The 113,235-nt window shown below is 66.0% G+C and carries 102 protein-coding genes and 1 tRNA gene (2 of these 103 running past the window's edge); 39 read left to right on the top strand and 64 right to left on the bottom strand.

Annotated elements, in window-relative coordinates; all coding sequences use genetic code 11:
• The 6 genes from BMW66_RS03210 to hemP form a co-directional block, all read right to left on the bottom strand.
• On the bottom strand, positions 1-314 hold the 5' portion of the coding sequence (locus BMW66_RS03210; RefSeq protein WP_093115316.1) for a molybdopterin oxidoreductase family protein. The gene continues 2,536 nt to the left of window position 1, outside the view; the window shows 314 of its 2,850 coding nt (coding positions 1-314); the start codon lies at positions 312-314; its stop codon lies off the left edge, out of view.
• A 123-nt stretch (positions 315-437) separates the two neighbouring features.
• Complete coding sequence (locus BMW66_RS03205) at positions 438-1,592, bottom strand: acetate/propionate family kinase (protein ID WP_093115314.1); 1,155 nt, start codon at positions 1,590-1,592, stop codon at positions 438-440.
• A complete protein-coding gene (locus tag BMW66_RS03200) occupies positions 1,592-2,335 on the bottom strand; it encodes a sulfite exporter TauE/SafE family protein (RefSeq protein WP_093115312.1) in 744 nt (247 codons plus the stop codon). Before BMW66_RS03200 ends, BMW66_RS03205 begins: the two co-directional genes overlap by 1 nt.
• Entirely contained in the window at positions 2,332-3,807 is a 1,476-nt protein-coding gene (gene pdxR, locus BMW66_RS03195) for a MocR-like pyridoxine biosynthesis transcription factor PdxR (protein WP_093115310.1), read from the bottom strand. Before pdxR ends, BMW66_RS03200 begins: the two co-directional genes overlap by 4 nt.
• A 133-nt stretch (positions 3,808-3,940) precedes the next feature.
• Entirely contained in the window at positions 3,941-5,329 is a 1,389-nt protein-coding gene (locus BMW66_RS03190) for an aminotransferase family protein (RefSeq protein ID WP_093115308.1), read from the bottom strand.
• Positions 5,330-5,476: 147 nt separating this feature from the next.
• A complete protein-coding gene (gene hemP / locus BMW66_RS03185; RefSeq protein WP_093115422.1) occupies positions 5,477-5,635 on the bottom strand; it encodes a hemin uptake protein HemP in 159 nt (52 codons plus the stop codon).
• Between the two features lie 252 nt (positions 5,636-5,887).
• Between hemP and BMW66_RS03180 the strand changes: the two genes are divergently transcribed.
• The 6 genes from BMW66_RS03180 to BMW66_RS03155 all read left to right on the top strand — a co-directional run bounded on the left by BMW66_RS03180 (position 5,888) and on the right by BMW66_RS03155 (position 12,885).
• On the top strand, positions 5,888-6,124 hold the full coding sequence (locus tag BMW66_RS03180; protein ID WP_093115306.1) for an Lrp/AsnC ligand binding domain-containing protein: 237 nt from the start codon (positions 5,888-5,890) through the stop codon (positions 6,122-6,124).
• A gap of 39 nt (positions 6,125-6,163) precedes the next feature.
• Complete coding sequence (ggt, locus tag BMW66_RS03175) at positions 6,164-7,939, top strand: gamma-glutamyltransferase (protein ID WP_093115303.1); 1,776 nt, start codon at positions 6,164-6,166, stop codon at positions 7,937-7,939.
• Positions 7,940-8,032: 93 nt separating this feature from the next.
• Positions 8,033-9,439: an FAD-binding oxidoreductase gene (locus BMW66_RS03170; protein WP_093115301.1), complete on the top strand. Its 1,407-nt coding sequence runs from the start codon at positions 8,033-8,035 to the stop codon at positions 9,437-9,439.
• Between the two features lie 307 nt (positions 9,440-9,746).
• Positions 9,747-10,766 carry a TRAP transporter substrate-binding protein DctP gene (gene dctP / locus BMW66_RS03165; protein ID WP_093115299.1) on the top strand — a complete coding sequence of 340 codons (1,020 nt, stop codon included), beginning with the start codon at positions 9,747-9,749 and terminating at the stop codon, positions 10,764-10,766.
• A 70-nt stretch (positions 10,767-10,836) separates the two neighbouring features.
• Entirely contained in the window at positions 10,837-11,469 is a 633-nt protein-coding gene (locus tag BMW66_RS03160) for a TRAP transporter small permease subunit (protein WP_093115297.1), read from the top strand.
• Positions 11,470-11,484: 15 nt separating this feature from the next.
• A complete protein-coding gene (locus tag BMW66_RS03155) occupies positions 11,485-12,885 on the top strand; it encodes a TRAP transporter large permease (RefSeq protein WP_093115295.1) in 1,401 nt (466 codons plus the stop codon).
• An 82-nt stretch (positions 12,886-12,967) separates the two neighbouring features.
• Here BMW66_RS03155 and BMW66_RS03150 read toward each other — a convergent pair whose 3' ends face one another.
• From BMW66_RS03150 to BMW66_RS03115, 8 genes are all read right to left on the bottom strand, one after another.
• Positions 12,968-14,587 carry a hypothetical protein gene (locus BMW66_RS03150; RefSeq protein WP_139196113.1) on the bottom strand — a complete coding sequence of 540 codons (1,620 nt, stop codon included), beginning with the start codon at positions 14,585-14,587 and terminating at the stop codon, positions 12,968-12,970.
• 131 nt (positions 14,588-14,718) lie between these two features.
• Positions 14,719-15,201: a class I SAM-dependent methyltransferase gene (locus tag BMW66_RS03145; protein WP_093115291.1), complete on the bottom strand. Its 483-nt coding sequence runs from the start codon at positions 15,199-15,201 to the stop codon at positions 14,719-14,721.
• On the bottom strand, positions 15,198-17,126 hold the full coding sequence (locus BMW66_RS20800; RefSeq protein ID WP_342741836.1) for a glycosyltransferase: 1,929 nt from the start codon (positions 17,124-17,126) through the stop codon (positions 15,198-15,200). The genes BMW66_RS03145 and BMW66_RS20800 overlap by 4 nt, the downstream gene beginning before the upstream one ends.
• Entirely contained in the window at positions 17,123-17,713 is a 591-nt protein-coding gene (locus BMW66_RS03135) for a histidine phosphatase family protein (protein ID WP_093115289.1), read from the bottom strand. The genes BMW66_RS20800 and BMW66_RS03135 overlap by 4 nt, the downstream gene beginning before the upstream one ends.
• Positions 17,710-18,777, bottom strand: coding sequence for a glycosyltransferase family 4 protein (locus BMW66_RS03130; protein WP_175483149.1), 1,068 nt, complete (start codon positions 18,775-18,777; stop codon positions 17,710-17,712). The genes BMW66_RS03135 and BMW66_RS03130 overlap by 4 nt, the downstream gene beginning before the upstream one ends.
• Positions 18,774-20,015 (bottom strand): glycosyltransferase, encoded by a 1,242-nt coding sequence (locus BMW66_RS03125; protein WP_093115287.1) that lies wholly within the window; start codon positions 20,013-20,015, stop codon positions 18,774-18,776. The genes BMW66_RS03130 and BMW66_RS03125 overlap by 4 nt, the downstream gene beginning before the upstream one ends.
• Positions 20,012-21,220 (bottom strand): glycosyltransferase family protein, encoded by a 1,209-nt coding sequence (locus BMW66_RS03120; RefSeq protein ID WP_093115285.1) that lies wholly within the window; start codon positions 21,218-21,220, stop codon positions 20,012-20,014. Before BMW66_RS03120 ends, BMW66_RS03125 begins: the two co-directional genes overlap by 4 nt.
• Before the next feature lie 29 nt (positions 21,221-21,249).
• Positions 21,250-22,524, bottom strand: a complete 1,275-nt coding sequence (locus BMW66_RS03115) for a nucleotide sugar dehydrogenase (RefSeq protein WP_093115283.1) — start codon at positions 22,522-22,524, stop codon at positions 21,250-21,252.
• Between the two features lie 179 nt (positions 22,525-22,703).
• Here BMW66_RS03115 and BMW66_RS03110 point away from each other — a divergent pair, with 179 nt between their 5' ends.
• The gene (locus tag BMW66_RS03110) at positions 22,704-24,977 is read left to right on the top strand and encodes a mechanosensitive ion channel family protein (RefSeq protein ID WP_093115281.1); all 2,274 of its coding nucleotides are present in this window, start codon (positions 22,704-22,706) and stop codon (positions 24,975-24,977) included.
• A 257-nt stretch (positions 24,978-25,234) separates the two neighbouring features.
• Here the strand turns inward: BMW66_RS03110 and BMW66_RS03105 are convergent, their stop codons facing one another.
• The 3 genes from BMW66_RS03105 to BMW66_RS03095 form a co-directional block, all read right to left on the bottom strand.
• On the bottom strand, positions 25,235-27,328 hold the full coding sequence (locus BMW66_RS03105) for a capsular polysaccharide biosynthesis protein (RefSeq protein ID WP_093115280.1): 2,094 nt from the start codon (positions 27,326-27,328) through the stop codon (positions 25,235-25,237).
• A complete protein-coding gene (locus BMW66_RS03100; protein WP_175483148.1) occupies positions 27,244-28,386 on the bottom strand; it encodes a polysaccharide biosynthesis/export family protein in 1,143 nt (380 codons plus the stop codon). The genes BMW66_RS03105 and BMW66_RS03100 overlap by 85 nt, the downstream gene beginning before the upstream one ends.
• A 96-nt stretch (positions 28,387-28,482) precedes the next feature.
• Positions 28,483-29,775, bottom strand: coding sequence for a capsule biosynthesis protein (locus BMW66_RS03095; protein WP_093115278.1), 1,293 nt, complete (start codon positions 29,773-29,775; stop codon positions 28,483-28,485).
• Between the two features lie 153 nt (positions 29,776-29,928).
• On the opposite strand from BMW66_RS03095, the gene BMW66_RS03090 reads away from it, so the two are divergent.
• The 6 genes from BMW66_RS03090 to BMW66_RS03065 all read left to right on the top strand — a co-directional run bounded on the left by BMW66_RS03090 (position 29,929) and on the right by BMW66_RS03065 (position 34,093).
• On the top strand, positions 29,929-30,516 hold the full coding sequence (locus BMW66_RS03090; protein ID WP_093115276.1) for a riboflavin synthase: 588 nt from the start codon (positions 29,929-29,931) through the stop codon (positions 30,514-30,516).
• Between the two features lie 237 nt (positions 30,517-30,753).
• Positions 30,754-31,875: a 3,4-dihydroxy-2-butanone-4-phosphate synthase gene (ribB, locus tag BMW66_RS03085; protein WP_093115274.1), complete on the top strand. Its 1,122-nt coding sequence runs from the start codon at positions 30,754-30,756 to the stop codon at positions 31,873-31,875.
• Positions 31,876-31,877: 2 nt separating this feature from the next.
• The gene (locus BMW66_RS03080) at positions 31,878-32,429 is read left to right on the top strand and encodes a 6,7-dimethyl-8-ribityllumazine synthase (protein WP_093115272.1); all 552 of its coding nucleotides are present in this window, start codon (positions 31,878-31,880) and stop codon (positions 32,427-32,429) included.
• Positions 32,426-32,911, top strand: a complete 486-nt coding sequence (nusB, locus tag BMW66_RS03075) for a transcription antitermination factor NusB (RefSeq protein ID WP_093115270.1) — start codon at positions 32,426-32,428, stop codon at positions 32,909-32,911. The genes BMW66_RS03080 and nusB overlap by 4 nt, the downstream gene beginning before the upstream one ends.
• Positions 32,912-33,022: 111 nt before the next feature.
• On the top strand, positions 33,023-33,331 hold the full coding sequence (locus tag BMW66_RS03070) for a hypothetical protein (protein WP_093115268.1): 309 nt from the start codon (positions 33,023-33,025) through the stop codon (positions 33,329-33,331).
• Positions 33,332-33,625: 294 nt separating this feature from the next.
• On the top strand, positions 33,626-34,093 hold the full coding sequence (locus BMW66_RS03065; protein WP_093115266.1) for an MmcB family DNA repair protein: 468 nt from the start codon (positions 33,626-33,628) through the stop codon (positions 34,091-34,093).
• A gap of 18 nt (positions 34,094-34,111) precedes the next feature.
• On the opposite strand, the gene BMW66_RS03060 is transcribed toward BMW66_RS03065, so the two are convergent.
• A complete protein-coding gene (locus tag BMW66_RS03060; protein ID WP_245729323.1) occupies positions 34,112-34,729 on the bottom strand; it encodes a PAS and helix-turn-helix domain-containing protein in 618 nt (205 codons plus the stop codon).
• Between the two features lie 103 nt (positions 34,730-34,832).
• Complete coding sequence (purD, locus tag BMW66_RS03055; protein ID WP_093115261.1) at positions 34,833-36,095, bottom strand: phosphoribosylamine--glycine ligase; 1,263 nt, start codon at positions 36,093-36,095, stop codon at positions 34,833-34,835.
• 75 nt (positions 36,096-36,170) lie between these two features.
• Here purD and xseA point away from each other — a divergent pair, with 75 nt between their 5' ends.
• The 3 genes from xseA (at position 36,171) to BMW66_RS03040 (ending at position 38,660) form a co-directional block, all read left to right on the top strand.
• Positions 36,171-37,724 carry an exodeoxyribonuclease VII large subunit gene (xseA, locus tag BMW66_RS03050; protein ID WP_093115259.1) on the top strand — a complete coding sequence of 518 codons (1,554 nt, stop codon included), beginning with the start codon at positions 36,171-36,173 and terminating at the stop codon, positions 37,722-37,724.
• 327 nt (positions 37,725-38,051) lie between these two features.
• Positions 38,052-38,139: transfer RNA gene (locus BMW66_RS03045), tRNA-Leu, on the top strand.
• 191 nt (positions 38,140-38,330) lie between these two features.
• Entirely contained in the window at positions 38,331-38,660 is a 330-nt protein-coding gene (locus BMW66_RS03040) for a DMT family transporter (RefSeq protein WP_093115415.1), read from the top strand.
• 6 nt (positions 38,661-38,666) lie between these two features.
• On the opposite strand, the gene BMW66_RS03035 is transcribed toward BMW66_RS03040, so the two are convergent.
• The 5 genes from BMW66_RS03035 to BMW66_RS03015 all read right to left on the bottom strand — a co-directional run bounded on the left by BMW66_RS03035 (position 38,667) and on the right by BMW66_RS03015 (position 45,149).
• Positions 38,667-39,422, bottom strand: coding sequence for a sulfotransferase-like domain-containing protein (locus BMW66_RS03035; RefSeq protein ID WP_139196112.1), 756 nt, complete (start codon positions 39,420-39,422; stop codon positions 38,667-38,669).
• Between the two features lie 23 nt (positions 39,423-39,445).
• Positions 39,446-40,885: an amidase gene (locus tag BMW66_RS03030; protein WP_093115255.1), complete on the bottom strand. Its 1,440-nt coding sequence runs from the start codon at positions 40,883-40,885 to the stop codon at positions 39,446-39,448.
• A gap of 26 nt (positions 40,886-40,911) precedes the next feature.
• A complete protein-coding gene (locus BMW66_RS03025; RefSeq protein WP_093115253.1) occupies positions 40,912-42,966 on the bottom strand; it encodes an ABC transporter permease in 2,055 nt (684 codons plus the stop codon).
• The gene (locus BMW66_RS03020; RefSeq protein ID WP_093115251.1) at positions 42,963-44,084 is read right to left on the bottom strand and encodes a quaternary amine ABC transporter ATP-binding protein; all 1,122 of its coding nucleotides are present in this window, start codon (positions 44,082-44,084) and stop codon (positions 42,963-42,965) included. Before BMW66_RS03020 ends, BMW66_RS03025 begins: the two co-directional genes overlap by 4 nt.
• A gap of 126 nt (positions 44,085-44,210) precedes the next feature.
• On the bottom strand, positions 44,211-45,149 hold the full coding sequence (locus BMW66_RS03015) for an ABC transporter substrate-binding protein (RefSeq protein WP_093115249.1): 939 nt from the start codon (positions 45,147-45,149) through the stop codon (positions 44,211-44,213).
• 153 nt (positions 45,150-45,302) lie between these two features.
• On the opposite strand from BMW66_RS03015, the gene BMW66_RS03010 reads away from it, so the two are divergent.
• Together BMW66_RS03010 and BMW66_RS03005 are read left to right on the top strand one after the other, a co-directional pair.
• Entirely contained in the window at positions 45,303-46,094 is a 792-nt protein-coding gene (locus BMW66_RS03010; RefSeq protein WP_093115247.1) for an MBL fold metallo-hydrolase, read from the top strand.
• A gap of 53 nt (positions 46,095-46,147) precedes the next feature.
• Positions 46,148-47,305: an iron-containing alcohol dehydrogenase gene (locus BMW66_RS03005; protein ID WP_093115245.1), complete on the top strand. Its 1,158-nt coding sequence runs from the start codon at positions 46,148-46,150 to the stop codon at positions 47,303-47,305.
• A gap of 67 nt (positions 47,306-47,372) precedes the next feature.
• On the opposite strand, the gene BMW66_RS03000 is transcribed toward BMW66_RS03005, so the two are convergent.
• A complete protein-coding gene (locus tag BMW66_RS03000; RefSeq protein ID WP_093115243.1) occupies positions 47,373-48,266 on the bottom strand; it encodes a fatty acid desaturase family protein in 894 nt (297 codons plus the stop codon).
• A 187-nt stretch (positions 48,267-48,453) separates the two neighbouring features.
• Between BMW66_RS03000 and betI the strand changes: the two genes are divergently transcribed.
• Positions 48,454-49,077, top strand: coding sequence for a transcriptional regulator BetI (betI, locus tag BMW66_RS02995; RefSeq protein WP_175483147.1), 624 nt, complete (start codon positions 48,454-48,456; stop codon positions 49,075-49,077).
• A gap of 64 nt (positions 49,078-49,141) precedes the next feature.
• Here the strand turns inward: betI and BMW66_RS02990 are convergent, their stop codons facing one another.
• From BMW66_RS02990 to BMW66_RS02965, 6 genes are all read right to left on the bottom strand, one after another.
• A complete protein-coding gene (locus BMW66_RS02990) occupies positions 49,142-50,638 on the bottom strand; it encodes a phosphomannomutase/phosphoglucomutase (RefSeq protein ID WP_093115239.1) in 1,497 nt (498 codons plus the stop codon).
• 28 nt (positions 50,639-50,666) lie between these two features.
• Positions 50,667-51,500 carry a 3-deoxy-8-phosphooctulonate synthase gene (kdsA, locus tag BMW66_RS02985; RefSeq protein ID WP_093115237.1) on the bottom strand — a complete coding sequence of 278 codons (834 nt, stop codon included), beginning with the start codon at positions 51,498-51,500 and terminating at the stop codon, positions 50,667-50,669.
• Between the two features lie 3 nt (positions 51,501-51,503).
• Positions 51,504-53,132: a KpsE/RkpR family capsule polysaccharide export protein gene (locus BMW66_RS02980; RefSeq protein WP_093115235.1), complete on the bottom strand. Its 1,629-nt coding sequence runs from the start codon at positions 53,130-53,132 to the stop codon at positions 51,504-51,506.
• Positions 53,110-53,769, bottom strand: a complete 660-nt coding sequence (locus BMW66_RS02975) for an ABC transporter ATP-binding protein (protein WP_093115233.1) — start codon at positions 53,767-53,769, stop codon at positions 53,110-53,112. The genes BMW66_RS02980 and BMW66_RS02975 overlap by 23 nt, the downstream gene beginning before the upstream one ends.
• Positions 53,770-53,975: 206 nt before the next feature.
• Positions 53,976-55,010, bottom strand: coding sequence for a permease (locus BMW66_RS02970; protein ID WP_093115231.1), 1,035 nt, complete (start codon positions 55,008-55,010; stop codon positions 53,976-53,978).
• A complete protein-coding gene (locus tag BMW66_RS02965) occupies positions 55,003-55,353 on the bottom strand; it encodes an ArsR/SmtB family transcription factor (RefSeq protein WP_093115413.1) in 351 nt (116 codons plus the stop codon). The genes BMW66_RS02970 and BMW66_RS02965 overlap by 8 nt, the downstream gene beginning before the upstream one ends.
• A gap of 107 nt (positions 55,354-55,460) precedes the next feature.
• On the opposite strand from BMW66_RS02965, the gene BMW66_RS02960 reads away from it, so the two are divergent.
• Together BMW66_RS02960 and BMW66_RS02955 are read left to right on the top strand one after the other, a co-directional pair.
• Positions 55,461-56,042, top strand: a complete 582-nt coding sequence (locus BMW66_RS02960) for a uracil-DNA glycosylase family protein (RefSeq protein WP_093115229.1) — start codon at positions 55,461-55,463, stop codon at positions 56,040-56,042.
• The gene (locus tag BMW66_RS02955) at positions 56,039-56,827 is read left to right on the top strand and encodes an SseB family protein (protein ID WP_093115227.1); all 789 of its coding nucleotides are present in this window, start codon (positions 56,039-56,041) and stop codon (positions 56,825-56,827) included. The genes BMW66_RS02960 and BMW66_RS02955 overlap by 4 nt, the downstream gene beginning before the upstream one ends.
• Positions 56,828-56,920: 93 nt before the next feature.
• Here BMW66_RS02955 and BMW66_RS02950 read toward each other — a convergent pair whose 3' ends face one another.
• The 6 genes from BMW66_RS02950 to BMW66_RS02925 form a co-directional block, all read right to left on the bottom strand.
• Complete coding sequence (locus BMW66_RS02950) at positions 56,921-57,850, bottom strand: 2-hydroxyacid dehydrogenase (RefSeq protein WP_093115225.1); 930 nt, start codon at positions 57,848-57,850, stop codon at positions 56,921-56,923.
• Positions 57,851-58,014: 164 nt separating this feature from the next.
• Positions 58,015-59,154, bottom strand: coding sequence for a rod shape-determining protein RodA (rodA, locus tag BMW66_RS02945; protein WP_093115223.1), 1,140 nt, complete (start codon positions 59,152-59,154; stop codon positions 58,015-58,017).
• On the bottom strand, positions 59,151-61,094 hold the full coding sequence (gene mrdA, locus BMW66_RS02940) for a penicillin-binding protein 2 (RefSeq protein ID WP_093115221.1): 1,944 nt from the start codon (positions 61,092-61,094) through the stop codon (positions 59,151-59,153). The genes rodA and mrdA overlap by 4 nt, the downstream gene beginning before the upstream one ends.
• A complete protein-coding gene (locus BMW66_RS02935) occupies positions 61,091-61,597 on the bottom strand; it encodes a rod shape-determining protein MreD (RefSeq protein ID WP_245729315.1) in 507 nt (168 codons plus the stop codon). The genes mrdA and BMW66_RS02935 overlap by 4 nt, the downstream gene beginning before the upstream one ends.
• A gap of 25 nt (positions 61,598-61,622) precedes the next feature.
• Positions 61,623-62,522 (bottom strand): rod shape-determining protein MreC, encoded by a 900-nt coding sequence (mreC, locus tag BMW66_RS02930; RefSeq protein WP_093115217.1) that lies wholly within the window; start codon positions 62,520-62,522, stop codon positions 61,623-61,625.
• 71 nt (positions 62,523-62,593) lie between these two features.
• Positions 62,594-63,634 (bottom strand): rod shape-determining protein, encoded by a 1,041-nt coding sequence (locus BMW66_RS02925; protein WP_093115215.1) that lies wholly within the window; start codon positions 63,632-63,634, stop codon positions 62,594-62,596.
• A gap of 173 nt (positions 63,635-63,807) precedes the next feature.
• On the opposite strand from BMW66_RS02925, the gene BMW66_RS02920 reads away from it, so the two are divergent.
• Positions 63,808-64,590 carry a 23S rRNA (adenine(2030)-N(6))-methyltransferase RlmJ gene (locus tag BMW66_RS02920; RefSeq protein ID WP_093115213.1) on the top strand — a complete coding sequence of 261 codons (783 nt, stop codon included), beginning with the start codon at positions 63,808-63,810 and terminating at the stop codon, positions 64,588-64,590.
• A 55-nt stretch (positions 64,591-64,645) separates the two neighbouring features.
• Here BMW66_RS02920 and BMW66_RS02915 read toward each other — a convergent pair whose 3' ends face one another.
• The gene (locus BMW66_RS02915) at positions 64,646-66,217 is read right to left on the bottom strand and encodes a 2-isopropylmalate synthase (protein WP_093115211.1); all 1,572 of its coding nucleotides are present in this window, start codon (positions 66,215-66,217) and stop codon (positions 64,646-64,648) included.
• Positions 66,218-66,492: 275 nt separating this feature from the next.
• Between BMW66_RS02915 and BMW66_RS02910 the strand changes: the two genes are divergently transcribed.
• Entirely contained in the window at positions 66,493-67,158 is a 666-nt protein-coding gene (locus BMW66_RS02910; protein ID WP_093115209.1) for an SDR family NAD(P)-dependent oxidoreductase, read from the top strand.
• Positions 67,159-67,208: 50 nt separating this feature from the next.
• Here the strand turns inward: BMW66_RS02910 and BMW66_RS02905 are convergent, their stop codons facing one another.
• Positions 67,209-68,624, bottom strand: coding sequence for an MORN repeat-containing protein (locus BMW66_RS02905; protein WP_093115207.1), 1,416 nt, complete (start codon positions 68,622-68,624; stop codon positions 67,209-67,211).
• Between the two features lie 158 nt (positions 68,625-68,782).
• Here BMW66_RS02905 and BMW66_RS02900 point away from each other — a divergent pair, with 158 nt between their 5' ends.
• On the top strand, positions 68,783-70,444 hold the full coding sequence (locus BMW66_RS02900; protein ID WP_093115205.1) for an NAD+ synthase: 1,662 nt from the start codon (positions 68,783-68,785) through the stop codon (positions 70,442-70,444).
• A 185-nt stretch (positions 70,445-70,629) separates the two neighbouring features.
• Here BMW66_RS02900 and BMW66_RS02895 read toward each other — a convergent pair whose 3' ends face one another.
• Positions 70,630-71,580: a 1-phosphofructokinase family hexose kinase gene (locus tag BMW66_RS02895; RefSeq protein ID WP_093115203.1), complete on the bottom strand. Its 951-nt coding sequence runs from the start codon at positions 71,578-71,580 to the stop codon at positions 70,630-70,632.
• A gap of 136 nt (positions 71,581-71,716) precedes the next feature.
• Here BMW66_RS02895 and BMW66_RS02890 point away from each other — a divergent pair, with 136 nt between their 5' ends.
• A complete protein-coding gene (locus BMW66_RS02890; protein WP_093115201.1) occupies positions 71,717-72,268 on the top strand; it encodes a 2OG-Fe(II) oxygenase in 552 nt (183 codons plus the stop codon).
• A 96-nt stretch (positions 72,269-72,364) separates the two neighbouring features.
• Here the strand turns inward: BMW66_RS02890 and BMW66_RS02885 are convergent, their stop codons facing one another.
• Positions 72,365-73,288, bottom strand: coding sequence for an MBL fold metallo-hydrolase (locus BMW66_RS02885; RefSeq protein ID WP_093115199.1), 924 nt, complete (start codon positions 73,286-73,288; stop codon positions 72,365-72,367).
• A gap of 174 nt (positions 73,289-73,462) precedes the next feature.
• Here BMW66_RS02885 and lysA point away from each other — a divergent pair, with 174 nt between their 5' ends.
• The 3 genes from lysA to gndA all read left to right on the top strand — a co-directional run bounded on the left by lysA (position 73,463) and on the right by gndA (position 78,845).
• The gene (lysA, locus tag BMW66_RS02880) at positions 73,463-74,746 is read left to right on the top strand and encodes a diaminopimelate decarboxylase (protein WP_093115197.1); all 1,284 of its coding nucleotides are present in this window, start codon (positions 73,463-73,465) and stop codon (positions 74,744-74,746) included.
• A 7-nt stretch (positions 74,747-74,753) separates the two neighbouring features.
• Positions 74,754-77,354: a TIGR02302 family protein gene (locus BMW66_RS02875; protein WP_093115195.1), complete on the top strand. Its 2,601-nt coding sequence runs from the start codon at positions 74,754-74,756 to the stop codon at positions 77,352-77,354.
• Positions 77,355-77,438: 84 nt separating this feature from the next.
• Positions 77,439-78,845, top strand: a complete 1,407-nt coding sequence (gene gndA / locus BMW66_RS02870) for an NADP-dependent phosphogluconate dehydrogenase (protein ID WP_093115193.1) — start codon at positions 77,439-77,441, stop codon at positions 78,843-78,845.
• 249 nt (positions 78,846-79,094) lie between these two features.
• On the opposite strand, the gene BMW66_RS20265 is transcribed toward gndA, so the two are convergent.
• From BMW66_RS20265 to BMW66_RS02830, 9 genes are all read right to left on the bottom strand, one after another.
• A complete protein-coding gene (locus BMW66_RS20265; RefSeq protein WP_175483146.1) occupies positions 79,095-79,238 on the bottom strand; it encodes a hypothetical protein in 144 nt (47 codons plus the stop codon).
• Positions 79,239-79,323: 85 nt separating this feature from the next.
• On the bottom strand, positions 79,324-80,322 hold the full coding sequence (gene gap, locus BMW66_RS02865) for a type I glyceraldehyde-3-phosphate dehydrogenase (RefSeq protein ID WP_093115191.1): 999 nt from the start codon (positions 80,320-80,322) through the stop codon (positions 79,324-79,326).
• A 231-nt stretch (positions 80,323-80,553) separates the two neighbouring features.
• On the bottom strand, positions 80,554-81,963 hold the full coding sequence (locus tag BMW66_RS02860; RefSeq protein WP_093115189.1) for a cryptochrome/photolyase family protein: 1,410 nt from the start codon (positions 81,961-81,963) through the stop codon (positions 80,554-80,556).
• A gap of 9 nt (positions 81,964-81,972) precedes the next feature.
• Complete coding sequence (locus BMW66_RS02855; protein ID WP_093115187.1) at positions 81,973-82,707, bottom strand: SDR family NAD(P)-dependent oxidoreductase; 735 nt, start codon at positions 82,705-82,707, stop codon at positions 81,973-81,975.
• Positions 82,704-83,252, bottom strand: a complete 549-nt coding sequence (locus BMW66_RS02850) for a DUF3833 domain-containing protein (protein ID WP_093115185.1) — start codon at positions 83,250-83,252, stop codon at positions 82,704-82,706. Before BMW66_RS02850 ends, BMW66_RS02855 begins: the two co-directional genes overlap by 4 nt.
• Complete coding sequence (locus BMW66_RS02845; protein WP_093115183.1) at positions 83,249-84,457, bottom strand: MFS transporter; 1,209 nt, start codon at positions 84,455-84,457, stop codon at positions 83,249-83,251. Before BMW66_RS02845 ends, BMW66_RS02850 begins: the two co-directional genes overlap by 4 nt.
• The gene (locus BMW66_RS02840) at positions 84,458-84,952 is read right to left on the bottom strand and encodes a hypothetical protein (protein ID WP_093115181.1); all 495 of its coding nucleotides are present in this window, start codon (positions 84,950-84,952) and stop codon (positions 84,458-84,460) included.
• Positions 84,949-85,707, bottom strand: a complete 759-nt coding sequence (locus BMW66_RS02835) for a DUF1365 domain-containing protein (protein WP_093115179.1) — start codon at positions 85,705-85,707, stop codon at positions 84,949-84,951. Before BMW66_RS02835 ends, BMW66_RS02840 begins: the two co-directional genes overlap by 4 nt.
• Entirely contained in the window at positions 85,704-87,002 is a 1,299-nt protein-coding gene (locus tag BMW66_RS02830) for an NAD(P)/FAD-dependent oxidoreductase (protein WP_093115177.1), read from the bottom strand. Before BMW66_RS02830 ends, BMW66_RS02835 begins: the two co-directional genes overlap by 4 nt.
• 98 nt (positions 87,003-87,100) lie before the next feature.
• On the opposite strand from BMW66_RS02830, the gene BMW66_RS02825 reads away from it, so the two are divergent.
• Together BMW66_RS02825 and BMW66_RS02820 are read left to right on the top strand one after the other, a co-directional pair.
• The gene (locus BMW66_RS02825) at positions 87,101-87,748 is read left to right on the top strand and encodes a sigma-70 family RNA polymerase sigma factor (RefSeq protein ID WP_093115175.1); all 648 of its coding nucleotides are present in this window, start codon (positions 87,101-87,103) and stop codon (positions 87,746-87,748) included.
• Positions 87,745-88,383: a ChrR family anti-sigma-E factor gene (locus tag BMW66_RS02820; RefSeq protein ID WP_093115173.1), complete on the top strand. Its 639-nt coding sequence runs from the start codon at positions 87,745-87,747 to the stop codon at positions 88,381-88,383. Before BMW66_RS02825 ends, BMW66_RS02820 begins: the two co-directional genes overlap by 4 nt.
• A 91-nt stretch (positions 88,384-88,474) precedes the next feature.
• Here the strand turns inward: BMW66_RS02820 and BMW66_RS02815 are convergent, their stop codons facing one another.
• Positions 88,475-91,021: a hybrid sensor histidine kinase/response regulator gene (locus BMW66_RS02815; protein WP_093115171.1), complete on the bottom strand. Its 2,547-nt coding sequence runs from the start codon at positions 91,019-91,021 to the stop codon at positions 88,475-88,477.
• 49 nt (positions 91,022-91,070) lie between these two features.
• Positions 91,071-91,595, bottom strand: coding sequence for a putative pterin-binding protein (locus BMW66_RS02810; RefSeq protein ID WP_093115169.1), 525 nt, complete (start codon positions 91,593-91,595; stop codon positions 91,071-91,073).
• A 197-nt stretch (positions 91,596-91,792) separates the two neighbouring features.
• Between BMW66_RS02810 and BMW66_RS02805 the strand changes: the two genes are divergently transcribed.
• From BMW66_RS02805 to nadC, 3 genes are all read left to right on the top strand, one after another.
• Positions 91,793-92,404, top strand: a complete 612-nt coding sequence (locus BMW66_RS02805) for a response regulator transcription factor (protein WP_093115167.1) — start codon at positions 91,793-91,795, stop codon at positions 92,402-92,404.
• A gap of 183 nt (positions 92,405-92,587) precedes the next feature.
• Entirely contained in the window at positions 92,588-93,625 is a 1,038-nt protein-coding gene (gene nadA, locus BMW66_RS02800; protein ID WP_093115165.1) for a quinolinate synthase NadA, read from the top strand.
• A gap of 75 nt (positions 93,626-93,700) precedes the next feature.
• Positions 93,701-94,555, top strand: a complete 855-nt coding sequence (nadC, locus tag BMW66_RS02795) for a carboxylating nicotinate-nucleotide diphosphorylase (protein ID WP_093115163.1) — start codon at positions 93,701-93,703, stop codon at positions 94,553-94,555.
• A 214-nt stretch (positions 94,556-94,769) separates the two neighbouring features.
• Here the strand turns inward: nadC and BMW66_RS02790 are convergent, their stop codons facing one another.
• The 9 genes from BMW66_RS02790 to BMW66_RS02750 form a co-directional block, all read right to left on the bottom strand.
• Complete coding sequence (locus BMW66_RS02790) at positions 94,770-95,117, bottom strand: RidA family protein (RefSeq protein ID WP_093115161.1); 348 nt, start codon at positions 95,115-95,117, stop codon at positions 94,770-94,772.
• A gap of 13 nt (positions 95,118-95,130) precedes the next feature.
• Positions 95,131-96,234: an NAD(P)/FAD-dependent oxidoreductase gene (locus tag BMW66_RS02785; protein ID WP_093115159.1), complete on the bottom strand. Its 1,104-nt coding sequence runs from the start codon at positions 96,232-96,234 to the stop codon at positions 95,131-95,133.
• Positions 96,231-97,256, bottom strand: coding sequence for a histone deacetylase family protein (locus BMW66_RS02780; RefSeq protein ID WP_093115157.1), 1,026 nt, complete (start codon positions 97,254-97,256; stop codon positions 96,231-96,233). Before BMW66_RS02780 ends, BMW66_RS02785 begins: the two co-directional genes overlap by 4 nt.
• Before the next feature lie 61 nt (positions 97,257-97,317).
• A complete protein-coding gene (gene kce, locus BMW66_RS02775; RefSeq protein WP_093115155.1) occupies positions 97,318-98,244 on the bottom strand; it encodes a 3,5-dioxohexanoate:acetyl-CoA acetone transferase in 927 nt (308 codons plus the stop codon).
• A 1-nt stretch (position 98,245) separates the two neighbouring features.
• A complete protein-coding gene (locus tag BMW66_RS02770; RefSeq protein ID WP_093115153.1) occupies positions 98,246-99,583 on the bottom strand; it encodes an aminotransferase family protein in 1,338 nt (445 codons plus the stop codon).
• A 1-nt stretch (position 99,584) separates the two neighbouring features.
• Positions 99,585-100,664, bottom strand: a complete 1,080-nt coding sequence (locus BMW66_RS02765; protein ID WP_093115151.1) for an ABC transporter ATP-binding protein — start codon at positions 100,662-100,664, stop codon at positions 99,585-99,587.
• A 59-nt stretch (positions 100,665-100,723) separates the two neighbouring features.
• Entirely contained in the window at positions 100,724-101,866 is a 1,143-nt protein-coding gene (locus BMW66_RS02760; protein WP_093115411.1) for an extracellular solute-binding protein, read from the bottom strand.
• Positions 101,867-101,910: 44 nt separating this feature from the next.
• Positions 101,911-102,696, bottom strand: coding sequence for an ABC transporter permease subunit (locus BMW66_RS02755; RefSeq protein ID WP_093115409.1), 786 nt, complete (start codon positions 102,694-102,696; stop codon positions 101,911-101,913).
• A gap of 17 nt (positions 102,697-102,713) precedes the next feature.
• Positions 102,714-103,580, bottom strand: coding sequence for an ABC transporter permease (locus BMW66_RS02750; protein ID WP_093115149.1), 867 nt, complete (start codon positions 103,578-103,580; stop codon positions 102,714-102,716).
• A gap of 97 nt (positions 103,581-103,677) precedes the next feature.
• Here BMW66_RS02750 and BMW66_RS02745 point away from each other — a divergent pair, with 97 nt between their 5' ends.
• Positions 103,678-104,679: a LysR family transcriptional regulator gene (locus tag BMW66_RS02745; RefSeq protein ID WP_093115147.1), complete on the top strand. Its 1,002-nt coding sequence runs from the start codon at positions 103,678-103,680 to the stop codon at positions 104,677-104,679.
• Here the strand turns inward: BMW66_RS02745 and BMW66_RS02740 are convergent.
• Positions 104,649-105,575 (bottom strand): LysR family transcriptional regulator, encoded by a 927-nt coding sequence (locus BMW66_RS02740; protein ID WP_093115145.1) that lies wholly within the window; start codon positions 105,573-105,575, stop codon positions 104,649-104,651. The two genes, BMW66_RS02745 and BMW66_RS02740, sit on opposite strands and share 31 nt — an antisense overlap.
• A gap of 225 nt (positions 105,576-105,800) precedes the next feature.
• On the opposite strand from BMW66_RS02740, the gene BMW66_RS02735 reads away from it, so the two are divergent.
• Genes BMW66_RS02735 through BMW66_RS02715 form a run of 5 tightly spaced genes read left to right on the top strand, consistent with a single transcriptional unit; the run spans position 105,801 to position 110,070 of the window.
• Positions 105,801-106,583 carry a 5-oxoprolinase subunit PxpA gene (locus BMW66_RS02735; RefSeq protein WP_175483145.1) on the top strand — a complete coding sequence of 261 codons (783 nt, stop codon included), beginning with the start codon at positions 105,801-105,803 and terminating at the stop codon, positions 106,581-106,583.
• Between the two features lie 32 nt (positions 106,584-106,615).
• Positions 106,616-106,852: an acetyl-CoA carboxylase gene (locus BMW66_RS02730; RefSeq protein WP_093115141.1), complete on the top strand. Its 237-nt coding sequence runs from the start codon at positions 106,616-106,618 to the stop codon at positions 106,850-106,852.
• A gap of 2 nt (positions 106,853-106,854) precedes the next feature.
• A complete protein-coding gene (locus BMW66_RS02725; RefSeq protein WP_093115139.1) occupies positions 106,855-108,237 on the top strand; it encodes an acetyl-CoA carboxylase biotin carboxylase subunit in 1,383 nt (460 codons plus the stop codon).
• Positions 108,234-109,109, top strand: coding sequence for a 5-oxoprolinase subunit B family protein (locus BMW66_RS02720; protein ID WP_093115137.1), 876 nt, complete (start codon positions 108,234-108,236; stop codon positions 109,107-109,109). Before BMW66_RS02725 ends, BMW66_RS02720 begins: the two co-directional genes overlap by 4 nt.
• The gene (locus BMW66_RS02715) at positions 109,099-110,070 is read left to right on the top strand and encodes a 5-oxoprolinase subunit C family protein (RefSeq protein WP_093115135.1); all 972 of its coding nucleotides are present in this window, start codon (positions 109,099-109,101) and stop codon (positions 110,068-110,070) included. Before BMW66_RS02720 ends, BMW66_RS02715 begins: the two co-directional genes overlap by 11 nt.
• A 427-nt stretch (positions 110,071-110,497) precedes the next feature.
• Here BMW66_RS02715 and BMW66_RS02710 read toward each other — a convergent pair whose 3' ends face one another.
• The gene (locus tag BMW66_RS02710; protein WP_093115133.1) at positions 110,498-112,693 is read right to left on the bottom strand and encodes a 3-hydroxyacyl-CoA dehydrogenase NAD-binding domain-containing protein; all 2,196 of its coding nucleotides are present in this window, start codon (positions 112,691-112,693) and stop codon (positions 110,498-110,500) included.
• 23 nt (positions 112,694-112,716) lie between these two features.
• Positions 112,717-113,235, bottom strand: partial view of an acetyl-CoA C-acetyltransferase gene (locus BMW66_RS02705; protein WP_093115131.1) — the 3' portion only. The gene runs 693 nt beyond the window's last position; the window shows 519 of its 1,212 coding nt (coding positions 694-1,212); its start codon lies off the right edge, out of view — the gene reads right to left on this strand; it ends in the stop codon at positions 112,717-112,719.

The following is a 113,235-nucleotide window of genomic DNA, read 5'->3' as shown; positions in this document are numbered from 1 at the left end:
AACCAGCCGGTGGCGATGGTGAGCGCCTCGTCCCACGAGATTTCCTCGAACGCGCCGGAGCCGCGCGGGCCGGTGCGTTTGAGAGGCGCGCGCAGCCGCGAGGGGGCGTTGTGCTGCATGATCCCGGCCGAGCCCTTGGCGCAGAGCACGCCCCGGTTCACCGGGTGGTCGCGGTTGCCCTCGATATAGGCCACCTTGCCACCCTTGAGGTGGACGTCGATGCCGCAGCGACAGGCGCACATGTAGCATGTGGTCTTGCGGATCTCGTCCGAGACCGGGGGCGAGAGGTCCAGATCGGGTTGGGCGAAGGGCATTTCCGTGTCCTTTTGCATCTGGTGCGCAGGCTAGGGCAGATTGCCGGAGGGTGCGATAATTTTCTTTGATGCGGCGCGGTTGGGGGATCGGGTTCGCCATTGCCGGGGGCTTGCGGGAGGCTGTCAGCCCTGTGTCAAAAGGGCAAGCGCGTCGGCGGCGATCTGGCGTTCCTCCTGCGCCGGGACGATCCAGGCCGTGATCGCGGAGCCGCTGTCGTGCAGGCGGGGGCGGGCGGCCTCATTCGCGGCGATGCGCGCGCGCAGGCCCAGCCATTCCAGCCCGGCCATGATCCGCGCGCGCACGGGGGCGGCATGCTCACCGATCCCGCCGGTGAAGGCGATGGCATCGCAGCCCCCCATCGCGGCGATCAGGCTTCCGGCGTGGCGAATGGCGGAGTGGCAGAAGTGATCCACCGCGAAAGCGGCCTCTGGCGCATCCGAGGCCAGCAGCGCGCGCATGTCCGACAGCCCGCCCGACAGCCCGCGCAGCCCGCTTTCGCGGTTGAGCAGGCGGCGGGTCGCGTCGATCCCGTCTTCCTCGGCCAGTTGTAGCACCGCGTTGGCATCGATGTCGCCGCAGCGGGTGCCCATGGTCAGCCCCTCGACCGGGGAATAGCCCATCGTCGTGGCGACCGATTGCCCGTCGCGGATCGCGCAGATAGAGGCGCCGTTGCCAAGGTGGAAGGCCAGAAGGCGGCGCGGCAGGGGGGCGCCGGAAATGTCTGGCAGGTGCCGCGTCAGGGCGGCGTAGCTGATGCCGTGAAAGCCGTAGCGGCGGATGCCGGCCCCGTCGAGCGCGGGCGGCAGGGCGTAGCGGGCGGCGACCTCGGGCATGGTGGCGTGAAAGGCGGTATCGAAACTGGCGCATTGCGGCAGGTCGGGCGCGAGATCGGTCAGCGTATCGATGGCGGCGAGGTTGTGTGGGTTGTGCAGCGGCGCCAGCGGCGTGCAGGCGGCGATCTGCGCGCGAATGTCGGGCGTCAGGCGCACCGGCCGGATCAGCGCCCGCCCGCCATGCACGACCCGGTGGGCCGCCGCGCCAAGATTGTCCGGGGCGGTGCCATGATCCCGCAGCGCATTGAGGATGGCGGAAAGGGCGGCGGCGTGATGGGGCAGGGGGATGTCCTGCGCGTCGGAGCCGAGGTGCAGGCGGGGCGCGCCCGTGCCGATCCCCTCGGCATGACCCGAGAGCCGTTCCGACAGGTCGGGGCCGAAGAGCGCGAAGCGGATCGAGGACGATCCGGCGTTGATGACGAGGACGGGGCCGGAGGCGGGCATTACATGACCTTTGCGATATTGAGCAGGGAAAGCGTGGTCAGCAGGAGCACCACGCCGCGTCGGAATTGCGTCTGCGAGGCGATGGCGAAGCCCCGGGTGCCGACCCAGACCCCGAGACCGAGCACCGGAAAGGCCAGCACTACGCCTGTGAGGGTCTCCGGGCCGACAAGGCCGTTGGCCGCCATTACCGGCAGCGCCATCATGTCGAGCCCGGTGAGAAACGCAATCATCGTCGCGCGGAACACGGCCGGGGGGATCGGTTGCGCGGTGAGAAAGGCCGCGACCGGAAGCCCGCCCACCCCGGCGCTGTTGGCCAGTCCGGACAGAAGTCCCACGCCGAGATTGCCACGCCCGCCGATGGCACGGCGCAACTGCCAGCCCGACAGCAGAAACAGGCTCAGCGCGAGGACCATGAGCGAGATCGCCAGCCGCGCCTGATCCTCGCCCAGCCGGACCATCACCGCGATGGCGGGCACCGTCGCCACCGCCGCCCCGACCCAGAGCATCGCGGCGCGCCGCCAGTCGATATGCGGGCCGATGTCGCGCGCCTGAAAGGCGGTCATGGCAATCTCGCAGGCGAACACCACCGGGATGAGCGGCAGGGGATTCGTGGTCAGCGCCGCGAGGATGATGAAGATCGCCGAGAAACCGAACCCCGAATAGCCGCGAATGAAGGCCGCGAGAAGCAATGCGGCGGCCAGAAAGCCCCCCTGACCGGCGGAGAGATCGAAGGGCAGGCTCATGGTGTGTCGCCTGTCATCGTCTGAAGGGTGCCTGCGATCTCTGCCACGCCATCGGAGATGCGATCTGCCGGGATCGAGGAATAGGCCAGACGGTAGAAGTCGCGGGGCCGGTCCGCGCCGTGAAAGAAGGGGCGGCCCGGTTCGATCAGCACGCCGCGCGGACGCAGGGTTTCTGCCAGCCGCTCTGTATCGACGCCGCGGGGGGTCTGCATCCAGAACGAGGAGCCGCCATGCGCGCCGCGCCCGGCGATGGTCAGCCCGTGATCGGCGATCGCCTGCGCCATCACCGCGCGCCGGTCGCGCAGGGCGTTGCGGATACGGCCGATGAGGGCGTCGTAGTGTCCCAGCGACAGGAAATAGGCGGCGGTGCGCATGATATGGCCCGGCGGATGGCGCAGCACCAGCGAGCGCAGGGCGCGCGCCTCGCGGATGAACGGTTCCGGCCCGACGAGATAGCCGAGACGCAGCCCCGGAAAGATCGACTTGGAAAAACTGCCGACATAGATCACCCGCCCGTCGGTATCGAGCGATTTCAGCGCGGGCGACGGCGCGGTGAGAAAGGACATCTCGAATTCATAGTCATCCTCGACGATGAGCGCGCCAAGATCGCGCGCCCGCGCCAGAAGCGCCTCGCGCCGGGCCAGCGGCATGGTGGCGGAGGTGGGGCATTGATGGCTGGGGGTGGTGAAGATCACGTCGGTGCGCGGCGGGATCGCCTCGGGCGGCAGGCCGTCGCGATCCACGGCAAGCGGCGTGAGATGGCAGCGCGACTGGGTGAGAATATCGCGCAGCCCGTAGTAACAGGGATCTTCGATCGCGGCGCGGCGACGCTGGGTCAGAAGGATCTGCGCGGTGAGCCAGAGCGCGTTCTGCGCGCCCAACGTGATCAGGATTTCCTCGGGCCGGGCGGCGATGCCGCGCCGGGGCAGGGTGTGGCGGGCGATGAATTCCACCAGCCGGGGATCGTCCTGATCGTAGTAGTCGGTGGTCAGGGCGGCAAAGTCCTTCTGTCCCAATGCCTGAAGCGCGCACAGCCGCCAGTTGGCGTGATCGAACAGCGTCGGATCGGCCTGCCCGTAGATGAAGGGATAGCGAAAGCGCGCCCAGTCCTGCGGTCTACCCGGGGTGTCGCCGCCGGTGTAATGGCGCCCCAGCGCCCTGGACCAGTCCACCGCATCCTCTGTGCCGCGCGTGGGCGGCGCGGGGGGCGGTTCGGGCGCGTTGGGCGAGACGAAATGGCCCGACCGTCCGCGCGATGTCAGGTAGTCGTTGGCCTGAAGTTCGGTATAGGCGAGCGACACGGTGATGCGGCTGATGCCGAGATGGGTGGCAAGGCGCCGGGTCGAGGGCAGCCTCTCGCCCTGTCGGAAGCGGCCCGAGAGGATGCCTTCGGCGATCATCTGTCGGATCTGCGCCTGAAGCGTACCCTGCGCGTGCGGATCGAGAAAGAAGGTTTCGACGGAGATGCCCATGCGGGCAGCGTAGTCTGGACCTAAACCGCTGGCAATCTGGTCTGATCCGCTAGGAAAGGCGGGCGCCCGACCCGCCCCTGCGGAGGGGCCGGGCCGGGCGGGCCCGGCGTCGCGGGCCAGACCGGTCGAAAGCTCAGCCGAAGACGCGGGTGAGGGCGACGTCCACCGCGCCGGTGATCTCGTCGATGTCATCGGCGCTGGCGATCAGCGCGGGCGAGAAACACAGCACGTTGTTCAGCCCCGGAACGGAGCGGTTGGACGCGCCGATGATGACGCCCTGCGCGTTGCATTCGGCCACGACCTGTTTGACTTGTGCCTCGCTCACCGGCTCTTTCGTGGCGCGGTCGGCCACAAGCTCCGCACCGCAGAACAGCCCCTTGCCGCGCACGTCGCCGACGACGCGATGCTTCTCCATCAGCCCGGAAAGGTTGTCTATCATGCGCGCGCCCATCGCGGTGGTGTTCTCCAGCAGGTTCTCATCCTCGATGATGCGCATGTTTTCCAGCGCCGCAGCCGGGCCGGCGGTGCAGCCGCCGAAGGTGGAGATGTCGCGAAAATAGTTCATCGGGTCGGCGGCGTCGTCCTTGAACATGTCGAACACGGCCTCGGTGGTCACGCAACAGGCGATCGCGGCATAGCCGGAGGCGACACCCTTGGCCATGGTGACGAAATCGGGCTTGATCCCGTAATGCTGATAGCCGAACCAGTGGGTGCCGGTGCGCCCGACGCCGCAGACCACCTCGTCGATATGCAGCAGGATGTCGTATTTGCGGCAGATCTCCTGCACCCGCTCCCAGTAACCCGGAGGGGGCGTGATGACGCCGCCGCCCGCCGTGACCGGCTCAAGGCAGAGCCCGCCGACGGTGTCGGGGCCTTCGGCGAGGATCACCTCTTCGATGGCGTCGGCGGCGCGCTGCCCGTAGTCCTCGCCCGTCAGATCCCATTGCGCGCGGTATTCGAGACAATGGGGCACGCGCACGAAGCCGGGCGCGAGGGGGCCGTATTGCATCGCGCGCTCATCCTGCCCGCCGGCGGACATGGTCGCCAGCGTACCGCCATGATAGTCGCGGTCGCGGTAGAGGATCTTGTGCTTCTTGCCGCCGTATCTCTTGTGCGCGATCTGGCGGATCATCTTGAACGCCTTCTCGTTCGCCTCGGAGCCGGAGTTGGTGTAATAGACGCGGCTCATGCCGGGCATCTTGTCGATCAGCTTCTCGGCGAATTGCGAGCCGGGGATGGAGCCGGCGGACTGCGCGAAATAGCACAGTTTCATAAGTTGATCGTAGACCGCCTTTGCAATGCTTTCGCGGCCATAGCCGACATTCACCGTCCAGACCCCACCGGACACGGCGTCGAGATGTTCCTTGCCGGACTGATCCCAGACGCGCAGGCCCTTGCCCTCGACGATGATCCGGGGATCGGCCGACTCGAACGGTTTGTGCTGGGTGAGGTGATGCCAGACATGCGCCTTGTCGGCGTCGATGACGCGGCTCAGGTCGTTGTCGTTGAAAGTGCCGTCCATGGGTCTACCTCCTGCCGGGCGGGGAAGGCCCCCGCGCAAACGTGACCGCCCCGGTGACCCGGGGCATTTCCTGACTATCACCTTGCGACCGGAGCGTGCAAAGAGATAGGTCCAGTTCCGGCCTTGTGTATATCCAGTTGGGCGGCGCTATTTGGTCAGGATCAGCTTTCCGGCACGGGTGATCCGCAGTGTATAAACCTGATCGCCGAGCACGATCCGCGCAAGCCCTGTGGGGCTTGTCAGTTGTGTGGCGTCATACACCGGCAGATCGTTCTGAAGCGCAAAGCCATGGGTCTGGGCGTTCATCTGTGTCGTCCCCTCTTTGGGCGGGAGGGATATCTTGCGGCGCATCCGCGTATCCTCTTCCGATTCTGCGTTGCTGGCTTCCCTGAGGGGTGGCTGCTCCTTAACTGACAAAAATACTTAGGTATTGTCAAGACGGTTGCCGGTCGCGCGTGTGTGCCACAACCGAGGCGATTCCCGTTGCACAGTCCGCCCCGATTGGGCCAAGCTGCGGCAACATCTGAACGCCGAAAAGGAAGAGAAGGACCGCCGACCGTGAATTGTGTCTTTGTCCAGATCCGTTGCCGCCCCGGCACCACCTACCGCGTTGCCGATGAGATCGCGCTTCGTGAGATTCATTCCGAACTGTATTCGACAAGCGGGAACTTCGACCTGTTGATGAAGCTCTACATTCCGAGCGACGAGGACGTGGGCAAGTATATCAACGACAATCTTCTTGATATCGACGGAATCGAGCGCACGCTGACCAATCTGACGTTCAAGGCGTTCTGAGCGGGAAAGCCGGCGCGGATACGACAGGGAGGATGCGACATGCGAGTCTGGCCGATCATGGGCGTGCTTGCGCTGGCCGTCTGGGGTTTTGGCGCGGCGGCGCAGGAGGCGGCGGATGGCGTCGCGCCGGAAGGGGCGACGCCAGTCGGGACAGCGGCTGCACCGGACCTTGCGTCGGCGCAGGCGGCCAAGGAAGCCGGGCGCCCGATGGAGGCGCAGGAGTGGATGATCGCCGCCGCCCATCCCGAGGCGGTGCGCGCCGGGGCACGGGTGTTGCGCGGGGGCGGCACGGCAGCGGATGCGATGGTCGCGGCTCAGGCGGTACTGGGGCTGGTGGAGCCGCAAAGCTCCGGCCTTGGGGGCGGGGCGTTCCTTGTCTGGTATGACGCGCAAAGCGGGCAGGTCACGACGCTGGACGGGCGCGAAACCGCGCCGCTGGCGGCCACGCCGCGGCTTTTCCAGAATGTTGACGGCTCTCCCATGGGGTTCTGGGAGGCGGTGGTGGGCGGACGGTCCGTCGGGGTGCCGGGCACGCCCGCGCTTCTGGAGGCGGCGCATCGCAGGTGGGGGCGGGCGAACTGGCCATCGCTTTTCACCGACGCCGAGCGGCTGGCGCGCGAGGGGTTCCGCGTCTCGCCCCGCATGGCCGATTCGATTGCGGCGGATGCCGAACGGCTGTCCCGCCATCCGGCCACGGCGGCCTATTTCCTGCCGGAGGGCGAGCCGCTGGCGGAAGGCGCGCTTCTGACCAACCCGGCCTATGCCGAGAGCATTCGGATACTGGCGCGGGAGGGGGCGGCGCCATTCTATACCGGGGCGATTGCGGCGGATGTGGTGGCGGCGGTGCGGCGGGCCTCCAACCCCGGCCTGCTCAGCGCGATGGACATGGCGCTTTACCAGGTGAAGGAGCGCGCGGCGGTCTGTGTGCCCTATCGTGGGCATGAGGTCTGCGGCATGGGGTCGCCGTCGTCCGGTGGGCTGACGGTGGGGCAGATCCTCGGGCTGTCGGAGCCGTTCGATCTTGCGGCGCTCGGCCCGCAGAGCGCTGAGGCGTGGCGGATCATCGGCGATGCCTCGCGCCTCGCGTTCGCCGATCGCGGGCGCTACATGGCCGATAGCGATTTCGTGCCGGTGCCGGTCAAGGGGTTGCTCGACAAGGATTATCTGGCGCGGCGGGCGGAGCTTTTGCGCGGCGATGACGCCTTGGCCGACGTGGCGCCGGGCCAGCCGGAGTTCGATCACGCGCTCAACTGGGCCGACGATAACGCGGTGGAGCTTCCGTCCACGTCGCATATCTCTGTCGTGGACCGATACGGCAATGCGCTGTCGATGACGACGACCATCGAGAACGGCTTTGGCAGCCGGGTGATGGCGCGGGGATTCCTGCTCAACAACGAGCTGACGGATTTTTCCTTCCGGTCGCACTGGGACGGGGCGCCGGTGGCCAACCGGGTGGCGCCGGGCAAGCGGCCGCGATCTTCCATGGCGCCGACCATCGTTCTGCGGGATGGCAAGCCGGTGCTGGTGCTCGGCTCGCCAGGCGGCAGCCGGATCATCGGCTATGTGGCCAAGACGATCATCGCGCATCTCGATTGGGAGATGGATGTTCAGGCGGCGGTGAGCCTGCCGCATCTCGTCAACCGCTTCGGGCCCTATGACCTTGAAAACGAAGGGCTTCGCGCACCGCTTGAGGCGCTGGGATACGAGGTGCGGGTGGGGGCGATGACCTCTGGCCTGCATGCCATTTCGGCGCAGGGCGGCAGGTTTCTGGGCGGGGCCGATCCGCGCCGCGAGGGTCTGGCCTATGGCGAATGAGACCGGGGCGAGGTGGAGGTCTGGCATCTGTCGGCGCGATGGGGTTAGTGATAGGATCAGAGTCGAAGCAATGCCACAGGTCAGGAGGACAGAATGGTTCAGGCCATAGATTTGCCGCGCAACGAACAGGGGATCGCCGCGGCGCTGGACATCCTGAAGCAGACCTTCGGAGATCGGTTCCAGACCGGCGCGTCGGTGCGTGAACAGCACGGGCATACCACCACTTGGATCAAGAACCAGATGCCGGATGCGGTTGTTTTTCCACTGGAAACCGCGGAAGTCGCCGATGTGGTGAAGGTCTGCGCGCGCTATGGTGTGCCGATCATCCCCTTTGGTGTCGGCTCGTCTCTGGAGGGGCATGTGAATGCGCCCGCAGGGGGAGTCTGCGTCGATATGAGCCGGATGAACAAGGTTCTGGCGGTGCATGCCGAGGATCTCGATTGCGTGGTGCAGCCGGGGGTGACGCGCGAGGATCTCAACACCCATCTGCGCGATCAGGGCCTGTTCTTTCCGATTGATCCGGGGGCCAACGCCTCTCTGGGCGGCATGGTGGCGACGCGGGCGAGCGGGACGAATGCCGTGCGTTATGGCACGATGAAGGACAATGTGCTGTCGCTTGAGGTGGTCATGCCCGACGGGGAGGTGATCCGCACCGCCAGCCGGGCCAAGAAATCCTCGGCCGGATATGACCTGACGCGGCTGATGATCGGATCGGAGGGCACGCTTGGCATCGTGACCGAGATCACCTTGAAATTGCAGGGAATTCCAGAGGCGATGTCCTCTGCGCGCTGTTCATTCGACAGCGTTCAGGCGGCCTGCGAGGCGGTGATGACGACGATTCAATACGGGCTTCCGGTGGCGCGGATGGAGCTTCTCGATACCATGTCGGTGAAGGCGGTGAACGCCTATTCGGGGCTCGACCTGCCCGATACGCCCTTGCTTTTGCTGGAATTTCACGGCTCGGAGGCGGGGGTGGCCGAACAGGCGGAGATGTTCGGCACCATCGCCGAAGAGAGCGGCGGCAGCGGCTTCGAATGGACCACAAGCACCGAGGAGCGCACCAAGCTCTGGCAGGCGCGGCACGATGCCTATTGGGCGTCGATCCAGCTTCGGCCGGGGGCGAAGGGGATCTCCACCGATGTCTGCGTACCGATTTCGCGGCTAGCCGAATGTGTGCGCCAAACACAGGAAAAGATTGCAGAATCCGGGTTCATCGCGCCGATCATCGGGCATGTGGGGGACGGCAATTTCCACACCCTGCTTCTGGTGGATATGGACAACCCCGAAGAGGTGGAAAAGGCCGACATCTTCGTGGGCTGGCTCAACGATCTGGCGATCTCCATGGAGGGCACCTGCACCGGCGAGCATGGTATCGGGCAGGGCAAGAAACCCTATCTGATCCGGGAATTGGGCAAGGCGGTGGATGTGATGGCGTCCATCAAGGCGGCGATTGATCCCGACAATATCATGAACCCCGGAAAGATCGTGCCGCACGCCTGACGGACCTGTGGCCGCGAATTGGGTTAAGCCCTTGATTTCACTGAAAACGCCACGTCGGTAAAACGTCGGTATTTTGTCGGTATCGCGTCGGTGCCGCCTGTCCGGACCGGCCCGGTTAACGGCGCGTTCGGCGCAAAGGCGTTAAGATCGGGTAAAAAAAGTGCGGCGAGGGTGCGGTGGGCCGGCTCCCACCCCTGCGGAAATCCGCAAGGCGGCGCGCTGTGCCCGCGCGGTTTTTCTCATGGTGCGATACGCGGGATTTCATAAACTATCCCCGTCCAACGGATGAATATCAAGGGAGGAACCTATGAAACGACTGCTAAGCAGGGCGGCGGTGGCCGCGCTGGCCGTGTCCTTTGCGGGCGAGACGCTCGCCGAGGAATGGAATGTCTCGCTCTGGGGCAAGCGCCGGGCCTTTACCGAACAGGTCGAGAAGCTGGCCGAGCTGGTGAGCGACAAGACCAACGGGGAGTTCACGCTCAACATTTCCTATGGCGGGCTGTCGAACAACCGCGAGAACCTTGACGGGATCTCCATCGGGGCGTTCGAGATGGCGCAGTTCTGCGCCGGGTATCACCGCGACAAGAATCCGTCGATCACGGTGCTTGAGCTTCCGTTCCTTGGCGTGGAGACGCTGGAGCAGGAGCGCGCGCTGTCCATGGCGCTTTACCAGCATCCGGCGGTGAAGAAGGATCTCGCACGCTGGAACGCCACGATCCTGATGCCTTCGCCGCTGCCGCAATACAATTTTGCCGGTGTGGGCGAGCCGCCCGAGACGCTTGACGCCTTCGAGGGGCTGGCGGTGCGGGCCACCGGCGGGATCGGCGCGGCGATGGAAACGCTGGGGGCGGTGCCCACCTCCATGTCGGCCACGGAGGTGCGTCAGGCGCTTGACAGCGGCGTGGTGAAGGCGGTGTCCTTCGCGCCGCACGCGCATATGTCCTTCGGCATCGTGGAAAAGGCCGAATGGTGGACGACCAACCTCAACCCCGGCACGGTGAACTGCCCGGTGGTGGCCAATACAGATGCGCTTGAGGGGCTCAGCGATGAGCATCGGGAGGCGCTTATTGGGTCCATCGAGGAGGCGCTGAACCATTATATCGACTACTACCAGAACCAGACGATGGCGAAATGGGGCCCGACCCTCGATGAGCGCGGGATAGAGCGGATCACCTATCCGGACGAGACGCTCGCCGCCTTCGAAGAGGCCGCGGCCGCCCCGGCGGCGCAGGCGTGGATCGAGGAGAATTCCGCGCGCGGGCTTCCGGCGCAGGAGCTTTACGATTTCACGCTTGAGACGCTGGCGGAACTCAAGTCGGTGAACTGATCCGGCTTCGGATCGAAAGGCCCGTCCCCAGACGGGGGCGGGCCGATTGCACAAGGGGAGGGGGTGCGCGATGTCGGGATCGTCGCTCGTGCTGTCGGACGACAGCCGGCTGAGCCGAATCGACAGATCGCTCTACCGGCTTGAGCGCGTATTCGCGCTTCTGAGCGGGTTGGCGGTGTTTTCACTCATGTTGCTGGCGGTCGCCTCTGTCGGGGGGCGCAATGGCTTCGGACAGCCGCTGCCGGGCTATGTGGACTGGATCGAGCAGATCATGCCGCTGGTCGCCTTCATGGGCATTTCCTTCACCCAGCGGGACGGCGGGCATATCCGCATGGATATTCTGGTTGGCCAGCTCAAGGGGCGGTGGCTCTACGCCGCCGAATTCGTCACCACGGCGGCGATCCTGCTGCTGATGGTGCTGCTGGTCTGGGGCACATGGGCGCATTTCGACCGGAGTTTCGATTTCGCCGCGCCGATGTGGAGCCGGGACAGTTCCATGGACATCGCGCTGCCGATCTGGCCGGCCAAGCTTCTGGCGCCGGTGGCGTTTTCGGTGATCTGCGTGCGGCTGTGCCTGCAATTGTGGGCCTATGGGCGGGCATTGATCACCGGGACGGCGCACCCGGTGGCGGTGCCTCTGGTGATGAGCGCGGCCGAACAGGCCGCGATGGAGGCCGAGCATGTCTCGGGCCGGGACGTGTGAGCGGGGGCGATGGCAATGGAACCGATTGATATTGGCCTGGCCGTGACCGGCGGGTTGCTGGTTCTGGTGGTGCTCGGAATGCGCGTGGCGTTCGCCGCGGGTCTGGCCGGGATGATCGGGCTGATCTGGATCTTCTGGGCGAAGAAGGGTTACGCGGGCGAGGATTTCGGCTGGGCGCTGACGGTGGCGGTCAAGACGGCGGGGCAGGTGCCGCATTCCAAGGTCTCCAGTCAGGCGCTCAGCCTTATTCCGACCTTCATCATGATCGGCTATCTGGCGTATTACGCGGGACTGACGCGCGCGCTTTTCGAGGCGGCGAAACGCTGGATCGCTTGGGTTCCGGGGGGGCTTGCGGTGTCCACCGTCTTTGCCACGGCGGGGTTCGCGGCGGTGTCGGGCGCGTCGGTGGCCACCTCGGCGGTGTTCGCGCGAATCGCGATTCCCGAGATGCTCAAGATCGGCTATGACAAGAAATTCGCCGCCGGCGTGGTGGCGGCGGGCGGCACGCTGGCGAGCCTGATCCCGCCCTCGGCCATCCTCGTGATCTATGCCATCATCGTGGAGCAGGACGTGGGTAAGCTCTTGCTGGCGGGGTTCCTGCCGGGGATGTTCTCGGCGCTGGTCTATGCCCTGCTGATCGTGGGGCTGGCGCTGACGATCAAGGGGTTCGGCCCGCCGGTGGGCGGATTCACATGGCGCGAGCGTTTCGTGTCGCTGCCGCCCGCGCTTCCGATCCTGTTCGTGGTCGTGACGATCATCTTCTTTGTCTACAACCCGTTCGGCGGTGACGCATGGGGCACGCCGACCGAGGGCGGGGCGATCGGCGCCTTCGTGGTGTTCCTGATGGCGCTTTATCGCGGGATGCGCTGGACGGAGTTGAAGGACGCGCTTCTGGAGACGGCGAAGCTGTCGGTGATGATCTTCACGATCATCTGGGGGGTGCTGATCTATGTGCGGTTTCTGGGCTTCGCGGATCTGCCCGGCGCCTTCGCCGACTGGATCACGGGGCTGTCGATGTCGCCCATGCTGATCCTTGTGTGCATCCTTCTGGCCTATGCGGTGCTGGGGATGTTCATGGATGCCATCGGGATGCTGCTGCTGACGCTGCCTGTGGTCTATCCGGCGGTGATGGCGCTCAACGGCGGGGAGTTCGTGAGCGCGGCGGACAGCACCTTCGGCATGAGCGGGCCGATGTGCGCGATCTGGTTCGGCATCCTCGTGGTGAAGATGGCCGAGTTCTGCCTGATCACGCCGCCCATCGGGCTCAATTGCTTCGTCGTGGCCGGGGTGCGCGACGATCTGAGCGTGCAGGACGTGTTCAAGGGGGTGACGCCGTTCTTCATCGCCGACGGGGTGACCATCGCGCTGCTGGTGGCGTTTCCGGCGATCGTGCTCTGGCTGCCGGGACAGGTGTGAGCGGGGCAGGGGCGCCGCCCCTCTGCGCCTTGCGGCGCATTCACCCCGAGGTATTTGACCCGAAAAGACGAGGCGGGGCGCGTCAGCGCCGGCGCGCGTCGAAACGGTAGGTTGCAGTGAGAGCCACGCGCGCGTCGTCCTGTGCGACCATCGTGCCGATGCCGTAGCGCCCGATGGCATTGGTGGCGCTCAGGTCGAGGTCGAGCCTGCTTCCGGGCACGCGGTAGCGCACGCCCGCCGCCCAGACCAGCGGATCGCCGTCGTTGACCGGCGTGACCTCCGCGATGGCCTGAAGCCCGTTGGCCAGCTCATAGTTCACGCCGAGGCCGACGCCGAATTTCCGCTCGCTTCCGAAGGCGGCGAATTTCGGGTTGGCGGTCAGTGCGAGGCGGTCGTTGGCCTTCCACATCACCGGCATGCCGAGATAAAGCACGCCGTTGAGGCTTGCCGATGTGTCGCGCCCGATCAGCGCGCGGCCCGAGAGCGAGACCGGGCTGCCGTTGTTCTGATCGAGAAAGCGCAGCTTGACGCCGAACATGTAGCGCCCGCTCAGCGAGGGGATCTGCGAGGGGGTGGCCACGCTGCCGTCGTCGGCCACCTGGTCATAGGCGAATTCCATTTGCCCGTCGTAGTCGGGCGAGAATTGCACCGCACCGGAATAGCCCCCATCGGTGCCGAAGCCGAGGCTGCCCAGCACCGCGCCGGGGGTGAGCGTGTCGGCGGAGGTGAGCGTGTAGCCGTCGTGTTGCAGCGCCTCCTGCCGGCGCGAGAGCGGCTCTGCGGGGGTACCGCGGTAGTTCGGGCGATAGCGTTCCGACCGGCCGGGCGTGTAGGTCACGGTGGCGCCGATCATGGTGGTGTCGGCGTCCGGCAGCATGCCGATGATCGAGGTGGCCGGAGTGCCGCCCATGCCGTTGGTCACGAACAGGTCGAGCGTCGTCTTGGGCGTGACGTTGAAGGCGGCGCCCAGCGTCCAGATCGGCTTGTTGGTCAGGGTGCCGGCGCTGGTGACGGTATTGCCGTTCTCACCGAAGGGCATGTTCACCGAGCCGTAGGTGAGCCAGCGGCGGTGCGGCTTCCAGCTTGCGCCGACGCCGAGCATCGGGATGGTGCCGAAGAAGTCGTTGCCGTTCATGTTGTCGGTAAAGACCGCGATGCCGGGCGTGAGGTGGAACCTGAGATCGTTGCCCGCGTTGTAGGAGATCGGCAGGTGCAGCGAGCCGATGACGTGATCGGCATCCGAGCCGCCGCCGGAGCCGAAGATCGCGGATTCATAGCTGAAATACTCCAGCGAGGCGGCGGCGTGCACGCTCCAGCTTGCGTCCTCGTAGAAGCGGTATTTGCCCTGCAGCGCATAGGAGGACATCAGCACGTCGGGGCTTGCGCCGGCCACGGGGTTGATCGTGGGATCGCGGTGATAGCCGATGGAAAAGCCGAGCTGCGTGCGCGGCGTGACGCCGAAATCCATCCCGCCCATGTAGATCTGGTTGCCTGTCCCGGCGGTGGCGACCTCTGGGTTGGTCTGGATCGCGCCGGTCCACATGCGCCAGCCGTTCTTGTGGATCTGGTTGCCGGTCTCGAAGGTGCCCTGCCGACCGACATGTTCCTCAAGCGGGCTGCGCAGATCCTGTGCGGGCGCGATTGTGCCTGCCAGCGTCAGGGTGAGGGCCGCAACCAGTGACGTTCCTGTCGATCCGTTCATCGAAAACCCCATATGAAATGCGTGATGCCGGCCCGGGCCGCTCCGTCCTGCCTCTTGCCTAGCATGTCATGCTGGCCGCGTGCCACGTCATTTTTGGGGCGCGAGGCGGGATGGGGCGGGAGTGTGTCCGGTTAGCCAGCGTGGCGGTAGAAACAATAGCGATCCGGCGCCACCGTGTCCGGCCCGGGGAGCGGGTCGAAGCCTTCCAGCGGCTGGCCCGACACGAGGATGCCGCCGGGCATCATGATCCGCGCGATGCGCGGCGAAAGGCGGGCGGCCTCGGCCACGTCCCTGTCCTTCACGCCAAAGCCCAGATCGTAATGCACCAGAGCGATGCGCGCGCCTTCGGCGGCGAGCCGGTCCAGCATGGCGTCGGCCTCGCCCTCCAGAAAATCCTCTTGCGGGGGCACGCAGGAGGGGTGGCATTGCAGCACCCGGTCGATCACGCGGATGCGGCGCCCCCCGGCGTGTTCGCGCAGGTGGTCGTAGGTGCGGCCATTGCCCAGCCCCATGTCGAGGATGTCGCCGTCGATCCCGCCGATCCGCGCCAGCCCCCATTCGATTCCGTCGCGTTGGGCGGCAAGGCGGCGCATCATGCTGTCAAGGCGGCTCATGTCGTGTCCTCTCGGGCTGGCAGGTCGCGGTCGGCGCGCCAGAGGGCCGTCGGGCCGGCGCGCATTTCAAGCAGGTATTGGCGGCAGAAGTCCCAGACAAGGGCATCGTGCGCAAGGTGATGGGTCAGCAGGCCGAAGGGTTCGGCGTTGTCCGCGCACCCTTCGCGGCGCTCGCGCAGAAGGCCCGCCGTTTGCGCGATGAGCGTGCCCGGCGCGATCAGGTCGCGCGTGCCGCGCCAGTCGATGGGATCGACATGGGTGTTGATCCGCGCCAGCCCCGGCGCGGCCTGCGGCGCGGCGCGGGGCGTGAAGGCGGACAGGGCGCGCAGTCCGAGCGCGGTGAGAACCGGGGGGAGCGACGCATCGAAGCGGTTCCACGGCGGCACGAACACGGGGGCGAGCCGCGCCCCGAAGAGCGCGCGCAGCCGGTCGCGGGCGCGGCGCAGATCGGCCGCTGCCTCCGCGCGCGGCTGACCAAACTCGGCCTTTTTCGCGCCCTCGGGGGCGTGGTTGTCGTGCGACCAGCCGTGGATGAGCGGGATTGTATCGGGGCGATCCGCGATCCAGTCGGCAAGGGCCGGGGTGGCCTGCGCCGGGATCAACGCGAGATGGAGCGGCACACCGCTTTCGTCGCTGAGGGCGGCGAGACGCTCCAGCGCGGGGGTCGGAGTGGCAGTGTCGTCGTCGCGCCACCAGATCGGGCAGGTCAGCCCCGCGGCGCGCCATGCCGCCCATTCGTCGCGCAGCGGGGTCCAGTCGAAGGCGGGGGCGCGCGGGGCACGGGGCGCCGGGGGACGGGCCCCGGCCAGATCGGCGGCGATGCGCACCGAGTCCGCCGCGCCCGTATCGCGCAGGGTGCCGGGGGTGCGGCGGCCTTCGGCGATCACTTTCTCAAGCGCGCGGGACAGGGTTTGCGGTGTGAGCGCGGCGCTGGCGATGCTTTCCATCGCGGGCAGATGCGCGAGGGCGCGGGCGCGCAGGGTCTGTTCGACCTCTCCGCCGTCGTCGAAGGGCACGAGAACGGCGGGCACGCCGCTTTGCAACAGGTCGAGCGCGGTGTTGTAGCCGCACAGGCTCAGGGAGGCGGCGGCGTGGTGCAGCATGGCGCGGAAATCGCGGCGGATGCCCTCCACCGTGACATTGGCGGGGGCGGCCGCGTTCAGGGCGGCGATACGCACCTCGGCCCCCTCTCCGCCGACGAGCAGGCGCCAGGGCCGGACGGAGTGGCGCGCGGCGGCCAGTGCCGTGTCGAACAGCGCCTGTCCGACCGGGCCGCCCCCGGCGCTGACCAGCACCTCGCCAAGCCCGGCGCGGCCCGGGTGCGGCGCGGAGGCGGGCGGGGCGACATAGCCAGTGTAGCGCAGTTTGGGCGCGAGGGACGCATCCACCGGCCAGCTTGTCTCCAGTGGGGTCACATCGGGATCGGAATGGACGAGCACGGCGTCGTAGTGCCGCGCGATGATGTCATGGGTCCGGGCGGCCTTGTCCGGGTTGGAGGGCGGGGCGAGGATGTCGCGGATCGAGGCGAGCGTGACGGGGCGGTGCGGCAGATCCTGCGCGGCCTCCAGCAGGGCGAGAAATTCCGGCGCCAACGCGCGGCGGCCAAACGGAAAAAGCTCCGTGATCAGCACATCGGGCGCGATCTCCCGCAAGGTGGCGGTCATCGCCTGCGCGCGGGCGAGGCGGTAGGCGGGGGTGGCGGCGTGGCCATCGGTATCCAGAAGCGTGGTGAAGCGCGTGCCGTCCGAGGCGAGAGGCGGCAGTTGCACCAGCCGAGACCCCGCCGTGTCGATATGTGGGGTGGGGCGGCCGCCGGAGATCACCGTTGTGTTGTGTTCGGCGCTGGCAAAAGCCCGCGCCAAAGTCATTGCGCGGCTGAGGTGCCCCGCGCCCAGAAGATGGGTGACGGCGATCAGAACCTTCATACGGGCGCCCCGGTCAGGCGGGGGGTATCGGCCTCGGCATGCAGGCTGTCGCCCTGCACCCGCAGGACGAAAAGCCGGTTGCGTTTGATTGCGAAGGGGGCGGGGCCGTCGAAGTCCCAGCCCGTCGCGCGCGCCATCAGAACGCGCATGGTGCCGATATGGCAGACCGCCACGGTATCGCGCGAGAGCGTGGCAAGCCACGGGGCGAGGCGAGCCGAGAGGTCGGCGGGGGATTCGCCGCGCGGCGGGCGGTAATTCCAGCCCCAATGCTCGATGTCGCGAAAGCCGCTGTTCGGGACGGCCTTGAGGTCAATGCCGCGCAGCCCTTCCCACGCGCCCCAGTTCATTTCCATGAGCGCGGGCTCGAGGCGGGGTGCGGTCCCGCCCGACACGAGGGTTGCCGTCTCCACCGCGCGGGCGAGCGGGCTTGAGACGAGATCGGCCGCGTCCCAGGGCGGCGGCAGGCGGCGTTGCGCGAGATCGGCGCGCGCCTCGTCGTCGAGGGGGATGTCGCTGCGGCCCTGTATCCGGCCAGCGCGGTTCCAGTCGGTATGGCCGTGACGCAGAAGGGCGAGGCGGGTCGTCATGGGGCGGGCCTTTCGATCAGGGGGCTGAGCGCGGACCAGAGCCGCGCGCGCGCCGCGCCGAGCAGGTGTCGATCCGCGATCAGCGCGCGGGCCTCGGCGGCGCGGGCGGCGTGATGGGCGCGGTCGGTCAGCAATCGATCTAGACTGGCGGCCATCGCCTCGGGCCTGTCCTGCGGGACAAGGGCGGCGGGTGGCAACACGTCGCGCGGGCCGGGGCGATCCTCGGCCACCACGGGCACACCAGCGGCTTGCGCCTCGAGATAGACCATGCCGAACGCCTCATTCACGCCGGGCCAGAGGAAGGCGCGGGCGCAGGCGTAGGCGGCGGCCAGTCCCTCGGGCCCCAACTCACCCAGAAAGGTGTCGCGAGGGGCGAAGGGCGCCAAGAGCGCCTCAACCTCTGGCCGGGCGGGGCCCTCCCCGGCGATGTGAAGCCGCCAGCCGGGCGCGGTCAGATGCGCCAGCGCGGCGGCGATCGCGCGGTAGGAGGCCAGCTTGTCGCCCGTGCGGAACATGCCAGCCGCCAGAATCACCGGCTCTTGCGGGGCGGCGGCGGGCGGCAGATTCTCGCGCGACAGGAAGGGAGGAAGGGGCAGGATTTGCTGGCCCGGATTGCGCGCCTCCAGAAGCGACTCGGCGTCGTGCCGGGTCATGTAGAAGATCGCATTCGCCGCGTCGCAGGCGTCTTCGGCGGCGCGGGCGAAATCGGCCCACGGCCCGTCGAGGCGCTTGGCGGCGCGTGTCGCCTCCACAAGGATATAGGGCAGGCCAAGCGCGCTTGTGACGGCGGGCCCGATGAGATCGGGGGCCTTGTAATAGCTGTGATAAGTGATCCAGGCATCCCAACCACCGCGCGCGATCAGGCGCGCCGCCTCGGCCCCGGCTTTTGTGCGCAACGCGGCCTGCGCGGCCCGGTTGCCCGCCCCGTCGCGCAACGTCAGGTCAGAGACCAGTTCCGCCCCCGGCCCGAGGGCGGCCATCAGGGCGCGGGCCATCGTCCGGTCGCCGGAGGGGACGGGGTGCGAGGGCGGCTTCATCGGGGCGTAAAAGGCGAGCCGGGTCATGCCCCCTCCCGCATCGCGCGCAGCCGCCGGTCGAGTCGGGCGATGCCGGGGGCCATCGTGAAATCGGCGGTGAGGCGCCGCCATGCCGCCTCTCCCATCGCGCGGCGGGTTTCGGGGGCGCGGGCCAGCGTGGTGATGGCCTCTGCCAGCGCCTCCGGTGCGTCGTCGGACAGCAGCCCCTCCACCCCGTCGGTGATGAACTCGGGGATGGCGGAGACGGGGGTGGACAGGATCGCCAGCTTTTGCGAGGCGGCCTCCATCAGCACGTTGGGCAGCCCGTCGCGGTCGCCGTCACGGGCGACGCGGCTGGGCAGCACGAAGATGTCGGCGGCGCGCATGGCGGCGATCACCTCTGGCTGATCGCAGGCGCCGTGCCATGTGATGCGGTTGGCGATGCCGGCGGCCTCGGCCCGCGCCTTGAGGTCCGCGGCGAGCGCCCCGCCGCCCCCGCCGATGTGATCCCAATGCCAGTCGAGATCGACGGGAAGGCGGGTCAGCGCCTCCACGAGGCGGTCAAAGCCTTTCTTCTCCACCAGCCGGCCCACGGAAAGCAGGCGCAGCGGCCCGTCATGCGCCGCGCGCTCGGGCGGGGCGGGAAAGCGGGACAGATCGAGCCCGTGATAGACGAGCGCGACGCGCGACGGATCGTCGGCGAGCGCGCGCAGATGCTCCGCCCCGAAGCCGGTGCAGGTGGCCAGAAAGGTCGCGCCGTGGGTGGCCGACTGCAATTTCTCGCGCTTTTCCCACTCCGGCGAGGTCCAGATGTCCTTGGCATGGGCCGACACGCCCCACGGCAAGCCACGCAGGATCGCGGTGTAGCGCGCCACGGAGGCAGGGGTATGCAGGAAATGGGCATAGAGCGCATCGGTGCCGCCCGGCAACTCGGCGGCCAGAACGCAGGCCTGCCCGAAGCGGCGGACGCGGTTGCGGGTGGGATCGCGGCGCAGATCGCGCAGCCATGCGGCGAGCGCCGGCCAGACGCGGGGGCGGATCAGCGCGCGGGCACAGGCACGCGTCACGCGCAGCGGCTCATGGTGCAGGTATTCGGGCAGGTAGCGCACCTGCGCCCCGAGGGCGTCGTGCAGCGGGTGACGCTTGATGTCGGTGGGAAAGCGCAGCGACCAGATGTCGAGGGTATGGCCCGCCGCCTCTAGCGCCACAAGTTCCTGCGCGATAAAGGTTTCCGACAGCCTCGGCCAGCCCTTGACCACCACGGCCAGACGCCTGTTGCCTGTCATGCCGGAACAGGGCTGCGCAGGAGTGCCTGCACGCGATCCGACACCCGGTCGAGTCCGTCGAGCAGGCCGGGAAAGATCGCCTCGCTCGGTTTGCGCTGATCGGGCAGGGCGCGGATGGCGTCGATCATCGCCTGCGGGGTCAGGCCGTCGCGATACTCGTCAAGGCAGCGGACAAGGCCCAGTTCCTCGGCCCGGTGGGCGCGGATATACTGTTCTCGCCGGGGAAAGGTGCGCGGCACGATAACCGCGGGTTTGTCGAAGCTGAGCACCTCGCAGAAAGTGTTGTAGCCGCCCATGCAGACCACGCCCCGCGCGCCGCGATAGAGGTTTTCCATCCGGCTGTCGAAGCCCACGGCCCGTACCCGGCCATCGAGCCTGTTCACCCGCTCCTCGAACTCCGCCCGCTCTACTCCGGACAGGAAAGGGCCATAGACCAGACGCGCGCCGGGCGAGAGCGCGGGGTCGCGTTCATAGGCCGAGAGCACGAGGTTGACCATCGCCTGCCCGTCGCCGCCGCCGCCGGGAGTGATGAGGATATAGGGCTCTTCCGGCGGTTCGGCCTCCTCCTCAAGCGCGGCGCGGCGCAGGTAGCCGGTGAAATGCATTCGCGCGCGCGCCTCTTGCGACAGTGTCAGCCCCGCGGTCGGGTCGTAGATCGAGCGCAGACCATAGACCCAGATTTCATCGTAATACCGCTCTGTGGCCGCCCCGGCCTCCTTGCGGTCCCATTCAACGGCCAGTTCCTCGGGGCTGTCGAGCACGTCGCGCAGCCCCAGAACAAGGCGGGCTCGGCGCTTGTCGCGCAGCAGATTGAGCGCGGGCAGCAACTCTCCGCGAAAGCCGGTGGGTTCCTTGTCCACGATCAGCAGGTCGGGATCGAAATGCTCCGCCGCCGATTTGATCAGCCCGGCGCGCAGCGCGGTCGTCTCGTCGATGTCGAGACCCAGCGTTTCGGACACATATGAGCCATCCGGCGTCTTGGTCACGCCGGGCAGGCGGATGTGGTCCACCCGTTCGGGAAAGGTGAATCGCCCGGCCACCGGAGAGCCGGTGAGGATCACGGCGGAGATTGCGGGATCGGCAGCGGTGATGGCGCTGGCCAATGCGCGAGAGCGGCGCAGGTGCCCCAGACCGAAGGTGTCATGGCTGTAGAACAGCACCCGCGGGGCGCGGCCGCCTTGGCTTTGTCCCGTGGTATCGTGCATGTCACCCAATCCCAACTTGTCACGAAAGCTCAGAGCCGCAGGTCGGACTCCGACTTCGCGAGCACCCCCTTGATGTCGTAGAGCAGCGCCCCCGGTTTGCCTAGCGCCCGGATCTCCGCGGCGCTCATGGAGACGAACTCTTCATGCGCCACGGCGATGACGATCCCGTCATATTTTCCTTGCCCCGGCTCCTCTATCGGGGTCAAGCCATATTCCGCCTCGACGCCGGTGGCGTCCACCCAAGGGTCCCAGACATCGACCTGCACCGAATAGGAACGCAATTCGTCAACGATGTCGGCCACGCGGGTATTGCGGGTGTCGGCGCAGTTCTCCTTGAAGGCAAAGCCCATGATCAAAACTTTCAGGTCAGAGGGATCCGCCTTGCGCGCCAGCAACGCCTTGACCAGATCCTGCGCGACATGGCGGCCCATGTGATCGTTGATGCGCCGTCCGGCAAGGATCACTTCGGGGTGATAGCCAAGTTCCTCGGCGCGGTAGGTCAGGTAATAGGGGTCGACCCCTATGCAATGGCCGCCGACAAGGCCGGGTTTGAAGGGCAGGAAGTTCCACTTTGTGCCTGCCGCCTCCAATACCTCCAGCGTGTCGAGGCCGAGACGCGAGAAGATCAGCGAAAACTCGTTGACCAGCGCGATATTGAGATCGCGCTGCGTGTTCTCGATCACTTTGGCGGCCTCTGCGGTCATGATGGAACTGGCGCGGTGCAGCCCGGCGCGGATCGCGGGGGCATAGAGCGCCTCGACCCGGTCGAGGGTGGGGGCATCCTGCGCAGAGATGATCTTGACCACGTTTTCCAGCGAATGTTCCGCGTCGCCGGGGTTGACCCGTTCGGGCGAATAGGCGAGCGCGAAATCGGCCCCGGCGCGCAAGCCGCTTTGCCTTGCCAGCGCGGGGCCGCAAATCTCTTCGGTGACACCGGGATACACGGTGGATTCAAGGATGACCAGCGCGCCGGCGCGCAGATGCGGGGCGATGGTGGCGCAGGCGGCGCGGATCGGGGTGAGATCGGGCTTGCGCGCGGCGTCGATCGGGGTTGGCACCGCGATGATGAACACCTCCGCCCCGGACAGATCGGCGGGATCGGCGGTGAACCGGGCGGGGCTGGCGCGCAGGGAGTCGGCGGCCACCTCCGCGTTGCGGTCGCGGCCTTCGCGCAGGGCGGCCACATGCGGGCCCGACGTGTCAAATCCGATCACGTCGTGGCCCGCGCGCGCCAGCGCCAGCGCCAGGGGCAGCCCGACATAGCCCAGCCCGATCAGGGCGATCCTTTCACGGCCTGCTGTCATTGCGGCGGTTCCTTTTCGCGTTGCCCCCACACTGCGCGGGCCATCGGTTTCGCGCTAGCCCAGTTGTGCGCGATTGTCACCCCTCACGCCCCCGCGTGCACGGGAATGTCAGCAAGATTGCCTCGATCCGGCGGGCAGGCTATCAATCCCAAACCGCCGCGCAGACAGGAGGCTGCCGCATGACGTTGCGTCCGATCGCCCTATTGCTGTGGCTTTGCGCCCTGCTCACGTTCGCGCCGCTGGGGGCCGGGGCGCAGATGCAGTCGCTTGCCGCTGATGCCATCGGCAGCTCTGCCTCCGCCGAAGAAGGCAATGACGTCTCGCGCATTCTGCAACAGGCGGTGCGCGACGGATCCCGCGTGATCGTCATCGACAGGGCCGGTCAGGTGGCCGCCGCAGGTACGGTTCCGGGTGAGGCCGACCACACCCTGTTGATGCGGGTCCAGCAGGAGATCGACGGGTTTCGCGAGGTGCTCTGGCAGCGGCTCGCGGCGCTTCCCGTGGCCTTCAACGAAGTGCGCTACATCCTGCGCGCCTCATCGCCCGACGGGCGAATTTTCACCTTTGCCGAGACCGCGCTTTGGGTCTTCGTGCTTCTGGGCGTCGGCTTTCTGGTGGAGCGGCAAGTCTATGCCCGATGGATCGCGCGGCCGGTTGTCGTGTCGATGATCCGCGAGGCGCCCGAGGGCTATTCAGGCAAGCTGCCCTATCAGGTGGTGCGGGTCGCGATGGGGCTGATCGGGGTGCTGGTGTCGATGGCGGTGGCGGCGTTGTTGCGGGTGGGCCTGTTCGGCGTGGCCGGGGACAGCGCGATCCGCTTCACCATCTTCTCGGTGCATGTGGCCTATTTCCTGAGCCGGGCGGTGGCGCTGATCTGGCGGATGATCCTGTCGCCCAATCTGACGCAATACCGCATTCCGAAACTGTCGGACCGCGATGCGCGGCGTCTCTACCTGTGGCTTTGCGTGCTGGCGGCGGGCGATATCTGGTCGCTGACCTTTGCCAACTGGCTGGCGGAGCTGGGGCTGAACTACGACGTTTTCGCCGTGATGTCGGGGGGGTTGCAGCTTGTCATCGTCGCGCTGACCGTGGCGCTCGTCTCGGTCAACTACCGGGCGATCTCGGGCGCGCTGCGCAATGGCCGCCGTCCCGAGGAGGTGAGCGCGCCGCTGCGTGTGATCTCGACGCTCTGGCTTCCGGTGCTGATCCTCTATGCCGCGATTTCATGGGCAAGGCTGGCAATGGATCTGGTGCTGGAGCGGGCCACGTCCATACCGCTCACAGCGGCGGGTTACGGCATCGCGATGTCGGCGCTGATTGTCTATGCCGCCCTTAGCTATCTGATCGAGCGGTATTTCAAACGCTCCCGCAGGGCGCGTCCGCACACCGACGAGGCCGAAGCGCTGGCCCCGGTGCCGCAGCGGAATCTGAGCAGTTTCGAGGATCTTGCCCGGCGGGTGGCGGGGATTCTGGCAATTGTCGCAGGGCTTTACGCCTCCGTCAGGGTCTGGGGCGCCAGCACGATGATGGCCGGAAGCAGCTATGCCGAAAGCGTGCTCGACATCGTGGTGATCGGATTTCTGGGCTATATCGTCTTTCATGCCTTCCGCATCTGGATCGACGCCAAGATCGCGCGGGAGGCCGGCGATGCCCCGGAGCTTGAGGCGGGGGACGAGGGCGGCGCGGGGGGCGCGTCTCGGCTTGCGACGCTGCTGCCGCTGTTCCGCAACTTCATCCTGATCATCATCGCGGTGGCCATCGCGCTGATCGCGCTTCTGGAGATGGGGATCAATGTCAGCCCGCTTTTTGCCGGGGCCGGCGTGGTGGGGCTGGCCATCGGGTTCGGCGCGCAATCGCTGGTGCGCGATATCTTCTCGGGGGCGTTCTTCCTGTTCGACGACGCCTTTCGCAAGGGCGAATATATCGATATCGGAAGCGTGAAGGGCACTGTGGAGAAGATCTCGGTCCGGTCGTTTCAGTTGCGGCATCATCTGGGCCCTCTACATACCATTCCCTTCGGCGAGATCCAGTTCCTGACCAACTATTCGCGCGACTGGGTGATCATGAAGCTGCCGCTGCGCGTCACCTATGACACCGATGTGGAAAAGGTGCGCAAGCTGATCAAGAAACTGGGCGAAGAATTGCTCGACGATCCGGTGATCGGGAGCAATTTTACCCAGCCGCTCAAGAGCCAGGGCGTGATCGAGATGCAGGACTCGGCGATGATCATCCGGGTGAAGTTCATGACCAAACCCGGCGATCAGTGGCTGGTGCGCAAGAAGGTGTTTCAGGAGATCCGCGACCTGTTCGAACGCGAGGGAATCCGGTTCGCCCACCGCGAGGTGACGGTGCGGCTGGCCGATGGCAAGGCGGAGGATCTGAGCCGGGAGGAGCGCGAGGCTGTGGCGGCGGCGGCGCTTGGCGAGAACGAGGAAGGGACGCCAAAGCGCTGAGGGCGGCGAATCAGGGTTAACGCGCTGAAATCGCTGAAAATCCCGTTTCGGTATCACGTCGGTAAAACGTCGGTATCGCGTCGGTGTCGAAACCCGCGTCGCGCCTCCTCAGGCCGCTGTGAACGCGGCGCGCGTTGCATTTTCGAGTATTTCTGGGAACAGAGAAAGGGTCATGTGTCCTGCCGCATCTTTTCGGGTCAAATACCTCGGGGTCCGGGGCCGCGCCCAGGGGGTGCGGCCCGCGCGCGGCGGCGGCCTCAGCGCCAGAGCGCGGCGCGGCTTGCGAAGGCGCCCTGAAGTTTCGCCAGCAGTCGGTTGCCCGCGCCGGGGTGCGGGATGGCGCCGGTGGCGAGCCGGTCGAGCGCCACCTCGACCGGGCAGGGCGTGCCGGTGAGCGGGTCGAAATAGCGCGGGTAGTCGATCAGCGCGGCGTGCACCAGCCCCTCCAGCATCGGGCGGGCCTGACGGCGCAGCGGCACGCGGCCCCGGTCGTCGGTCAACCCCCAGCCGGCATAGAAGGGCGCGCCGAATGTCACCACGCGGCGGCCCCGGATCAGCGCCTCGAAGCCGGTCAGGGAGGTCATGGTCCAGACCTCGTCCACCCGATCGAGCAGCGCGGCCATGTCGGCGCGCTCAAGCACGAGATCGGCCCATTGCGCCGCGTCCCCGACCGTACCTGTGCGCAGTCCCGCCTCCACATCCGGGTGGGGTTTGTAGAGCAGCACCGCGTCGGGGTTGGCGGCGCGCGTGGCGGCGAGCAGGGCCGCGTTGGTGGAGATCGCCCCGGTGCCGGTGCGGATGGAGGCGTCATCCTCGACCTGTCCGGGCACGAGGATGCGGCGGCCCGGCGGCAGATCGAAGCGCGCGCCGCCGAGGTTGTATTTGCTCAGCCCCCGGCCTCGCAGCGCGGCGATGAGCCGCTCGGCGCGGAACTGCTGATCGGGGCGAAGCTGCGCGCGCGCGGCGATCCAGTGTTCCAGCCGCGAGGGGCGGGCCGGATCGTAGTAGATTCCGAGATCGTCCAGCACCAGTGACAGCGGCGGCACCAGTTCCGCGCCCAACCCGCGCGAGCGCAGGAATCCATCCTCGATCCGCACCGCGCCGGGGGGGCCGTCCTTGCTGGCCCAGACCATCGCGGGACGGGCCGGATCGGTGCGCCCGAAGATCATGCGCGTCTCGCGGCCAAAGACCTTTTGCAGGGTGCGGCGCTTCCACAGCCGCATGCCGTGCCCGGTCCAGCCGCGCCGGTCCTCGCGCCAGGCGCGGGCGCGCGCGGCCATGCCTTCCATGGCCTCTTCCAGCGTGCAGAGCCGGTTGCGCCACGGGTCATACCACGTGGGATAGAGGATCATGACCGCCGCGAAAAGCTGCGCGCGCGACAGGCGCCGGGTGCGGCGCGGGTGGGCCGCCTCGTCCTGCGTCAGGCCCCAGCCGGCATAGACGGGTTGCCCGAAGACGCGAGGGCGGTGTCCGGCGAAGATCGCCTCGAACCCCAGTTGCGAGCTGACGGTATAAACGCCCACAGCCCCCTCGAAGAGGCGCCACGGGCTGATCGGGTCGGCGCAGAGGGTGACGCGCCCGCCCGCGTCACCGGGGCCGAAATGGCCCGCGCGCAGGCCGCGCGCGGTTTCGGGATGGGTCTTGATCACCACGGGGCAGCCGGGGTGTTCCTCCTGCGCCATCACGAGCATCTCGCGAAAGCGGGCCGCATCGGCGCCACTGGCACGCACCGAGGCGTCGCCGCGCGTCTGGTCGATCACCAGCACATAGCCCGGCGCGGGCGGCTCCAGCGCGGGATCGACCGCGGAATACTTGCTCAGATGCGCCTCTTGCAGGCGGGCGATGGCGCCACGCGCGCGGTCGAGCAGCGCCGTGTCGTCGAGCGGCGCGGTGGCCAGCAGGGTCTCTATGTCGGAGGGCTGCGCGGGGTCGAAATGCACGCCCTGCCGGTCGAGAAAGAGGCCGATGGGCGGCTCTCCGGTGCGGCCGGGATGCAGCGAGCGCAGGAAGGCATCCTCGACCCGCAGGATCGGCGCGCCCCGGCGGACTGCGACGGCCTCGCCGCGGCGGGCGGTCGGGCTCTTGCCCCATGTGCCGACCATGTCCCCCGGTCCGGGCAGGCCGAGGCGGATGTCGTATCCGCTCAGGCTCAGGATGCGGCGCAGGCGGCGGTTGGTCAGGAAACCTCCGTTGTAAACGTAAAGCCGCCGGGGAGGGGAGCCCTCTCCGGCGGCTGTATCATGCGGGGTGCCCTGCGGCACCGGGGTCAGCCCCCGGAGCTTTCGGTCAGCGAACTGAGGATGCTGACGGAACTGAGCGATCCGGTCAGGGCCGAGATCGTCTTGTCCCATGTGGTGAACGGCGCCTCGGTGACATAGACGGTATCGCCGTCGCGGATCACGAAATCGCGCGCCACGAACATGCCGTTGGGCTTGGTCAGGTCGAGCACGTAGACCATGCGCTGCGCCCCCCGAAGATCGTTGCGGCCCAGCACCTGATTGGCGATCTCCTCCGGCTCGTTGCGGAACACGAACACGCCCGTGGGATCGGCCGTCGCAGACAGCAGCCCGCCGACCTGCGCCAGCGCCTCGACCGCCGAGAGGTTCTGGCTTTCGAAGTTCACGCGGGCCTGCGTGCCGGTGGCGCCAAGCGCGGTGAAGGCGCGTGTGTCCTCCTCGACCAGCACTTGATCACCGCCGCGCAGGGCGATGTCCAGCTCGGGGTTCTTGAACAGATCCTGGAACCAGATCTTGCCCTGCTTGCCGCCACGGGTGAGCGTGATCTGCGCGATTTCCGGCTCGATCGTCACGCCGCCCGCGCGGGCCAGCATCGCGGTGAGGGTGCGCGTGGGCCGTTCGATGGCATAGACGCCCTGCGCGCCGACGGCCCCGACAAGCGACACGGTGGAGCCGTCGCCCGCGGCACGGCGCACCTCGACCTGCGGATCCGGGGTCTGGTCTTCGAGCTTGGTCTTGATGATGCGGCGGATCGCTTCGGGCGTGTTGCCGGCGGCGCGGATGCGCCCGGCGTAAGGCACGAAGATGAAGCCGTCGCCATCGACCTGCACCTCTTCGAGGATCGAGGCGACCTGACCTTCGGGGCCGAGAAGCGGTTTGTCCACATTCTCCCAAATGGTCAGAGAGAGCGTGTCACCGGGGCGGATGGTGTCGGACCCGATGGTGCCGGCGCGCAGGAACTCTTCGGAAAAGCCGAGCGCGGGGGTGACGGCGGTGATGCGCGTGACCTGATCGTTGGTGGCGATGACATAGGCATCGCCCTTCTTTTGCACCGATCCTTCGTAGATCTCGCGCTTGTTCGGGCCGACGCGCGGCAGGCCGCAGGATGCGACAAGCGACACGACGACCAACAGGGCGACGGACCTCGCCCAACGGGAAGCTATGGGTTTCACTGCTCGGTCTCCTCGACCTGTTATTGTTCTGCCTCAGATTTTTTCCACAACCTACCGGAATCCGACACAAAACGCCATAGCTACACCTTGTGCCGGTCAGGTCACGACACGCAACTGTTGCCTTGGTGCCGCTGTGCCGAGGCTGAGCGCGTCATAGGGATCGTGCGGCGCCAGCATCATGTCCACCACCTGCCGCAGAAGCTGCCGCCGGGCGCGGGCGGAATAGAAGCCACCGGGCACCTGGCTGGTTTCCAGAAGATAGCGGCGGTAGTCGCGATAGGCGCGGCTGTCGGGGCGGCGGGCGCCGGCGAAGAACTGATCGAGCGGCTGGGTGGAGACGAACTCGGGGTGGTTGTAGACCGCGTCGCCGAAGACCTTGAGCGGGATGCCGCGCCAGAGCACCTGTTGCGCGGCGGTGGAATTGACGGTCACGGCGCTGCGCGCATCGCCCAGAAGCTGCGCCAGTTTGCCGCCGCGTACATAGTGGGTGCGCGCCGCGATGCCGTGGGCGGCGGCAAGGCGCCGGATCTCGCGCCGGAGCGGCACGCGCCCGTCTTCGAGCGGGTGGGCCTTGAACACCAGATGGTGATGGCGCGGAGCGCCACGGGCGAAATTCTCCATCACCAGTTCGAGAAATTCGGTCATCGTGGAGAAGGGCGAGTGCATCTGGAACGAGGCGTCGTGTTCGAGTTGCAGCAGCGCGAGGTGATAGGGAAAGCCGCCGTGGCGAATGCGCAGCGTGGCCAGCCGCCGGTCCACCGCCTGCGCCGGCATCAGAAGCAGGCGGCGCAGGTAGAGCTGAAACTCCTTGGTGACGGGGATCGCGCGGTGCGGGCGGAAATCGCGGTAGCGCCCGTTCCGGAACATCACGAACCAGTGGTAGAGCGCGCCGTAGAATACATGCTGGCGCATATCGCCCCAGTGGGCGGGGGGCATCGGGGTTTCGGTGTCGCAGCCCTTCAGCCCCTCGGTCATGTCGGCCAGCGTCATCCGCATGAGCCGCGAATGCCCGTTGGCGCCGCCGCGCTCATAGGTGACCCAGTAGGGGCGCAGGTAGCCTTCCTCGAAGACATGCACCTCGATCCCGGCCTGTCTCGCGGCGGTGACGGCGGTGGCGTGGATCGGGCGGGTGTCGCCGTAGAGCACCAGATCGGTCACGCCCTTTTCATCGAAAAGCGCGCGCAGGCGCGCCGGCCAGTCGTCGGGACGGCCCGTGAAGGGGAGATAGCTTTGCCCGTCAAACCAGAAGGCGCGGTCGCCCGCGTTGAAGCCGACCCGCCAGACCGTCGCCCCCGAACGCCGCAACATCTTGCCAAGCGCGTGGAAAAAGGGGCCATGCGGCCCCTGTAGAAAGAGGAAAACCCTGTTGTCGCCGTGCGGTTGGTGCATGGTCTGGGTGCGTGCCTTTTGCGTGGTGTGTCTGCCGAAACTGCTCTGCCGGAAACCCTATCCCGGCGCGGCGGCGAAAGTAAGGCGGCTTGTCAGCATGAAGATGGCACGATACCTGTCTGCAAAGGCGGTTCATGACAAGGGGGCAGGCGGATGTTCACGGGGATCATCAGCGATATGGGCGAGTTGCGCGAGCTTGAGCGGCGCGGCGATCTGCGGGCGCGGATCGGTACGCACTACGACACCTCGGGCATCGAGTTCGGCGCGTCGATCGCCTGTGACGGGGTGTGCCTGACGGTGGTGGAGCTTGGCGACGACTGGTTCGATGTGGACGTCAGCGCCGAGACCCTGTCCAAAACCAACCTCGGGGAATGGACCGAGGGGCGGCGCGTCAACCTCGAACGCGCCCTGAGGGTTGGCGATGAGCTTGGTGGGCATATCGTGTCGGGCCATGTGGACGGGGTGGCCGAAGTGCTTTCGGTCACCGACGAGGGAGACAGCACGCGGGTGATGCTGCGGGCGCCCGAGGCGCTGGCGAAGTTCATCGCGCCGAAGGGATCGGTGGCGCTCAATGGCACGTCGCTGACGGTGAACGAGGTGGAGGGCCGCGATTTCGGCGTCAACTTCATCCCGCACACCAAGGAGGTGACAACGTGGGGCGACGTGGCACCGGGCCAGCGGATCAATCTGGAGATCGACACGATGGCGCGCTATGTCGCGCGGCTTCGCGAGATGAGCTAGTGTTCAGCGCCTGACACGAGGCGCCCGGTGACGGCCTTCGAGGGAACGTTGAGGCGCGGCCCCGATGCGCGGCTCATGCCCGCATCCCGTGCGTTCGCCTTGCCCTGACGGGAAAACTCCTGACGGGAAATCGTCGCCTCACCGTCGTTTCATGCGGCAATCTGTCGGCGGCGGCTCTGGCAATCGGGCGCTGTAGGGGCTATCTGGCAGGCAAATGCGCAAGTCAGAGGCGATCAGATGAGTTTTGAGACACCCGGACCCGTGGAAGAGGCCCTGCACGGGGCAATCAGCCCCATCGAAGAGATCATCGACGAGGCGCGTGCGGGGCGGATGTTCATTCTGGTCGATCACGAGGATCGCGAGAACGAGGGCGATCTCGTCATCGCCGCCGAGTTCGCCGATGCCGACGCGGTCAATTTCATGGCCATGCACGGGCGCGGGCTTATCTGTCTGCCGATGACGGCCGCGCGGATCGACCGGCTGGGCCTGCCGATGATGGCGGTGAACAACTCCTCGCGTCACGAGACGGCCTTTACCGTGTCGATCGAGGCGCGCGAAGGGGTGAGCACCGGCATTTCCGCCGCCGACCGCGCCCTGACGATCAAGACCGCGATCAATGAGCAGAACACCATGACGAGCCTTGCCACGCCGGGCCATGTCTTTCCCTTGCGGGCCAAGCGCGGCGGCGTTCTGGTGCGCGCGGGCCATACCGAGGCGGCGGTGGACATCGCGCGGCTTGCCGGGCTGAACCCCGCGGGGGTGATCTGCGAGATCATGAAGCCCGACGGGACCATGGCGCGGCTGCCCGACCTGATGGAATTCGCGGCCGAGCATGACCTGAAGATCGGGACGATCTCTGATCTGATCTCCTATCGCACGCAGAACGACAACCTTGTGGTGGAGACATCGCGCGAGCAGGTGGAGTCGGAATTCGGCGGCACGTGGGAGATGCGGATTTTCACCGACCAGACCCACGGAGTGGAGCATGTGGTGCTGATCAAGGGCGACATTTCCACGCCGGAGCCGGTTCTGATCCGCACCCATGCGCTGCATGAGGCGTCCGACATCCTTGGCCTTGGCCCCAAGCCCGCGCGCGAATTGCCGCGCGCGATGGAGATCATCGCGCAGGAGGGGCGCGGAGTCGTCTGCCTGTTCCGCGAGCCGCGCCACGCGCTTTATGCCACCGAGGACGAGGGGCCCCGCACGGTCAAGCAGATCGGCCTCGGGGCGCAGATCCTCAACGAGATGGGCTTGCAGGAGTTGATCCTGCTCACCGATTCGCCGCGCACGCGCTATGTCGGACTGGACGGCTTCGGACTGTCCATCACCGGCACGCGCCCCATTCTTTCGGAGGGCTGACCATGGCCGGACAAGAAACGCATTACACCCTGCCGCGCCCCGCGTTCGACAAGCCTGTGAAGCTGCTGATCGTCGTGGCGCCGTTTTACCGGGACATTGCCGACAATCTGATCAAAGGCGCCGAGGCCGAGATCGACGCGTGCGGCGCCACCCATGAGATCGTGGAGGTGCCCGGCGCGCTCGAGGTGCCGACGGCCATCGGGATCGCGGACCGCCGGTCGAATTTCGACGGCTACGTGGCGCTCGGCTGCGTGATCCGGGGGGAGACCACGCACTACGAGACCGTGTGCAACGATTCCAGCCGCGCGCTGCAACTCATGGGGCTTCAAGGGCTGTGCATCGGCAATGGCATCCTCACGGTCGAAAACCGCGCGCAGGCCGAGGTGCGCGCCGATCCGCAGGATCAGAACAAAGGCGGCGGCGCGGCCGCAGCCGCCTTGCATCTGGTCGCGCTTTCGCGCAAATGGGGCGGCCCGCGCAAGGGTGTCGGTTTTCTACCCGACGCCGAGGAGATCCGCATCGCGGGGGACAACAAAGGCGATCCCGTTGCATGAGCACTGACGACACCGGCCCGGTTTCGGGCAACCAGAAACGCAAGATGAGAAGCGCCGCGCGGCTTTATGCAGTGCAGGCGCTGTTCCAGATGGAACATTCCGGCCAGACCGTCGATCAGGTGGAGCGGGAGTTTCTCGATCACCGTTTCGGAGAGCGGTTCGACAGCCACGAGATGCAGGAAGGCGACGCGGCCCATTTCAGGGACGTGATCGCGGAGGCGGTGAATTATCAGGCGTCCATCGACCAGTTGACCGACAGGGCGTTGGTGGCGAAATGGCCGATCGCGCGCATCGATCCGACGCTGCGCGCCCTGTTTCGCGCCGCCGGGGCGGAATTGCGCGACACGGCAACGCCGCCGAAAGTGGTGATCACCGAATATGTCGCGCTCACCGAGGCGTTCTTTCCCGAGGGGCGGGAATCGAAATTCGTCAATGCGGTGCTCGATCACATGGCGCGCGAGGCCCGGCCCGAGGCGTTCTGAAGCTGCGTGTCAGCAAGTCATGCGCAGCTTTTCGCCGCAGGGGCGGCGCGCCCCTTGTCATATGCGCGATTCGGCATAACTCTGTCGGTAACCGGAAAGAGGAGCCTTGCCATGCCCCGTCTCGTGAAACTCTACATCCAGCAGGTGCTTGTCGGCTTCGGCCTGAGCGCGGTTTTCGTGGGTCTGCTTCTGTGGCTCGATGTGGCGAACCTGTGGCATCTGGTGACGCATACCTCCGGCGGCATGATCGCTGTCGTGATGCTCTGGGTGTTCAACGGTATCGTGTTTGCCGGGGTGCAATTTTCCATATCCATCATGCGGATGGGCCGCGATGAGGATGGCGGCGGCGGACGCCGCGCGCCCGAGCCGGTCCTTCTGGCGGAACCCGTTCCGGTGCGCGCCGAAGAACGCCGAAGCTGAGGCGGTAATTTGCGGGAAGTGGCGGGCCCGCACGCGACCGTATGGTTATCTCATTCCCGAGGACCTGTGTGTACAGGTGGGCACCAGGTAGCCAGACCACGATCTGACCAGAGCCAGCTCCCTCGGAATTGCTTAAGGCCACCGGAATGCAACCGTGTAACGAGAGGGGCAGAACCCGCCACTGCCTGAGATAGGCTCCAAGAGGGCCGGCGGCAAGGGGGCGATCGAAATTTCGCAAATGATCCCGTCGTCCTGCCCCTTGATGTTCGTTCACCTTATGTTCATGATTGTGCGATGATACGACCAGATCAGGAATTGCAGCCGGGGCAGTTGCTCGCGCGCGGGGTCTGCCGCCATCTGCGCAGTCACGGATTCGTCTCGGTGGAGGAGTTCGTGCCGGTGCGCGGGCTGCGCGTGGATGTCATGGCGCTTGGCCCCAAGGGGGAGCTTTGGGTGATCGAATGCAAATCGAGTCGGACCGATTACCTGTCGGACCGCAAGTGGAGCGGGTATCTCGACTGGTGCGACCGCTTCTTTTGGGCGGTGGATGAGGCGTTCCCGGCTGAGATGCTGCCCGATGAGACCGGGTTGATTGTCGCCGATTCCCATGACGCGGAGATCTTGCGCATGGCACCCGAGGGCCGGCTTCCGGCGGCGCGGCGCAAGGTGATGATCCGGAAATTCGCCACCCATGCCGCGCGCCGCCTGCAAGCCTATCGCGATCCCAAACTGCCGCCCCTGCCGGAGGTGGAGCCCGATTGAGGGCTCGAGGCGCGCGCCCTAACCCGCCGTCATCCGGCTGGCGTTGATCACATGATCGCCGCCGATCGCGCCGAGGGACTGGAACAGGCCCGCGGTGTTCGACACGCCGAATTTCTTCAGCAGCTTGGCGCGATGCACCTCCACCGTGCGATAGGACATCTCCAGCGACAGGGCGATTTCCTTGGAGGTCTTGCCCTCGCCCAGCAGCGAGAAAACCTCTCGCTCGCGCCGGGTGAGCGGCTGGTAGGGGCGGGTTTCCGACAGGTCCGCGAAGCTCCAGACCGCGCGCATGAGCGGCGTCTCCGGGGTGAAGGTATGGCCGCGCACTCTCACCCAGAACAGATCCCCGCCGTTGCGCCTCATCACCCGCTCATCCCAGTAGGGCAGGCTCTGGCTCAGCACCTTGTCGCCGCGGCTGCGGATGTTCACGAACTCCTCTTCGGAGGGGTAGAGAAAATCGAACAGCCGGTCGCGCAGCTCGCCGCGTTCATAGCGAAACATCGCGGCGAAGGTGTTGTTGCAGTCCCGGATCACGCGGTTCTCTGTCACCACGAGGCCCACCGGCGCATGGGTGAACGCCAGCGCGGCAAAGTCCCGGTTGCGGTAGCAGTCGTCTATTGACGGCAGGTCGGTGATGGCGTGGCCCCCGATGTCGTTGCTGTGAAATATCCCCCAGGCCGCAGGATAGGTCACCCCGCCGCAACCTGCAAATCCCAATCCCGCGGCGCCGGGGCCGCGCTCAGAGCGCGCGCCAGCCGATGTCGTGCCGGTAGAACCCTTCGGGCCAGTCGATCGCCTCGACCATCGCGTAGGCCCGCTCGCGGGCATCGCGCAGCGTCTCGCCGCGCGCGGTGACATTGAGAACGCGGCCCCCGCTGGCGGTGATCGCACCGTGCGTCGCGGTGGTTCCGGCATGAAAGACCATGCGCGCGCTGTCTTCGGGCAGCGCATCCAGCCCCTTGATCACGCTGCCCTTTTCATAGGCGCCGGGATAGCCGTTGGCGGCCATCACCACGGTCAGGGCATGATCGTCGGCCCAGTTCACACGCGCCTGCGCCAGCCGTCCTTCGGCGGCGGCATGCATCAGGTCGAACGCCTGCGCGCCAAGCCGCATCATCAGAACCTGGCATTCGGGATCGCCGAAGCGGACATTGTATTCCACCAGACGGGGCGTTTCGTTCTCGATCATCAATCCGGCATAGAGCACCCCCTGAAAGGGCGTGCCGCGCCGGGCCATTTCCGCCACCGTGGGGCGGATGATCTCGTCCAGCGCCTTCTGCGCGATGGCGTCGGTGAGCACCGGGGCGGGGGAATAGGCGCCCATGCCACCTGTGTTGGGGCCGGTATCGCCCTCTCCCACGCGCTTGTGATCTTGTGCGGTGCCGATGGGCAGGACCGTCTCGCCGTCGCAGAGCACGAAGAAAGAGGCTTCCTCGCCCTCCATGAACTCCTCGATCACGACCTCGGCGCCCGCCGCGCCGAACTCACCGCCGAACATGTCGTCGATGGCGTCGAGCGCGGTCTGCTCATCCATCGCCACGATCACGCCCTTGCCCGCCGCGAGCCCGTCGGCCTTGACCACGATGGGCGCGCCCTGCGCGCGCACATGGGCCCTCGCGGGGCCGGCTTCGGTGAAATGGGCATAGCCGGCCGTGGGCGCGCCCGAGGCGGCGCAGATCTCCTTGGTGAAGCTCTTGGACGCCTCTAGCCGGGCGGCGGCGGCCGACGGGCCGAAGACAAGCAGCCCGGCCTCACGCAAGCGGTCGGCCACCCCTGCGGCCAGCGGCGCCTCGGGGCCGATGATCACGAAATCAATCGCGTTCTCCTCGGCGAAATTGACCACGGCGGTGCGGTTGTCGATGTCGAGCGCGGCGCAGGTGGCGATCTGCGCGATCCCGGCATTGCCCGGCGCCACGATGAGCTTGTCGCACTTGGGATTCTGCATCACCGCCCAGGCCAGCGCATGCTCGCGTCCGCCACTGCCGAGAATGAGGATGTTCATGGGGGATGCGCTCCTGCTTGGCCTTCCGTTGCGCGCGTTCTAAGGTGCCGCCAGCCAAGAGACAAGCGAGGCGAGATGTCCGACCTGATCGATGAGCCCGAAGAGGGCGCGAACGCCCCGGAATTCACCGTCACCGAGATCAGCGGTGCGATCAAGCGCGTGATCGAGGGGGAGTTCGGCCACGTCCGCATTCGCGGCGAGATCGGTCGGGTGAGCCGTCCCCGGTCGGGTCACATCTACCTCGATCTCAAGGATGACCGCAGCGTGCTGTCCGGCGTGATCTGGAAGGGCGTGGCCGCGCGTCTGGCGACCCGCCCCGAGGAGGGGCTGGAGGTTGTCGCCGTCGGCCGCATCACCACATTCGGCGGGCAGTCGAAATACCAGATCGTCATCGAGGATATCCGTCCGGCGGGGGTCGGTGCCCTGATGGCGATGCTGGAAAAGCGCAAGAAAGCGTTGCAGGCCGAGGGCTTGTTCGATCCGGCGCGCAAGCGGCCGCTGCCCTATCTGCCAGATGTGATCGGGGTCGTCACCTCCCCCTCCGGCGCGGTGATCCGCGACATCCTGCACCGTCTGCGGGATCGGTTTCCGCGCAAGGTGCTGATCTGGCCGGTGGCCGTGCAGGGCGAAATATGCGCCCCCGAAGTGGCGCGCGCGATCGAGGGATTCAACCGGCTGACACCGGGCGGACCGCTTCCCCGGCCCGACCTGATCATCGTGGCGCGCGGCGGTGGCTCGATCGAGGATCTGTGGGGCTTTAACGAAGAAGCGGTGGTGCGGGCGGCGGCGGCTTCGCAGATCCCGCTGATCTCGGCGGTCGGCCATGAGACCGACACCACGCTGATCGATCTCGCGGCCGACCGGCGCGCGCCGACGCCCACGGCGGCGGCGGAACTGGCGGTGCCGGTGCGGATGGAGCTTCTGAGCTGGACGGACGATCAGGGCGCGCGGCTGACACGGGCTCTCGGCTATGCGATTACGCAGCGAAACCAGAGACTTAGAGATATGTCCCGTGCGTTGCCCCGGCCTCGGACGCTGACCGAATGGGCCGCGCAGAAGCTCGATACGGTGGGCGCGCGGCTGCCGCAGGCGCTGATCCGGGGCGTGGACCAGCGGCGGCTTCGGCTGAGCCATGTCACCGGCAGCCTGCGCCCCTCGGCCCTGCGCCGGACCGTGCAAGGCAAGCGCGAGCAACTTCAGGCGCGCGCCCCGCGTCTGGCGCCGGCCCTGAAACGCAGCGCGGAGCGGCGGCGCGAGATGCTGAACGCGCGGGCGGAGCGCCTGTCCCCGCAACCGATCCTGCAGGAGATCGCCCGGGAAAAACGCCGTGTAACAGACCTTTCCGCGCGCCTGGAGAAGGCCGGAAAGGCGCAGATCACCACACGCGGTGAGCGGTTGACGGCCTGGGGACGGATGCTTGACACGCTGAGCTATCAGGCGACGCTGCAGCGTGGCTATGCCGTGGTCTGGGGCGATGGCGCGGTGGTCACGACAAGGGCCGCCGCGGGGGCGGCGCAAGCGCTGGAGATCGAGTTCGCGGATGGGCGGTTCACACCCGGTCAGAGTCAGCCGGGCCCGCGAAAATCCACGCCGAAGAAGACGCCTCCGGAACAGGGGAACCTCTTCTGATACGAATCATGGTTAACACGCTGAAATCGCTAAAAAAGCCGTTTCGGTATCACGTCGGTATCGCGTCGGTATCGCGTCGGTGTCGAACTTCGCGCCACGCCGTCTTTGGCCGCTGTGAACGCGGCGGGCGTTGCTTTTTCGAGTATTTTCGGAACAGAGAAAGGGCAGGACGTCTGCCGCATCTTCTCGGGTCAAATACCGTGGGGGGGGTGAACCCCCCAACAGGCGTGTGAGTCGCGCCGCAAGGCGCCCCTTTTGAAAACGCGCCCGTCGAATGGGGGTTTTCCCCCGCGACGAATGCGGTCTATGGTCCGCTCCGCGCCGGATGCGGGCGTGATGGAATGGTAGACATATCAGACTTAAAATCTGAAGGGGCTTTCGCCCCGTGTGGGTTCGAGTCCCACCGCCCGCACCATAGCCCCGCCCGTGCAGGGCCGGAGCGGTGCGGGTTGAAAGGCCTTGAGCGCCGGAGGATCTTGTGCCACATCCTGAAGCGGCAGATTTCCCGGGGATGTCGGCCTTGAGTCGTGCGTGTGTCCCAGCGGCGGAGCAGACAGACACGGCGGGAACGGCGCAGGGGCCTCCGCCATTTTCATGGAGCCCTCGATGCATTGGCTTTATCTGGCCGTGGCGGTCCTGTTCGAAACCATCGGCACGACCGCGTTGCAGGCCAGCCAGCAATTCTCGCGCCTTGGCCCGTCCGTCGTGATGGTGGCAAGCTACGCGGTGTCCTTTTACCTTCTGGCGCTGACACTGCGGGTCATGCCGGTCGGGGTCGTCTATGCGATCTGGTCGGGGCTCGGGATCTGTTTCATCGCGATGATCGCTTATTTCCTGTTCGGTCAGAAACTCGATTTTCCCGCGATCGTCGGGATGGTGATGATCATTGGCGGGATCGCGGTGATCAACCTGTTCTCGAACACCACCACCCACTGACGCCGGTCAGAGCGCGCGGGCGCGCAGTTTTTCGTAGAACGGCCAGTGATGATCCAGCATCGCCCGCAGGCGCGGCGCCTTGTGGGCCGCCGCTTCGAACACCTCGTCGGCGTCGGGCAGGGTTTCGGGCGCGCGGATGCGGTCGTGCGACAGCGCCTCGCGGTGCCAGTTCGCCACGCCTTCCCAGTCCTTCGGCCGTCCCGCCGCCCCGAGGTCGAGCGCATGCGGCGCCGGCGGCAACCCGCCGGCGGCAAAGAGCGCGTCGGCGCTGGTCTGCGGGTCGGCCTGCACGCGGTCGGCCTCCAGCACGAGGGGCCAGACGCCCAGCCGTTCGGCGATATGGGAGGCGTGGCGGTACTGCGCCTCCAGCCCGATCTCGGGCAGGCTCAGCTCCGGGTCCAGCTTGTAATACGAGGCGATGGAGCGGCGCGGATCGCGCACCAGAAAGACATTGGCGACCCGGGTGAGCAGGTCATCGTCGGTGAGGGCGTCGGGGATGACGTAATAGCTCATGTCCTTGAAGAACACCGGCCCGGCTTCTGCCGCGTCGAACAGCATGGTCTTGATCGCGTCATAGCGTTGCGGGTGATCGTCCTGCGGTTCGAAATGCGGAAAGCGGCCGCGGCCCTCGCCGAGGTAGTAGTGATACATGAACGGCTCGTGGAAGCATTTCACGTCGCCGCGCGCGCGCATCATCCGCTCCATCGCCGTGGACATGGATCTGGGGTGGCACCAGAGGGCGATCAGGGGATGTTTGCTCACGGGCGGGGCTTTCGTTGTGCGGGTCAGGCGGCGGTCGGCGGGCGGCGCTGCGCCCAGGGGGCGGCCTGCTCCAACTGCCGGGCGAGGCGGAGGAGCAGCGCATCCTCGCCCACCCGCGCGGCAAGCTGCATCCCGACGGGCAGGCCATCGGCCCCCTGATGAAGGGGCACCGACATGGCGGGCTGCCCGGTCAAGTTGAAGATCTCGGTATAGGGGGCGAAGGCCTCGGCCAGATCGCCCCAGTCGTCGACGCCGCGGCGCGCCGCGTCGCCCAGCAGCCCCGAGGCGGGCGGGGGCGTGGCCGTCACCGGGGACAGGAGGATGTCGAAGGGCGCCATCACCTCCGCCACGCGGCGGCGGATGTCCCAGCGGGTGCGGCGCAGACGCGCGGCATCCGTCATCGTCAACCGAGCCGCCGCTTCGAGGCCGAAGCGCACGATCGGGCCAAGCTCGTCGTTTTGCGGCGCGCGTCCGAGCGCCTGGCTGCGTTGCTCGACGAGCAGGGCGATTTCAGAGGCCCAGAGGGGCGCGGCCGCCTCTGCCGCGTCGATATGGCCGGGCCAGTCGAAGGGTGCGACGTGGTGTCCGAGGGACTCCAGAAGCTGGCCGGTTCGGGTCAGCAGTTCCGCGATCTCCGCTTCGGGGTGCTGGCCGGTGGCGGCGGCGGCGCAGAGGCCGATGCGCAGCGGTGGCGGCGGCTGAACGAGGGCCGCGAGATAGCCGCCTGCGGGGGGCGCGGCCAGCGGGCAGGGGGTGCCCGTCTCCGGCGCGGCGGTGGCGTCGAGCATGGCGGCGGAATCGCGCACGCTCCGGCTTAGGACATGATCACAGTTGAGCCCGCCCACGAGAGGGCCGAGCGGGGAGCCGGTGGCCACCCGCCCGCTTGTGGGTTTGAAACCGAACAGCCCGCAGCAGGCGGCGGGCACGCGGATAGAGCCGCCGGAATCGGAGGCATGCGCCATGGGCACCATCCCGGCGGCCACCGCCGCCGCCGCACCGCCGCTCGACCCGCCGGGGGTACGCGCCTTGTCCCAAGGGTTGAGCGTGGGGCCGTAAAGCTCCGGCTCGCAGGCGAAGTCGGTGGCAAACTCGGGCGTGTTGCTGCGCCCGATGACGGCGAGACCGGCGGCGCGCCAGCGCCGTGCGAGCGCGCTGTCGGCGGTGGCGCTGTCGGCGCCGTCGAAGAAGCGGCAGGCGTGTGTGAGCGGCCATCCCCGCACCTGCACATTGATGTCCTTGGCCAGGAACGGAACGCCCGTGAACGGCGCGCCGGAGGGCACCGCCCGCGCCGCGGCGCGCGCTTGCGTGTCGTCGCGCAGGATCACCGCGTTGAGCGCGGGGTTGAGCCGATCGATCTGCGCCAGGGCGGCCTCTGTCACCTCCGCGGCGGTGACCTCGCCGGCGCGCACAAGCGCGGCGAGGCCGAGGGCGTCATGGGCGCGGTAGTCGTCGGCAGTAAGCATGAGGGGCCTTTCCTGAACCGGGGGCGTTATTTCGGGCGGCCGCCCATCGCCTGGGTCATGCGGTCGGCCAGCATGGCGATGATCGCCATGCCCACCCCGGCGACGATGCCGACGCCGAAATCGCCGTCGCCCAGACCGATATAGACCAGTTGCCCCAGATCGCTGGTGCCCACGAGCGCGGCGATGACGAGCATGGCAATGGCATACATGATCGTCTGGTTCAGCCCGAGCAGGATGACCGGCGCGGCCAGCGGGAGTTTCACACGCCACAGCAATTGCAGGGGGGTGCAGCCGCTTGCGGTGGCCGCCTCGATCACCTCTTTGGAGACGCTGCGGATGCCGTGTTCGGTGTAGCGGATCGACGGCACGATGGCGTAGGCGATGATCGCCAGAAGCGCGGTGAACTCACCGATCTTGAAGATCATCACGAAGGGAATGAGGATCACGAAAAGCGGCATGGTCTGAAGCGTGTCGTTGAACGGGCGCAGGGCGGCGGAGACGGAATCGAACTCTGCCGCCAGAACGCCGAGCGCGCCGCCGATCAGGAAGCAGAACAGCACCGCGAGGCCGCAGAGGTAGATCGAGAGCATCGCCTCTTCCCACACCCCGGCGAGCAGCAGGAAGCCAAGCCCCGCCAACATGCCGAGCGCGAGCCGCCGGCCCCCGGTCTGATAGGCCAGAAGGGTCGCCATGGCGATCAGGGCCGGCCAGGGCATGCCGGTGATCCCGACGAAAAGCAGCATACCGAAGAAGATCACCAGCGCCGCCGCGCGCCAGCTTCGCCGCTGCCACGACAGCGCCGCCAGTGCCAGCACGGCAACAGCGTAGCCGATCTTGAGCGTGTCGGTGAAGGCAAACCCCCAGGAGAAGGGGGTGATCGTCTTTTCCAAGCCCATTTTCACCGGCAGCATGACGAAGAAGAAGGCCACCTGCTTGATATAGTTGATGGTCACGGTGAATTCGGTGACGATATACTGGACTGCGGAATTGAGCCGTCCGGCGGGGTAGAATTCCCATGCGGCGGGGTAGGTTTTCAGGAACGGTAGCACCTGCGCCAGAGCCGTGATCGCGATGGCCAGAACCAGTGCGGAGAGCCACAGCACCCTTGGCCGGGCCCATTCGAGCGCCTCCGGCCCGCTGGTATCGCGCCGGGCGATCTGCGCAGTGAGGCGATCCATGACCATCGCCATGAAGGCGATGACCAGCCCCAGAAGCAGGCTTTCGCCGAATTCCGCGCGGCGGATGGATTTGAGCACCTCCCAGCCGATGTCGGCGGTGCCGCCGATGATCGAGGCGATGATCACCATCGAGAACGCCGCCATCGTCGTCTGGTTCACGCCCAAAAGGATCTGACGCATGGCGCTTGGCACGCGGACGCGCCAGAAAAGCTGCCGTCTGGTGGCGCCGGACATGCTTCCGGCCTCGATCACCTCGCTGTTGACCGCGCCCAGTCCCATCGTGGTGTTGCGCACCATCGGCGGCACCGCGTAGAGCAGGCTGGCGATCAGACCGACCACCGGGCCGAACCCGAACAGCAGCAGGATGGGCAGAAGGTAGGCAAAGGCCGGGATGGTCTGCATCATGTCCATCGTGGGGCGGATGATGCGGTCGGCCCGGTCGCTTGCGAACCCGAGCGCGCCGGTGAAGAAGCCGATGATCACCGCCATAGGCACCGACAGGGCGACCAGCGCGAGCGAATTCATCGCCTCTGTCCAGAAGCCGATCAGGACCATGTAGAACATCGCCGCGAAGGAAAACACCGCCAGCTTCCAGCCCGATACCGCATAGGCCATGAAGGCGACCAGCGCGACGATCGCCGCCCAGGGCAGGCTGTTGATCCCGTCGCGAATCCAGCGCATCAGCACCGAGAGCTGATCGGAGAACGCCCGGAAATAGATGCCGAAGGAGTCGATCACCCAGTTCATGCCCGCATTCAGCCAGGGCGTCAGCGGGACCGCCCACCCGTCGGGAAAGCGGATCGCCCAGGGCAGGGCGTCGCGTTGCAAAAGCAGGACAAGCGTCAGTGCGATCAGGACGGCCCATGCGGAGCCGCCTGAAACCCATCGCCGGATCTCTGTCATGCCGTCTCTTTCGCGATTTCGCTGCCGTCTTCGTCCATGGCAGCGTCGTGAGCCTTTGTGCGCTTTGCCAGCGCGTCGATCAGGCTTTCGGGCGTGACCTGTCCGATGACGCGATCGCCCTTGCGCACGATCACGGAGTCATGGCGCCCGGCCATTTGCGGCAGAAGGTCTTCCAGCGTGGCGGTCGAATCGACCTCGGGCAGACCCTCGGGGGTTTCCTGCGCGCCGCCGGGGGCAAGGGCGTCGGCCGCCGTCATGACCCGCACCAGCGGAACGTCGCGGGTGAATTCCGCGACATAGGAATCGGCGGGGTCGGTGATCAGGTCGACCGGGCTGCCGATCTGGACGACCATGCCGTCGCGCATCAGCATGATCCGGTCCGCGATGCGCAGCGCCTCGAGAAAGTCGTGGGTGATGAAGATGATGGATTTTTTCAGCGTGCTTTGAATATGCAGGAACTCGTCCTGCATCTGGCGCCGGATCATGGGATCGAGCGCGGAAAACGGCTCATCGAGAAGCCAGAGATCGGGCTCCACGGCGAGGGAGCGAGCAATGCCCACGCGCTGCTGCTGTCCGCCCGAGAGTTGATGCGGGTAGCTGTCCTCGCGCCCTTCGAGACCGACCAGCGAGATGACGTTTTCCACGCGCTTGCGGCGTTCCTTTTCCGGCATGCCCTGAAGCGCCAGCGGAAAGGTCACGTTCTCGATCACGTTCAGATGCGGCATCAGGCCGAAGTTCTGAAAGACCATGCCCATCTTGTGGCGCCGGATCTCGATCAGCTCGCGCGCGGATTTGCGCAGCAGATCCTCACCGTCGAGCAGCACCTCGCCATAGGTGGGTTCGACCAGACGCGACAGGCAGCGCAGGACCGTCGATTTCCCGGACCCCGACAGGCCCATGATGACGAAGATCTCGCCCTGCGCGACCTCGAAGTTGACATCGACGGCCGCGGGGATCAGCCCGTCGTCGCGCATCCGTTCCGCGAGTGAAGCCGGGTCGCGGAGCGCGTCTTGATCCTTGAACCAGGTTTCCGGCTTTGTGCCGAACACCTTCCACAGATTTCGGCACACCAGCTTCGGCTCCGGCGTGTTCGATCGCGGGGTATCGTCGTCGGGCATATGTCGTCCTCGGCGGGAATGATGCTCAAACGCCCGGACCCGAAAGCCCGGGCGCAAAGAGCCAGTGTCGTCCGATTGAAGGCGGGGGACGACGAAGGCGCCCCCCGCGCGTTGTTATGACGCCGATCAGTCCTGCGCGGCGCGGGCGGCTTCGATCCAGGGCGTCCAGATCTCCTCGTTCTCGGCGATCCAGCCAGCGGCGGCATCTTCGACCGACATGCCCTGCTGATCGACCTGAAGGATCATCTCGTTCTGCGAGGCGTTGTCCATGGTGAACGCCTCTGCGAGCGCGTAGGCGTCGGGCCATGTCTCTGCGAAATCGCGGTTGACCAGCTTGCCGACATTGGCCTGGGCAAAGCCGCAGGCGTCGCCGCGCGTCTGGTTGGATTCGTCGCAGACACCGTTCTCGGGCGCATCCCATTCGATCCAGTTGAAATCAAACTCCGCGAAGAGCCAGTGCGGCTCCCAGAACATCATCAGCATGGGCTGCTGCGCCGCGACCGCGCTGCGCAACTCGGCGATCATCGCGCCTTCGCTGCCACCGGCGACCGGCTGAAACGGCAGATCGAGCGCCGCGACGAGATCACGCGAACGGGTGCCCCAGTCGGCCGGATAGGTGATCAGGCGACCGTTGGGAAATGTGTCGGCGGCGGCGAATGCCTGTGCGCAGTCGTAGAGCGCCTCATAGGCGGGCAGGCCGGGGCACTGCTCTTCCATATAGGGGGGGTAGATCCACCCCTCACGCGATTGCAGGCCGAGCGGGCCGACGATCACGATATCGCCGACGGCGAGGGCGTCGGGGTAGATGTCTCCAACGTTGTTGTCCCAGAACTCGGGCTGGAAATGCAATGTGCCCTGTGCCATCGCGGCAAGCTGTGGCACGGCGCCGGCGGTCACGTATTCCACTTCGTGGTCGAGCTTTTCGAGAAGCTGACCGGCGATATGGGCCGACAGGTTCTGCCCGGTCCAGGAGTTGACGGGAATGCGGATCTCATCGGCCTGAGCGCCGGCGGCGACCAGTCCGAATGAAAGTGCCGCGGCGATTTTCGTCGTAAACTTATTCATGTTCTGTCCTCTTCTTCCCCTTGTTTGGACATTGTTCTAAGGTGCAGCCCATGCAAATACAACTATCTTGGTCGAATAACCAAATAATACCGGGGACTCTGTCGTTGCTGCACGGATATTGTGCCGAATCATATTCACGCTCCGGGTGTGTCGATGCCGGATAGGGTCGCGGAGCGGTGGTACGAAACGGTTTCGATGGGGCAGGGGGTCACGCTCATACGTGAGACCCACGTCGCGCCCTGGCTGCGGTGCAATATCTGGCATGTGCGCGGGCGCGACCGCGATCTGGTCATCGACACGGGCATGGGATTGCGCCCGCTCGTGGAGGCGGTTCCGGGGCTTGCCGTGGAGCGCCCCGCCATTGGCGTGGTCACGCATACACATTTCGACCACTCCGGCGGTCTGCATCAGTTCAAGGACCGCGCGGGGCACGCGGCAGAGGCCGCGATCATCGCCGCCCCCGATGCGCACAACACCGTCGCCGACATCGGATATGTGCGCGCCGAGACCTTTTCGGCCCTGCCCTACGACGGTTTCGACCATACGCAGTTTGCCGTGAAGCCCGCGCCCCTGACACGAATTGTCGACGAGGGCGATGTCCTCGATCTGGGGGACCGGGTGTTTCACGTTCTGCACCTGCCGGGGCATTCGCCCGGTTCCATCGCGCTTCACGAACGCGAGAGCGGGGTGCTGTTCAGCGGGGACGTCGTGTATGACGATGCGCTGCTCGACAATCTCTATCATTCCGACCCGGATGTGCTGGAGGCCTCGCTCCGGCGGTTGAAGGAGCTGCCGGTTTCGGTCATTCATGCCGGGCATTTCGCATCCTTCGGGCAGGGAAAAATGGTTGAAATCATTGACGAATACCTTGCCGGCGGGCGGCGTATCACTGACACCGGCAGCTATGTCGCGGCCGCAAGCTGCGCGCATGATTCCGACCATTGAGGCATTCGGGCAAGGCGCGCCCGGAAGATTTTCAGACAGAGCAGGAGAGACATATGAACATCCTATCCCCGGTTGACTGGACCTTTCCGGTTCCGGTTTTCCTCGGCCCCGGCAGGGTATCGGACATCGGCCCGTTTTGCGAAAGTTCCGGCATCACCGCGCCGCTCATCGTGACGGATCGCGGATCGCGGGATCTGCCCTTTGTCGGGCGGCTGCGGGAGATGCTGACCGCGCAGGGGCTGCGCGCGGCGGTGTTCAGTGACGTCAATCCGAACCCCACGGATGAGAACGCGACGGAAGGTAAGGCGGTGTTCGAGGCCGGGGCGCATGACGGCGTGATCGCCATCGGCGGGGGATCGGCCATGGACGCGGCCAAGGCGATCAGCCTGATCGTCGGGCATGATACGCCGCTGTGGTCGTTCGACTTCGACGCGACGCCCCCGGCGGCGCATGCGTTCGCGCCGCTGATCTGTGTGCCGACCACCGCCGGCACCGGCGCGGAGACCGACAGCACCGCGATGATCACCGACACCGGACGCGGTATCAAGGGCTGCGTCTGGCACCCGGAGCACCGCCCGGCGCTGGCGATACTCGATCCCGAACTGACGGTCGGCCTGCCGGCCAATCTGACCGCATGGACGGGGTGCGACGCGCTGACCCATGCGATCGAAGCCTATTGCGTGGACATGTTCCACCCGATGTGTGACGGGGCCGCGCTTGAGGCGCTGACCCTTGTGAACGGGGCGATTCGGCAGGCGGTGGCGCAGCCCGATGACCTTGAGGCGCGCATGGCGATGCTGACGGGAAGCTGTCTGGCCGGGGTGTCTTTCCTCAAGGGGCTGGGCATGGTGCATGCCGTCAGCCATATGGTCGGGGCGCTCTATGACACGCAGCACGGGCTGACAAACGCGGTTCTGTTGCCTGCGGTGCTGCGCTTCAACCGGGCCGCGATCGAGGATCGCATTCCCGCCATGTCCCACGCCCTCGGACTGGAAAGCCGGGATTTCGACGGGTTCTACGCGGCGGTTTGCGGTATTCTCGACGATCTGGAGATTCCGAAAAGCCTGGCCGAACTCGGCGTTGGCCCGGACCGGATCGAAGAGCTTGCCCGCAAGGCGAGCGGTGATCCGGCGGCCGCCACGAATCCGCGACAGGCGAGTGTCGGCGAGATCGAGGCGCTTATAGCGGAGGCGGTCGAGAAGGCGCGCTGAGGGCGCTGCCTTGGCTTGCGGATGATCCTGTCCGCGCCGGTGAGCGCGGGGCAGGAGGGGGCGGCGTTCATTCGGCCGGGCTTGCCGCGCGCGGAGCCGGGTTGGGCATCACCCCTTCGATACGCACGTCGTTTTCCTCCAGCGTCGGGCGCAGATCCTCGAAGGTCTTCTTGTAGCGATACCAGGGAATGCCGGGCATCATGTGATGGATCAGGTGATACCCTTGCCCGAGCAGCAACGCATTTCCGGCAGGCATTTCGATGATGCGCGTGTTGCGGTAGCGCCCGGTTTCTTGGTGGTCGTGATGCGGTGACCACGTGAACATGAGCAGCATCAGGCTGTTGCCGATGTACCAGGGTACGAGCCAGAGGGTCACAAGCTCAAATCCGTAGCCCATCGCGATGACCCCGATCGCCAGAGCGGTGTTGATCGCGAATCCGGTCATGGTGCGCCGTGTCGCGGCGCGCGACATCTCAAGCTCCCTGCACCGCCGGTAGAGCAGCACCGGGTTGAAGTAGTTCAGCAGCACGACCGGAAGCCGGATGAACACATAGTCCATAAACCCCGCCCGCGCCGAAATATCCGGGTCGTCATCGTGGTTGGTGATGCGGTGATGCACGAGGTGATCGGCGCGGTGGTGGTCATAGAACTGCCACAGCAACACGCCCGCAAGGCTCCCCAGCAGCCGGTCCACCCATTGCAGATCCTTGCGCATGGCGCTGATGTTCATATGCACGGCCTCGTGCAGGACGGTGTAGATGGCGTAGATGATCACCGTGTTGATCGCCCCGGCGAGCAGGTAGGACATCGTGCCCGTCATGGCCAGTGCCACGGAGGCGGCGAATCCCGCCAGACAGCCGAGTGCGAGCAGGACCGTCGGCCATGAAAACTCCGGCGTGTTCGCCCGGCCGACGGTGATTTCGTGACGAACTGTCGAATTTGCGTTGGTCGATCGGGTCATGTCGTCTTCCGTTTTTCAGCCTTGGTTCAATTTACTGGGTATATAACCATTTTTTTGGGCAATTAGTCAAATATCCTTTGAAAGGCGGGGTTGATGCTTGTTGGCGTCATCGGACTGGACAGGACACAAAGGCTGCCATAGCTTAGGGGGTGGCGGATGCCGCCGGACGCACAAAAGGAAGCCACCCTTGGCCGATCAGACCCACAAACCGCGCCCTGCACGCGGAAAACGCTCTTCCATCGCAGATATTCGGCGCCGCGAACTGGCACGGGCGGCGCTCCGCACGATCGAGAAACATGGCGTCAAGGGCGCCACAGTTCAGCGCGTCAGCGAAGAGGCCGGCATTTCGCAGGGGCTGGTGCACTATCACTACAAGACAAAGGCGGATCTGCTCGAAGCGGCCGTCAAGCTGACAAATCGACTGATCACCGAGGAAGTGCTTCTCAGGCTCCGGCAGGCGCGCACACCGCATGAGCGTGTGCTTTCGGTGCTGGAGGCCAATTTCAGCCCGGAGGTCTTCAGCAAGGAGACGGCGCAAGCCTGGGCGTCATGTTCCGGCGAGGCGGCGTTCAATCCGAGGTTCGCGCGGGTCATGAACCTGATCGAGCGCCGGCTGATCAGCAATCTCGCGCATGATCTTTGCAAGATCATGCCTGCCGATCAGGCGCGGCAGCTTGCCCGTATCCTGACGATCATGAGCGACGGGATATGGTTGCAGGCAGCGCGCTGGGACGGGGCGTTTGACCGCGAGGCGGCAGTGAAACCTGTCTGGGATCTGCTGGCGCTGGCCTCTGTGCAGTTGCACCGCTGAGGCGGTTGCAGCCCGGTGGCACTGCGCGCGACCCGGCCCGGGGCGGGAGCGGCCCGTTCAGTTCTCAGATCCGCTGATCGTAGTCGCCCACGGACGGTTCGGTGCGGATTACCGCGTCGAGATCTTCGAAAATGGCGCGCAGTTCCTCCTCGCTGTCGGAGCTTTCGCAGACCACCACCAGATTGGGCGTGTTCGAGGACGCGCGCACCAGACCCCAGCTTCCGTTGTCGAGAATGACGCGCGCGCCGTTGACCGTCACCACCTCCTTGATGGCGCGTCCCGCGAGGGTTTCGCCCGCGTCGTGTTTCGCTGTCAGCTTCGCGACGATCCGCTCCAGCACCTGATATTTCTCGGAATCGGCGCAATAGGGGGACATCGTCGGCGTGGACCATGTACGCGGCAGGGCGCGGCGCAGGTCGGACATGGACTGGTCCGGGTTGCGATCCATCAGCTTGCAGATCTCGACGGCAACACGCATTCCGCAGTCATAGCCGCGCCCGATGGGTTCGGCGAGGAAATAGTGCCCGGATTTCTCGAACCCCGCCAGCGCGCCGATTTCCTTCACCCGGCGTTTCATGTGGCTGTGCCCGGTTTTCCAGTAATCCACCTTCACCCCGTTGGCCAGAAGCTCCGGGTCCGAGGCGAACAGGCCGGTGGATTTCACGTCGGCCACGAAAGTCGCGCCGGGGTGAATCTTTGACAGGTCGCGCGCCATGATCACGCCCACCTTGTCGGCAAAGATCTCTTCGCCCTCGTCATCCACCACGCCACACCGGTCACCATCGCCATCGAAGCCGAGTGCGAGATCGGCGCCCGACGCCTTGAGCGTCGCGGCCATGTCATGCAGCATATGCATGTCTTCGGGATTGGGGTTGTAGTTGGGAAAAGTGTAGTCGAGTTCATTGTGCGAGGGCACCACCTCCACCCCCATCCTTTCGAACAGTTCGGGTGCGAAGGCGCCGGCGGTGCCGTTGCCGGTGGCGCAAACGATCTTCAACGGGCGGGACACGCGGAAATCGCCCACCAGATCGTCAAGATAGGCCTCGCGCACACCGTCCGTGAATTCATAGGAGCCGCCCGTGGCAGGCTCTCCGTGGCCGCTGAGCACGATGTCGCGCAGCTCGTCCATCTCGTCGGGGCCGTGGGTCAGGGGGCGCTCGAACCCCATCTTCACCCCGGTCCAGCCGTTGGGATTGTGCGAGGCGGTGACCATCGCGACGGCCGGCGCATCCAGGTGAAACTGGGCGAAATAGGCCATTGGCGACAGGGCGGGGCCGATGTCGCGCACCCGGATGCCGGCCTGCATCAGACCGATGATCAGCGCGTGCTTGATCGACAGGGAATAGTCGCGGTAATCGTTGGCCACAACGATCTCCGGCGTGATCCCGCGGCGGCGGATCTGGGTGCCCAGACCAAGCCCCAGCGCCGTCATGCCGGGCAAGTTGATCTCTTCGGGGAAGCGCCAGCGCGCGTCGTATTCCCGAAAGCCCGTCGGCTTGATCATCGGATACTTCAGGAAATCCCAGGTGTTGGGGGTCACATCGTAAATCGGATGGGTCATGCTGCGGCGCCTTCAGGAAAAAATTGGGTCAAATGGTTATGGGATTCGCTTTAGCCAATCTGTCGAAGTCCATCAAGGTTCGGATCAGGGCTGCCATCTCGCCCAGCGGGATCATGTTGGGCCCGTCGCTGGGGGCGGTGTCGGGGGCCTCATGTGTTTCGATAAAGACGGCGGCCACCCCGACGGCGACCGCGGCGCGGGCCATGACGGGGGCGAATTCGCGCTGTCCGCCGGAACTTGCGCCCTGTCCGCCGGGCTGCTGCACCGAATGGGTCGCGTCCATCACCACCGGATAGCCGGTCTGCGCCATGCGGGGCAGGGCGCGCATGTCGGCCACGAGGGTGTTGTATCCGAAAGAGCTTCCGCGTTCGGTCAGAAGGATGCGGGTATTGCCGGTGCTTTCGATCTTGGCGACCACGTTGTCCATGTCCCAAGGCGCAAGGAACTGCCCCTTCTTGACATTGATGGCCGCGCCCGTTTCGCCCGCCGCCAGCAGAAGATCGGTCTGGCGGCACAGGAAGGCGGGGATCTGAAGCACGTCGCAGACCGCCGCCGCCGGGGCGCATTGGCCGCGTTCATGGATGTCGGTGAGCACCGGCACCCCGATCGCCTTGCGCACCTCCGCAAGGATGTCGAGCCCCGTTTCCAGCCCCAGCCCGCGCCGGCCGGACAGCGAGGTGCGGTTGGCCTTGTCGTAGGATGCCTTGAAAATGAACTGCGCTCCGGCAGCATCGCAGGCTTGCTTCATCGTGCCGGCGATCATTTGGGCGTGGTCGGTGCTTTCGAGCTGGCACGGCCCGGCGATAACCGTCAGAGGGCGGTCATTGCCGACCGTCAGACCGGCGATGTCGATGTGTTTCATGGTCTAGGACGATACCTGTTCTCTGAGGATGGACGCGGTGAGCGAGATCATCAGATAGATGCCTGAAAAGATCAGGAAGGCCAAGATCGTGTTCTCGAAGGCGCGCGGATAGGTGGGATCCTGCGACACCACGGGTTTGACCGAGGTTTCGAGATAGCGCACCTGACGCCCCGCCTCCAGTTCGGTCTGCTTGAGGGTCTGAAGCGCGGTCTGCATCATCAGATCGGCAGTGGCCAGGTCGGCCTGTGCCATCTGGATTTGCACCGCCTGCTGGGCCAGCGAATCCTCGCCCTGCCGGGCCTGTGTCATGCGCGATTCGAGCGTCTGGAGCTGGTTGCGCATGCGACGAACGTCGCCGCGCACCCCTTCGAGCCGGGCCTGATTGGGCCGTTCGTTGTCTAGCAGGGCCTGAAGTTCGAGTTCCTTTTCCTGAAGTGCGACCTCAAGGTTGGTCACCTGACTGCGCAGGGAGGCGATAAGCCCCTCGGGGTCGAGCACGGCCCCTTCCTGCAACTTGACAAGCGTGGCTTGTGCTGCACGCCGATCATTCTGCGCCTTTTCGAGACTTTCGCGGGCATCGCGAAGCTGATCTTCGCGCTTGCGCTGCGACAGGTCGTCGACGCGCGCCTCGGCATAGGAGATCAGCGCCTCGGAAAACCGCTGGCTCACTTTGGGGTCGGCGGCGCTCACCTCCATGCGGATCACGCCTTCGGTTGGGTCATAGCCGATTTTCACGTATTTCTTGTAGAGCTTGTGCGCCTTCTCGTTCGAGGGATTCGGCGGGAGCCGTTGCAGCGGGTCGATTTCAGGATCGGCAAAGTGCGACTTGAACCCCTCGTCCTCGTCAAGCCGGACCATCGCATCCTTGGATTGCAGGTAGTCCTGCGTGGCAATGCTGTCCTGATTGGTGGCGAACTGCGTGCCCGAGAACATGGAGCCGAGCCCCTGAGAGCCGCCCGCGCTATCGGCCTGAAGGATCAGAAAAGCGGAATTCGTGGCATACATCGGCGTTGCGATGACATAGAAATACCAGCCCGCCAGAAGCGTCGGCAGAAAGATGAAGGCGGACAACCGGGCGAAAAGCAGCGCCATCTTGCGGCGGCGGCGGCGGGCGATATCGCGTTGAATATCGGAAATCTCGCGCCCGCGCTGTTCCATCGGGGAAAACTGTTCGGTCGAGGGCAGATTTTCGCTGGGCGGCACGGTCTGCGGAAGCCGCATCCGGGTGTCGTCGTCCTTGGCGCCTTTGTCCGGCACCACGAGTTCGAGCATGTTGGTGCGATGAAACGGGTCGATGCCGCGACTGCGCAGAAGGCGGATCGCATCATAGTCCGAGGTCGCCGCCAGCCCGTTCTTCTGGGCCACCCGGCGCGCCATGCGAAGCTGCCGACCGCTCAGACCCTCGCGCTTGATCGCGTCAATGTCCTGATCGGGGGGCAGGTCGGTCGCGGCGCCCTGCGCGGTGCCATGGCCCGTCTGCCGCGTCTGCTCCTGCTCCTGACGGGGCGGGGCGGTGGTGGATTCCTGCTGGTCCCGCGTCTGGCGCACGACCGAGTCTGTCGACGCTCCGCTGGTGGTATGCGGCGCAGACCGGCGAATACGAAACTTCTTAGCCTTGGGTTTGGTAGTCATAGAGCTGTTTCGCTTCTTCCAAGGTGTCAAACATATACAACTGACCGTCCAGCAGCACCGCTGCCGACCTGGCGAATTTCTCCAGCACCTCTGGCTGGTGGGACACGATTATGATGGTCGTGGTGCGCAGCCGCTCACGCAGGATCTCTCCTGCCTTGCGGTTGAATTCCACGTCGGTGGAGGCCGGCATCCCCTCGTCGATCAGATAGATGTCGAAATCAAGCGCCAACATCAGGGCAAAGGTGAAGCGCGTGCGCATTCCCGTGGAATAGGTTCCCAGCGGTTGATCGAAATATTCCTCCAGACCGCAGAGCCAGCGGCAGAACGCCTCGACGTAGTCGGGATCGAGCCCGTAAAGCCGGGCGATATACCGGCTGTTTTCCACAGCCGAGTGGCGATTGACCACCCCGCCCATGAAGCCCAGCGGGAAGGAAATGCGGCACTTGCGGTGAATCTCGCCCTCATCGGGCTTTTCCAGACCCGCCATCATGTTGATCAGAGTGGTCTTGCCGGTGCCATTGGGCGCAAGGATTCCCAGCGAATTGCCAAGTTCCACGCGGAAGGAGACCCTGTCAAGGATCACCTTGCGCTGTTTACCCGTCCAAAAGGACTTACTCACATTCACGAATTCGAGCATTATAGCTCCGACCTGCTCTGCACACTCCCCTTCTAGCGAGGGGTGCTTAATGATTTATAGATCGAGTTGGGCAGTATTATGGCTCAGGCGCGTTCACTAAGGCAACCGAATTGCCCAAATTGTGTCGCTTTGGGCACGAAAACGACGGGGCACGTTGCCCCGCCCTCCTTTTGCGTTTCCACCTTCGCGACAATCCGGGGTGAAGGTCAGGCCACCATCTGCCAGATCAGACCGGCCAGAACCGCACCGATCATCGCAAAGCCCAGATAGGCGACAAAGACCCGGGGCTTGACCAGCGCCCACACCGCGATGGCGGCGGGAATGCTGCTGACACCCCCGGCGATGACGAAACTCATTGCCGCGCCGTCCACCATGCCCTGGGCCAGAAGCGCATCCACCAGCGGCACGGCGGCATAGCCGTTCAGATAGGCCGGAGCCCCCACGAGCGCGCCCAGGATGATCGGCCCGATCCCGTCGCCGCCCAGCACCCCGGCAATCATCTCCGCGGGAATATAGCGGATCATCAGCGCCTCGACCGTATAGGCCAGCGCCAGCCACTTGAGCAGGAAGGCCGCGTTCTCCAGCGTTGCGGTGCGGAAGGTCGTGCGGCGCCCGGCCTCTTGCCAGAAGGTCCAGACCGGCGTTCCGGAAAACGGCTTCTTCGCGCCGCAGCTTCCGCCGACCTGTGGTTTCTCGCGCAAGGGGTTCGCGAAGACGGGACTGCCCTTCAGGGTCATGGTGGCAAAGCCGCCCATCAGGCCCAGACCCACCGCCGAGAATGTCTTGGCCAGCGCGAAATCGAACCCCAGCGTGCCCGTGGTGATGGCGAACATCGCCGGGTCCATGAGCGGCGAGGCCAGCCAGAAGGCCATCACCGCCGAAAGCGGTGCGCCCACGGCGAGCAGCGCGGCGATGAAGGGAATGACCTGACAGGAACAGAAGGGCGACAGTCCGCCAAGAAGCGCCGCAAACAGGATCATGCGGACCTCTCGCCCCTCGAAGGCGCGGGCGAGGAGGGTTTCCGCGCCGCTCGCCTTCAGATAGCCGATGGCCAGGACCGCGAATGCGATGAACGGGGCGGTGCCCAAAAGCGCGCCGGAGGCAAACGCGACCGTGGGCCGGAACTGCGGGGGGTCCAGGATGGCAACGGCGGCCAGAATTGCGACGAGCACCAGCCACGCCTTGTCGATGCGGTTCCAGAGCCGCGCGGCGGCCGGTGGGGTATGAGTGGTATCAGCCATGATCGTTCTCCGGCAGGGGGCAGTCCGCACAACATTCCTTGAGAAGAAAGTCCGTGAGGCTGCGAATCTCGTCATAGGCCACGGCGGCGCAGATGATCGAACGGCCGGACCGGTTTTGTGTGACCAGGCCCGCCTGGGCCAGGATCTTCATGTGATGGGTCAGCGTGGAGCCCGTCACGCCGCTGCGCTTGCCCAACTCTCCGATGGCAAGGCCATCGGGGCCGGCGCGCACCAGAGTGTGCAGGACCACAAGCCGCTGCTCGGAGCCGAGCGCGGCGAACGCGGAGGCGGCCTGCGCAAGTGGCAGGCTGTCCGGTGTCGGGGATGTGTCTGTGTGTTTCATGATTCTAGAAATATCGAAATGAATTGCCTGACGCAATATATATTTTCACGATCATCGAAATGTTTTGAGTCTTTTGTCTGCCCGCGATATCCGGCACTGTGCCGCTCATGCGTCTGAAAGCGGACATTCGCGCCTGCCGGATCTGTGCCGATCGTTTTGCCGCCACACGGACCGGGCATGCGCCGCGCCCGGTGGTGTGGTTTCGCCCCTCGGCGCGCATCCTGATCGTTGGACAGGCCCCTGGCGCGCGTGTGCACGAGAGCGGCAAACCCTTCACCGACCCGTCGGGGGATCGTCTGCGCGACTGGATGGGCGTGTCGGAGGACGTATTCTATGACCGCGACAGGGTGGCAATCCTTCCGATGGCCTTCTGTTTTCCAGGGTATGACGCGAAAGGCGGCGATCTGCCGCCGCCGCCGATCTGCGCGAAGACATGGCGCGCGCAGGTGATCGCCGCGCTGTCCGAGGTGGAGTTGACGCTGCTGGTGGGGGGCTATGCGCAGAAGTGGCATCTCGGCACGAGCGCGGGGGTGAGGGAGACCGTGCGTGGCTGGCGCGATCATGCGCCCCGCGTCTTCCCCTTGCCTCATCCGTCGTGGCGCAATACGGCATGGCTCAGGAAGAATCCGTGGTTCGAGGCAGAGGTTCTGCCGGATCTGCGCCGCCGCATCGGGGAAGTGCTCTCATGACCGAAACGCCACTCGATACCGCCCATGCCGCGATGGAGGCCGCCCCCGAGGATGAGCCCGCGCGGCTGCGATTTTATGAACGGCTGGCCGACAGCGAGCTTTTCCTGCTGCTGATGGAAGAGGCGCGGGGCGACACCCTCAAACCGGAGGTTTTCGACCTGCCGGAGGCCTCCTACACCCTCGCGTTCGACCGCGAAGAGCGGCTGGCGCAATTCGCGGGCCGACCGGCCCCCTACGCCGCGCTGCCCGGGCGCGTGATTGCCGCGATGGCGGCCGGGGCGGGTGTGGGCCTTGGTGTCAATCTCGATGTCGCCCCCTCGGCCATCCTGATCCCACCGGACGCCACGGCATGGCTGGCCGATACCCTGAGCCACGCGCCCGACGAGGTGGAGGCGCGGATCGAGGCGTTCCTTCCGCCGGCGGGGTTGCCGGATACGCTTCTGACCGGGCTTGACGCCAAGCTCGCCCGAGCGGCGGGGCTGGCGCGCTGTGCCTATCTCGTGGCGGTGCGCTATGACAGCGGGACAAAGGGGCATCTTCTGGCCATCGTGGACGCGGCGGAGGGGGCGGAGGGTGCGCTTGCCCGTGCGGTCAACGAGGCGCTGGCATTTTCGGGGATCGAGGCCGGTGCGCTGGATGTCGGATTCTTCGCCGCCTCGGATCCGGCGGCCGCGCATCTGGCAAAGGCCGGCCTGCGATTCGATCTGCCCGAGCCGCCGGAGCAGGCCAGTCGCCCCGCCGCTGCCCCGGGGCGCGATCCCGAGAAGCCGCCAATCCTTCGCTGAGCTCGGAAGAGGGGCGCTCCTTCTTCTTTGTTCAAATACTTGTTCGCCCGACATCGTCAGGCGTGTGGGGGTTCGCTTGGGTGCAGGACCCTATCAATATCCCGCTTCACGATCCACGAGATAGAGCAACGGCTCGCCCGCTTCGCTTCTGCGGATGTTCTCGGCGATGACGCGCGCCGCCGTGCCCGGACGGGTTTCAGACGCGATATGCGGCGTGACCGTGACCTTCGGGTGATGCCAGTAGGGATCATCCTCGGGCAGGGGTTCAATGCGGAAGGTGTCGAGCGTGGCGTGGCCGATATGACCGTTATCGAGCGCCGCCAGAAGCGCGTCGTCGTCGATCAGCGGGCCGCGACCGGGATTGAGAATGACCGCCCCTTGCGGCAGCATGGACAGGGTTTCGGCGTTGAGTGTGTTTTCCGTGGCCGGCGTGTCGGGCAGAAGCAGAATGACGATCTGCGCGGTCTTCAGGGCCTCGCCCAACCCGTCCTTTCCGTGCAGGCAGGTGAGGCCGGGAACCTCCTTGGTGGTGCGGCTCCAGCCGGTGACGGGAAAGCCGAGCCCGGCAAGCGCCTTGCCGCATTCCAGCCCGAGTGTGCCAAGTCCCAGGATCGTGACGGGGCGATCTGCCGCCAGCGGGGGAATGCGCGGAGTCCAGTCGCCGGGGCGGCGGTGGATGTCGCGGTCGATGTCGAGATGGTGGCGCAGGACGTGGCCGGTCACCCATTCGACCATGCCCCGGCTGAGCCCGTCGTCGACCATGCGGGCGAGCGGCATGGTCAGCGTGTCATTGCCAACGATCTTCTCCACCCCGGCCCAGAGGCTGAGCACCGCCTTGCAGCGGGTATATAGGGTGAAGTCTCGAAGGGGCCCGTTGGGGGCGTAGATGATGTAATCGACATCTTCAGGGGGCAAATCCTGACTCAGGCAGGCCGTGATCGCGGCGGCGTCAAGGGCCTCGTGCAGGGCGTCGGCGTAGAAATCCCAGCGCTCCGGCGGCGCGGCGAAGAGGATATTGATCATCGGGCGGCTCCGTTTCGGTCTGTCTGTCCGGCCGGTGCAGTCAGGCCACAGATCGCGCCGGGTTGCAACCGGACCGCGCTGCGCCTCTGGCGCGGCGCCGGGCCCAACGGGGCGCGGCGCATCTTCGATGCGTCCGAGACCGGGCGGGAGCGCCCGCTTGCCGGTCAGCGCGGACGGTGGACATGGGCGCTTTGCACAAGACCGAAGGCCAGCATCAGCACCAGCATGGCAGAGCCACCATAGCTCACCAGCGGCAGCGGCACCCCGACAACCGGCGCCAGGCCCATCACCATCGACATGTTCACGGCGAAGTATAGAAAGAACGTCGCCCCCACGCCGAGAATGAGCAGAGACGAGAACCTGTCGCGGTTGGACACCCCCGAGACGATGCAGAACACGAGAATGAGCACATAAAGTCCCAGAAGCGAGGCGCCGCCCAGAAAGCCGAATTCCTCGGCCAGCGTGGTGAAGATGAAATCGGTATGTTTCTCTGGCAGGAAATTCAGCCGCGATTGCGTGCCCTGCATGAAGCCGCGTCCCGTCCAGCCACCAGAGCCGAGGGCGATCTTCGACTGCGTGATGTGATAGCCCGCGCCAAGCGGGTCCGTGGACGGATCAAGGAAGGTATCGATACGCCGGAACTGATAGTCCTTGAGCAATTGCCACTCGGTCCCGCGCGACTGCAACACGGCGGTTATTCCCCCACCTGCCAGAGCGACAACACCCGCAAAATAGCTCCAGTGCACCCCGGCCAGGAACATGACCATCGCGCCGCCGATCAGCAACAGGAGCGCGGTGCCCAGATCGGGTTGCTGGAGCACCAGAAGCGTGGGCAGCAAGATGACAAGGATCGGCAACAGCACCCAGATCGGGCGCGAGGTGCGCGGGCCGGGCAGCCAGTCGTAGTAGGCGGCAAGTGCCATCACCAGCGTGAACTTTGTCAGTTCCGAGGGTTGAAGCCGCACGAAGCCCAGGTCGATCCAGCGTTGCGCACCCATCCCGACGGAGCCCATGACTTCGACCAGAACCAGCAGTATCAGAGAGACGAGATAGGCCGCTCCGGAGATGCTGCGCCAGAACCAGATTGGCACCATCGCGATGATCAACATGAGCGCAAGGCCAACGGCGAAACGCTTGATCTGCGGCTCCGCCCATGGCGAGAACGATCCGCCTGCCACGGAATAGAGCATCAGGGCCCCGATCCCCGCCACCGCGATCACCAGCAGGATCAATGCCCAGTTGAGATAAAGAACCTTGCGCGGGCCGGCGGGCACCGACTTGACGGTATATTCCAGATAGCTCATGCGCGGTCGCGCCCGTCGTTGTTGCGTTCAGGCAGTTCCCGGCGCAGCCGTTCCTGAAGCGCCTTGATGCGGCTGCGGTCCGATGCCGGATAGGCGGACAGCGGCGGCTCTTCGCCATAAAGCGCCTGAAGAGTGATATCGCGCGCAATGGGGGCCGCCACCGCAGAGCCGCCACCGCCATGTTCCACCACCACCGCGACGGCGACCTTCGGATCGTCAACAGGGGCGAAATTCACGAAAAGCGCGTGGTCGCGGCGTTCCCAGGGCAGATCCTCATTGCGGCTCACCCCTTCGCGGCGTTCGGCGGCGGTGATATTGCGAACCTGGCTGGTGCCAGTCTTGCCGGCCATGCGAAACGCCTCTTCAGTGATACGCGACCCATAGGCGGTGCCGCGCCGGTGGTTCGACACGGCAAACATGGCGCGGCGCACGGCGCGCAAATGGTTTTCGTTGATGTCGAGGGGGGTGATCTCCGGCGTTTCCGGTTCGACCCCGTTGACGGATTTCACCAACTGCGGCAACAGCGCCCTTCCGGTGGCAAGCCGCGCGGTCATCACGGCCAGTTGCAGAGGTGACGAGAGCACGAACCCCTGACCGATGGCGGCGTTGACCGTATCGCCCAGAACCCATTGCGCGCCGCGCACCTGTCGTTTCCAGTCCTTTGTCGGGGTCAGACCGCTGGCCACGGCCGACATCGGCAGATCGTGGCGGATACCAAGGCCGAGTTTGCGCGCCATTGCGCTGATATTCTCGATCCCGACATCAAGGGCGAGCTTGTAGAAATAGACATCGCAGCTTTCGCGCAGGGCCGCTTCAAGTGTCATATGCCCATGTCCGCCCCGCTTCCAGCAGTGGAAACGCCGGTCGCTGACTTCAAGATGGCCGGGGCACCAGACCGTGTCCTCGCTCGTGACAACTCCGGCCTCCAGCGCGGCGAGAGCTGTCACCATCTTGAAGGTCGATCCGGGAGGATATGTGCCCTGCACCGTCTTGTTGGCCAGCGGACGATATTTGTTCTCCGTCAACGCGCGGTAATCGGCCACCGAGATGCCGCGCACAAAGAGGTTGGGGTCGAAGCTGGGCGCGGAGGAGATCGCAAGCAGATCACCGCTCTTGCAGTCCATCACCACCGCCGCCGCGCTTTGCTCTCCGAGCCGGGCCTGCACATAGCCCTGCAACGCGTGATCAATGGTGATTTGCAGATCCGCGCCCGGTGTGCCGTCATTGCGGTCAAGCTCGCGCATGACGCGGCCAACGGCATTGACCTCGACCCGTCTTGTCCCGGCCTTGCCGCGCAGAATCTCTTCGTGCTTGGCCTCGATGCCGACCTTGCCGATCTGGAAACGGGGGATGCGCAGAAGCTGGTCGGGGTTTTCCAGGCGCGAGAGATCATAATCCGAGATCGGTCCGACATAGCCGATCACATGGGCGAAATCGCACTTCATGGGGTAGCGACGGGACAGGCCGACCTCGGGCGTTATACCGGGAAGGGCAGGGGTGTTGACGGCCACGCGGCTCATCTCTTCCCAGCTTACCCGGTCGGCCAGGGTAACGGGCAGGAACGGGGGCGAGCGGCGCATTTCCGTCATGGCGCGGTTAAGCTCGTCCTCGTCCAGTTCGATCAGGCGAGAGAGCCGGTCGATGACGGTTTCCACGTCACCTGCGTCCTCACGTACAAGCGTGATGCGGTAGGAGGGTTCATTTGCCGCCAACCGCACCCCTTTGCGGTCGAAGATCTCGCCGCGCGCCGGGGCGATCAGGCGGATATTGATGCGGTTCTCTTCGGCCAGAAGGCGAAACTGATCGGCCTGCTCCACCTGAAGATAGCGCATCCTCAGTCCGAGCAGCCCGGCGAACCCCACCTGTGCACCGCCGAGCACAAGGGCGCGGCGGGTGATGCGGACGTGGCTTTGTTGCCTGTCTGCGGTGGGGCGTCTCATACCCGGCCCCCCAGACCCTCGACATCGCGCGCGCTGAGTTTGCGCAGTCCAAGGAGGAACCACGACACCAGCACCACGAGCGGATAGACCGCCGCACTCATGATCGTCTGGATCAGCGTCAGGCCAAGCGGAACCTGATCGACAAGGAATACCGACAGCAGGATTCGGTTGCCAAGCGCGATCCCGACGATCGCGCCGGTGGCTGTCAGCCATTCGAGCGCGAAAGGCATGCCGCGAAGATTGGGCACGCGGCGGCGCAGAGCCTCGCAGGCGATGACCGTTACGGCGGCAAAGAGGCCCGGGGGCCGCAGGAACAGGAAATCGGCCAGCAACATGATCGCGGCGATGAGAAGGGGCGGGGCATAGTCGGGCCGCCGCAAGACCCATGCGCAGGAAAACACCACAAGAAGATCCGGCCCGGTCCAGCGGCGCGGCGTGGTCTCAAGCGGCAAAAGCTGCATGAAGATCACCGCGAGCGACACGCCGACAAACACCAGCCGCATGATCCAGATCCTGGAAGCGTTCCGCTCAGCCATCGGGCACCTCGCGTGTGGAGGCGGGCGCGGTGGAATCGGGGATCACCAGATCACCGTGCGACAGGATGCGTTGATGGCCATGATCGCGCAGGACCCGCAGGAATTCGAGCCGCTCATAGTCTGCGGCAAGCCGGACCCGAAGACGACCGTCTGGATCGGTGGCGACCTGTCCGATCAGCAACCCGGACGGAAAGACCCCGCCGTCGCCGGAACTGACCACGCGGTCGCCCGGACGCACCTGATCGGGGGTCTCCAGAAAATCAATCGGTGGCGCGAGGGTGTTGTCGCCGACGATAAGCCCGGTCTGGCCAGAGGGCTGGATGACCGCCGGAATCCGGCTTGAGCTGTCGGTCAGCAGGATCACGCGGCTGGTGCTGTCGCCAACGCCCGAGATCCGGCCCACAAGCCCGATTCCGTCCATTGCCGCCCAACCATCCACGATTCCGTCGCGCGCCCCGATATTGAGCAGCACCGACTGCCGGAAGGGAGATCCGCTATCGGCCATGACCACGCCGGTGACATAGGTCAGCTGCGGATCGAGCCGCACGTTGTTGAGATCGAGCAGCCGTGCGTTTTCCTGTTCGAGTTGCAATGCCGCCTCTTTCCATGCCTTCATTTGCTGCAATTCGCGGCGCAACTCCCGGTTTTGCTGCGCCATGCGCTGATAGCTCTGAAAATCACGGAGCAGGTTGACGCTGGCCGTGACCGGGGCCAGCGCCCAGTCGAAGTTGGGCACGACGGTATCGACCACCTGCGCGCGAAACCGCTCTACGCGGGGGCTGTCGATACGCCAGACCAGGAAGATACCGATCAGGCACAGCACAAGAACGCCCAGAAGCAACCGTTTGAGCGGGCCGACGTAATCTTCGCCTTGTGTCCTGTCTCTGGCCAAGGGCCATTCCCCCTCGTATCAGAAGGACATGTCAGAGATGTAGCATGCCGCCAGCCGGGGCACCAATCACGTCAGCTGTCGTAGTCTATGGCGTGACGAAGCTGCTTTTCATACTCCAGCGCCTTGCCCGTGCCCATTGCAACGCAGTTGAGCGATTCGTTGGCGATGGACACCGCGAGCCCGGTCTGTTCACGCAGTGCCAGATCGAGATCGCCCAGAAGCGCGCCGCCGCCGGTGAGCATGACGCCCCGATCCACGATGTCGGCGCCCAGATCGGGCGGCGTGGCCTCAAGCGCGGTCATCACCGCCTCGCAGATCTGTTGCACGGGTTCGCTCAGTGCCTCGGCCACCTGGGCCTGGCTGATTTCGATTTCCTTGGGCACCCCGTTGAGCAGGTCGCGGCCACGGATCTTGATCGAGGTGCCGCGCCCGTCGTCGGGCATGCGCGCCGTGCCGATCGAGGTCTTGATGCGTTCGGCGGTCGATTCACCGATCAGCAGGTTCTGCTGGCGACGCAGATAGTTGATGATCGCCTCGTCCATACGGTCGCCGCCCACCCGAACAGAGCGGGCATAGACGATGTCGCCAAGGCTGAGCACCGCGACCTCGGTGGTGCCGCCGCCTATATCGACAACCATGCTGCCGGTGGGGTCGGTGATCGGCATGCCCGCGCCGATGGCCGCCGCGATGGGTTCCGCGATAAGGCCCGCGCGCCGGGCGCCGGCGCTCAGCACCGACTGACGGATCGCGCGTTTCTCCACCGGGGTCGCCCCGTGTGGCACGCAGACGATGATCTTGGGCTTGGAGAAGGTGGAGCGTTTGTGAACCTTGCGGATGAAATGCTTTATCATTTCCTCGGCCACGTCGAAATCGGCAATCACACCGTCACGCATCGGGCGAATCGCCTCGATGGAACCGGGGGTGCGCCCAAGCATCAGCTTGGCGTCCTCCCCCACGGCCAGTACCCGTTTGACCCCGTCCTTCACGTGGTAGGCCACCACGGAGGGTTCGCTCAGTATCACGCCGCGCCCCTTGACATAAACAAGTGTATTTGCGGTTCCGAGGTCGATTGCCATGTCCGATGAGAACAAGCCGCCCAGATTTCCAAACATGCGTTATCCGATTCCAGCACAACAGGTGTTAGGGCCCGCGAGTCGAAGATCGCGGGCCGGGCTTCCTTATAGGGCTGGGAAGGGTTTTGTGAAAGGCCCTCGCGAGACAGAATAAGCGCCATTCCGCCGCGATGACCCTGTCAAGCGCCGCGATGCAGCGTTAAAAGGGAGGTATGCTGTCCTATCAACATACTTATCACGCCGGAAACCTGGCCGACGTGCACAAACACGCGCTTCTGGCGGCGATGCTCGACTATTTGACGCGCAAGGACAAGCCGCTCGTCTACATGGAAAGTCATGCCGGGCGGGGCCTTTATGATCTGTCGGCGCAGGAGGCGATCAGAACCGGCGAGGCGGTGGCCGGTATCGGGCGCGTGGAGGCGTGGTTCGGCGACGATCACCCCTATGCACGCGTGCTGTCAAAGGTGCGGGCGGCTCATGGGGATGCGGCATATCCCGGCTCTCCGATGATAGCGGCGGCGCTGCTGCGCGCGGGCGACCGGATTGACCTTGCCGAGCTTCACCCGCAGGAGGCGACGGCGCTTGAGCAGGTGTTGGGCGGGCGCGCGGGCGTGCATCGCCGCGACGGGTTCGAGATGGTGCAGGCGCTCTGCCCGCCCACTCCGCGCCGGGGGATGCTTCTGATCGACCCGAGCTATGAGGTGAAGACCGACTACACGCGCATCCCGGAGCAGATCGCAAAGCTGCACCGCAAGTGGAACGTGGGGGTGATCGCGCTTTGGTATCCGATCCTGACTGCGCGGGCGCATGAGCCGATGCTGACGGCGCTGGAGGCGCTGGCCCTTCCCGGCGTGTTGCGCCATGAGGTGCGGTTTCCATCGGCCCGCGAGGGGCACCGAATGGTGGGATCGGGGATGTTCGTGGTCAACGCGCCCTATGGCCTGAAGCAGGAAGGGGACCGCCTGTCGGGCCTCTTCGCGCAACTTTCGGCGTGATGCACCGAGAGCGGCGCGGGGCGGGAAGGGGCCGCACCATGGCGGCCCCCGGAGATCAGGACACGTCCTTGTAGGAGATTTCCTTGGCGTCGGCGCCTTCGCCCATCTTGCCGCGCCGCACCAGCAGGCGGTTGAGCGCGTGGATATAGGCCTTCACGCTGGCCACGACGGTATCGGTGTCGGCCGACTGGCCCGTGGCGATCACCCCGTGCTCTTCCATCCGCACGGAAACGGTGGCCTGCGCATCGGTGCCTTCGGTCACGGCATGCACCTGATAGAGTTGCAGATGCGCGTTATGCGGGTGAAGCATCTTCACCGCGTTGAAACTGGCATCGACGGGACCGTCGCCGGTGGCGGTGATCTGCTTTTCCTCTCCGTCGATTTCCAGCGTAAGCTCGGCGCTCTGCGGGCTGTCGGTGCCGCAGACCACACGCAGGTGCCTGAGCTTCAGGCGATCATTCTCGGATTCCTCGCCCGCATGCATCAAGGCGATGATGTCTTCGTCATAAACCTCTTTCTTGCGGTCGGCGAGTTCCTTGAACCGCACGAAGACATCCTTGAGCTGGTTGTCCCCCACCTCGAAGCCAAGCTGATGCAGCTTGTCGCGCAGGGCCGCGCGGCCCGAATGCTTGCCCATCACGAGGTTGGAGGACATCAGGCCCACATCTTCCGGGCGCATGATCTCGAAGGTCTCGGCGTTCTTGAGCATGCCGTCCTGATGGATACCCGATTCATGGGCAAAGGCATTCTTGCCGACAATGGCCTTGTTGAACTGCACCGGAAAGCCCGAGACAGTGGCCACGCGGCGCGAGATTGCCATGATCTTGCGGGTGTCCACGGCGGTGTTCCACGGCAGGATGTCGTTGCGCACCTTGAGCGCCATCACCACCTCTTCCAGCGCGGTGTTGCCGGCGCGTTCGCCCAGCCCGTTGATGGTGCATTCGATCTGACGTGCGCCGCCTTCGACGGCAGCCAGCGCGTTGGCCGTGGCCATGCCGAGGTCGTTGTGGCAATGGGTGGCGAACACCACCTCGTCGCCGCCCGGCACCTCGGCGATCAGCCGGCGGATCAGATCGGCCGATTCCACCGGCGCGGTATAGCCGACGGTGTCGGGAATATTGATCGTCGTGGCGCCCGCCTTGATGGCAATCTCCACAACGCGGCGCAGGTAATCCCATTCGGTGCGCGTTGCGTCCATCGGGGACCATTGCACATTGTCGCACAGGTTGCGGGCGTGGGTCACTGTCTCGTGGATACGCTCCGCCATCTCGTCCTGGGTCAGGTTCGGAATGGCGCGGTGCAGCGGCGATGTGCCGATGAAGGTGTGAATACGGCTGTGCCGGGCATGTTTCACAGCGTCCCACGCGCGGTCGATGTCCGCAGGATTGGCGCGGGCAAGGCCGCAGATGCGGGCATTCTTCGACCGTTTCGCGATCTCGCTCACGGCGCGGAAATCCCCCTCGGACGCGATGGGAAAGCCGGCCTCGATGATATCAACGCCCATGTCGTCGAGCATCTCGGCGATCTCGAGTTTTTCCTCATGGGTCATCGTCGCGCCGGGGCTTTGTTCGCCATCGCGCAGGGTCGTGTCGAAAATCAACACACGGTCTTGATCAATCTCGGTCATGTCGGGTCTCTTTCATTTCTCCGTAAGCCTTTGGCGCGAATGCGTTCCCCTCTGAGCGGTCGCGCCGGAACGGCACGCTCAGAGGCGGGCTAGGAGAAGAAGGCCAGCAGGGAACCCACCGCAGTCATCGCGGTGTGCGTGGGGCGTGATATGGTCCTGCTTCAGCATGGGCGGAACTATAAGAGCCGGGCGCGGCGATGAAAACCCCGAATTTTTATCTGCGGGGTGGCGTAGGCGTGCTTGAACCACGGCCGCGTCCCGCTAGGTCAGGGCATATGGAAAAGGCATTGATCATCGGGGCGTCGGGGGGCATCGGGCAGGCCGTTGCCGGGGCGCTTCGGGCGCGCGGCGTGGCGGTCACGGGGCTGTCGCGCAGCGCGGACGGGCTTGACGTGACCCGTGAATCGGCGGTCGAAGCGGCGCTGGGGCGGCTTGACGGGCCTTATGACCTCATTCTCGTGGCGACGGGCGCATTGGAAATCAACGGCGCGCAGCCGGAAAAGGCGCTCAAACATGTCACCGCCGGGGCGATGATGGATCAGTTCGCGCTCAATTGCATCGGCCCCTCGCTGATCCTCAAGCATGGCGTCAGGCTCCTGCCGCGCGACCGGCGTGCCGTTTTTGCGGCGCTATCGGCGCGGGTCGGCTCCATCGGCGACAACGGTTTTGGCGGCTGGTACAGCTACCGCACGGCCAAGGCCGCGCTCAACCAGATGATTCACACCGCGGCCATCGAGTTGGGGCGCAGCCACCGCGAGGCCATTTGCGTGGCGCTGCATCCCGGTACGGTGCGGACCGCCTTCACCGAGAAATACCTGGCCCGCCATCCGTCTGTGCCGCCTGAGGATGCGGCAGAGAACCTGCTTGGCGTGATCGACGGGTTGACGCCCGATAAGACCGGGCTGTTCCTCGACTGGCGGGGCAAGTCCGTGCCGTGGTAGGCTGCCTTGGTCTGGTGCCTGGTGATCGTGACGCGGACCGGCTGCGCTGATCACTCGGAATTTTCGGAGGTGCGGGTCAGCGCGCCGTTTTCCCATTCGCCTTCCGCGCTTTCGCCGCTGGCATAGCGCATCGTGCCTTCACCCTGGCGCTTGCCGTCCTTGAACGTGCCCTCATAGACATCGCCGTTGGCATAGGTGGCGACGCCCTGTCCGCTGATCTCCCCGTTCTGCCATTCGCCTGCATATTCGAACCCGTCGGGCATGACGATCTTGCCCTCGCCATGACGCTGCCCATTGGCGAACTGGCCGGTGTAGACGGTGCCGTCGGGATAGGTCGCCTTGCCCTGTCCGTGGCGCTGCCCCTCCTGCCACTCGCCCTCGTAGCGGTAGCCGTCGGCATAGGTCATCACGCCGTAGCCGTGGTTCTTGGCGTTCTTGAACTCGCCCTCATAGGTCAGGCCGTTGGCATAGGTGGCCTTGCCCTCGCCCTCGATCACGCCGGCGACCCATTCGCCCTCATAGGTGGAGCCGTCGGGATAGGTGATCTTGCCCGTGCCGTCGGCCAGATCGGCGCGGAACTGCCCGGTATAGACCGACCCGTCAGGATAGGTCACGGTGCCTTCGCCCTCAATCCGGCCATCGACCCAGGACCCGACGTATTCATAGCCGTCCACGCCGGTGAAGGTGCCTTGTCCGTGGCGCTTGTCACCCGCGAACTCGCCCTCGTAGACATCTCCATTGGCATAGGTGACACGGCCCTGCCCGTCGCGTTGGCCGCCTGACAGGTCACCCTCGTAGACGTCGCCGTTGGGCTGGGTGAGCTTGCCGGTGCCGTCGATCTGTCCGGCGCTCCAGAGCCCTTCGTAGACAAGGCCGTCGGGCATGGTGAGCGTGCCTTCGCCCGCGCGCTCTCCGGCGACGATTTCGCCTTCGTAGACAGCGCCGTCGGGATAGGTGATGCGGCCAGTGCCTTCCTTCACACCATTGACCCAGTCGCCGTCATAGACGTAGCCGCCGGGGCTCGTCATCACGCCGCGCCCGTGGTGCATGGCATTGAGAAACTCGCCCTCGTAGCGCACGCCGTTGGCATAGGTGGCCGTGCCGGTGCCGGTGATCTTGCCCTCTTGCCACTCGCCCTCATAGGTGCCGCCGTCGGTGAAGGTGATCTTGCCGACGCCATGCGGCTTGCCCTTGGCAAACTCGCCCTCATAGACCGACCCGTTGGGAAAGCGCGCCTGGCCTTTGCCGCGGATTTCCCCCTCGACCCACTCGCCGGAATATTCATATCCATTCGGAAGCCGATACGTGCCGGTGCCATGTTGCAGCCCGTCCTTGAAGGTGCCCTCATAGACGCCGCCATCGTCGTATTGCTTGGTCAGCACCTCGCGGTCCTGCGCAATTCCCGGCGGCGCGGCCAAAAGACCAAACCCCAGTATCGTCAGTGAAAATGCCTGTATTACGTTCATCTTCTTCGCCCCATGGGTTCATCCCATACCGCCATTGCGGCCCGGTGCAAACCTAGAACAGGCTGGCGCGCGGGGCAATGTCTTTTGCCCCTTTGCGCTTTTCCCCGCGGCTGGTTCTGCTAGATCTCGGGGCAGCACAGCAGGTTTTGGGAGCGATCATGGCCAAGAGATTCCGCGTGACACTGGCGCAGGCGAACCCGGTGGTGGGCGATCTGGCGGGAAATGCCGCGCTTGCCCGTGCGGCCTGGGACGAAGGGCGCGCGGCGGGGGCGGATCTGGTGGCGCTGCCGGAGATGTTCATTCTTGGCTACAACCCGCAGGATCTCGTGATGAAGCCGGCGGTGCAGCGTGCCGCGATGGCGCAGATCGAGGCGCTGGCGCGGGACTGCGCGGAGGGGCCGGCGCTGGCGATCGGGGGGCCTTGTGCCGAGGATGGCAAGCTCTACAACGCCTATTTCATCTGTCGGGGCGGGAAAATCGTGTCGCGGCAGTTCAAGCACCACCTGCCCAATTACACCGTCTTCGACGAGAAGCGGCAGTTCGATCCCGGCCCGCTGGGCGGGCCTGTCGCGATTGGCGAGGCGCGCGTGGGAACCCCGGTCTGCGAGGATGCGTGGTTCGAGGACGTGGCCGAGACACTTCAGGAATCGGGGGCGGAAATCCTTTTGGTTCCAAATGGTTCGCCCTATTACCGCGACAAGTTCGACCGCCGGATGAACCACATGGTCGCGCGGGTGATCGAGACCGGGCTGCCGCTGATCTACCTCAACATGGTGGGCGGTCAGGACGATCAGGTGTTCGATGGCGGCACCTTCGTGATCAACCCCGGAGGAGAGCTGGCAGTGCAGCTTCCGGTCTTTGACGAGCGTGTCGTGCATGTCGATTTCGAGCGGGATGAGGACGGCGGCTGGCGGGCGCTGCACGGTGAGAAGGCGGTGCTGCCGCCGGGCGAGGAACAGGACTACCGGGTCTGCGTGGAGGCGCTTCGGGATTACCTGCGCAAGGCGGGATTTTCCAAGGTTTTGCTGGGGTTATCGGGCGGGATCGACTCCGCCATGGTGGCCACGATCGCCGTGGATGCGGTGGGCGCGGAGAATGTGCGCTGCGTGATGCTGCCGTCGGAGTTCACGAGCCAAGCCTCTCTAGACGATGCGCGGGAGGTCGCCACGCGGCTGGGGGTGCGCTACGACACGGTGCCGATCACCGGGCCGCAGGCGGCGGTGACGGAGGCTCTGGCGCCGCTTTTCGAGGGGTCGGCCTTCGGTCTGGCCGAGGAGAATATCCAATCGCGGCTGCGCGGTCTGCTGCTCATGGCGATGTCCAACAAGTTCGGGGAAATGCTTCTGACCACTGGCAACAAGTCCGAGGTGGCGGTGGGGTATGCCACGATTTATGGTGATATGGCAGGGGGTTACAACCCGATCAAGGATATGTACAAGACCCGCGTCTTCGAGACCGCGCGCTGGCGCAACAGCACGCATCGCGCGTGGATGAAGGGACCGGGGGGCGCGGCGATCCCGCCCGGCGTGATCGACAAACCCCCCAGCGCGGAATTGCGTCCCGATCAGAAGGATGAGGACAGCCTGCCCCCCTATGAGGTGCTGGACGGCATCCTTTACATGCTGGTGGATGAGGACAGCTCCGTCGCGGAATGTGTCGCGGCGGGGTATGATCGTGAGACCGTGAAGCGGATCGAACACCTGCTCTATCTGTCGGAATACAAGCGCTTCCAGTCGGCGCCGGGGGTGCGGCTGTCGAAGCGGGCATTCTGGCTCGATCGGCGGTATCCGATCGTCAATCGGTGGCGCGATCCGGGTTGAAACGGCGAATCAGTGCCAAGTCCTTGTTAACGCCGGAAAACCCATGTCGGTAAAACGTCGGTATTACGTCGGTATCGCGTCGGTATCGTTTTCGGGATTTGCGCCATTAACGCAGCGTTCGGCGCGAAGGCGTTAAAATCGGGTAAAAATCCGCGCAATGCCGGGCGCCGTGCCGTCCCCCGAAATTACAGGCTCAGCGGCGTGACCTCGCACAGCGGGCGCAGGCGGGCGGTTGTCGCCGCCTCGCACAATTCGGTCGCCGGGGTGGTGACGGCGGCGGAGGCGGCGGCGCTGGCATGGGCGAGCGCGGCCGGGGCCCCCTCACCGCGCGCCAGCGAGAGGGTGAGACCGGCCACGAAACTGTCGCCCGCGCCGGTTTTCGAACGCACCGGCACCTCGGGCGCGGTGACATGCAGGCAGGCCTCGGCGGAGGCGAAGATCGCGCCATCGGCCCCGCGCGCGACGATCACCTGCCGGGCCACGCCGCGCGCGACAAGCGTGCGGGCGATACTGGCGCTGTCTTCGCGGGTGGGCAGGGGGGCGCCCGCGATCTCTTCGGCCTCGGCGGCGTCCATGCGCAGCAGATGCAGCGCGCTGGCGCCCCGTGCCGTTGCCATCAGCGCGGCGCCGGAGATGTCCGCGATAAGCCGCGCGCCGGTGCCCGCCAGCCTTGCGGCCAGCCGCGCGGTCAGATCGTCCGGCGTGCCCGGGGGCTGGCTTCCGCTCAGCACGACGAGGCCGCCGGGCGGAGCCTCGCGCTCCGCGCGGTCCAGAAAGGCGCCCACGTCCCCTTCCGACCAGACCGGGCCGGGCAGGATGAAACGGTATTGCGCGTCGGTGGCCGCTTCGGTCACGACAAGGCTCTGGCGTGTGTCGCCGGGGGCGGGGTGCGCGATCAGCGGCACCCCCTCGGCCGCGAGCAGATCGTGCAGCGCCGCGCCCGTCGGCCCGCCAAGCGCGGCGAGCGCGCGTGCCGTGCCGCCCAGCCGGTGAATTGCGCGGGCGACGTTGATCCCGCCGCCGCCCGGATCGCGCCGGGGCGCGGTGCAGCGCAGCTTCGGGCCCGGCCGCACGTCGGGTGTTTCGCTGGCCAGATCGAGCGCGGGGTTGAGTGTGAGGGTGAGGATCTCCTGCATGAGCCGGATCATGCCCGCGCCCGCGCCGGGCGGCAAGAAAGATGTCGGAAATGGCGGGCGATGTCGAAAACGTGAGGGCGCGGCGAGGCGCGCCGGGCTAGACAGATGCCCCGGATGGCAAAAGGACGGATGGCGGATGACAGGCGTTCACGGCGTTGCGGGCGCGTTCAGCGCGGCGGAGTGTGACAGGCTCGTGGAACTGGTGGCGGCGGTGCCCTGCGCCGATGCGCGGCTGGTGGGACAGACCCGAAACCATAACCTGCGCCGCGCGGACCTTGTCTGGGTCGATGACCTGCCCGGCGCGGGCTGGGTCATGGACCGCCTGATCGACATCGCGCGCACGGCGAACCGGGCACGTTTCGATTTCGATGTGCGCGAGTTTGCCGAAAGCCCGCAAGTCGCCCGCTATGGCGCGGAGCGCGAGGGGCATTTCGACTGGCATTCCGACATCGGGGATGGGCCGCTCGCCGCGCGGCGCAAGCTGACGCTGGTGGTGCAGCTTGCGCGGGCGGGCAGCTATGACGGCGGCGATCTGGAGGTGATGCCCGGCGCGCATGTGGTGGTGGCCAACAGGGAGGTGGGGGCCGCCACGGTGTTCCCGAGCTTCGTGCTGCACCGGGTCACGCCGGTCACGCGCGGCGCGCGGCAGTCACTGACCGTCTGGGCGCACGGGCCGGCGTTCCGGTAGGTTTCTGCCGGTCACAACTCGGGCGTCGGGTCACATGCCCGCCCGCTTGCCGCGATCTGCGCCCCGACGCGCAACGGGCCGGGGCGCGACCGGGGCTCAGAGCATGAGCTGATAGCTGTGCGGCACGTAGCGATACCCGTCGCCCTGCGTCTCGACATAGCCGACGCCGGGCCAGGGCATGTGATAGCCGACGAAGGGGATGTTGTCGGATTCCAACATTCCGAGCAGGCGCTTGCGCGTCTCCACGGCGGCTTGCTTGTCCTGATCGAACAGCACCTCCCATTCGGGGTTGGCGAGCGACCAGACGTAGTGGTTGGCGAAATCGACCGCGAGCAGCAGTTGCCGCCCCTCGCTTTCGAGCATGTAGGCCATATGACCCGGCGTGTGGCCGAAGGCGGCCATCGCGGTGATGCCCGAGGCGATGGCGTGGCCGTCGTCGATCATCGTCGTGCGCTCTGCCAGCGGGCGCATCTTCGCCTCGAACGTCTCGTTGCCGGACATGTCCCATGCGTCGAATTCCACCGCGCCGGTGATATGCTCGGCATTGGCGAAGGTGACGCTTTCGTCGCCCATCAGCCCGCCGATGTGATCGCCATGCATGTGGGAGATCACGACCTTGTCGATCTGATCGGGGCTGTAGCCCGCGGCATTGAGGGCGTCGGTGATCCCGCCGGGGTCGGTGCCGGTGTCGAACAGGATCAGTTCCGATCCGGTGTTGACCACCGTGGGGGTGAAGAAAAACTGCGAGACATCCGTGGGGATGCGTGCCTTCTGCGAGGCGGAGGCGAACGCCTCATCGTCGACGTTGAGGCCGAAGATGCTGTGCGGGTCTTCAACCGGGCGGGTGGCGGCGAGCAGGGTCGTCACCTCGAAGTTGCCCAGCGTCATCCGGTTGAAGCGGGTGCTGCCCACGCCCATCATCTCGGCGGCGGCGAAGGCCGGGCGGGATGCGGCCGCGGCCAGCGGCAGGGCGGCGGCGCCCATCAGCATATGGCGGCGGGATACGAAGGGGGTCTTCATGGCAGTCTCCTCTCCTGTTTGAACTCCCCCCGAAGTGTAGGGTGGTTTCAGCGGACGCGAGACGTGTTCACGCGAATGTGAGAGCGCGGCGTTATTTCAGCCGCGCCATCACGGGGCGTTGCGCGGGGCCGGGCGGCTTTGTATGAGGGCGCGATACGCAGGCAGGAGTGGCGCATGGATCATTTTCTTTACCGCGACGGCGCGCTTCACGCCGAGGATGTGCCGGTGGCCGAGATCGCGGCGGCAGTGGGCACGCCCTTCTACCTTTATTCCGCCGCGACGCTGACCCGGCATTTCCGGCTTTTCGACGAGGCGCTGGAGGGGGTGGATCACCTTGTCTGCTACGCGATGAAGGCGGCGTCCAATCAGGCGATCCTGACGCTTCTGGCGGGGCTGGGTGCGGGGATGGACGTGGTGTCGGGCGGCGAATACGCCCGCGCCAAGGCCGCTGGCGTGCCGGGCGAAAGAATCGTCTTTTCCGGTGTCGGCAAGACGCGCGAGGAGATCGCCACGGCGCTTGCGGGCGGCCTGCGGCAGTTCAATGTCGAGAGCGAGCCGGAGCTGGCCGAGATCGACGCCGTGGCGCGGCAGATGGGCGTGATCGCGCCGGTGACGCTTCGGGTGAACCCGGATGTGGATGCGAAAACCCACGCCAAGATCGCCACCGGCAAGTCGGAAAACAAGTTCGGCATCCCGATCGCGCGGGCGCGGGCGGTCTATGCCCATGCCGCCAGCCTTCAGGGGGTGAAGGTGGTGGGGATTGACGTGCATATCGGCAGCCAGCTCACCGATCTGGCGCCGTTCCGGGCGGCCTATCGCAAGGTGGCCGAGCTGACCGGGCAGCTTCGCGCCGACGGGCACGAGATTTCGCGGCTCGATCTGGGGGGCGGGCTGGGCATCCCCTATGAGCGGTCCAACAGCGCGCCGCCCCTGCCGGTGGAATACGGTGCGATGATCCGCGAGGAGCTTGGCCATCTGGGCGCGCAGATCGAGATCGAGCCGGGCCGCCTGATCGCGGGCAACGCCGGGATCATGGTCACGCAGGTGATCTATGTCAAAGAGGGCGAGGGGCGCGACTTCCTGATCGTGGACGCGGCGATGAACGACCTGATCCGCCCGGCGATGTATGACGCCTATCACGATATCGTGCCGGTGATTGAGCCCGCGCCGGGCGCCGAGAGCCGCCCCTATGACATCGTGGGCCCGGTCTGCGAGACCGGCGACACCTTTGCCCGCGCGCGCGCCATGCCCCCGGTCGGGCCGGGCGATCTTCTGGCGTTCCGGTCGGCGGGGGCATACGGCGCGGTGATGGCGAGCGAATACAACGCCCGCCCGATGATCCCAGAGGTGATGGTGCAGGGCGATCAATTCGCGGTTATCCGCCGACGTCCGACCTTTGACGAAATGATAAAACGCGATACCATTCCACCATGGATCGGTGGCAATCCCGCCGCCTGACCGACCGATGGGGAGCACCGCCATTTCCGAGCGCAGCCCCGAGACCACTCTCAAGCGCCTTGGCTGGGTGATCGGCTTGACGCGGGCCGGTATGCTGTCAGAGCGTCTGACGCGCGGGTTCTGGCCGCTTTGGTCGCTGCTGCTGGTGATCGCGGCGGCGCTGATGCTGGGCCTGCACGACACGTTGAGCGTGGAGGTTGTCTGGGGCGCGGCGGTGCTGTCACTGGGCGCGGGGCTGTGGTTTCTCTGGCGCGGGGTGCGCGGGCTGCGCTGGCCGACACGCGCCGAGGCGCTGGCGCGGCTTGACGCCACATTGCCGGGGCGACCGCTTCAGACCCTGAGCGATCAACCGGCGATGCGGGCACAGGACGACCCGGCCCGCCGCCTGTGGCAGGTGCATCAGGCGCGCATGGCGGCGCGGGCGCGCGCTGCGCGCCCGGTTTCGCCGGACCTGCGGATTTCCCGGCTCGATCCCTTCGGACTTCGGCACATGGCGCTGCTGGCTCTTCTGGTGGCGCTATTGTTCGGGTCCGTCAACCGCGTGGGCACGGTGGCCGGCATGGCACCGGGCGGCGCGGCGCAGGCGGCCGGTCCTGTCTGGGAAGGGTGGCTGGAGCCGCCCGCCTATACCGGGCTTCCGACCCGATACCTCAACGATCAGCCCGAAGGCACGCTGGAGCTTCCGGTGGGCACGCAGGTGACGATCCGCCTTTATGGCGAGGCCGGCGCGCTGAGCGTGTCGGAAACCGTCTCGGACCGGGTGGGCGAATTGCCCCCGGCGAGCGCGCCGGTGCAGGATTTCACGGTGGCCAGCGACGGCGAGGTGCAACTGATCGGACCCGGCGGGCGGGAGTGGCAGATCGCGGTGATCCCCGATCGCGCCCCGCAGGTGGAGATCACCGGCCCGCCCGAGACATCCGGGCGCGGCGAGATGAGCCTGCCGTTCGCCGCGCGGGACGACTACGCGGTGACGGGGGGCGAGGCGGTCATATCCCTTGATCTGGGCGCGGTGGAGCGGCGACACGGGCTGCGCGCCGAGCCGGAGCCGCGTGAGGACATCACCGCCGAAATCCCGCTGCCCATCACCGGCGACAGGGCCGAGTTCGAGGAGGTGCTGATCGAGGATTTCTCGCAGCACCCATGGGCGCATCTGCCGGTCGAGGTGACGCTTCGGGCCGAGGACGCGGCCGGGCAGACGGGCGCGGCGGCGGTGGCGCGGTTCGATCTTCCGGCGCGGCGGTTCTTCGATCCGGCGGCGGCGGCGGTGGCGGAAATGCGGCGCGATCTTCTGTGGTCGCGGGAGAATGCAGGCCGCGTGTCGCAGATCCTGCGCGCCATATCCCATCGCCCCGAAGAGGGGCTTTTCCGCAGCGAAACCTCTTATCTTCGGCTGCGCGTGATCCTGCGGCGACTAGAGAATTACGCCGCGCATGACCTGAGCCGCGCGCAGCGCGACGAGATTGCCGCCGCCCTCTGGGATCTGGCGATCCTGCTCGAAGAGGGGGATCTGGGCGACGCGCTGGAGCGGCTGCGCCGGGCGCAGGATCGGCTTTCGGAGGCGATGAAGAACGGTGCCAGCGACGAGGAGATTGCCCGCCTGATGCAGGACCTGCGCGAGGCGACGCAGGATTACATGCGCGAACTGGCCCGCCGCGACCGCGAGGAGCGCGACGGCGAGGACGGCGAGCGGCAACTCTCCGAGAACGCCATGCAGCTCAACCAGAATGACCTGCAACGGATGATGGACCGGATTCAGGAGCTGATGGAACAGGGCCGCATGGCCGAGGCGCAGCAGGCGCTGGAGGAATTGCAGCAACTTCTCGACAACATGCAGATCGCCGAGGGCGGCGCGCAGGGTCAGCAGTCGCCGGGACAGGAGGCGATGGAGGGGCTTGCCGATACCCTGCGCGAGCAGCAGGGGCTTTCGGACGAGGCGTTCCGCGATCTTCAGGAACAGTTCAACCCCAATGCGCAAAGCGGCCAGTCGCAGGGCAACGAGGGCCGCAGCGGCGGCGACGGGCGCGGGCAGTCGCATGACGGCACCGGATCTGGCGAGGGGGAGGGGCAAGAGGGCCAGCAGGGCGCCGAGGGCCAGCAAGGGGCCGAGCCGGACGAGGGCGCGCTTGCCGACCGGCAGGAGGCGCTGCGCCGGGAGTTGGAGCGTCAGCGCGGCAACATGCCCGGCGCGGGCACACAGGAAGGCGATGCCGCGCGCGAGTCGCTCGACCGGGCGGGCCGCGCGATGGAGGGCGCCGAGGAGGCGTTGCGCGGGGACGATCTGGCCGAGGCGATCGACCGGCAGGCCGAAGCCATGGAGGCGCTGCGCGAGGGGATGCGCAACCTTGACGAGGCGCTGGCGCAGCAGCAACAGAACGGCGGGCAGGGCCAGCAGGGCACAGCCGACGCCGATGGCGGGCAGGCGCGCGACCCGCTTGGCCGCAATCCCGGCAGCCGGGGCCTTTCGGGGAGCGAGGATGAGCTTCTTCAGGGCGAGGATGTCTATCGCCGGGCGCGCGATCTGCTCGACGAGATCCGCCGCCGCGCCGGGGAAAGCGACCGCCCCGAAGAAGAGCGCGAGTATCTCCGGCGGCTGCTCGACCGCTTCTGACCGACGGCGCCGGGCCTGACCCTTGCACCGTCGGGGCGTTCTGGCGCAGTCTCGGACAAAACACGACAAGATGCGGGGCCGGGGATGCAGGCGGATATCGGGGTTTACGGGCTGGGCACGATGGGCGGCGCGCTGTCGCTCAACCTCGCGGAGAAGGGGTTTCGCGTCGCGGTGAGCAACCGCGAAGCCGACTGGATCGCGCCCTTTGTCGCCGGAGCCGGGCCGCTGGCCGAGCGGATCGTGCCGCGCGAGGGGCTGGAGGCGTTCATCGCCGCTCTAACGCCGCCCCGGGTGGTGCTGTTCATGATCCCCTCCGGCACGCCGCTGGACGAGATGATCGCGCAGGTGACCCCGCTTCTGTCGCCGGGCGATACGATCATCGACGCGGGCAACGCCGACTTCAACGACACCGAGCGGCGGGCGCGGGCGCTGGCGGAAAAAAGCCTGCATTTCGTGGGGCTTGGCATCTCCGGCGGGGAAGAGGGCGCGCGCCACGGCCCCTCGATGATGTTCGGCGGAAGCGCCGAAAGCTGGGACCGGCTGCGCCCGATGGCCGAGGCGATCGCGGCGCGGTATCGGGGCGATCCCTGCGTGGCCCATCTTGGCCCCGGCGGGGCGGGGCATTTCGTCAAGACCGTGCACAACGGCATCGAATACGCCGACATGCAGATGATCGCGGAGATCTATGGCCTGCTGCGCGATGGCGCGGGATGGGAGGCCGGCAGGATCGGGGCGCTCTTCTCTGGCTGGAACGCGGGGCCGCTTCGGTCCTTCCTGATCGAGGTGACGGCGGCGGTGCTCAAGGCGCGGGATGCGGGCACCGGCGCGCCGGTGGTCGATGCGATCCGCGACAGGGCGGCGCAGAAGGGCACCGGGCGCTGGACGATGATCGAGGCGCTGAAGCTCGGGCAGGCGCCCAGCACCATCGCCGCTGCGGTGGACGCGCGGGTGTGGTCGTCGCAGCACGCGGCGCGCACGGCGGTCGCGGGGGCCATTCCGGCGGGTGCGCGCGATGTGGCGATCCCGGCCAGCCCCGCGCTTGAAGAGGGGCTGCGCGCGGCCCGGATTTTGGCGCATCTTCAGGGGTTTGAGCTTTTGCGCGCGGCGTCGGGCGCGTTCGGCTGGGCCCTCGATCTGCCCCGGATCGCGGAGATCTGGCGGGCCGGCTGCATCATCCGCTCCGCGCTTCTCGATGAGTTGGCGGAGGCGCTGCGGGCGGTGCCGGAGGGCGCGCCGCTACTGCTGGGTCCGGGGCTGGATGTGACGCTGGCGCGGACGGTTCCGGCGCTGCGCGCGGTGGTGGGCGCCGGGGTGGCGGGCGGCTGGCCGGTGCCGGCGCTGGCGGCGGCGCTGGCGTGGTATGACAGCATGCGGCAGGCGCGCGGCAGCGCCAACCTGATCCAGGCGCAGCGCGATTTCTTCGGCCATCACGGGTTCGAACGGATCGATGCGCCGGGGCCGCATCACGGGCCGTGGACCGCCAAAGACTAAGGCGGCGTGCGGTGGGGATGGGCCGGATCGGACGACTCACCTCAAGCTCTTGTTAACGCTCCAAAACCCGTGTCGGTAAAACGTCGGTATTTCGTCGGTATCGCGTCGGTGGCGATGCGCCGGATCGGCGTCGTTAACGGCGCGAACGATGCGTTAAGATTTGGTGAAGCCGGGGGCAGGGGGCGCTGCCCCCGTCGCCGCATGGCGGCGACTCGCCCGAGGTATTTGGCCCGAAAAGACGAGCTGCGCCTAGCGCCAGAAGGCGACCCATTCGACAAGGGCGACGAATTTCCGGGCGATCAGAAGGGCGGTCTGGCCATCTGCCCAGTACATGTCGGCGATCAGCCCGCCGAAGATCAAAAGTACCAGGGCAACCGAGATCGGATTGGTCATGGGGCGCGCCTTCTCGCAAATCCTCGCCCTTGGTATGCCCGAGCGGCATGAGACGCGCAAGCGGCGCGGGGGAATGTCCCCTGCGTCAAAGACGGCCCATCTTCGCGGCCACATCGGCCATGCGCGCGGAAAAGCCCCATTCGTTGTCATACCATGCCAGCACGCGCACCAGCCGCCCGCCCAGAACCTTGGTCTGATCGGCGGCGAAGGTGGCGCTTTCGGTGGTGTGGTTGAAATCGACCGACACCAGCGGCTCCTCGGTATAACCGAGGATGCCCCGGAGCCGGCCGGCGGCGGCCTGCGCCATCGCGGTGTTCACGGCCTCTGCGCTTACCTCGCGGCCGGCCACGAAGGTCAGGTCCACGGCGGAAACATTGGGCGTGGGCACGCGCACGGCGGAGCCGTCGAGCTTGCCCTTCAGTTCCGGCATCACCTCGCCCAAGGCCCGTGCGGCGCCGGTCGAGGTCGGGATCATCGACATGGCGGCGGCGCGGGCGCGGTAGAGATCCTTGTGCCGGCGGTCGTGGGTCGGCTGATCGCCGGTATAGGCGTGGATCGTGGTCATGATGCCCGACTCGATGCCAAAGGCGTCATGTAGCACGCGGGCCACCGGCGCGAGGCAGTTGGTGGTGCACGAGCCGTTGGAGATCATCGTGTCACCGGCGGTGAGCGCGCCATCGTTCACGCCGAACACGATGGTGCGGTCCACGTTTTTCGCGGGCGCGGAGATCAGCACCTTTTTCGCGCCCTGATCCAGATGCGCGCGCGCCTTGTCGCCGTCGTTGAACTTGCCCGTGCATTCGAGCACCACATCGACGCCGGACCAGTCCAGTTCCGACAACTCGTAGGTGGAGAAGACCTGCATTTCGCCCTGTCCGAGATCCATCGTGCCGTCGCCTGTCGTCACCTCTCCGCGAAAGCGGCCGTGCACGGAATCGTAGCGCAGCAGATGCGCGGCGGTGTCCAGCGGGCCGGTGGCGTTGATCTTGACGACCTTCACATCGTCGCGCGCGGCCTCGGCGATGTGCAGCAGGGTGCAGCGGCCGATGCGGCCAAACCCGTTGATCCCGACGGTGACGGTCATGGCATATCCTTTTGTGGCGAATTCGCGCGGGGTATAGACGCGATACGCGTGGGGGGGAAGGCCGATTGCCGCCGCCCCGCGCGGTGTTAGCGATAAATGTGACGCGGGTGCCGCATGTTCCGCCCCTGTCCGCCGCGCGGGATCAAGGCCGAAGGCCGCCGCGCATCGACGGGCCGCCCCCCGGCACGGCGATGCGCGGCTCGGGCGTCTTGTCCGCGCCGGGCGGTCCGGTCAGCCCGAGATCGACGAGAAGGCGTCGAGCGCGCGTTGCCGCGAGCCGCGCAGATCGACGATCGGGGCGGGGTAGCTCTCTCCCAGCCGCACGCCCGCCTCCCGCAGCACGGGGGCGGGCGCCTCCCATGGGGCGAAGAGGTGCTTGTCGGGCAGCTCCGCCAGTTCGGGCACGAAGCGGCGGGTGTAGGCGCCCGCGGCATCGAATTTTCGCCCCTGCGTGACCGGGTTGAAAATGCGGAAATAGGGCGCTGCGTCGGCGCCGCTTCCGGCGATCCATTGCCATGAGGCGCTGTTGTTGGCCAGATCGGCATCAAGCAGCGTGTCCCAGAACCACCGCTCTCCGTGGTGCCAGTGCAGCAGGAGGTTCTTGACCAGAAAAGAGCCGGTGATCATGCGCACCCGGTTGTGCATGTAGCCGGTCTGCCACAGCTCTCTCATCCCGGCATCGACGATCGGAACGCCGGTGCGCCCCTGTTGCCATGCGGCGAGCGCGGCGGCGTCCTCGCGCCAAGGGAAGGCGTCGAATTTGCCTTGCAGGTTTCGCCCCGGCAAATCGGGGTTGTGATAGAGCAGGTGGTGCGAGAATTCGCGCCAGCCCAGTTCGGACTGGAAGTGATCGGTATTGGCGCCCATCGCGCGGTTGCCCGCGGCGTGCCATGCCTGATGGGGGGAGATCTCTCCGAAGTGCAGGTGCGGCGAGAGGCGCGAGACATAGGGCTTCGCCGGAAAGTCGCGCCCCGTCTTGTAGTGGGCGAGGCCGGTGTCCAGAAACGCCTCAAGCCGCGAGAGGGCGCCCGCCTCTCCGGGGGTCCAGCCGTCCAGAACGGCGCGGTCCCAGCGGGGGCGGGGCCGCAGGGCGAGATCGCCCAGTGTGGTGTCGTTCGGCACGTCGGCGAAGGTGATCGTCGGCACGGACAGCGGCGCGCGGGGCGCACCGGCGGCGCGGCAGCCCTTGCGGAAGAAGGGGGTGAAGACGCGGTAGGGGGTGCCGTCGGGCTTGGCCACCTCCATCGGCTCCCACAGCAAGGCGCCGGGGTGGCTTCGCACCGTGAGGCCTTGCGCACGCAGCGTCGATTTGAGGCGGCTGTCGCGGGCGGTGCGCCAAGGCTCATAGGCGCGGGTCCATGTGACGCCCTGCGCGCCGAGATCGCGGGCCAGCCGGGGCAGGAGGGTTTCGGGATCGCCCGCGAAAACCTGAAGGCGCCCGCCAAGGCTTGCGTTCAGCGCGGTGAGCGAGCGGTGCAGCCATGCGCGGCTGGCCCCGCCCATCGCCCAGTCGCCGGGGTGGATGTCGTCGAGGATATAGACCGGCACCACCGGGCCGGATGTTGCGGCGTCGGTGAGCGCGGGGTTGTCGGCACGGCGCAGATCCTGCCGGAACCAGTGGATCACGGGGGCGTCGGTCATGGGGCCATCCTAATTGCTGCGACCCATGATGCGAAAGTAGATCGCGTCGGGCAGGATGGAAAATATCCGGAACAGCCATGCGAAGGGGCGCGGGAAGCTGGTGGAAAAGCGCCGCCCCGTCATCGCGCGCAGGACGTGATCGGCGGCGGCCTCGGGGGTCATGATCTGCGGCATGGCAAAGTCGTTCTTGTCGGTCAGGCGGGTGCGGATGAAGCCGGGATTGGCAAGGCGCACCGAAACCCCCGTGCCCGCCAGATCCACATGCAGGTTCTCGGCCAGATGCATCAGGGCCGATTTGCTCGCCCCGTAGCCGATGGCGCCGGGCAGGCCGCGAAACCCCGCGAGCGAGCCGACAAGCGTGATGCGCCCCGCGCCGCGCGCCACGAAATAGGGCAGCACATGGCCCAGCACGCGCAGCGCCCCGGTGAAATTCGTGTCGGCCATGCGCAGCACCGAGGGCGCGTCCCACTCCTGCGCGCGCATCGGATCGTAGGTGCCCGCGTTGTAGACGACCTGGTCGATGAGGCCGGTTCTCTCCCACGCGGCGGCGAGGCTGGCATCGTCGGTCACGTCGAGCGGCAGGGCCCGCGCGCCGGGCAGTTCGGCAGCCAGCGCATCGAGCTTTTCGGCCCCGCGCGCCGACAGGATCAGACGCGCGCCGCGCCTGTGCAGCTTGCGCGCCAGCGCCGCGCCCAGCCCCTCGCTCGCGCCGATGATCCAGATGGTCTGCCCGCCCGGCGTCATGGCGCGGGCCGCAGCGTGGCGACAAGCTCCGCCACCTTGATGCCGAATTTGCGCATTTGGGATCGGTTCATGATCACCCCGTTTTCAGTGAGATACAGCCAGTCGGTGACGGAGAGCACATGGCCCCCCGACTCCGCCGGCAGCCGGATGCGGTAGTGCATGCGGATCGTCGCGCCCGAGACCTGCCCGGTGCCGGTGCCGATGACATCGGGCGCGGTGGCGGTGAAGCGCCCCTCCTCGCCCGGTGTCAGGGTCCATTCGCGGGCCTGCGTGGTGCCGGTGGAATAGGTGAAATCCTCGGTCAGCGTTCCGGTCGCGCCGTTCCATGAGCCGTGCATCTTCGCGGTGAACCGCGAGGCGACGCGCCCGGTGGGGCCGTAGATCATCCCCTCCGACAGGATCGGGCCGTTCAGGTGGGTGCGCAGATCGAAGACGGGCGTGGTGCCAGCATAATCGCGCGGATGCTGCGCGGCAAAGCCGAGGGTCTGGCGCTTGACCACATAGGCCAGCGCCAGAAGAACGAGAAGGATCAGGACGGGTTTCATGCGGGGGCCTTTGCGGGGTGGGGCAGCCGGACGATCATCGCCAGCGCCACGAGTTTGAGAAGACAGGGCAGAACGGCATACCCCCATGTGAGCGCGGCGGGCGCGGGCGCACCGGCACCGGTGGTGGTTCCGGTGCCCAGCCCCAGAAAGACCAGAGATCCGGCGGCCAGCGCCAGCGACAGTTTCTGCGCCAGCGACCACAAGCCGAAGCCCGCGCCCGCGCCGCCGCGCCCCATCAACCCGGCGAAGAGCGCCGGAAGGATGACGAAATCGGCCCCCAGCGCCAGACCGCTGGCCGCCGAGATGAGCGCGAAGGCCGCCCCGTCGCCGGGGCCGAGCGTGGCCACCCAAGCGAAGCTGACGATGGCCAGCGTCATGGAGCCGAAGAGCACGCGGCGCGGGCCGAACCGTTCCCCCAGCCGGGCCCAGAGCGGGGCGGACAGGCCGGCGGCGGCAAAGAAGACCAGCAGGAACAGCCCGGCCATGTCGGGCATGTCGAGCCGGTATTCCACGAAAAGCAGGAACAGCGTGGAGGTCAGCCCAAGGGGCAGCGCATTGATCAGCGCCAGCCCCAGAAGCCGCCGTGCGGGCGCGCCAAGGGCCGGGCGCAGCGCGCCGGGGCGCCCGCGCTGCCAGATCGGGCGCACGACGGGCAGCGCCACAAGGCAGATCGCCGCCAGCAGCAGGCCATAGCCGCCGTATTGCACCTGCGGGCCCCAAAGCGCGCTGATGGCGGCGGGGGCGAGCGTGGCCAGAAGGATGCCCGCCAGAAGCCCCGCCTCGCGCCATGCGGCGACACCGAAATGCCCGCCCATGTCCTCGGCCCATGTCACGCCCTGCGCGTAGAACAGGATCATGCCGAGCGAAAAGCCGGTGAAGATCACGATCAGCGTCGCGATCATCCACACAAGCGGCGGCAGGGGCGGGGCGGCAAGGACCGGCAGCCCGAACAGCAGCGCAAAGCCAAGCGCCATCGTGCCAAGCGCCAGCGCGGCGAGATGCGGCTGATGATCGGGGGCGGCATCGACCAGCCGGCCCAGAAGCGGGTCTTGCACGAAATCCACCGCGCGCAGCGCCAGCAGGGTCAGGCCGATCACCTCGAAGCCCAGCCCAAGCTCGCGATGGGCGAAAAGCGGCAGGTGGATATAAAGCGGGATGCCCGCCGCCGAGAGAACCGCCGCGAAAAGGAAGATGCGCCAGCCCATTCAGCCCTCGCCCCGCAGGCGGGCGGTCTGTTCGGGATCGCGGCTCTGCTCTGACAGCCAGATGCCGAGAAAGCGCCGCGCGGCGCCGGGATGCTCCACGATGCAGGGGGCGGCGTCGCCCCGGCGCAGCGTCACGCGGTCGCGCGCCTCCGCGCGGGCGATGATCCGGTCGCCGCGCGCCACATCGGTGAAACATGCGTCCAGCTTGGTCACGAGCGCCGCCTGATCGGCGCGGGGGCCTTCGATCCGGCGCAGTTCCTGCGCGGTGGCGCGGGTGAGCTGGCGGGTTGAGAAGCCGCGATGATAGGTCAGGCGCAGCGCGAAGGGCGCCTGCCATGAAAACGCCGCGCCGCCCCGGGTGAACAGTTCGGCCTTGTAGAGCGGAATACCAAGCGCGCGCACCGTGGCCGCCCCGCGCGGGGCCAGCGGCTCCGCCGCCGCCGTGGCCGGCAGGGCGATGAGCATGCAAAGCGTGCAAAGGGCAAGGCGGGTCATGAGCTGATCTCCTCTGCCGGGGGGGCGGGGCGACGGCGAAACCGCGCGCCCTTGGCCCAGAGTTTGAGCGCCTGCCAGAGGATGAGCGCGACCACGCGCCCCGAGCCCATGGGCCGCCGCAGCGCCGCCCCCAGCAGTGAGCGCGGGGTCGCGGGCCGCCGCGCGCCGTTCAGCGTGGCCAGAACGCCGCCCGCGCCATCCTCCAGCGCGATGCGGATGGCAATGCGCCGGTCCGTGACGCGGAAATGAAAGCGGTAGGTGCCGCGCGTGTCCTGAAACGGCGAGACGTGAAAGATCTTGGTCGCGGTGATCTCGTCGCGCGGGCGGATGGGGGCGAAACCGGGGCGCGCGCAGAAGTACGAGTGCCTGTCGCCCATGGTGTTGTTCACCTCCGCGATCACGGCATTGAGCGCGCCCGCGTGCCAGATGAGCCAGAAGCTGACGGGGTTGAAATGCAGGCCGAGAAAGCTTGGTTGCGTGAGCAGTTCGATGCGCGCCTCTTCCGGGTCGGGGTGGCCGTGGGCGGCAAGCTGCCGGCGCACCCATGCCGCGCCCTCGCCCGCGCCGCGCGCGCCGCCATGGTGGCGGTCATGCACGGCCCAGAGGTTGAAGCGGTTGTGCGACAGCAGCGCCGGCAGGCGGGGCGCCTCCGGCTCCAGCAGGACGAAATCCACGCCGTAGGAAAAGGCGTTGGCGATCGCCCCGCGCCGCCCGTGCCATGTCCGCCCCCGGATATGTTCGGCCCCTGCGGTCATTCGGCCGCCTGCATAACGGGATGCGTGGCGGCCATCGCCTCGGCGATGCTGACCGCGCTGGCAAAGCCATCCTCGTGAAAGCCGTGCCGCGTATAGGCGCCCGCGAACCATGTGCGGTTGTCGCCCTGCATCGCGGCAAGCCGCCCCTGCGCGGCGATGGCGGCATGGTCGAACACCGGGTGGCGGAAGGTGGTCTGATCGTAGATCAGGTGATCGGGCACCGGGTCGATCGGGTTGAGGGTGACGAAATGCGGATCGTCCTCGGGGATGTTCTGAAGCCGGTTCATCCAGTAGGTCACGCCGATCGCGCTTTGAGGGCGGGAGTGGTCGGCGCGGTAGACCCAGCTTGACCAGCAGGCGCGGCGGCGCGGCATCTGGTTCGGGTCGCGGTGCAGGATCGCCTGATTGTCCTGATAGCGCAGATCGCCGAGCACCGATTCCTCGCGTGCAGTGGGCCGGTCCAGCAGGCGCAGCGCGTCGTCGGAATGAGTGGCCATGATCACCTCGTCGGCCTCGATGGCGGGCTGGCCCTGCAGGTGGACCGTCACGCCATCCGCGCGCCGCTCCACCCCGCGCACCGGGCTTGCGGTGCGGATGTCCGCGCCCAGCAGGCGCAGGCGCGCCTCCAGCCGCCGGACATATTCGACCGAGCCGCCCGAGACGGTCCACCACTGATGCTGATCGGACCAGCCCAGCAGGGCATGGTTGCGGAAGAACTGCACCAGAGAGCGGGCGGGAAAGTCAAGGATGCCGTCCGGCGGGGTGGACCAGATCGCGCCGCAGATCGGCAGCAGGTAATAGTTGCGGAACCACGCCCCGAGCGACAGGTTGTCGAGCAGGTCGCCGATGGTCAGCGCCGGATCGTCCGACGCGGCCACCGCCCGCGTGTTGAACCGCAGGATGTCGCGCAGCAGCCCGTAGAACTGCGGGCGCGCGATGTTGCGCCTCTGGCCCATCACCGCGTTGAGCGAAAACAGCGCGTATTCGACGCGCCCGTTGTCGATGGAGGCGCCGAAGCTCATGTTGCTTGTCTCCACCGGCACCTGAAGATCGTCGAACATCGCCGTCAGATGCGGGTAGGTGGGATAGTTGAACACGATGAAGCCGGTGTCCACGGGCTGATCGCCGCGCTTTCCGGCCATGACGGTGCGCGCGTGCCCGCCAAGGCGCGGCGCGGCCTCGATCAGGGTGACACGGTGGTGGGGCGCCAGCAGATAGGCGGCGGCAAGACCGGAGATCCCCGCGCCGACAATGGCGATGTGACGGGGGCGGACCGGCGCGGCATCGAATGACATAGGGCTTTGTTCCTCTGGTTGGGTCTGTGGGGTTACGGGCCGTGGAAAAAATCGGATCACAAATTGATCCGGTTGACGGGACGGGCCGTAAAAGGGGTATGTTGCAGTTCGTGGAATCCCGGCCCGGCATCATGCAGGGCCACCGGCAGGCCGCGCGTCCTCGCGCGGCGGAAGAGGCCAGTGAGGCATTGAACAAGTTGCAGCATGCACCGGAAACAGAGTTGCTGATCGCAGTTCGCGACCGGCGCGACAAGCAGGCATTCGCACAATTGTTCGATATTTACGCACCGAAACTCAAGGCCATGGTGATGCGCTCGGGCACCCCGGCGGCGCAGGCCGAGGATATCGTGCAGGACGCGATGCTTTCGGTCTGGCGCAAGGCGGCGCAGTTCGACGCCCACCGCTCGCAGGCGTCGGGCTGGATCTACCGGATCGCGCGCAACCGGATGATCGACATCGCTCGGCGCGATTATCGCCCGCTGCCCGAGGAGCTGAAGATCGACGAGCCGCCCGCCGAGCAGCCGGCGGAGATCATGGCCATGGACCAGGAGGCGGCGCGCCTGCGCGCGGCGCTGGATACCCTGCCGCAGTCGCAGCGCGAGATGATCGAGAAAGCCTACCTCGGTGAGTTGAGCCACAAGGAGATCACCGAGACGACCGGCCTTCCGCTTGGCACGATCAAATCGCGTATCCGCCTCGGGCTTGAACGGCTCAGGCACGAATTGAAAGACCTCAGACAGTCATGACAGCCCCGCAGCATCATATCCCCGAGCCGATGATGGCGGCCTATGTGGCCGGAAATCTGCCGCAGCCGTTTGCCGTGGTGGTGGCGACGCATATCTCCATGTGTGACGAGTGCCGCGCGCGCCATGAGACGCATCTGGCGCTGGGCGGCGCGGTGCTGGAGTCGCTGGAGGACGCGCCGGTGTCGGACGCCATGCGCGCGGGGCTATTCGCCATGCTCGACGAGCCCGCGCCCGAAGAGCCGGCCGCCCCGAAGCCGCGCGGCATCTATCCCGCGCCGCTGGCGGACATGGTGCCGGGGGACGGGCCGCGCTGGCGCTCCATCGGGATGGGCGCGCGGCAGTCGATCCTGTGGCGCGGCAAGGAGGGCAGCCTGCGCCTTCTCTATATTCCCGCCGGTCAGGCGGTGCCCGATCACAGCCACAACGGGCTGGAATTGACACTGGTGCTTCAGGGCAGTTTCTCGGACGAGGGCGGGCGGTTCGGCGTCGGCGACGTGGAAGTGGCCGACGAGGCGGTGGAGCATACCCCGCTTGCCGGGATCGACTCGCCGTGCATCTGCCTTGCGGCCACCGATGCGCCGCTGCGCTTCAGCGGCATGATCCCGCGCCTGTTGCAGCCGGTGTTCCGCATCTGAGAACGCACCGCGCGGCCGCCCGCGCGGCGGAGCCGCCGGCGGGAGTGTCTGGACAAGGATGATGGGCTGGACCTGCCAGAGATGCGGGCGCTCACAACGCCGGATCCGCCTCGTGGGGCCATTGCGCGCGCAGGGCCGCGTTGGCCTGTCGCCAGTGCCGGGAAAGGGATTCGGCAAGGGTGCGGGGATCGGCGAGGCGGTTCTGCCGCGTCATGCTCTCGGTGTGTTCAAGTTGCCGGTGCAGTCCGCGCAGCCCCAGAACCGCCGCCGATCCGGCAAGCCGGTGGGTTTCATCGCGGCAGGGCGCGTTACCGGCCCCCAGCCCGCTCAGATAGCCTTCGAATTCCTGTGTGAATCGCCGCAGGTGGCGCAGCGTGTGGTCGGGGCCGAGCGTGTCGAGCATGTCGCCGAACACCCCGGTATCGAGCACCTGATCCTGCGGGTCGGGGCGCACCGTGTCCGCGGCTGGCCCATCGCTGGCGCCGGTGAGGCGCCGGACGATGCCGCGAAGCTGCGCCGTATCGAAGGGTTTGACGAGGATCTCGTCGATCCCGGCCTCGCGGATGCGGGCGCGGTCGCCGGGCAGGGCGTGGGCGGTCAGCGCGACCACCGGCACATCGCGGCAGGCGCCCTGCGCACGCAGCGCGCGGGTCGCCTCCAGCCCGTCCAGCCCGGGCATGGAAATATCCATGAAGATCAGGTCATACCGCTGCGCGCCGGCCAGCGCCACACCGCGCGCGCCATCGGTGGCCTCGGTCACGCGGTGCCCGGCCTTGCGCAGCATCCTGTGCACCACGAGGCGGTTGATCTCGTTGTCCTCCACCACGAGGATGTCGAACCCGGCGGGCGCGCCCGTGGCCTCCGGCCCGGCCGCCGGGGCGGCCCCGGGCGGCGGCACGGCGGGCAGGGGCAGGTCCATCCAGAAGCGGCTGCCCTCGCCGGGATGGCTTTCGGCGGCGATCCGTCCGCCCATCGACTGCACCAGCCGCCGCGTGATGCCAAGGCCGAGCCCGGTGCCCGTGCTTTCGCGGTCATAGGCGGTATCGAGGGTCACGAAATCCTCGAAGATGCACTCAAGGCTGTCGGGCGGAATCCCGATCCCGGTGTCGGCCACGCTGAAGCGCAGGTGCCCCCCGGGGCCCACGATCTGCGCCGCGAGGGTGATCTCGCCGTTGCGGGTGAACTTGATGGCATTGCCGATCAGGTTGAGAAGCGCCTTCTGAAGCCGCCATGGATCGCCCTGCACCCAGCCGACCGTCCCATCCGGGCAGGCGCTGAGTGTCAGGCGGTTGCCCGCGGCCTGCGCGGTGGCTTGCTGACTGTCGATCAGCCGCACCAGCAGCGGGCGCAATTCAAAGGTGGTCCGCGTGCCGGGGCTTTCCTCTGCGTCGAGCCGGGACAGGTCGAGCACATCGCTGACATGATGGGCCAGAAGATCGCCGGAAATCTGCATCGCATCGGTCAGGCGCTCTTGCTCGGGTGTCAGCCCGGTGTCGCGCAGCAGCCCGATGGTGCCGAGAATACCGTTGAGCGGCGTGCGGATTTCATGGCTCATGACCGCCAGAAGATTGGCCTTCGCGCGCTCTTCGCTTCGGGCGTCGTCCCGCGCCTTGCGAAGCGCCGCTTCGGTGGCCTTGCGCTCTGATATGTCGCGGACATAGGCCACGTGGATCGGCCCGTCCGCGCCCGTGGCGGCACAGACCGAAATCTCCACCGGGAAATCGCGCCCCGATCTGTGCCGCGCGGTCAGCGACAGGCGCCCGTGCGTGTCGGCGGAAAAGGCCGCGCCGCCGATACGCCGGTCCGCCCCGCCGGACGCTGACGCGGGATCATCGGACGGGGGGGCGAGGATCGACACATCGCGGTTCAGCACTTCGGCGCGGGTGTAGCCGAACAGCGCCTCCGCCGCGCCGTCGTAGTCGATGATCCGGCCCTTGCGGTCCACCACGAGGATCGCGTCGAGCGAGGAGAGAACCATCGCCTCCAGCCGCGAGCGGGCGCGCCGGTTCGCCGCCGAGGCGCGCTGCGCCTTTCGGTAAAGCCGCAGCAGCGCGGCCAAAAACGCCAGCAAAAGCGCCACGAGCCCGGTGATCAGCACCGCCAGCATCGTCATCAGCCGCAGGATGCGCAGGCGGCTCTCATCCGCGCGGGCCGCGGAATGTGTCGTGCCCTGCAACGCCAGATCGCGCACCACCGGCGCAAGCGCCCCGGCCTCTGCGGCCAGATCGGGCAGGGCGGCGCGCAGCCCCGCGTCGGGCCGGTCGATCAGCGGCACGGTGTCCGCGAGAAACTGCTCGACCCGGTCGAGCGATGCCCGGAATTGCGGCTGTTGCCGCATCGCCGCGTAGGCGGAGCTTTCGCGCAGGGTGGCAATGCGACTGTAGAAGATGTCATACCGCCGGCGCAGGTCATCCAGCAGGGCCGCGTCATCGGGGCCGGCGCCGGTGAGGAGCGTCTGGCCGAAGCGCATGAATTCCACCTCGGCCTGCGCCAGTGACCAGTATCTGTTGTCCGATTCCGCCGTCTTGAGCGAATGCACCCGGGCCGCCATGTCCCATGCAAGGCTCGCGATGGCGACAAGCAGCACCACGATGACGCCCGCGGCGGCGATCTGTCTGAGTTTATGGCCGCGCCGCATCGCGCATCCCCCGTCCGCTGCCGGGCCCGCTGCCGGTCAGGCGGGCAGATTAATCCACGAAGTCGAGACGGTCCAGTTGCCAGATGCTGCGCGAATAGACCACCTCCGTCTGATAGCGCGTGTCGGAATCGTAGGGGTAGATGATCCAGAGCGGCCCCTTGTCGCGCAGGCTCATGGTCTTGCCGTTCCGCAGGTAGGCGACGATCGGCCCGTCCGGCGTGGCATCGGCCATCGGAATGGTGACGGAATAGTCATTGACCGCAGAGGCCCTGACCGCCCGGCCCGTCGCGCCCATCTCTTGCGCCAGAACGTCGAGGCCCACGCCGTCGAAGCGCTGAACGCCCTCGGACCAGATGGTCGTGGTCTCCACGCGCCGGGTGGGCAGGGCGCGCAGGGCCTCAAGGTCGAATGTCACCGGGAGGTCCGTGTCCGGTGGGTCGATCTGGCCCGTCACCGTCAGAATGGGGGCACCTTCGGCCCCATCGGCGTGCAGCGGAGCGCCCTGAACAAGGATGGCCCCGACAAGGGGGGCATAAAGCAGGCGGCGGAAGGTCCGGTCCGGTGTCGTCAGCATCTCTCATCCTCTCGTCCCCAGGCGCGGCCGGTCGCCCTCGGGGGGCATCCGGCGGCCGGTGGCGCCTAGGTCTAACCGCCCGCCGTTTCGGATGCCAAGCGAAACCTTGCCGGGATGCGGCAAAAGCGCCCTCGCCAAGCGTGAACCTCTCCGATAAGGTGCGCGGTACATTGTTGCCGGAGCATTACCCAATCGACATGCGCATTTTACTTGCGGACGATCACGAATTGGTGCGCGATACGCTGTCCGCCTATCTGGCGGCGGAGGATTTCGCAGAGGTGTGCCATGCCGGCACGCTCGCTGGGGCAATGCACCTTCTGTCCGAGGAGGGGCCTTTCGATCTGGTGCTTCTGGACTACAACATGCCGGGGATGAGCGGGCTGCACGGGCTTGCGGAGATCCTGCGTGCCCATCCGGGCGTTCCGGTGGCCATCCTGTCCGGCACCGCGGCCAATTCGGTGGCCCAGGACGCGGTGAACGCCGGGGCGGCGGGGTTTCTGCCCAAGTCGATGGGCGCGCGCAGCCTGATCAACGCGGTGCGCTTCATGGCCTCGGGGGAGATTTTCGTGCCGCCCGCGCTGATGCACGCGGCCGCGGCCGAACAGAACCCCGCCGCCGCGCAGCTTTCGCGGCGCGAGACAGAGGTGCTTTCGGGCCTGTGCCGGGGGATGTCCAACAAGGAAATCGCGCTTGAGCTTGATCTTCAGGAGGTCACGATCAAGCTGCATGTGCGCACGCTGTGCCGCAAGCTTGGTGCGCGCAACCGCACGCAGGCCGCGCTGAGCGCGCGGGACGCCGGCCTGTTCTGATCCGCTCTCTGCGGGCCGGGCCGATCCGTTTTTATGCCGCTCTCGGGCGCGGGAAAAAATCCCTCTGTTTTCAGGAAAGAAGGATCATCGTTTCCGCCTGTTTCCGGCCTCGCCGCAAGCGCTGGAACCCGCGCGGCAAATGGGCTATAGCGCCGCGGTACCGCTGATCTGGAGGAGATCGCCTTGCTTGATGTGACCACGATGCGGGCGTCGCTGCACGATGCCTATGATCTGGCCCCCTCGATTGACCTGGCCGAGTCCATGTCCGACATCTACGCGCGGATGGACCGCGTTGTGCCGCCGTCCGACTGGGCCATTCATGCGCCCTATGTCGCCGCGATCAACGCGCTCAAGCAAGAGCGCAGCGCGGTGATCCTCGGACACAACTACATGACGCCCGAGATTTATCACGGGGTGGCCGACGTGGTGGGCGACAGCCTGCAACTGGCGATCGAGGCGACGCGCGTGCAGGGCGATGTGATCGTGCAATGCGGCGTGCATTTCATGGCCGAAACCTCCAAGATCCTGAATCCGTCGAAGACCGTCCTGATCCCCGATATGCAGGCCGGCTGCTCTCTGGCGGAATCGATCACCGCCGAAGGCGTGGCCGAGATGCGCGCGAAATACCCCGGCGCGCCGGTCGTGTCCTATGTCAACACCACCGCGGAGGTGAAGGCGGCCTCCGACATCTGCTGCACCTCGGCCAACGCGCTTGCGATCGTCGAGGCGCAGGACAGCGACATGGTGATCATGACACCCGACAAATACCTCGCGCAGAATGTCGCCAATCAATCCTCCAAGACCGTCGTGTACTGGGACGGATCGTGCATCGTGCATGAGCTTTACACCGCCGAGGATCTGCGCGCCTACCGCGAATATCACCCCGACGTGGCGATCATCGCGCACCCCGAATGCACCCCCGAAGTTGTGGCCGAGGCCGACTACACCGGCTCCACCCGCGGGATCGTGGACTGGGTGCACAAGCATCACCCCAAGGAGGCGATGCTCGTCACCGAATGCTCGATGGCCTCCAACATCGCCGACGAGCTGCCGGAGGTGGAGTTCGCCAAGCCGTGCAACATGTGCCCCTACATGAAGAAGATCACGCTGGAGAAAATCCTCTGGTCGCTTCACACCATGTCCGAAGAGGTCATCGTTGCGCCGCAGGTGGCCGAAAAGGCCCGCAGTGCCGTGCAGCGCATGATCGACCTGTCGCGTTGACCCGGCCACGGACCGTGCGCCGCCATTCGGCGCGGGCCGGGTGCGTCACGCGACCCGCATTGTGAAAGAGGTGCCATGGCACAGCCCGTTCCCCCCGTTCCCGACCTGATCCTTGAGCCGATGGTGCGCGCCGCACTGACCGAGGATCTGGGCCAGTATGGCGATGTCACCACCCGCAGCGTGATCCCCGAGGGCACCGCCTATGCCGCGCGGCTCAATGCGCGCGAGGGGGGCGTGGTGTCGGGGATGCAGGTCGCGGCGCTGGCGTTTCGCCTTGTGGACCCGGAATTGCGGATCGACACCCGCCTGCCCGATGGCAGCCCCTGCGGCCCGGGCGATACGCTGATGGAGGTTTCGGGCGCGGCGGCGTCGATCCTCAGCGCGGAGCGCGTGGCGCTTAATTTCGCGGGGCGGCTTTCGGGGGTTGCCACGCTCACCGCCCGTTTCGTGGCCGAAACGCGGGGCACGGCGGCGCGCATCACCTGCACCCGCAAGACGACGCCGGGCCTGCGCATCGCCGAGAAGCAGGCGGTGCTGCATGGCGGCGGGTTCAATCACCGCTTCAGCCTGTCGGACGCGATCCTGATCAAGGACAACCATATCGCCGCAGCGGGCGGCGTACGCGCGGTGCTAGAGGCGGCGAAGGCCCACGCCAGCCACATGATGCGGGTGGAGATCGAGGTGGACCGCCTCGATCAACTCGCGCAGGTGATGGAGGTGGGCGGCGCCGATGTCGTGCTGCTCGACAACATGGACAGCGACACGCTGCGCCGCGCGGTGCAGATGGCGCGCGGCCATCTCGTGACCGAGGCCTCGGGCAACATGGCGCTGGAGCGTATCGCGGAGGTCGCCGCGACGGGGGTCGATTACATCTCTGTCGGGGCGCTGACCCATTCGGCGCGCACGCTCGATCTGGGACTGGATTTCTAGGGCGCGCCCCTCAACGGCGTGACGTCCCCGCCCCGAACAGATCGGGGGCGATCTGCGCGCGCCCCTTCACCGCAACGCCCGCCCTGTTAAAAGCGCCCCGAGGGGCCCGCCCACGAAAATCGGCACCGACGTAATACCGACAAAATACCGACGTTTTACCGAAAGCGGTTTTTTAGCGATTTCAGGGCGTTAACCCTGATTCGCCCAAATCAGTCTAGCGCGCCGCCACGACGATGAATTCCACCTTGTAGTCCGGCGTGGCGAGCCTGGCCTCCCCGCAGGCCCGCGTCGGCGCGTGACCCTCGGGCACCCAGGCATCCCAGACCGCGTTCATCTCTTCGAAATCGGCCATGTCGGCCAGCCAGATGGTGCATTGCAGAAGCCGGGTCTTGTCACTGCCCGCCTCGGCGAGAAGGATCTCGATCTTGTCAAGGCAATCGCGGGTCTGTTGCGCCACGCTTTCGCCCGCCGTGCCGACCTGCCCGGCCAGATAGATCGTGTCGCCGTGGGTGGTGATCTGGCTCATCCGGGTGCCGGTGTGCGCTCTGGTTATCTTACTCATTTCATTGTCCTTTTCACAAAGTTCGGAACCGGACCGGCGCCAGTGCCGCGACGGTTTCGGGGGGAAGATCCGGTGTCTGGCGCAGGCAGAGCGCGGCGGCCAGATCGGCCATCGCCGGGGCCGTCTGCACCCCGTAGCCGCCCTGTCCGGCCAGCCAGAAGAACCCCTCTGCCATGGGGTCGAAGCCCACGACGGGGGTGCGGTCGGGGGCAAAGGTCCGCAGACCAGCCCATGAATGTTCCATGCGTGTGACAGGCACCGTCACCGCCTGCTCATAGCGATAAAGCCCTTCGGCCAGCACCATGTCGTCGGCCCATGCGTCATGCGGCTCCACCGGGTCCTCGTCCGCCGGGCTGACCAGAAGCTTGCCCGCGTCGGGTTTGGCATACCACCGCTCGCTGGCCGAGGCGAAAAGCGGCCAATGCGCGATCTCATACCCCTCCGGCGCGGGCAGCAGGGCCGCCGATCGCCGCATCGGTTGCAGCCCCAAAGGCGGCACCCCCGCGAGCGCCGCCACCTTGTCGGCCCACGCGCCAGCGGCGTTGATCAACACCGGCGCCGTCCATGTCCCGGCCTGTGTTTCGACACGCCATGCCGTTGATTCGTATAATATTTCTTGCACTTCCGCACCTGTGACAATCTCGCCCCCGAGTGCCTTGAGACGCCGGGCAAACGCCTGCAACAGGCGGTCCACGTCGATGTCCTGCGCGTCGCGTTCGATGGCGGCGGCGGCGATTTTCTCGGGCCGCAGGATCGGCACCAGCTCCACGGCCTGCGCGGCGGTCAACCGCTCCAGCCCCGTCGCCCCGGCGGCATATTCCTCCAGCGCGTCAAGCTCATCGTCCTGGGCAATCAGCATCTCGCCGCGCGGACTCAGAAGGCTGCCTTCGGCCATCTCGCCGGGATCTTCGAGAAACGGCGCGGAGGCCGCATTCAGCGCCCGCAGCGTGGCATTGCCGTAATTGCGGATGAAGATCGCGGCCGAGCGCCCGGTGGCGTGGTAGCCGGGCTGGGCCTCGGTTTCGAGAACCACGACACGCGCGTGATCCGCGATGCGCGCGGCGGCGCTGACCCCGGCGATCCCGCCGCCGATGACGATGACATCCGCCGTGCTCATGCCCCCCCCTGAAAGCCATTGAGAACACAGGTCAAATTCTTGCCCAGCGTATCGCTGAGATAGCCGCCCTCCTGCACGAAGAGGACCGGCAGCCCGGTCGCCGCGATGGCCGCGCCGATGCGGGTGAAGCCGTCCTGCGTGACCGCGAGCCCCTGAAACGGGTCGTCGATAGAGGCATCAAGCCCGAGCGCCACAACGAGAACCTCCGCCCCGAAGGCCCGCACCCGCGCCAGCGCTCCCTCCAGCGTCTTGAGGTAGTCAGCGTCATTGGTCCCGCGCGCCAGCGGCAGGTTGAGGTTGTAGCCCAGCCCTCGCCCCTCGCCGCGTTCGTGGGCGTGGCCCCAGAAGAACGGGTAGAAGCGCGCCGGATCGGCGTGGATGGAGACGGTCAGCACGTCGTCCCGATCATAGAAGATGCCCTGCGTGCCGTTGCCGTGATGCACGTCGACATCAAGGATCGCGGGCCGCAACCCCGCCGTGCGGAGCCGTTCGGCGGCGATGCCGGAGTTGTTGAGAAAGCAAAAGCCCCCCGCCAGATCGCCGAAGGCGTGATGCCCCGGCGGGCGCGACAGGGCATAGGCCGCGCGCTCTCCGCCAGCAAGGAGATCGGCGCCGGTGATGGCGCTCTGGGCCGACCAATAGGCCGCTTCCCATGTGCCTCGCGAGATCGGGCAGGCGGTGTCGGCCTGATGAAACCCGGCCTGCCCCACCGCCGATTTGGGATAGCTGTCGGTGCGGCGCGCGGGGTGAATATTGGGGATGACCTCTTCGCCGCCGCCCTCGATCCGGCGCCAACGGGTGTAGATATTCTCAAGGAAAACAAGGTACTCGGCGGAGTGAAGCGCTGCGATCGGGCCAAGCCCGGCATCGCGGGGCGCGTCGAAGGTGCATCCCGCCGCCTCTGCCCCAGACTTGAGAACCTCTATCCGGCGGGGCTGCTCGGGGTTGGGAAGCATCGTCCCGTTGGCCATGAAATGCTTGGGGTCATGGGCCCATTGGCGTTCGTCGAATACCGCTTTCATCATTGTCTCCGTGGGCCGTGATCCGGCCTCGATCAGTGTTGTGTCGTGCCCGCGCGGCGGGTCAGATCGCCGTTCGGTCCGCGCCCTTCAGACCAAGCATGGCGCGCGCTTCGGTCGCGTCCACGACCTCGCGGCCCAGATCCTCGACGATGCGGCGGATCTTGACGACCTGCTCGGCGTTGGTCTTCGCCAGCTGCCCGCGTGCGATCATCAGGCTGTCCTCCAGCCCCACGCGCACATGCCCGCCCATGGCCGCCGACATGGTGACAAGGGGGGTCTGGTGCCGACCGGCGGCCAGAACCGAGAACATGTAATTGTCGCCGAAGAGCTTGTCCGCGATCAGCTTCATATGCATCAGGTTTTCGGGGTCCGGGCCGATCCCGCCCAGCACGCCAAAGACGAACTGAATGAAGAACGGCGGCTTCACAAGCCCCCGGTCCGCGAAATGGCGCAGCATGTAGAGGTGGCTCACGTCATAGCATTCGAACTCGAACCGGGCGCCGCGCTCCACCCCCATTTCGGTCAGGATGCGGGTCATGTCGCGCGGGGTATTCTTGAACACCAGATCGTCGGAATTCTCCAGAAACGGCTTTTCCCAATCGTGTTTCCACTCGGTGATCCGCTCGGCCGCAGGGTAGAGCGCGAAATTCATCGTGCCCATGTTGAGCGAGCACATCTCGGGCTCTGCCCGTTTCGGGGCGGCGAGTCGGTCGTCGAGCGTCATCACCGCGCTGCCGCCGGTCGAGATGTTGAGCACCGCGTCGCTGGCCTGCTTGATGCGGGGCAGGAAGGCCATGAAATGCTCTGGCGCGGCGGAGGGCTGCCCGGTGGCCGGATCGCGTGCATGAAGGTGCAGGATCGCTGCCCCCGCCTCGGCCGCGCCGAGGGCGTGTTCGGTGATTTCATCTGCCGTGACAGGCAGATAGGGCGACATGGACGGCGTGTGGATGGAGCCGGTGATGGCGCAGGTGATCAGGATCTTCGACATGTTACCCTGCCTTGAGTTCCGGCCGGATTTCGGCGGTGAATTGCGCCAGCGAGGCGTCGAGCCCCTCCATGATTTCATCGAGATGGGTGTCGTTCACGATGAGCGGCGGGCAGACGAGGATATGATCGCCCTCGATCCCGTCGCGGGTGCGGCGCGAATAGACGATAAGGCCACGCTCATAGGCGATGCGCACGAAACGGTCATGGGCATTGAGCGCGCGGGGCAGGGGGGCCTTGGTTGTGCGGTCGGCCATGAATTCGAACGCCAGCAAGAGCCCCTTGCCGCGCACGTCCCCGATCAGCTCGTGCCGTTGCATCAGCGCCTGAAGTCGGGCCTTCAGTTTCTCGCCCATCCGAGCGGCATTGGCGCAAAGCCCCTGCGATTCGATTTCTTCGACCACGGCAAGACCGGCGGCGCAGGCGAGCGGGTTGCCGGCATAGGTGAACCCGTGTGCGAACCCCCCGGCATCGAGTACCGGCTCCACCAGTCGTTCATCGGCGATCATCGCCCCAAGCGGCACATAGCCCGCACCGAGCCCCTTGGACATCACCACGATGTCCGGCCTCGCGCCCCAATGCGCGCACCCCAGAAAGGCCCCGGTGCGGCCCGCGCCGGTCATCACCTCATCCATGATGAGCAGGATGCCGTAGTGGTCGCAGATCTCTCTGAGCCGCTCCATATAGCCCGCAGGCGGAACGAGCGCGCCCGTGGAGGCGCCGCCCACTGGCTCCACGATGAAGGCCAGCACGGTTTCGGGGCCTTCCGCTTCGATCTTCGCGGCTAGCATGTCGGCATAGTGGCGCCCGGTTTCGGGGTCGTCCGGGTCCAGCCCGTCGAGATAGGCGCGCGGGGCGGGGATCTTCGGCATCTCGCGCATCATCGGCGCAAAGGGGCGCGACAGCGGATCATAGTCGGTGACCGCCAGCGCCCCGAGTGTGCAGCCGTGATAGGAGGGCGTGCGGCTGATCACCTTCCAGCGGCTGTCCTGCCCGGTGGCCAGCGCGTGCTGGCGGGCGAGCTTCAAGGCGCTTTCGACGGCTTCGGAGCCGCCGGAGACGAAAAACACCTTCGACAGCCCGGCGGGCATGAGCCCGGCCAGTTTCGCCGCCAACCGCTCGGACGCTTCTGTCTCGAAATGCAGGCGGTAGCCGAAGGTGGATTTCTCCATCTGCCGGCGCATGGCGGTGAGCACGTTTTCGTTGGAATGGCCGATATTGCAGACCATCGCCCCGGACGAGCCGTCGAGATAGCGGTTGCCCTCGCGGTCCCACATGTAGACACCGCGCGCCTGCTCCAGGACCGGCTTGCGGCCCCGTCCCTGATAGAAAAGATGGCTCATATCAGCCCTCCGGCAACGCGGCGCAATCCTTCGGGCGGAAAGCCAGTGTCACGCTGTCGCCTTCGGCAAACGGATGGCCGTCGATCATGTTGATCGCCTGAAGCTGCGTGTCTCCGGAGCGCACGAAATAGCGCACGGTCTGACCCTGATAGTCCACGGTTTCCACCGTCGCTTCTGCGGTGTTCGCATCGCCAATGTCGGTGCCGCGCGGGGTCAGCAGAAGCTTTTCCGCCCGCAGGACGAGCTTGACCGGGCCTTCTCCGTCGATCAGCGCGGCCTTGTCGGCGGGCACGGGGACTGTTCCGAAGAGCGGCACATCGAGCGTGACCGTCTCGGCAGTCTTGCCGGTGCAGCGCGCCGAAAGGATGTTGGAGGCGCCAAGGAAATTGGCGACGAACTCCGAAGTGGGCTTGTTGTAGACCTCCTCGGGCGTGCCGACCTGTTCGACCCGGCCCGCACTCATCACCACGATCTGATCGGACAGGGCCAGCGCCTCGGACTGATCATGGGTCACGAAAACGGTGGTCACGCCGATCTGGTCTTGAATGCGTTTAAGCTCCACGCGCATATCCTCGCGCAGGTTGGCGTCGAGTGCCGAGAGCGGCTCATCAAGCAGAAGGACATCGGGGTTGATCACGATGGAACGCGCCAGCGCGATGCGCTGCTGCTGGCCGCCGGAAAGTTCCTTGGGGTAGCGCGCGCCGACATCCGGAAGTTGCACCAGATCAAGCGCGGACTGAACCCGCTCTGTGATTTCGGTTTTCGAAACGTCGCGGTATTTCAGGCCGAAAGCCACGTTTTCGGCCACGGTCTTGTGCGGAAAGAGCGCATAGCTCTGGAACACGATCCCGAGGTTGCGCTTGTGGATCGGCACCTCGTTCACGCGCTTGCCGCCAATCAGGATCTCGCCTTCTGTCGGATCGAGAAGCCCGGCGATCATGCGCAGGTTGGTGGTCTTGCCGCAGCCCGACGGACCGAGCAGCGTGACGAAAGCGCCCTCGGGGATCTCCAGAGAGGTCTTGTGCACCGCGGTAAAGGTGCCGAAGCGCTTGACGATATTCTTGAGGTGAACCGAACTCATGCCGCCTGATCCGTTTGTCTGGGGGCGGCCCCGGATTGATCCGGGACCGCCGTTTCGCCTCAGTAACCGCGCTGCACGCGACCGAATGTCTTGGACCACTCCGCCTCGTTGCCGTTCCAGTATTCGGGATCGGCAAAGGTGAGGCTCTCAAGTGTGCCAGACGGGTCATAGGCCGGAAGCGTCGGGATCTTGTCGCCAAGATCGACCTTGGTGCCGTCGAGCGCGGGCGGGTAATTCTGCCCCTCGGCCACGGCAATGGAGGTTTCCGGCGCCAGCATGAAGTTCAAAAGCTCCTCGCAGGCTTCTACCGGGCTGCCCTTGATCACGAAAAGGCATTCCTGCCAGCCAAAGCTGTTCGGCGGGTCATAGTAGCCGATGTCGTGGCCCTCTTCCTGAAGCGCGGCGATCCGGCCCGACCAGCCTTCGGTCACGTAGATCTCCTCCTCGGCCAGAAGGCTCATCAGTTCCGCACCCGAACCCCAGTATTTCAGGGCAAGGTCACGGTGTTGACGGATGGCATCCCAGACTTCCTCCATGTCCTCGATGTTGTTGGGGTCCTGCCCGGTTTGCAGTGCGCCATACCAGATCCGCGTGCGCCAGTCCGACCAGCCGCCGATCTTGTCCTTGTAGGCCTCGTCGATGAGGATGCTGGCGCCCTTTTCCCTCATCTCCTCGTCGGAGATATACTTGCGGTTATAGGCAAGGCCGGTGGTGCCATAGTCATACGGCACGGCCGAGAGCGCGTCGGGCGTGATCGCGCGATAGGGTTCCATCAGGCGTGCGATCACCAGCTCAACGTTGGGGATATTGTCAAGGTTGAGCGCGGTGGTCAGGTCGAAGTTGTGATAGCGGGCATAATCGAAAACGCCTGACAGATGCGCGATGTTGAACTCGCCCGGCTGGCTGGCGCGCACCTGCGCGAGGTATTCGTCCCCGCCCGAGAAGGTGCCATCGACGACCTCGATGCCGGTTTCCGCGGTGTAGGGATCGAAGGCGTGTTCGCGGAACGCCTCGGACACGACGCCGCCCCAGCCGTCAAAGCGGACCTGCTGCACATCCTGCGCCATGGCGTATTTGGCAAACGGCGTCTGCACGCCATAGGCAAGACCGGCCGCCCCGATCAGGCCGAGAAAGCTGCGCCTGTCGAGGTCGCCGTTCCTGTAACGCTCCCGCAGGCGTTCATAGCGGGTGGTGTTGTCCATCTTTTTCATATCCATCTCCTTGTTGGTTGATTGGTGAAGCGGCTTCAGGGGCCGCTCTTCTGGGCAAGTTGTCGTGCAATGGCCGCCCCCAGCAGGGGCAGGCCCACGGTCAGCAGGATCATCACCGTGCCAAGCGCGTTGATCTCCGGGCTTATGGAGTTGCGCAGCATGGCGAAGATCTGGGTCGGCACGGTTTCCACGCCGCCCGGTTTCCAGAACAGGGTGCCGGTGATGTCGTCGAAGCTGATGGTGAAGGCGAAAAGCCCGCCCGCGAGCACCGCTGGCAGCATCAGGGGCAATGTGATCTGGAAAAAGGTCTGCACCGGCGAGGCGCCAAGGCTCATCGCGGCCTCCTCCACGTCCCGCTTGATCGCCACAAGCCGCGCCTGCACCACGAGGATCACGAAGGGCAGGGTGAAGATCACATGGCCGAACAGCAGGAGCGTGAAGCTCTTGTTGATGCCGAGGAAGTTGAGGAAGAGCAGAAGCGCAACCGCAAGGACCACTTCCGGCACCAGGATCGGCGCGATCAGGAACGTGGAAATCATGTTGGTGCCCGGCACCTTGTAGCGCACGAGCGCGAGGCTTGCGAGCACGCCCAGCGTGGTGGAAATGACCGCCGTCATCAGCCCCAGCGTGACCGATGTGCGAAAGGCGCGCAGGATCGCATCGTTGTTGGCCAGCTCCACGAACCAGCGGAAGGAAAAGCCGGTCATCGGGAAGCTGCCGAACTGCGATGCGTTGAAGCTCAGCAGAACCACCACTGCCACCGGCAGGAACATGAAGCCATAAACGAGAAGCGCCCAGAGGCGAATGAGAGACCAACCCAGTTTGCCCGTTCCTTCCATCAGCCCAGCCCCTTCATCAGTTGCGCCATGCCGAGATAGCGGTTGTAGAGCATCACAAGCGCGCCCAGAACGACCAGAAGCATCAGGGAAAGCGCCGATCCGAGCGGCCAGTTGAGTTGCGTGATGATCGCCTCATAGACGAGATTGGCGAACATGGCGTCGCGCGGCCCGCCAAGCACCATCGGGGTGATATAAGTGCCTGCGCCCAGCACGAAACAGAGCAGCCCGCCCGCCGCCAGTCCCGGCAGCGAGAGCGGCAACGTCACCTGAAGAAATGATTGCCATTTGGTCGCGCCAAGAGAATTGGCTGCCGACTCCAGATTGGTGTCGATCCCATCAAGGCTGACGAAGACATTGAGGATCATGAAAGGCAGCAGGAAATGCACCAGACCGAGGATCACCGTGGTCTCGTTATAGAGCATCTGTATCGGCTCGTTGATAATACCGATGGTCATCAAAAGGCTGTTGAGAGCACCGGAGACGCCGAGAATGTTGATCCAGCTCATGGTTCGGATGATGTAGCTGATCCAGAAGGGCAGCATCAGCAGCAGAAGCAGGACCGGCTTGTTTCCCTTGGAGCGGGCAATGAAATAGGCGGACGGGTAACCCATCAGCGCGCAGACGATCGTCGTGATGCCCGCGATCTTCAGGGTGTTGAGCAGGATGTCGCGGTAGAAGGCGTCGCTCAGCGCTTCTTGCCAGTTGTCGAGGAAGAACCCCACCTGATCGGCCCCGGCGGCAGAGCGTAGCCAGAAGCTGTAAACCACGATGAACATCAGCGGCACGAAAAGAAGAAGGCCCACCGCCGTCAGGGCGGGGGAGAGAAGGATCCATGGCTGACGCGCTTCGCGGGCTTCAACGGACATCTGTTATCCTTGGGACAAGATCGGCTTGATCGAACCATGCGAAAGTGTCAGTCATTGATCAAATAGATAATGGTGATTGTGAATATAGATGAAATCTATGTATGAGCCCGATCCTCGTATCGATCCCCGATACGCGCCGGAGCGGATCGCCCGCGAGTTGGACTGGAACCTGTTGCGCACCTTCGTGGTTCTGGCGGAGGCGCATTCGGTCACAGAAGCGGCGCAGAGGCTGCGCCTGAAGCAGCCGTCGGTCTCTTCCGCGCTCAAGAAGCTGGAGGATCGGATCGGGCGCAAGCTCATAGATCGGTCGCCCGGGCATTTCGCACTCACCGATGCCGGGCGTCTTTTGTACCGCGAGGCGGTGGACATTCACGGCTCCATCCTGCGGCTGTCGACCCTGCTGCGGGAAATGACCGACGAGGTACAGGGCCATGTCAAGGTCGCGGTGGCAAGCCATGTGGTTTGCCCGTTGTTTGACCGCGTTCTGGCGGAGTTCCACGAAGAGTATCCGCGCGCGAGCCTGTCCATAGATGTGTATTCGAGCGCCGAAGCGATTGCGGAGGTGGCGGCCAAGCGGGCCTCTTTCGCGGTCTGCCTTGTGCGTGATCATAACCCGAAGCTGGAGTATCGCCGTCTCTACAGGGAGTTTTTCGGCCTGTTCTGCGGGCCGCGCAACCCGCTGTTCGGGCGCACGGGACTCACCCGAGAGGATCTGGCTGGACACACGTCGGTCAGCTTCGAGACGGACCGGCTTCACGATGTGCTCAAGCCTGTGACGATGATGCGGGCCGAGGCGGCGCTCGGCGACCGGATCACCGGGGTGTCGAGCCACCTTGAGGAAGTGCGGCGCATGATCGTGGCGGGTATCGGGATCGGACCCCTGCCGGTACACGTGGCGGCGCGCGACGTGTCGGACGGCTTGCTCTTTCAGGTGCCGCCATATGATACGCTGCCGGCGATTGATGTGCATGTGGTCTGGAACCCGCATACGGTGAAGAACCGGGCCGAAGAGTTGCTTCTGAACGGCTTGCAAAAGGCGATCGAGGAAACTCCGATCGAGGACCGCACCTATGCCCCGGAACTGCGCAGCCCGGAATAGGGGGCCTGCGGAGAGGCGAACGCCTGCCGGAAATAATCATGCATGATGGCAAGCGGGCGATTGAATTCCAATCCCCGGCGCCAGGCAAGGCCAATGTCCATTGACGGGATGTCCAAGTCGGTGGGCACCGTGCCGATGCGTTTGCCTTCAAGCGACCAGGGGCGATACACCATGTCCGACAGGATCGTGATCCCCTGTCCATTGGCGACCATGGAGCGGACGGCCTCCACCGAGGAGGTGCGCAGTTTCACGCGCGGCTGGTGGCCTGTCATGCTCCAGTATTTCATGGCGGTATGGGCTGCTTCGTCCACGGTGAGCATGATGTAGTCTTCCCTTGCGATCTCGGCGAAGCTGGCCTTGCCCCTGCGCTGAAACGGATGGTTGTTGGCCACCCAGAGCCGCCGGGTGGATCGCAGAAGGGTTTCCGATTCAAGATCGGGGTTGGTCAGGTTCGAGGTCAGAAGCACCGCGATATCGAAGCGGTTTGAAAGCAGTCCCTCTTCGATGCTTTCGCGGTTAAGCTCGTGAAGGCGGATTTCCAGACCGGGATGAAGTTGTGCAAGCCGGTCGAGATGGTAGGGCAGGAAATAGCCAATCACCGTATAGGTCGTCGCGAGCGTGATGACCCCGCTGACAGCGGAATGGCGCCGGGTGAGTTTTGTTGCCTCGTCCAGTTTTTCGAGGATTTCATGCGCGGAGGCGAGAAATTCACGCCCCGCGTCCGTCATTTCCATACCGCGCGCGGATCGCTGGAACAGTGCCGTGCCAAGCTCCGCCTCCAGTTCGCGGATAGCCCCCGTGACCGAGGATTGCGAGATCGAGAGCGCCGTGGCCGCGCGCCTGACCTGGCCGGTCTCCGCAGTGGCGACGAAATACTTGAGGTGACGGAAGTTCATCTCTGTTCCGATCTAAATACCTGAAGGCCCATTAACGGAAAAATGAATGCGCGCTCAAGGGATTTTCCCTGCATCGCGCCATAAGCGCCTATACGCAATGTTTCGAGGAATGACGCGCCCGGATAGATATCTGATTTTCCGATATTCGTTGTGCAAGTTTTAGAATTTTACAATTCAACGCCTCGCCCGGAAACTGACTTCAAAGACCACACAAGGATGCCAGTCATGCGGGACATTGTCGATCTTAACTGCGATATGGGAGAGGGCTTCGGCCAGTGGGAGCTTGGCGAGGCGCCGGACGCGGATCTGATGGCGCTGATCAGTTCCGCCAATATCGCAGCGGGGTTTCATGCGGGCGATCCCAACACGATGGACCGGGTGATCAAGCTCGTCCACGAGTATGGAGTCGGGCTTGGGGCGCATCCCGGATATCACGATCTTCAGGGGTTTGGCCGGCGTTACATCCGCACAAGCGCCGAGGAACTCGTCAACGACATCCTCTATCAGGTCGGGGCGATCCGCGAATTCGGTCGTCGCTACGGAGTGCCGCTTCAGCATATCAAACCTCATGGCGCGCTCTACATGGAAGCGGCGGTGAACGAGGAGCTATCGCAGCATATGGTCGAGACCCTGCAAAAGACCTGCGGCGAGGCGATCCTGTTCTGCATGGGGCCATCGAAAACCTACGAGGTGGCGAAGCGGTGCGGGCAGCCCGTCGTGCGCGAGCTGTTCGCCGACCGCGATTATGACGAAAGCGGCCACATCGTCTTTGCGCGCAAAGTGGCCCGCCCCGACCCGCAGGCGATCGCCGCGAAATGTCTGCGTGCCTGCAAGGAAGGCATCGTCGAGACGGTTCAGGGCACGGAGATCGAAATGGAATTCGAGTCGATCTGTTTCCACTCCGACACCCCCGGCGCATTGGAAATCGGCAAGGCCATCCGAACCACACTCACGGAAAACGGTATCACGATCGCCCCTGCGGCGACTGTGCTCGACCGGATGAACTGAATTCAGGATTAAAAGCGATAAGGGAGACACCTATGGCAGAGATTCAATCCCCCCTTCCGGGAACGTTTTATCATCAGGCTTCGCCCGGTGAGCCGCCTTTCAAGGCCAAGGGCGACGCGGTCGCGGTCGGTGACACGATCGGCCTGATCGAAGTGATGAAAACCTTCATCGAGATCAAGGCGGAAGCGGCCGGCACCTTCGCCGATTACAAGATCGAGGACGCCGCGCCGGTCTCGGCCGGGCAGGTTCTGGCGGAGCTGGACGGCTGACCATGGACATTCAGCGCCTGTTCATAGCCAATCGCGGCGAAATCGCCGTTCGCATCATCCGTGCGGCGCAAGCGATGGGGATCACGACGATTCAGGCCTATTCGGAGGGTGATTCCGAGATGTTGGCGGTCAGGCTGGCGGACGAGGCGGTGTGTATCGGTCCCGCGTCGGCAAAGGACTCCTATCTCAATATCGACAAGGTGGTGGCCGCCGCGCGCGAAAGCGGGGCCGACGCGGTCCATCCCGGCTATGGCTTTCTATCCGAAAGCCCGACCTTTGCCCGTGCGCTTGAGGCCGCGGGCGTCCGCTATATCGGGCCATCTGCGAACACGATCGAACGGATGGGCGACAAGGTCGCCGCGCGTCAAGCCGCCGAAGCGGCGGGGGTGCCGGTCGTGCCCGGATCTGACGGGCGGGTCGATTCGGTGGATGACGCCGCCATGATCGCCGCAAAGGTCGGATATCCCGTCATGATCAAGGCCGCCGCCGGCGGCGGGGGGCGCGGCATCCGCATCGCAGCGGATGAGGCGGAGCTTCGCAAACTCGCGCCACAGGCGCAGCAGGAGGCGGCCGCGGCCTTTGGCGATGGCGGGCTTTACCTTGAACATGCGGTGCAATCGCCCCGGCATATCGAGGTGCAGATCGTTGGTGACGGCAAGAGCGCCGTGCATTTCTTCGAACGCGAGTGTTCGCTTCAGCGGCGGCGTCAGAAGGTCTGGGAAGAGGCCGGGGCCGAATGTCTCGACGAACCCACGCGCGATGCGCTTTGCGCCTCGGCCGTGGCGCTGGCCGAGGCGGTTGACTATGTCGGTGCGGGGACGCTCGAGTATCTCTATGACCCTGAAAAGAATGCGTTTTACTTCATCGAGATGAACACGCGCATTCAGGTTGAACATCCGGTGAGCGAAATGATCACCGGCGTCGATCTGGTGCAGGAGATGATCCGGGTTTGCGGCGGCGAGCCGCTGAGCGTGACGCAGGAGCAGATCCGCCGCAACGGTCACGCCATCGAGGTGCGGATCAATGCCGAGGATCCGCTGATGCAGTTCATGCCGTTCCCCGGCAAGGTCGGTGCCCTGCGCATCCCGGAAGGAGACGGTACCCGCTTCGATCATTTCCTCTACGAGGGCTATCAAATCCCGCCCTTCTACGACTCGCTTCTCGGCAAGCTGATCGTGCATGGCAAGGATCGCGCGGATGCGATCGGCAAGCTGAGCAAGGCGTTGAAGGGGCTCGATATCGGTGGGCTGAAGACAACAGTGCCACTGCATATTGCACTGGCAGAAGACAAAGACGTGCAGGCTGACGCCTTTCATACCCAGTGGCTTGAGCCCTGGCTGGAAGCCGGCAACCTGACGGCCGCAGCAACAGGAGGCGCATCGTGAAGACACGTTATTCATATGGCGGGGATGAGCATATCTACGTGGAAATGGACGAGGAGATGTCGCTTGATGCCTTCTTCAAGTCCCTGTCCATGAGCAATGCTGTCCGGGAGGCCGACATACCCGGCGTGACGGAGATCTGCCCGGCGAACGCATCGTTTCAGGTGCGGTTCGACCCGGATGTGACCCCGCCCGAGGAGATGCTCAATCGCGTAAAGGAACTTGAGCACAAGGCCGAAACCGCCGAGAAACGGATGACCACGCGGATCGTCGAGGTGCCGGTCTACTATCAGGATCCATGGACCCATGAGACGGTCATGCGGTTTCGGGAACGCCATCAGGATCCGAGCGGCACCGATCTGGACTACGGCGCGCGGATCAACGGCTATGACAGCGTGGAGGCGTTCATAGAGGCGCATCACGCGGCCCCGTGGTTCGTGTCCATGGTCGGCTTTGTGTCGGGCCTGCCCTTCCTCTATCAACTGGTCGAGCGTGACAAGCAGATCGAGGTGCCGAAATACCTGCGCCCCCGCACCGATACGCCGAAGCAGACCGTGGGCTATGGGGGGTGTTTTACCGCGATCTACTCGGTGCGCGGGGCCGGAGGCTACCAGATGTTCGGCATCACGCCGATGACGATCTACGATCCGCGGCAGGAAACGTCCTACCTCAAGGACTTTCTGGTGTTTTTCAAACCCGGAGACATCGTGAAATTCGAGCCTATCGATCGCGAGGCCTACGACCGCGTCCTCGCAGGGGTCGAGGCCGGCACATGGCAGCCAAGGATCGCCGAGGTGGAGTTCGATCTTGATGCGTTCAAGGCCGACATGGAAGGAACCAACGCAAAGCTGATGGAGGCTCTCAATGGCGCTTAAGATTGTCAAACCCGGCCTTGCCACCTCGATTCAGGATCTTGGGCGCCCGGGATATTTCCACCTTGGGATCCCGCAGGGCGGCGCGATGGACCGGCTCGCCATGCGGGCGGCAAACATGCTTGTCGGCAACCCCGAAGAGGCTGCCGGGCTTGAAGCCGTGTTCATGGGCCCGGAGATTGCATTCACCGCTGATGCCAGCGTTGCCGTGACCGGCGCGGAGATGCCGGTGACCGTGGACGGTGAGCCGCGTGAGACATGGACGAGCTTCACCGTGCGCAAGGGGCAGGTGCTTGGGTTCGGCTTCCTTCAGAAGGGCGCGCGGATCTATATCGCCGTGTCCGGCGGAATCGACACGCCGCCCGATCTGGGCAGCCGGTCCACCTATCCCATTGGCGCGCTTGGCGGAATCGAGGGGCGGCCCATAGAGGCCGGCGATACGCTTCCGGTGGGAAGCGCGCCGCTGGTCGAGGAAGGGCGCAGCGCGCCTGCCCAACTGCGCCGGATGCCGGGCAACCCGGCAGAATTGCGGGCGCTTCCGGGACTCTATTGGCACCGGATCACCGAGGCCGCGCAGCAAGGGTTCTTCGATGACACATGGACCGTTGCGGCAGAGGCCGACCGCATGGGTTACCGTTTCAAAGGCGGCCGCGTATTGGAATTTGTCGAGCGCGAACAACCCTTTGGTGCAGGGGCCGATCCGTCGAACATCGTGGACGGCTGCTATTCCTACGGCTCGATCCAGGTGCCCGGCGGGACGGAGCCGATCGTGCTGCACCGCGATGCGGTCTCGGGGGGCGGGTATTTCACGCTTGGAGCAGTGATCTCGGCCGACATGGACCTGATCGGGCAGCTTCAGCCCAACACGGAGGTGAAATTCAGGCGCGTGGACATGGCCGAGGCGCTGGCGGCGCGCGCAGAGCGGCGGCAGATGATCGAGAAGCTGCGGCAAGAGCTGGCGTAGGCCACAGCTGGCGGGCGGTACGGTGCGAAGCCACCACCGGGCTGCACCGCCGCCGGATGCCTGGCAGCCCGCTCCTCGGGGTGCGGCCCCGAATCGGGTTAAGCCTTTGCAAACGCAGAAAAACCCATGTCGGTATCACGTCGGTAAAACGTCGGTATTGCGTCGGTGCCGAAAACCGCGCCGTGCCGTCTCGGGCCGCTGTGAACGCGGCGCGCGTTGCTTTTTCGAGTATTTTCGGAACAGAGAAAGACCATGCGCTTTGCCTACCTCATTTCGGGTCAAATACCTCGGGGTCCGGGGCAGAGCCCCGGGGCCTGCGCGGCCTGAGCGCAAATCATGGAGCGCGCCGCAAGGCGCCCCGTCTGGTCACGCCATGTGAAACGGGCCCGCGTCGCCGCGCGGGCCCTCTGGCTGTGATCGGTCCGGCTCAGGCGGCTTTGGCGTCCGGACCGAAGCGGTCATAGAAGCTCTGGTTCTTGTCGGCCATTTCGCGCAGAAGCGGCGGGCAGGCGAAGCGATCGCCATAGGCGGCCTGCAACTGGTCGCAGCGGTCCGCCGCCCAGGGTGCGCCGACGATGTCGAGCCATGAGAACGGCCCGCCCGACCACGGCATGAAGCCCCAACCAAGGATCGCGCCCACGTCGCCCTCGCGGATGTCCTCCAGAACGCCCGCCTCCAGCGCGCGCACCGCTTCGAGCACCTGAACGAAGATCAGCCGATGCTGCACCTCCATCAATTCGGGTTGCTCTTGGGCGCGGGAGAACTTGTCGCGAAGCCCCGGCCAGTAGCCAAGACGCTTGCCCTTGTCGTCGTAATCGAAGAACCCGGCCTTGGCCTTGCGGCCCAGCCGTCCCTCGTCGACCATCCAGAAGGTCACGTCGTCGGCCACCGATCTGGGATAGGCGTCGCCCATCGCCTCCATCGTCGCCTTGGCGATCTTCGCGCCGAGGTCGAGCGAGGTTTCGTCGACAAGCTGGATCGGCCCGACCGGGAACCCCAGAAGCTGCGCCGCATGGTCGATCAGCGGGCGGGTCACGCCCTCGCCGGCCATCATCACGCCCTCGTTGATATAGGGGATGATGCAGCGGTTGGCATAGAAGAACCGCTCGTCGTTGACCACGATCGGCGTCTTGCGGATCTGGCGCACGTAGTCGAGCGCCTTGGCCACCGCGCGATCGCCGGTCTTGCGGCCCTTGATGATTTCCACCAGCGACATCTTCTCGACCGGCGAGAAGAAGTGGATGCCGATGAATTGCTCGGGCCGCTGCGACGCCTTGGCCAGTTCGGTGATCGGCAGGGTGGAGGTATTTGAGGCGAAGATGCAGTCATCGGGCACCACGGTCTCGACCTTCCGGGTCATCTCGGCCTTGACCTTGGTATCCTCGAACACCGCCTCGATGATCAGATCGCACCCCTTGAGCGCGTCCAGATCGGGCGTGGCGGTGATGCGCGAGAGCATCTCCTCCTTCTTTTCCGGCGTCGCCTTGCCGCGCTTGATGCCCTTGTCCATGTAGTCCTCGGAATAGGACTTGCCACGGTCGGCAGCGTCCTGGGTCTGGTCGATCAGAACGACCTCCATCCCGGCCTGCGCGGAGACGAGCGCGATGCCCGCGCCCATCATGCCCGCGCCCAGAACGCCGATCTTGCTGACGCGCTGATCGGGGGCGTCGGGGCGGTTGGCGCCTTTCTCCAGCGCCTCCTTGTTGATGAAGAGCGAGCGGATCATCGCCGTGGACGAGGGGTTCATCAGCACGTTGGTGAACCAGCGCGCCTCGATCTTCAGGGCGGTGTCAAACGGCACCTGCGCGCCCTCGTAGACCGCCGACAGAAGCGCCTTGGCCGCGGGGTAGACGCCCCATGTGTTGCCATTGACCATTGCGGAGGCGCCCACGAAGGTCATGTAGCCTGCGGGGTGATAGGGATCGCCCCCGGGCATCTTGTAGCCCTTCGTGTCCCACGGTTTGACCAGATCGGCGTCCGAGGCGCCGAGCACCCATTCCTTCGCGGCGGCGACCGGATCGGCCACCACCTCGTCGATGAGACCGGCGGATTTCGCCTTCTTGGGGTCCGACAGCTTGCCCTCCAGCAGGAAGGGGGCCGCCGCCATCGCGCCGAGCTTGCGCGCCAGTCGCGTGGTGCCGCCCGCGCCCGGAAAGATGCCGACCATGATCTCGGGCAGGCCGATCTTCGCCTTGGGGTTGTCGGCGGCGAAGATGCGGTGGCAGGCCAGCGGCAGTTCGAAGCCGATGCCGAGCGCGGTCCCCGGCAGGGCGGCGGCGATGGGCTTGCCGCCCTTGTTTGTCTTCTCGTCCATGCCTGCGCGTTCGATCTTGCGCAGCACGCCATGCATCTGCATCACGCCGTCGAACAGGCCCTTGGCGGGGCTGTCGCCCGCGTCGTCCTTCATCTTGGCGATGACGTTGAGATCCATCCCCCCGGCGAAGTCGGATTTGCCCGAGGTGATCACGATGCCTTTCACGGCGTCGTCGGCCAGCGCGTCGTCGACGAGATCGCTGAGTTGCTGGAACCCCTCAAGCGACATGACGTTCATGCTCTTGCCGGGCACGTCCCAGGTGATGACGGCGGTGCCGTCGGCGTCCTTGGTCATGGTGAAATCGGTCATGGTTGTCTCCTCCTGCTTGCCAGTCACACGCGCTCGATGATGGTGGCCGCGCCCATACCGGACGCGATGCAGAGCGTGGCAAGCCCGGTTTCCTTGTCCGACCGCTCCAGCTCATCCAGAAGCGTGCCGATGATGATCGCGCCGGTGGCGCCCAGCGGGTGGCCCATCGCGATGGACCCGCCGTTGACGTTCACCCGTTCGGGGTCGAGGTCGAAGGCCTGCTGAAAGCGCAGAACGACGGAGGCGAAGGCCTCGTTCACCTCGAACAGGTCGATGTCGGAGATCTGCATGCCGCTGTCGGCGAGGATCTTCTGCGTAGCCGGCACCGGGCCGGTGAGCATGATGGTCGGATCGGTGCCGATCTTGCAGGTCTGGCGGATGCGCGCGCGGGGCTTGAGCCCGTATTTGCGCCCGAATTCGGCGTTGCCGATGAGCACCCCGGCCGCGCCGTCCACGATACCGGAGCTGTTGCCGGCGTGGTGGATATGCTCCACCCGCTCCATCTGCGGGTATTTCATGATCGCCACCTTGTCGAAGCCGGG

This window comes from Salinihabitans flavidus (assembly GCF_900110425.1).
GTDB classification, from domain to species: Bacteria; Pseudomonadota; Alphaproteobacteria; order Rhodobacterales; family Rhodobacteraceae; genus Salinihabitans; species Salinihabitans flavidus.
This window is presented reverse-complemented; position numbering and strand designations above follow the sequence as displayed.

What these genes read in the sequence shown, in the direction of transcription:
- BMW66_RS20800 (WP_342741836.1), bottom strand. Translation starts at nt 17,126, where the DNA reads ATGAAGGTTCTGATCGCCGTCACCCATCTTCTGGGCGCGGGGCACCTC.
- BMW66_RS02780 (WP_093115157.1), bottom strand. Translation starts at nt 97,256, where the DNA reads ATGAAAGCGGTATTCGACGAACGCCAATGGGCCCATGACCCCAAGCAT.
- BMW66_RS02840 (WP_093115181.1), bottom strand. Translation starts at nt 84,952, where the DNA reads ATGACCCGCCTTGCCCTTTGCACGCTTTGCATGCTCATCGCCCTGCCG.
- xseA (WP_093115259.1), top strand. Translation starts at nt 36,171, where the DNA reads ATGTCCGACCTGATCGATGAGCCCGAAGAGGGCGCGAACGCCCCGGAA.
- ggt (WP_093115303.1), top strand. Translation starts at nt 6,164, where the DNA reads ATGCGAGTCTGGCCGATCATGGGCGTGCTTGCGCTGGCCGTCTGGGGT.
- nusB (WP_093115270.1), top strand. Translation starts at nt 32,426, where the DNA reads ATGAGCACTGACGACACCGGCCCGGTTTCGGGCAACCAGAAACGCAAG.
- BMW66_RS02965 (WP_093115413.1), bottom strand. Translation starts at nt 55,353, where the DNA reads ATGAAACACACAGACACATCCCCGACACCGGACAGCCTGCCACTTGCG.
- BMW66_RS03105 (WP_093115280.1), bottom strand. Translation starts at nt 27,328, where the DNA reads ATGGGACAAGACGATCTCGGCCCTGACCGGATCGCTCAGTTCCGTCAG.
- BMW66_RS03010 (WP_093115247.1), top strand. Translation starts at nt 45,303, where the DNA reads ATGCCGGATAGGGTCGCGGAGCGGTGGTACGAAACGGTTTCGATGGGG.
- BMW66_RS02815 (WP_093115171.1), bottom strand. Translation starts at nt 91,021, where the DNA reads ATGCGGCGCGGCCATAAACTCAGACAGATCGCCGCCGCGGGCGTCATC.
- dctP (WP_093115299.1), top strand. Translation starts at nt 9,747, where the DNA reads ATGAAACGACTGCTAAGCAGGGCGGCGGTGGCCGCGCTGGCCGTGTCC.
- gap (WP_093115191.1), bottom strand. Translation starts at nt 80,322, where the DNA reads ATGACCGTCACCGTCGGGATCAACGGGTTTGGCCGCATCGGCCGCTGC.
- BMW66_RS03190 (WP_093115308.1), bottom strand. Translation starts at nt 5,329, where the DNA reads ATGGACGGCACTTTCAACGACAACGACCTGAGCCGCGTCATCGACGCC.
- BMW66_RS03040 (WP_093115415.1), top strand. Translation starts at nt 38,331, where the DNA reads ATGCATTGGCTTTATCTGGCCGTGGCGGTCCTGTTCGAAACCATCGGC.
- BMW66_RS02990 (WP_093115239.1), bottom strand. Translation starts at nt 50,638, where the DNA reads ATGACCCATCCGATTTACGATGTGACCCCCAACACCTGGGATTTCCTG.
- BMW66_RS02710 (WP_093115133.1), bottom strand. Translation starts at nt 112,693, where the DNA reads ATGACCGATTTCACCATGACCAAGGACGCCGACGGCACCGCCGTCATC.
- BMW66_RS02885 (WP_093115199.1), bottom strand. Translation starts at nt 73,288, where the DNA reads ATGAAGACCCCCTTCGTATCCCGCCGCCATATGCTGATGGGCGCCGCC.
- BMW66_RS02830 (WP_093115177.1), bottom strand. Translation starts at nt 87,002, where the DNA reads ATGTCATTCGATGCCGCGCCGGTCCGCCCCCGTCACATCGCCATTGTC.
- BMW66_RS03090 (WP_093115276.1), top strand. Translation starts at nt 29,929, where the DNA reads ATGTTCACGGGGATCATCAGCGATATGGGCGAGTTGCGCGAGCTTGAG.
- gndA (WP_093115193.1), top strand. Translation starts at nt 77,439, where the DNA reads ATGCAGGCGGATATCGGGGTTTACGGGCTGGGCACGATGGGCGGCGCG.
- BMW66_RS02890 (WP_093115201.1), top strand. Translation starts at nt 71,717, where the DNA reads ATGACAGGCGTTCACGGCGTTGCGGGCGCGTTCAGCGCGGCGGAGTGT.
- BMW66_RS02740 (WP_093115145.1), bottom strand. Translation starts at nt 105,575, where the DNA reads ATGAACTTCCGTCACCTCAAGTATTTCGTCGCCACTGCGGAGACCGGC.
- BMW66_RS03205 (WP_093115314.1), bottom strand. Translation starts at nt 1,592, where the DNA reads ATGCCCGCCTCCGGCCCCGTCCTCGTCATCAACGCCGGATCGTCCTCG.
- BMW66_RS02845 (WP_093115183.1), bottom strand. Translation starts at nt 84,457, where the DNA reads ATGGGCTGGCGCATCTTCCTTTTCGCGGCGGTTCTCTCGGCGGCGGGC.
- BMW66_RS03150 (WP_139196113.1), bottom strand. Translation starts at nt 14,587, where the DNA reads ATGAACGGATCGACAGGAACGTCACTGGTTGCGGCCCTCACCCTGACG.
- BMW66_RS02980 (WP_093115235.1), bottom strand. Translation starts at nt 53,132, where the DNA reads ATGACTACCAAACCCAAGGCTAAGAAGTTTCGTATTCGCCGGTCTGCG.
- BMW66_RS02960 (WP_093115229.1), top strand. Translation starts at nt 55,461, where the DNA reads ATGCGTCTGAAAGCGGACATTCGCGCCTGCCGGATCTGTGCCGATCGT.
- BMW66_RS02735 (WP_175483145.1), top strand. Translation starts at nt 105,801, where the DNA reads ATGCGGGACATTGTCGATCTTAACTGCGATATGGGAGAGGGCTTCGGC.
- BMW66_RS03135 (WP_093115289.1), bottom strand. Translation starts at nt 17,713, where the DNA reads ATGACGACCCGCCTCGCCCTTCTGCGTCACGGCCATACCGACTGGAAC.
- purD (WP_093115261.1), bottom strand. Translation starts at nt 36,095, where the DNA reads ATGAACATCCTCATTCTCGGCAGTGGCGGACGCGAGCATGCGCTGGCC.
- BMW66_RS03145 (WP_093115291.1), bottom strand. Translation starts at nt 15,201, where the DNA reads ATGAGCCGCCTTGACAGCATGATGCGCCGCCTTGCCGCCCAACGCGAC.
- kdsA (WP_093115237.1), bottom strand. Translation starts at nt 51,500, where the DNA reads ATGAAACACATCGACATCGCCGGTCTGACGGTCGGCAATGACCGCCCT.
- pdxR (WP_093115310.1), bottom strand. Translation starts at nt 3,807, where the DNA reads ATGGGCATCTCCGTCGAAACCTTCTTTCTCGATCCGCACGCGCAGGGT.
- BMW66_RS02850 (WP_093115185.1), bottom strand. Translation starts at nt 83,252, where the DNA reads ATGAAACCCGTCCTGATCCTTCTCGTTCTTCTGGCGCTGGCCTATGTG.
- BMW66_RS02785 (WP_093115159.1), bottom strand. Translation starts at nt 96,234, where the DNA reads ATGAGCACGGCGGATGTCATCGTCATCGGCGGCGGGATCGCCGGGGTC.
- BMW66_RS02750 (WP_093115149.1), bottom strand. Translation starts at nt 103,580, where the DNA reads ATGTCCGTTGAAGCCCGCGAAGCGCGTCAGCCATGGATCCTTCTCTCC.
- BMW66_RS02910 (WP_093115209.1), top strand. Translation starts at nt 66,493, where the DNA reads ATGGAAAAGGCATTGATCATCGGGGCGTCGGGGGGCATCGGGCAGGCC.
- lysA (WP_093115197.1), top strand. Translation starts at nt 73,463, where the DNA reads ATGGATCATTTTCTTTACCGCGACGGCGCGCTTCACGCCGAGGATGTG.
- BMW66_RS02835 (WP_093115179.1), bottom strand. Translation starts at nt 85,707, where the DNA reads ATGACCGCAGGGGCCGAACATATCCGGGGGCGGACATGGCACGGGCGG.
- BMW66_RS02730 (WP_093115141.1), top strand. Translation starts at nt 106,616, where the DNA reads ATGGCAGAGATTCAATCCCCCCTTCCGGGAACGTTTTATCATCAGGCT.
- BMW66_RS02770 (WP_093115153.1), bottom strand. Translation starts at nt 99,583, where the DNA reads ATGAGCCATCTTTTCTATCAGGGACGGGGCCGCAAGCCGGTCCTGGAG.
- BMW66_RS02935 (WP_245729315.1), bottom strand. Translation starts at nt 61,597, where the DNA reads ATGCGGCTGGTGTTTGTCGGCGTGTCGCTCGCGGTGATCTTCATGCAG.
- BMW66_RS02860 (WP_093115189.1), bottom strand. Translation starts at nt 81,963, where the DNA reads ATGACCGACGCCCCCGTGATCCACTGGTTCCGGCAGGATCTGCGCCGT.
- BMW66_RS03130 (WP_175483149.1), bottom strand. Translation starts at nt 18,777, where the DNA reads ATGACCCGGCTCGCCTTTTACGCCCCGATGAAGCCGCCCTCGCACCCC.
- BMW66_RS02900 (WP_093115205.1), top strand. Translation starts at nt 68,783, where the DNA reads ATGGCCAAGAGATTCCGCGTGACACTGGCGCAGGCGAACCCGGTGGTG.
- BMW66_RS03110 (WP_093115281.1), top strand. Translation starts at nt 22,704, where the DNA reads ATGACGTTGCGTCCGATCGCCCTATTGCTGTGGCTTTGCGCCCTGCTC.
- BMW66_RS03120 (WP_093115285.1), bottom strand. Translation starts at nt 21,220, where the DNA reads ATGCACGATACCACGGGACAAAGCCAAGGCGGCCGCGCCCCGCGGGTG.
- BMW66_RS02895 (WP_093115203.1), bottom strand. Translation starts at nt 71,580, where the DNA reads ATGCAGGAGATCCTCACCCTCACACTCAACCCCGCGCTCGATCTGGCC.
- BMW66_RS02790 (WP_093115161.1), bottom strand. Translation starts at nt 95,117, where the DNA reads ATGAGTAAGATAACCAGAGCGCACACCGGCACCCGGATGAGCCAGATC.
- BMW66_RS03000 (WP_093115243.1), bottom strand. Translation starts at nt 48,266, where the DNA reads ATGACCCGATCGACCAACGCAAATTCGACAGTTCGTCACGAAATCACC.
- BMW66_RS02745 (WP_093115147.1), top strand. Translation starts at nt 103,678, where the DNA reads ATGTATGAGCCCGATCCTCGTATCGATCCCCGATACGCGCCGGAGCGG.
- BMW66_RS02875 (WP_093115195.1), top strand. Translation starts at nt 74,754, where the DNA reads ATGGGGAGCACCGCCATTTCCGAGCGCAGCCCCGAGACCACTCTCAAG.
- BMW66_RS03170 (WP_093115301.1), top strand. Translation starts at nt 8,033, where the DNA reads ATGGTTCAGGCCATAGATTTGCCGCGCAACGAACAGGGGATCGCCGCG.
- ribB (WP_093115274.1), top strand. Translation starts at nt 30,754, where the DNA reads ATGAGTTTTGAGACACCCGGACCCGTGGAAGAGGCCCTGCACGGGGCA.
- BMW66_RS02825 (WP_093115175.1), top strand. Translation starts at nt 87,101, where the DNA reads ATGTTGCAGTTCGTGGAATCCCGGCCCGGCATCATGCAGGGCCACCGG.
- BMW66_RS03155 (WP_093115295.1), top strand. Translation starts at nt 11,485, where the DNA reads ATGGAACCGATTGATATTGGCCTGGCCGTGACCGGCGGGTTGCTGGTT.
- BMW66_RS03200 (WP_093115312.1), bottom strand. Translation starts at nt 2,335, where the DNA reads ATGAGCCTGCCCTTCGATCTCTCCGCCGGTCAGGGGGGCTTTCTGGCC.
- BMW66_RS02920 (WP_093115213.1), top strand. Translation starts at nt 63,808, where the DNA reads ATGCTGTCCTATCAACATACTTATCACGCCGGAAACCTGGCCGACGTG.
- BMW66_RS02955 (WP_093115227.1), top strand. Translation starts at nt 56,039, where the DNA reads ATGACCGAAACGCCACTCGATACCGCCCATGCCGCGATGGAGGCCGCC.
- BMW66_RS20265 (WP_175483146.1), bottom strand. Translation starts at nt 79,238, where the DNA reads ATGACCAATCCGATCTCGGTTGCCCTGGTACTTTTGATCTTCGGCGGG.
- BMW66_RS03095 (WP_093115278.1), bottom strand. Translation starts at nt 29,775, where the DNA reads ATGCACCAACCGCACGGCGACAACAGGGTTTTCCTCTTTCTACAGGGG.
- kce (WP_093115155.1), bottom strand. Translation starts at nt 98,244, where the DNA reads ATGTCGAAGATCCTGATCACCTGCGCCATCACCGGCTCCATCCACACG.
- BMW66_RS02805 (WP_093115167.1), top strand. Translation starts at nt 91,793, where the DNA reads ATGCGCATTTTACTTGCGGACGATCACGAATTGGTGCGCGATACGCTG.
- BMW66_RS02760 (WP_093115411.1), bottom strand. Translation starts at nt 101,866, where the DNA reads ATGGACAACACCACCCGCTATGAACGCCTGCGGGAGCGTTACAGGAAC.
- BMW66_RS03065 (WP_093115266.1), top strand. Translation starts at nt 33,626, where the DNA reads ATGATACGACCAGATCAGGAATTGCAGCCGGGGCAGTTGCTCGCGCGC.
- BMW66_RS03030 (WP_093115255.1), bottom strand. Translation starts at nt 40,885, where the DNA reads ATGCTTACTGCCGACGACTACCGCGCCCATGACGCCCTCGGCCTCGCC.
- rodA (WP_093115223.1), bottom strand. Translation starts at nt 59,154, where the DNA reads ATGAGCTATCTGGAATATACCGTCAAGTCGGTGCCCGCCGGCCCGCGC.
- BMW66_RS02925 (WP_093115215.1), bottom strand. Translation starts at nt 63,634, where the DNA reads ATGTTTGGAAATCTGGGCGGCTTGTTCTCATCGGACATGGCAATCGAC.
- BMW66_RS02820 (WP_093115173.1), top strand. Translation starts at nt 87,745, where the DNA reads ATGACAGCCCCGCAGCATCATATCCCCGAGCCGATGATGGCGGCCTAT.
- BMW66_RS03115 (WP_093115283.1), bottom strand. Translation starts at nt 22,524, where the DNA reads ATGACAGCAGGCCGTGAAAGGATCGCCCTGATCGGGCTGGGCTATGTC.
- BMW66_RS02970 (WP_093115231.1), bottom strand. Translation starts at nt 55,010, where the DNA reads ATGGCTGATACCACTCATACCCCACCGGCCGCCGCGCGGCTCTGGAAC.
- BMW66_RS03020 (WP_093115251.1), bottom strand. Translation starts at nt 44,084, where the DNA reads ATGCCCGACGACGATACCCCGCGATCGAACACGCCGGAGCCGAAGCTG.
- BMW66_RS03005 (WP_093115245.1), top strand. Translation starts at nt 46,148, where the DNA reads ATGAACATCCTATCCCCGGTTGACTGGACCTTTCCGGTTCCGGTTTTC.
- BMW66_RS02915 (WP_093115211.1), bottom strand. Translation starts at nt 66,217, where the DNA reads ATGACCGAGATTGATCAAGACCGTGTGTTGATTTTCGACACGACCCTG.
- BMW66_RS03015 (WP_093115249.1), bottom strand. Translation starts at nt 45,149, where the DNA reads ATGAATAAGTTTACGACGAAAATCGCCGCGGCACTTTCATTCGGACTG.
- BMW66_RS02855 (WP_093115187.1), bottom strand. Translation starts at nt 82,707, where the DNA reads ATGACGCCGGGCGGGCAGACCATCTGGATCATCGGCGCGAGCGAGGGG.
- BMW66_RS03080 (WP_093115272.1), top strand. Translation starts at nt 31,878, where the DNA reads ATGGCCGGACAAGAAACGCATTACACCCTGCCGCGCCCCGCGTTCGAC.
- BMW66_RS02810 (WP_093115169.1), bottom strand. Translation starts at nt 91,595, where the DNA reads ATGCTGACGACACCGGACCGGACCTTCCGCCGCCTGCTTTATGCCCCC.
- BMW66_RS02950 (WP_093115225.1), bottom strand. Translation starts at nt 57,850, where the DNA reads ATGATCAATATCCTCTTCGCCGCGCCGCCGGAGCGCTGGGATTTCTAC.
- mrdA (WP_093115221.1), bottom strand. Translation starts at nt 61,094, where the DNA reads ATGAGACGCCCCACCGCAGACAGGCAACAAAGCCACGTCCGCATCACC.
- BMW66_RS02715 (WP_093115135.1), top strand. Translation starts at nt 109,099, where the DNA reads ATGGCGCTTAAGATTGTCAAACCCGGCCTTGCCACCTCGATTCAGGAT.
- BMW66_RS02905 (WP_093115207.1), bottom strand. Translation starts at nt 68,624, where the DNA reads ATGAACGTAATACAGGCATTTTCACTGACGATACTGGGGTTTGGTCTT.
- BMW66_RS03025 (WP_093115253.1), bottom strand. Translation starts at nt 42,966, where the DNA reads ATGACAGAGATCCGGCGATGGGTTTCAGGCGGCTCCGCATGGGCCGTC.
- nadC (WP_093115163.1), top strand. Translation starts at nt 93,701, where the DNA reads ATGGCACAGCCCGTTCCCCCCGTTCCCGACCTGATCCTTGAGCCGATG.
- BMW66_RS02765 (WP_093115151.1), bottom strand. Translation starts at nt 100,664, where the DNA reads ATGAGTTCGGTTCACCTCAAGAATATCGTCAAGCGCTTCGGCACCTTT.
- hemP (WP_093115422.1), bottom strand. Translation starts at nt 5,635, where the DNA reads ATGAACGCCCAGACCCATGGCTTTGCGCTTCAGAACGATCTGCCGGTG.
- BMW66_RS03125 (WP_093115287.1), bottom strand. Translation starts at nt 20,015, where the DNA reads ATGACAGGCAACAGGCGTCTGGCCGTGGTGGTCAAGGGCTGGCCGAGG.
- BMW66_RS03070 (WP_093115268.1), top strand. Translation starts at nt 33,023, where the DNA reads ATGCCCCGTCTCGTGAAACTCTACATCCAGCAGGTGCTTGTCGGCTTC.
- BMW66_RS02975 (WP_093115233.1), bottom strand. Translation starts at nt 53,769, where the DNA reads ATGCTCGAATTCGTGAATGTGAGTAAGTCCTTTTGGACGGGTAAACAG.
- BMW66_RS02725 (WP_093115139.1), top strand. Translation starts at nt 106,855, where the DNA reads ATGGACATTCAGCGCCTGTTCATAGCCAATCGCGGCGAAATCGCCGTT.
- BMW66_RS03160 (WP_093115297.1), top strand. Translation starts at nt 10,837, where the DNA reads ATGTCGGGATCGTCGCTCGTGCTGTCGGACGACAGCCGGCTGAGCCGA.